The sequence below is a fragment of the Methylobacterium sp. A54F genome (genome assembly GCF_053346035.1).
This window is the reverse complement of record NZ_JBKFBF010000002.1, coordinates 1-110,037: the sequence shown is the minus strand read 5'-3', so window position 1 is coordinate 110,037 and position 110,037 is coordinate 1. Positions and strand designations below refer to the sequence as shown.

Genomic DNA, 110,037 nt, shown 5'->3' with positions numbered 1-110,037 from the left:
AGGAAGGCGCCGTCGGCGTAGCGCACGAAGCCCTGCGCCTCGATGATCGGCCGCGTCGCCCGCTCCGAGGACAGGTTCAGGTAGGTGACGCTGCGGTCCCGCGTCGCCGCGCCGACGAGGAGCGAGGCGTAGTGGCGGTAGCCCGCCTCGACGTACCAGCTCGACAGGTTGCAGCGCCGCGGGCCCTCGCTGCGCGGGCCGAAGATCATCAGCAGCACGCCGACGAGCGTCCCCCCTGCATCCAGCACGTAGCCGTGGTGCGGATGGCCCTCGTCAGCCGCGTAGCGCGCGAGCCCGCCCAGCGCCCCTGACCAGGCGGCTTGCGTGCGGGCCGGAAACCCCCGGGCCAGCAGGGCGGCGAGCCCGTCGCGGTCGCCCGCGGCAATCGGCCGGCAACGCACTTTCATCGTCGAGGCCTGGACGGCGTTAGCCATGCGCGCGATCTTCCGCTGGCCCGAGCGCCGTCCCGGCGGCCTCGTGCGTTGTGGCCCAGACTAGGATCGGCCAATTGCTTCTGAAGTGTTTCATTTTCGGAGCACGCTCCCGTTCTGAGACAGTCCGAGGTCTTGCGGAGGCAAGTCGTGCTCTCGGACAGACCGGCCCTGCAATTGCAAGGACAGGTTGACTTGACCTTCGCTAACGATCACTTGCGAGTGCGATCATCGGCCGGAACCGCGGGATGCGCGCGTTCCGCCCGGCCCCGGAGAGCGCCATGACGACCCGTCCGCACCACAGCCCGGGAGTTCCGGCGTGAGGATGCCGCCCCTGAGCCGCTTCGGCGGACGCTTCGCCGTGATCCTGTCCGGCGAGCTGGTCCAGAGCCTGTTCCACTTCCTGCTGAACGTGGTGCTGGTGCGCGAACTGAGCGCGCACGATTACGGCCTGTTCGCGATCGTCTTCACCATCGGCGCCGTGGGCATCACCTACATCCGCGCGCTGGTGGCGGTGCCTGCGACCCTGTTCCTCGCCCGCAGCGTCGGCCGGCCGGCGGAACGGGGCTACGACGTCTCGTTCGGCTCCGGCGCCACGCTCGTCGCGACCCTGATGGTCGTCGCGGTGAGCCTCGTGCTGATCCCCGCCCTGGGCCCCTGGGGCGCCCTGGCGGGGGGCGCCTTCGTCGGCCTCTACGCGTTCCGGAGCTACCTGCGCATCGTGCTGCTGGCCCGGAAGGGCTCGACCATCGCGGGCCTCAGCGACATGGTCTACGCGGTCACGGGCACGGTGCTGGGGGGCCTGCTGATCCACGGTGCGGGGCTGGCGGTGCTCGAACTCGCCTTCGTCTCCGTGGCGGCGGCCCACGCCATCGGCATCGTGGTGGCGCTCGTCGCCCTCGGCCAGCCGGTACGCCTGTCGTTCCGCCCGCCGGTCTGGCGGCGCTACCTCGCCATCTGGCCGACGCTCGTCTGGTCGCTCGTCGGCATCACCAGCATCAACGTCCAGGGCCAGGGGCTGACCCTGCTCTTCGCGCTGATCGCCGGCCCGGCGGCCTACGCGCCGATCGCCGCGACCCTCGTGCTGTTCGCGCCGCTCCGCATCCCCACGAACGCGCTCACCAACGCCGTCCTGCCCGAGATCACGGGGCTGCTCGCCGACAACAAGCTCCGGGCGGCCCGGCGGCTCGTGGTGCGCAGCACCGTCACCATCGCGGGCGGCTGCCTCGTCTACGGCCTCGCCATGTGGACGGCGCTGCCGCTCATCGAGCACGTGCTGTTCAAGGGCCGCTTCGCCCACGAGCCGATGAACGGCATCGGCCTCGGCGTGTGGAGCATCGTGACGGTGTCGCTCCTCTACGCGATCCCCCGCGCCTTCCTGGAGGCCGCGGCCCAGTTCCGCGTCATCGCCACGGGCGCCGCCATCGGCGCCGGCCTCGGCTTCCTGGTGATGATCCCGCTGCTGCTGACCCTGCCCTCGGCCTACGCGCTCATCGGCCTCCTGGTCTCGGAGGTCGCCGTGACCACCTGGAACACCCGCGCCTTCGCGCTGCGCTCGCGCGGGGCGGACCGCGGCAGGCCGGCGGCGGAGCCGGCGCCGATCGGCGTGGCGCGTCCCGTGTCGGGGTAGAGGGAGGCGGGGGATTCGCGGCAGGAGGCTTTACGAGGCCTCGCGCAGTAGATCAGCGAGCAAGCGCAGGGTCTTGCCTCAATCGGGCACGGCCCGACCCGAAAAAGCTTTAGATTTCAGGACTTACACAATCGAGTGGCGGAGACGGAGGGATTCGAACCCTCGATACCCATTTCTGGGTATGCTCATTTAGCAAACGAGTGCCTTCAGCCGCTCGGCCACGTCTCCACGCTCTCTGCGTCTAGAAGCTCGCCCCGGGCGGGTCAACCCGCTTCGTGGGGGCGCCAGAGTTCCGAACCCGGGTCGAGGCCGGGTCCCCCGGTCCCGGCCCCCACCGCCCTCATTCCGGGGCCGCGCAGCGGAGCCCGGAATCCAGAGCCGCCGACGGTGTCTTGTCCTGCCGCCTCGGCGGGTCTGGATCCCGGGCTCGCCTGCGGCGCCCCGGGATGACGGGGTTGGGGGCGGACAGGCACCGCCGTCATCCCGTGTCACGAGACGCCCAGCCCACCCTGGGGCTCGGCAGCGTCAACGCGAGTTCGGGGCCCTCGTGGCGTCGGGCGCGGGCGTGCCGCGGGTGCGGCGCTCGTAGTGCTTGGCGACGCGCAGGTGGCGCGAGATGGCGTAGTTCATGGCGGTGAGGAAGCCGTAGACGCCCCGCACGAAGTGGCGGCGGCCCAGATACGCCTTCAGGAAGTTGCCCGGCAGCTCGACGAAGACGCGCCAGCTCGGGATCGCGACGCCGCGGGCGGCGAGGTCGTCCGCCTGCTGGTCGGAGTAGCGGTTCAGCTTGTCGAGCTGGTCGCCGAGCGAGCGCACCGAGAAGTGGTGGATCACGCCCTTGAGCCGCCCCGGCACGATGCCGGGCTCGAGGTCGACGCGGTCGTGGACGGGGGAGGGCGAGTAGCGGCCCCGGTCGCGCCGGTAGAGCCGCACCGGCGTCAGCGTGTAGGCGAGGGGGTGAGGGCGCCGCTCGCCCGGGAAGATCTCGGCGATGCCGATGCGCCAAGCGGGGCGGCTCGGCTCGCCGGCCGCGAACAGGGCGCGGATGCGGGCGGCGAGGTCGGGCGGGACCACCTCGTCGGCGTCGACGTTGAGGAGCCAGACGTGGCGGCACTGCTCCTCGGCGAAGCGCTTCTGCGGGCCGTAGCCGGGCCAGGGGTTGTGGATCACCCGGGCGCCGAGCGATTCGGCGAGCGCCTGCGTGCCGTCCTGCGAGCCCGAATCGACGACCACGAGGTCGTCGGTCAGGTCGCGCACCGCGCGGATGGTGGCGCCGATGCGGTCCGCCTCGTTCTTGGCGATGATGAAGACGGAGAGCGGCAGCGCGGGCATGGGGGCCGCTTATCGGGGCGCGTCGGCGCCGACAAGTTCCGCCGCCGCGCCGAGGCGCTTGCGCTGCACCTTGCCGTTCGGCGTCCGCGGCAGGCTCGCCAGGAAGCGGATCTCCCGCGGCACCTTGTAGGCGGCGAGCCGCTCGCGGCACCAGGCGAGGAGGGCCTCGGCGTCCTCGGCGGCGCCCTCGCGGGGCACCACGAAGCCGCACACGACCGACACGTCGGCGCGCACCCGCAGTTCCGCGACGCCCACCTCCGCCACGTCCGGGTGCTCGGCCAGCACGCCCTCGACCTCGTTCGGCGAGACGCGGTAGCCCATGGCGTTCATCAGGTCGTCGTTGCGGCCCTCGAACCAGAGGTAGCCGTCCGCGTCGAGGCGCGCGAGGTCGCCGCCCGCGAACCAGTCGCCGCGCATCACCTGGCGCTCCTCCTCGGGGCGGTTCCAGTAGCCGAGCATCAGCCCCGGCTCCGAGCGGTGGACGGCGAGGAGGCCGGTCTCGCCGGGCGGCAGCGGCTCGGCCACGCCCTCGACGGGCAGGATCGCCACGCGCCGGCCGGGCTGGGGCTTGCCCGGCGAGCCGGGGCGCACCGGCACGGTCGGGCCCGTGGAGACGTAGGTCGAGACCTCGCTCATGCCGAGCGCCTCGTAGAGCGGGCGCCCCGTGGCCGCCGCCCAGGCGGCGAGGAGGTCGGGCGGCAGCGCCTCGCCCGCCGTGATGCCGTGGCGCAGGCTCGGCATCGCGAGCCCCGCGGGGTCGGCGTACTTGAGGATCTGGCGGAACACGGTCGGCACCGCGGCGAACAGGGTGGCGCCGTGCGCGTCGATCAGCCGGGGCCAGATCCCGGGGTCGCGCGGGCCGTCGTAGAGCACCGTGGTGGCGCCGACCGACCAGGGGTCGGTGATGCCGACGCCGAGGGTGTAGGTCCAGTTCATGGTGCCGGCGTGCAGCATCACGTCGGTACCGGTGAGCCCGAGCCAGTGCGCGTGCATCGGGCGCCGCCCCCAGACCGCCCGGTGCGCGTGCAGCACGCCCTTCGGGCGGCTCGTGGTGCCGGAGGTGTAGACGAGGGTCGCGGGGTCGTCGGCCGCCGTGTCGGCGTAGCCGAGGGCGGGCGCGGCGGCCTTCAGGGCGGCGACGTCCTCGGGCCCGAGCCGCAGGCGGCCGCCGAGGGCGCCCGGATCGAGCGCGGAGCCCGCGCCGACCACCACGGCGCCCGCGCCTGAATTCTCCATCAGGAAGGCGGCCTCCGCCTCGGTGAGCTGCGGCGAGGCCGGCAGGGCGACGAGGCCGGCGGCGAGCGCGCCGAAGTAGACGAGGACGTAGTCGGGCTCGTTGCCGAGGCGGATCATCACCCGGTCGCCGGCGCGCAGGCCCATCGCGAGAAGGCCCGCCGCGATGCCGCGCACGGCCCGGTCGACCTCGCCGAAGCTCAGGCGCGCCACCTCGCCCTCGGGGCCCGCCAGGATCAGCGCGGGCTTGTCGGGGTGGCGCGCGGCGTTCTCGGCGAGGCAGTGGCGGGCGGCGTTGAAGCGGGGCGGGACGGGGTCGGACACGGGGCGGGCTCGGGGCTCTCAGCGGGCCTCGGGATTACCGCCGGCCTGCGCCCCCGCGTCAACCGCGCCTCAGGATTCCATGGCGAGGGGGCCGCCCGCCACGACCGAGAGGGTGAGGTGGTCCGCGCCGACCTCGGTGGCCGTGTAGCCGAGGAGGTGGGCGAGCTGGTCGCGGGCCCGCCAGACCCGGCTCTTCACGGTGCCGATGCGGCAGTTCAGGATCACGGCGGCCTCCTCGTAGGAGACGTTCTCGACGGCCACGAGGATCAGCGCCTCGCGCATCGCGGAGGGGAGCTGGTCGAGGGCGGCGCGCGCGTCCTGCAGGTCGAGGTGGCCGCCCTGCTCGGGCACGGTGGCGAGGCGGCGGGCGTGCTCCCCGTCCGTGTCCGTCACCTCCCGGGCGCGGCGGCGATGCTCGCTGTAGAAGGCGTTGCGCATGATCGTGAACAGCCACGCGCCGAGGTTCGTGCCCGGCTTGAAGCTGCCCCGGCTGCGCCAGGCGCGCAGCATCGTGTCCTGCACGAGGTCGTCGGCCGTGGTGGGGTTGCGGGTCAGGGAGACGGCGAAGTTGTGCAGGCTCGCGGAGGCCTCCAGCAGCCCCGCGCGGAAGGCCCGCTCGTCCTGGCCGTGAAGCTCGCCGATCGCCGCGTCGATCCGCGCGATCAGCTCGGCCATGCGGTCCGGCGGCGGCGTGACCTTGAGCGTCGCGTAGATGTCTTCGAGGCCGCGGCCGAGGTGATCGCGGATGGACCGCGACAGCATCGGCACGGTCGCCGCCCCGGCAGCAGGCGATGCCTTCTTGTCCGTCATCGAGGCCCGATCGATTGCTGGAGAATGCTCGGGAACGCCGAGGATTAAACGTTCCCGATGGGTTCTCGCGTGGCGCGGGGCGGGCCGCATCAACATAGGTTACGCGCGATGCAGTCTCCGGCGGCGCCCGCAGTGCTGGGGGTCCGCGGCGATGCGCGGCCGCGCCGGCCCCGGGCCCGAGGGTGCGGCGCACACCAAAACATCGCGCCGCAAAATGTTATGCTCAGTCTCAGCATATCTGGACAGGAGGCCCGAGCGCGCCTAAGTTAGGCGGCACAATGCTCAAAGTGAGCATAATGAGGAGGACGCAATGGCGGCCACCACGCTCCCGCTGACCCGGGCCCGCACGCCTCTCGAAGCACCCGGCGCGCTCCCGCTGCCCGAGATCTACGCGCGGGTGAGCCGCCACGTCCCGGCGATCGAGTGGCCCGCCATGGCGCCCGACATCGAGGCGATCCTGCGGCTGAAGCGCGAGCGCAACGCCGTGATCCTCGCCCACAACTACCAGGCGCCCGAGATCTTCCACACGGTGGCGGACATCGTGGGCGACAGCCTGGCGCTGGCCCGCGAGGCCGCGAAGGTGGAGGCCGAGGTGATCGTGCTCGCCGGCGTCCACTTCATGGCCGAGACCGCCAAGCTCCTCAACCCGGGCAAGACCGTGCTGATCCCCGACGACCGGGCGGGCTGCTCGCTGGCCGATTCGATCACAGCGGCCGACGTGCGGGCCCTGCGCGCCCGCTACCCCGGCGTGCCGGTGGTGACCTACGTCAACACCTCGGCGGCCGTGAAGGCCGAATCCGACCTGTGCTGCACCTCGGGCAACGCCGTCGAGGTGATCCGCTCCCTCGGTGCGCCCCGCGTGCTGATGATCCCGGACGAGTTCCTGGCCCAGAACGTCCAGGCGGCGCTCCCCGAGATCGAGATCCTGACCTGGGCCGGCCACTGCGAGGTGCACGAGCGCTTCACCCCGGCCGACATCCGCGAGGTGCGCGACGCCTATCCGGGCGTCACCGTGATCGCGCACCCCGAATGCTCGCCGGAGGTGGTGGCGGAGTCGGACTTCTCGGGCTCGACCGCGATGATGATGGACTTCGTGGAGCGGAAGCGCCCGCCCCAGGTCGTCCTCGTCACGGAATGCTCGATGGCCGACAACATCGCGGCGGCGAACCCCGACATCGAGTTCATCAAGCCCTGCAACATGTGCCCGCACATGAAGCGCATGAGCCTGAAGAACATCCGCTTCGCGCTGGAGACGATGACCCAGGAGGTCACCGTCGACCCGGCGCTCGCCGACCGGGCGCGCGCCGCGGTCGAGCGCATGCTCGCGGTCAAGACCCGATGAACGCCCTCTGCCGCAACCCGGCCGACCGCGTGGTGGTGGTGGGGTCCGGCGTCGCCGGCCTCGCCACCGCCCTGCGGCTCAGCCCCCGGCCCGTCACCCTCGTCACGGAGGGGTCCCTCGGACTCGGCACCGCCACGGGCTGGGCGCAAGGGGGAATCGCCGCGGCCATCGGCGCGGACGACGCGCCGGAGCTCCACGCCGCCGATACCTGCGCGGCGGGCGCCGGCCTCACCGATCCGGCGGTGGCGCTTCGCGTCGCGGCCGCCGGCCCCGGCCTGATCGGCTGGCTCCTGGAGCAGGGCATCCGGTTCGACCGCACCGAGGCGGGCGCCCTCGCCCTCGGCCTCGAGGCGGCGCACGGGCGCCGCCGGATCGTGCGGGCCGGCGGCGACGCCACCGGGCGCTTCGTCCTCGAAGGCCTGATCCGGGCCGTGCAGCGCACCGCCTCGATCGAGGTGGTGGAGGCCTCCGCCCGCGACCTCCTGCGCGACGAGAACGGCGCCGTGGCGGGCCTCGTCTGCGAGCGGGACGGCGAGCCCTTCCGCCTCCCGGCCCGGGCCGTGGTGCTCGCCACCGGCGGCCTCGGCGCGCTCTACGCCGCGACCACCAACCCGCGCGGCGCCACCGGCCGCGGTCTCGCCCTCGCGGCACGGGCCGGCGCGGTCCTGCGCGACCTCGAATTCGTGCAGTTCCACCCGACCGCGATCGCGGTGGGCGCCGACCCGATGCCGCTCGCCACCGAGGCCCTGCGGGGGGAGGGCGCGCGGCTCGTCGACGATCTCGGCGAGCCCGTCATGGCCGGCATCACCGGCGGCGACCTCGCCCCGCGGGACGTGGTGGCGCGCGCGATCTTCGGGGCGGTCGCCCGCGGGCGCCGCGTCTTCCTCGACACACGCGGCAGCCTGGGGCGGCGGATGCCGACCCGCTTCCCCACTGTCGCGTCCCTCTGCGCGGCGGCCGGGATCGACCCGGCCGAGCAGGCGATCCCGGTGCGGCCGGCGGCCCACTACCACATGGGCGGCATCCGCGTTGACGCCACCGGGGCGAGCTCGGTGCCGGGCCTCTACGCCTGCGGCGAGGTCGCCTCGACGGGGCTGCACGGCGCGAACCGCCTCGCCAGCAACTCGCTCCTCGAAGCGCTCGCCTACGCGGCCTGGATCGCCGACGGCCTCGACGCGCCCCCGCCCGCGCCGATCGTCTCGACGGCCCCACGGCCCGCCGCGCGAAGCGACCTCGCGGCGATCCGCGGCCTGATGGACCGCCGGGTCGGCGTGGTGCGCGACGCCGCCGGCCTCGCCGAGGCGGTGGCGGCTCTGCGGCCCCGCGCAATGGCCGACGACGCCGCCCTCGTGGCGCTGCTGGTCGCCGAGGCGGCCCTGTCCCGCGAGGAGAGCCGCGGCGCGCACTGGCGCTCGGACTTCCCGTCCGCGGCGACCCCGCGCCACAGCGAGACGCCTTGCGCCGAGCCTGGCGCCGAGATTGGCGTCGAGTCCGATGCGGAGCGGGCCGAGCCCGCCCTCACGCCCTGACAGCAGGATACCCCATGCGCGACGCCCTCCTGCCCCTGCCGCGGCTCCTCGTGGAGCCGATCGTGCGCGCCGCCCTCCTGGAGGACCTCGGGCGGGCGGGCGACATCACCACCGACGCCATCGTGCCGGCGACGGCCACCCTCGACGCGGTCATCGCCGCCCGCCAGGAGGGCGTCGTCGCGGGCACCGACGCGGCGGCCATCGCCTTCGGGCTGATCGATCCCGCCGTCCGGGTCAGCGTCGAGCGTCCGGACGGGAGCCCCGTCGCGCCGGGCGACGTGGTGATCCGCCTCGCGGGCCCCGCCCGCGCGATTCTGACCGCCGAGCGGGTCGCCCTGAACCTGCTCTGCCGCCTCTCCGGCGTCGCGACCGCGACCGCGGGACTGGTCGAGGCCGCGCGGCCGCACGGCAGGGCGAAGATCGTCTGCACGCGCAAGACCACGCCGGGCCTGCGCGCCCTGGAGAAGCACGCGGTGCGCGCCGGCGGCGGCTCCAACCACCGCTTCGGCCTCGACGACGCGGTGCTGATCAAGGACAACCACGTCGCCGTGGCGGGGGGGATCGTGCCCGCGATCGAGCGCGCCCGCGCCCATACGGGCCACCTCGTGAAGATCGAGGTGGAGGTGGACACGCTGGAGCAGCTCGACCAGGCGCTGTCGGTCGGCGCCGACGCGGTGCTCCTCGACAACATGAGCCCGGACCAGCTCCGCCGGGCGGTGGCGATGATCGACGGCCGGGCCATCGCCGAGGCGTCGGGGCGCATCAACCGCGAGACGGTCGGCGCCGTCGCGGCCACGGGGGTCGACCTGATCTCCTGCGGCTGGATCACCCACAGCGCCGCCATCATCGACCTCGGCCTGGACGAGGCCTGAGCGGGTCGCCGGGCGGGGACCATGCCTGCGGACCCGAGGTGAGCCCTGCGGAAGGCGCCGAGCCGTGCCGGGGCGCGCGAAGGCGCCTTCCGGTTGATCTTGAGATCCCTGGATGCCTCCTTCGAGGCTCCGCTTCGCTGCGCACCTCAGGATGAGGTCGCGGTTGGGGGACGGGCCAGCACAGGGCTTCTCCAACCCACCCACCTCATCCTGAGGTGCCCCCGCAAGGGGGCCTCGAAGGAGGCCTCCAGGGATCGCGCAGCCGCTGGAGCCCTCCTTGAAGGTCGCTCGATCGCGATAGGATCACGGCGGGCAGGGGTGGCGACGGTCGATGGTCGATGGTCGAAGCCCCCGTCCGACGATCCGAGGTACCAACCGGACCACGCATCCTCGCCGATACCAGAGCCGCCTCGCCGGGCGCTCCGCAGAAGAACGCGCTCCCGACCTGCGTGGAGCGCGCTGTAGAGGTGGCCCGCAGTCTCAGGGAACGGGCCGGACGACCCTAATCGTCTTCGTCGCTTTGGTCGACCAGATATTGAATGCAGATATGCCGTCCGCACACGGCATCGAACGCCCGGGCATTCCACTGGGCCCCGCCTCCGAGCCACCTGCATCTCGCCACGAAACCGCCCCGGCGCGCCGGAGCGAGCAAGTCGAATTCCCTCGCGAAATCCATGAGCTAGCGCGAAAGCGCGCGGAATCTACGGCAAAGCTGCCACAGTGTGGCCACAGGGTCACGGAGCGGTTCGAAGCGCCGATCCCGCGGGTTTTAGGCTTGGCTTTGACGCCCCGACGTTTACCCCTTGGCGACGCATGGCACGGCATCGTGCCCCGAGTTCCAATCCCGCGTTTTCATTGATTCCGCCTGTCTTTGAGAGGCTTCGATGCGTCGTTCCGCTCCCGCACTCGTGGGGCTCGTCTGCGCGGCTGCCGCGTGGGCCTCGCCCGCACTCGCCTATGAGATCGATCCGCTGACGCGCCAGCCGCTGGACAACGCGCTCAGCGTCCGCGTGCGTCCCCAGGCGGTCGCCGTGCCCACCGCCAACGCGTCCCTCAACACGGCCGACCCGATGGCCTCCGCGGTGCCGCAGATGTCGGCCATCGCGCGCGAGACCGTCGCCTACGCCGGGCCCTACGGTGCCGGCACGATCGTGGTGTCGACCGCCGAGCGGCGCCTCTACTACGTGCTCGGCGACGGCCAGGCGCTGCGCTACGGCGTCGGCGTCGGCCGCCCGGGCTTCACCTGGGGCGGCGTGCAGACCATCACGATGAAGCGGGAGTGGCCGGATTGGCGCCCGCCGGCCACCATGCTGCGCCGCCGGCCCGACCTGCCGCGCTACATGAAGGGCGGCCTGGAGAACCCGCTCGGCGCCCGCGCCATGTATCTCGGCGGCTCGATCTATCGCATCCACGGCTCCAACGAGCCGGAGACAATCGGCACCGCCGTGTCGTCGGGCTGCATCCGCATGACCAACGAGGACGTCACCGACCTCTACACCCGCGCCAAAGTCGGCACCCGGGTGGTGGTCCAGCGCTGAGGCGTCGATCGTTCGGTGAGTTGCGGGGGGCCGGCGGCGACGCCGGCCCCTTCGCGTTCCGGCTCAGTGGCAGCCGCACCCGCTGCCGCAGGACCCGCCCGAGGCCTTCGCGGCCCCCCGGGTCGGGGCACGGGCGAGGCCGCGCTCCTCCAGCTCGGTGAGGTAGGTGGCCCAGCGGCTCGCCTGGTCGCGCCCGAGGGCGTGCAGGTAGTCCCAGCCGTAGATGCCGGTGTCGTGCATGTCGTCGAAGCGCAGCTTCACCGCGTAGTTGCCGATCGGCTCGACGGCGAGGATCATCACCTCGGCCTTGCCGCCGATCACCTTGCGCTCCGCGGGCGAATGCCCCTGCACCTCGGCGGAGGGGCTCGACACCCGCAGGTACTCGGCCGGCAGCGCGAAGCGCCCGCCATCCTCGAAGGCGACCTCGAGGACGCGCTTGTCACCCGACAGCCGAATCTCGGTCGGCCAGCATTCCGTGCTCATTCGTCCGGCTCCCGCCCTATCCCCCGCGCTTGCTCGCGGGGAGGCTACGCCTCATATGCGGTGCCATGCTAGGTTCGTCACCCGACCGTCCCGCAGAAACCCCGTCACACCCGAGTGCAGAGTCGCGCATGTGGGGTCCCCGCACCGAGGCCCAAAGTTCAGGGACGCAGAGTTCCGTCGCGCCGCTGATCGACCCGTTCCAGCGGGCGATCACCTACCTGCGCATCTCCGTCACGGACCGGTGCGACCTGCGCTGCGTCTACTGCATGTCGGAGGAGATGAACTTCCTCCCGAAGCGCGACCTGCTGACCCTGGAGGAGCTCGACCGGCTCTGCGGCGTGTTCATCGCCCGCGGCGTGCGCAAGCTGCGCATCACGGGCGGCGAGCCGCTGGTGCGGCGCGACATCATGCACCTGTTCCGCCGCCTCTCGCGCCACCTCGACACCGGCGCGCTCGACGAGCTGACCCTCACCACCAACGGCACGCAGCTCGGCCGCTTCGCCCCGGAGCTCGCCGCCCTCGGGGTGCGCCGGATCAACGTCTCCCTCGACACGCTCGATCAGGACAAGTTCCGGGCGATCACCCGGCGCGGGGACCTGCAAACCGTGCTCGACGGCATCGCCACCGCCCGGGCGAGCGGCATCAAGGTCAAGATCAACGCCGTCGCCCTGAAGGGCGTCAACGAGGACGAGATCGCCGGGATGATCGCCTGGGCCCACGGGCTCGGCATGGACATGACCCTCATCGAGGTGATGCCCCTCGGCGAGGTCGAGGGCGACCGCACCGACCAGTTCCTGCCGCTCTCCGTGGCGCGGGCGCGCCTTGAGAGCCGCTACACCCTGACACCGCTGCCCGACCGCACCGGCGGCCCGGCCCGCTACGTCCGGGTCGAGGAGACCGGCGGCCGGCTCGGCTTCATCACGCCGCTGACGCACAATTTCTGCGAGAGCTGCAACAGGGTGCGCCTGACCTGCACGGGCAAGTTGTACATGTGCCTCGGCCAGGAGGATGCCGCCGATCTGCGCGCCGCCCTGCGCGCCTCCCCCGACGACGCCCTCGTCACGGCGGCCGTGGTGGAGGCGATCGCCCGCAAGCCCAAGGGTCACGACTTCATCATCGAGCGGGCCCGTCCGGCGGCGGTGCCCCGGCACATGAGCGTCACGGGCGGCTGACCCCCGTCGCCCCGGATAGCCGCCGGACAGCCGCCGGACACCGCCCGGACACGCGCCGGACAGGGTTGTCCGCCCTCAGTCGGACTCGATGATCACCCTGTTGGGCAGCTCGTCCGGGTTCGCCGCCCCGGCGGGCAGCACCCCGGCCAGGATCGTGCCGAGCGCCTCCACCGCCCGCACCAGCCCGGCCTCGTCCTCGCCCCGGCGCAGCGCCTCGATCAGGTCGGCGACGACCGCCGTCCAGGGCTCCGGGCCGACCCGCGCCAGCACCCCCGAATCGGCAACGATCTCGGCGTGCCGCTCGGCCGCCGCGAGGTAGATCAGCACCCCGGTTCGACCCTGCGTCCGGGTGAGCCCGCGGGTCCAGAAGGCGAGCCGCGCCGCATCGGCGGCCCGGCTGCGGCGCAGGGATCGCGGCACGAAGGCGAGGCGCAGGCCCTCGTGGAGCAACACGAGCAGGATCGCCAGCACCGCGCCGGCCTGCGCCAGCAGGATCGCGGCAGTGCTGAGCGCGGTCAGCCACAGGAGCGCCCAGGGCAGCGCCAGGCCGCCCAGGAGCGCCACGAGGAGCGCGACCTTGCGGTAGCGCGCCGCCCGGGCGCTCACCATCACGACGATCTCGGCGGAGGTCCCGGCCTCCGCCCGGCCAATCGCGGCCGCGATGCCGGCGCGCGCTGCCTCGGACAGGCGGACGGGCTCACCAGTCACCGGATGCCCCCCCGCCGCCGGACGACCCGCCGCCGCCCGAGAAACCGCTGTCGGAAAATCCCCCCGAACCGCCGCCGTAGCCGCCGGAGACGCCGCCGCTCCATCCGCCGCCGAAGGAGCCCGGCAGCACGATCACGCCGCCGCGCCGACCCCTGCGGCCGCCGCTCATGCGCCAGAACACGAAGACGATGACGATGAAAACGAGAAGTGTCGCAATCACTTGGGCCGGGTCGGCCTCGTCGTTGCGGACCTCGGCGCGGCGATGCCACGTCTCGGCGTCACCGCCCAGGATGGACAGGATCGCGTCGAGCCCGGCCTCGATCCCGCCGCCGTAGTCCCCGGACTTGAAGCGCGGGGCGATCGCCGTCGTGATGATGACCTTCGACAGAGCGTCGGTCAGCGCCCCTTCGAGGCCGTAGCCCACCTCGATGCGGACCTTGCGCTCGGACGGGGCCACGAGGAGCAGCACGCCGTTGTCGTTCTTGCGGCTGCCGAGCCCCCAGGCCCGGAACAGGCGGTTGGCGAAATCCTCGACCGTGGTCCCCTGGAGGCTCTTCACGGTCGCGACGACGACCTGGTCGGAGGTCTTGTCCTCGTAGGCCTTGAGCTTCGCGTCGAGCCGTTCGCGGGTCGCGGCGTCGAGGAGGCCCGCGCCGTCGACCACGCGCCCCGTGAGCGCCGGCAGGGCGAGCTCCGCCGCGGCGCCGCCGGCGACGCCGAGCAGGATGAGGAGCACGAAGCAGCGACGCAGGACGCCGCCGGTCATCGCGGGCACCCGCGGCGATCCGCGCCTAGAACTTCACGTTCGGCGGCCGGTCGGCGTTCGGCGTCGAGGTGAACGTCTCCATCGGCTTCGACTCGGGGTAGAACCAGCCCGCGATCCAGCGACCCGGAATGGTGCGGATCTCGGTGTTGTAGGCCTGCACGGCCCCGATGTAGTCGCGCCGCGCGACGGCGATCCGGTTCTCGGTGCCTTCGAGCTGCGACTGCAGGGCCAGGAAGTTCTGGTTGGACTTCAGGTCCGGGTAGCGCTCGACCGTCACGAGGAGGCGGCCCAGCGCGCCCGAGAGCTGGTTCTGCGCGTCCTGGAAGGCCTTGAACTTCTGCGGATCGCTCACCGTCCCGGCATCGACCTGGATGCTCGACGCCTTGGCGCGCGCCTCGGCGACGCCCGTCAGCACGTCCTTCTCCTGCTGGGCGTAGCCCTTCACGGTCTCGACGAGGTTCGGGATCAGGTCGGCCCGCCGCTGGTACTGGTTCTGGACCTGGCTCCAGGCGGACTTCGCCTGCTCCTCCAGCGTCGGGACCCGGTTGATCGCGCCGCACCCTGAGAGGCAGGACGCGAACAGGGCCGCGACGAACGCGCCGAAGATCCGGGCCGCCAGCGGTGTCCGGCGCGGCATGACGAAGCTGTGGGACATGGTGGACGCGCTCCTCGTGGCCGCAGCTTGGCCCTGTCGTCGTGCGACAGATAGGCATGGGTGCGCGGCTTTGCAGCCTCCGCCGTTTCGGCGGCCGGGCGCTCGCGCCATATCGGGCCGAGATGCTGCCCGATCCCACCGCCGTCATCCGCGTCGTCGACCTCGAGACCACCGGCTCGCGCCTCCGGAGCGACGCCGTCATCGAGATCGGCTGGCAGGACGTCGAGTGCCGCGCGGGAACCTGGCAGGTGGGGCCGGAGCGCGGGGCGCGCTACGTCGACCCGCAGCGCCCCATCCCGGCCCGGACGCAGGCGGTGCATCACATCCTCGACGAGCACGTGGCCGGCGCGCCGCCCTGGATGGAGACCGCACCCGGCATCCTGCGTCCGCCCGGCCGGCCGCTCACTGCCCTCGCCGCCCACCGGGCCGCCTTCGAGCGGCGCTGGTGCCGAAGCGCGCTCACGGGCGGCGTACCCTGGATCTGCACCTACAAATGCGCCCTGCGGCTGTGGCCGGACGAGCCCTCGCACGCGAACCAGGCCCTGCGATACGCCCGCCGCCCCGCTGGCCTCGACCAGGCAGCCGGGCTGCCGGCCCACCGGGCCGGGCCGGACGCCTACGTGAGCGCCCACCTCCTGCGGGAGATGCTGCGGGAGGCCGAGATCGCCACGCTGATCGCCTGGACGAGGGCGCCCGCGCTGCTGCCGCGCGTCACCTTCGGCGAGAACCGGGGGCGCCGCTGGGACGCGATGAGCGACGCCTTCGTGCGGAGCGTCATCGAGCGCGGCGGCTACGACGCCGATATCCGCTACACCGCCCGCCAGCAGCTCGCCCTGCGAACCGGAACGGAGCTGGCCCCCGCACCCGAGGCGCAGGCCAGCCTGCCCGTGTGATCAGGCTCCGCGCCGCGCCAGCACGGCCGCAATCGGCCCGCGCCCGGTTGACAAGGGAAGGGGCTCGGTGCGCTTTGAACCCATGGAAGAGACGCCCCAGACCACGCCGGGCAAGCCGCGGGTCGCCATCACCTACTGCACCCAGTGCAACTGGTTGCTGCGGGCAGCCTGGATGGCGCAGGAACTCCTGTCGACCTTCCGGGACGACCTCGGGGAGGTGGCGCTGGTCCCGGCGCAGGGGGGTGCTTTCAACGTCATGGTCGGCCGGGAGACGATCTGGGAACGCGTTCGCGACGGCGGGTTTCCGGACGTGAAGGCGCTGAAGCAGCGCGTCCGGGACTGCCTCGACCCCGGGCGGGACCTCGGCCATATCGACCGGCCGACCCGCGGAACCTGAGCATGCGCGCCATCCATCCGAATCTGCGGCACGGGCTGCACGCGAGCCGACGAGCATGGCCGTGACCGGCGAGGTCGATCCCCAGGCGGCACAGCCCGACGGGCTCGGCGAACGCGCGGCGGCACCCGCCCGCGGGGCCTTTCCGCGCCTGGCGCAGCGGGGCTTCTCGACGCAGGTCTACCTGATCGCGCTCGTGGTGGCCCTGATCGGCCCCGGCCTGATCTTCACCGCGATCCTGCTGATGCGCTACGCCTCCGCGGAGCGGGCCCGCTTCGAGCAGGACGCACGGGAGAACGTGCGCGGAATCGCCCTCTCGCTCGACCGCGACACCGCGGGCCTCGTCTCGGTCCTGCAGACGCTCGCGACCTCGCCGCGCCTGCGCGAGGGCGAGTTCGAGGCCTTCGACGCGCAGGCACGGCTGGTGCGCGACGCGATCGACCTCGACATCGTCCTGCGCAAGGCCGACGGCCAGCAGGTGGTCAACACGGGCGTCAAGCGGGGCGCTCCGCTGCCGATCTCGGCCCTTCCCTTCGACAAGGAGATCACCTCGGGCACGCAGCGCGCCATGGTGTCGGGCCTGATGCCCGGTGCGGCCCCCGGGCAGGCGAGCTACGCGGTCGCGGTGCCGGTCCAGGTCGACGGCGAGGTCGGCTACATCCTGAGCTTTGCGGCTCCGCTCGCGCGCCTGCAATCGATCCTGGCCCGCGAAGTCGTCGAGGGCTGGACGACCGGCATCTCGGATCGCGAGGGCACCGTCCTCGCGCGCCTTCCCGACCCCTCCGTGGTCGGCCAGCCGCGGCTCAACAGCCTGCGCCAGATCCAGACCGATACGCCAGGCGTCTGGGAGGGCAAGGACCGCCAGCGCCGCCCGGTCATCGTCGTGGAGGCACGCTCCCGCCTCACCGGATGGACGGTCGGAGCCAGCATCCCGCAGGCCCTCGTGGACGCCCGCCTGCGCCGCTGGATCTGGGCCTTCGGCGGCTTCGGGCTCCTCGTCCTCGCCACCTCCTCGGCGCTCGCGGTCAACCTGTGGTCCCGCGTGTCGCGCCCCCTGCGGCAGCTCGCGGCGTCCGGCCCGGCCCTCGCACGGGGCGAGGCGATCCCGCGGGTCGCCTCGCCGGTGCACGAGATCCGCCGGCTCGGCGACGTCCTTTCCGAGGCATCCCTGCGGCTGCGCACCCGCGGCGAGGAGCGCGACCGGGCGCTCGCCGAGACGCGGCGCGGCCTGTCGGCCCTGCGCGAGAGCGAGGCGCGGTTCCGCCACATGGCGGATTCGGCGCCGGCGCTGATCTGGATGACCGACGAGCACGCCTCGGTGATCTTCGCCAACATGCATTTCGACCACATGTTCGGGCTCCCGGCCTCGGAGCTCGCGAACGACGGCTGGCACCGGATCATCTACCCGCCGGACCTCGACGAATTCTCGACGAACTTCGCGGATGCCTTCGCGGCGCGGGTCCCGTTCCGGATGGAGGTCCGGGTGGTCGATCAGGACGGCAACGTGCGCTGGCTGCGCTGCGAGGGCGTGCCGCGCCTCGACGACGCCGGCACCTTCCTGGGCTACACCGGCTGCAACGTCGACATCACCGATGCGAAGCAGGCCGAGGAGCACCTGCTGCTCCTGATCCACGAGCTGAACCACCGGGTGAAGAACACCCTGGCCACCGTCCAGTCCATCGCCGGGCAGTCGCTGCGCCGGCTCGACGGCGACGAGGCCAGCGCGGCGCGCGCCGCCTTCGAGGCGCGCCTCCTCGCCCTCGCGCGCGTGCACGACGTCCTGACGCGGGAGAGCTGGGAGGGCGCCGAGCTCGGCACGGTGGTGGCGGACGCGATCCGCCCCCTCGACACCGCGGAAGGCGTGCGCTCCCGGTTCAGCGCCTCCGGTCCGCCGCTCCGCCTGCCGCCGCGCCTCGCGCTCTCCATCGCCATGGCGCTGCACGAGCTCGGCACCAATGCCGTCAAGTACGGCGCGCTGTCCCGCGAGGGCGGCACCGTCGACATCACGTGGTCGGTGCGGCGCGACGACGAAGGCGAGATCCGCCTGTTCCTGCGCTGGACCGAGCGGGGCGGTCCGCCGGTGACGCAGCCCACCCGCACGGGTTTCGGCTCGCGGCTGATTGAGCGCAGCCTCGCGCGGGAGCTCGCCGGCACGGTGGAGCTGCTATTCGCCCCGGGCGGCGTGGTCTGCACCATCGAGGCACCCGTGCCGCCGCCGGGACTTCTGGAGCGCAGAACCGGCATCGCGCCGCCCAAGCCCGCGCCCTTGCAGCTGCCGGGCTGAAGCTTCTCAGGGAACCCGCCGGGTCGGCGTCAGGCGCAAGCCCGGCGCCGGACGCTCGAGCAGCACCTCGCGGCGGAAACGAACGAGCCTCGCCGGCCGGCCCGCCTGGCCGCTCGTGACCGCGTCGGTCTCCTCAACGAGGCCCTGCTGCGCGACGAGGCGGCGGAAGTTCTGCTTGTGCAACTCCGTCCCCGACAGGGCCTCGACGGTGCGCTGAAGCTGGAACAGCGTGAAGGTCGGGGGCATCAGCTCGAACACCACCGGGCGGTACTTGATCTTGCCGCGCAGGCGCCCGATCGCCGTGGCGAGCACCCGGCGATGATCGAACGCCATCGGCACGCCCGCCGGATCGCCGGGGCGGGCTGCGCCCTCGTTGCCTTCGGCCTCGGGGATGAGGCCCGCCTCGAAGAGCAGCTCGTAGCGCTCCAGCACCCGCTCCTCGTTCCAGGTGCCGCCGAACCCGAAGGTAAGGCCGATCCGGTCCTCGCGCAGGCGCCGTAGCTTCGCCTCGGCGGGCTCCGCCGCCCAGGCGCGCAGCCGCAGCTCGATCGCGTCGAGGGCCGCGGGGCGGCCGCTCCGGAAATCCTCGTAGGGCAGGTAGCGGTACCAGTTGCGCCAGGCGGCCTCGGCGAGGCCCGCGGAGCGCTCCTCCCGGACCAGGGCGAGGTAGGCGACGGAGAGCGAATGGACGCTCCCGGTGCCGGGTGCCTGCCGGTCCCGGTCGCCGAAGGTGTAGAGCTGCTCGACGTAGCCGAGGCGCTGGTGCGTCTGCCGCTCGACCCAGGCGCGCAGGCCCCGCTCCAGGGTGGCGTGCTCCGGCACCAGCGGGCCCGCAGGCAGGCCCTCCTGCCGGCCGACTGCCTGACCGGGCACCTGCACGGTGAGCGCGCGCGGCTCGCCCTCCGTCGCGGCGACGATCACCGCGACGAGGCCCACGGCGGAGGGGTTGTCGACCGTGCGCGGACCTCCGCTCGAACGCGCCTCCATCCCCGCCATCCTCGCGTGCACTCTCCGGACCCCGCCGCGAGCGAGCGCGCGACGCTGAGGTTGCTTTAGCCGTAGGACGGGCCTCGCCGTCAACGCGCGGGTCTCGGAACGCGCGGGAGAACCGGGCAGATCCCTTCGGCACGCCGCCACGGCTTGCCATCCGTCCCGTTGCCCCCCAAACCGGTCCCGCCCGGCAAACCCGGGCCTTTCGTTGGGCGGGGGCGAGGTTCGGCAGGTGAAGGGTCCGGCAGTCGATCTGAGGCTCTACGGCATCCTCGATGTCGGCGTCTGCGGCAGCGATGGGGCCCGTCTCGCCGCGATGGCGGCGGCGTCCGTAGCGGGGGGCTGCACGCTCCTGCAGTATCGCGAGAAGTCGATCGACGACGCCCGCGCGACGCTCGCGCGGATCCGCGCGATCCTCGTCGGCCTCGCGGGGCGCGCGCCCCTCCTCGTCAACGACCGGGTCGACCTTGCCCTGGCTTCTGGCGCGGCAGGCGTCCATCTCGGCCAATCGGACCTGCACCCGGCCGAGGCCCGTCGCATCCTGCCCGAGGGGGCCATCATCGGGCTGACCCTCAAAACCGGCGCCCAGGCGGACGAGCTCTACCGGCTGCCCGTGGACTACGCCTGTATCGGCGGCGTCTTCGCCACCACGAGCAAGGACAACCCGGATCCACCGGTCGGCCTCGACGGGTTCACCCGCATCGCGTTCCGGGCCCGCCTCGCCCGCGGCAGCAACCTGCCGGTGGGTGCCATCGCGGGCATCGATTCGAGCAACGCCGCCGCGGTGATCGCGGCCGGGGCGGACGGCGTAGCGGTGATCCGGGCGCTGTTCGGAGCCGACGACGTAGAGGCCCGCGCCCGCGACCTCCGCGACCGGATCGACCGGGCCTTGCAGGCCAGGGTGGGGGCGCCATGACCCCGATCGCAGTGACGATCGCAGGCTCGGATTCGGGGGGCGGAGCCGGGATCCAGGCCGATCTCAAGACCTTCTCGGCACTCGGCGTCTACGGGGCGAGCGTCATCACCGCGCTGACGGCTCAGAACACCGTCGGTGTGCAGGCCATCCATGCCGTGCCGGCGGAGTTCGTGGCGGCCCAGATCGCGAGCGTCTTCGGCGACCTCGCCGTCCGCTCCGTGAAGATGGGGATGCTGTCGACGCCGGGCGTGATCGAGACCGTTGCGGCGGGCCTGGAGGCGCAGGCCGGCGGGCTGCCGGTGATCCTCGATCCGGTCATGGTCGCGACGAGCGGAGACCGGCTGATCCCGCCGGAGGCCGTCGAGGCGCTGCGCGGCCGCCTGCTGCCGATGGCCCTCCTCGTCACGCCGAACCTGCCGGAGGCCGCGGCCCTCCTGGGCGAGCCGCTCGCCCAGGACGACGCCGAGGCCGTGGGGCAGGCGAGGCGGCTGCTCACCCTCGGGCCGGAGGCGGTCCTGGTGAAGGGCGGCCACGGCACGGGACCGCAAAGCATCGACCACCTCGTGCTGCGGGACGGCACGCATCACGCCCTGGCGGCGCCCCGCATCGCGACGCGCAACACGCACGGCACCGGCTGCACGCTCTCCTCGGCGATCGCGGCGGGACTCGCACGGGGATTGGAGTTGGTCGACGCCGTGCGCGCCGGCAAGGATTACGTCGCGGCCGCGATCGCCGCGGCCGACCGCATCGAGATCGGTCGCGGCCACGGACCGGTGCATCATTTCCATGCCCTCTGGCGCTGACGTTCCGGTTCGCGCCGCGCTTTTGCGCCTTGCGTGCCGACAGTGTTTGCGTTTGAATTAGCGTACGATCGTTCGGATAACGGAACGGTGGCGTGGATTTCGGGGCGATGCAGGATCAGGCGGAACGGATCGAGCGGGGACGCAGCCGGGATCTGCTGAGCGGGGCGCAGGTGCTGTCGGGGCAGCTCGGCAAGACGATCCAGCGGCTTCGCAAGGCCTACAACCTGTCGCTGTCCGAACTCGCCGAGCAGTCCGGCGTCGCCAAGTCGATCATCAGCCAGATCGAGCGGAACGAGACGAACCCGACGCTTGCGACCATCTGGCGCCTCAGCCAAGCCCTCGACGTCTCGATCGAGCGGGTGCTCGCCACCGGCGACGAGGAGCCCTTCATCGAGCGGTCGTCGCGGTCGGACACGCCGATCCTCGTCTCCGAGGACGGCCGCGTCCGCCTCGCCATCATCGGCTGGATCAAGACCGTCGAGTGGCTGCAATGGTACGAGGTCTCCGCCGATTCCGGCGGGGTGCTCGACTCCGATCCTCACCAGCGCGGCTCGGTGGAATCGCTCTCGGTCAGCGAGGGCTGCTTCGAGGTCGAGATCGGCGGCGTGGTCCAGCGGGCCCGGGCGGGGGAGACCCTTCGCTACCGGTGCGACCGGCCCCATACCGTGCGCTGCACCGGCGAGGCGCCCGGCCGCGCGATCATGGTGGTGATCATGAAGGCCGCCGTGATGGAGTAGGGGCCCCGGCCCCTAGGGCGGCTCAGCGCCCCGAATTCACCCAGCGCACGAGGTCGGACAGCACGATCGCAAGGGCGGCGTCGAGGCCCGCGGCTGCGCTTCCGGCATCGACTTTCTTGACGGGCACGCGGGCCTGGAAGACGCGGGCAGCGACGACCTTTCCGGTGCCCTCCGCGATCAGCTTCGAGGACATGTCCACGACGGCCTCGCCGGACCCGGCCGCGATGTCGAAGGCCCGGATCTCGCTGATCAGCTGGTAGTCCGAGACGACCTTGTCGCCCGGCCGGGTGACGGAGCGCAGGCGGCCGGAATTCTCGAGGCTCTGGATGATCCGGGTCTGGATCAGCCGGGGCAGCCGGTCGGCCCACTGGCCGCCACCCAGGAAGGAGAGGCCGCCGCCGGGCTCGCGCACGATGATGCGGTCGGCCTCGAAGGGCTGGAGGCCCACCGGCTCGGCGACCACGATCGAGCGCGCGCTCGCTGCCGCTCGCCCCGTGGCCGGCAGGGCCGCGAGGTCGAAGGTCAGGGGCGCGGCGCCGCCGCAGCCGCCGAGGGCGGCGGCGAGGACGAGCGCGAGGGCGGTGAGGCGGAGCGTCATGAAGGTATCCGGGATCTCCTGCCGCGCAGGCGCGAGACACGGATAACTACGGCAAAGCTCGAAACGTGCCGTGTGGGCCGGCACATGGGCCGGGGGGCGGGCAGGAATTACCGCCCACCGTTGTATTCGGGCAACGACGGCTTGCCGCCGAAGATCACCTGCGACGGGTCGCGCTCGAGGTTCCGCACCGTCCGGTTGAGGGTGCTGAGCGTGCGCTGACCGTCGGACGAGAGCGCCTCGACCTCGCGGCGGCCGCTGCCGGAGAGGCGGCCGAAGCTCGTCGCGATGTTGGCCGTGCGCTTGTCGAGGTTCTCCGACAGCGTGCGGAAGGCCCGGCCCGCGTCGCGCACCGAGATCGCCGCGTCGCGAACCTCCGCGAAAGTGCTCGACCCGCTCTGGCCGGAGGCGGAGCCCAGGAACGACTCGGCTCCGCGCAGCACGCCGTCGATGCGGTCGGCCGAGGCGCTGAGCTTAGCCGCCAGCGCGCGGGCATCGTGGAGGCCTGCCTCGATGTCGGGACCGGAATGGCTCAGAGCCGCCGAGAAGCGGTCGGCGTTGTCCACGACGCGGTTCAGCTTCTCGCCGTCGATGGCCCGCACCAGGGCCGACACGGCGGGGCCGGCATCGGCCAGCGTCTTCGAGAACGACTCGACGTTGGCGAGCGTGCGATTGATGACGCCCTCGTTGCCGGAGACGACCTTGTCCAGGCGCTGCAGCACGTCGTCGGCCCGCTGCGCGATCTGCTTGGCGGCCGCCATCATGTCTTGGATGTCGGAGGAATCGGCAAAGATCGTCGGCATCTGGTCGCCCGAGCCCGGCGTCAGGGCCGGCGAATCGGCGTTGCCGCCGGACAGTGCGACGACGGAGACGCCGGTGAGCATCGCCGAATCGAGGCGGGCGCGGGTGTCGGCCCGCAAGGGGGTCGTGGGCTCGACCTTGACCATCGCCACGACCCGCCGCGGGTCCTGCGGGAGCAGGCGCACGTCGGTCACCTCGCCGACCTTGATGCCGTTGAAGGTGACGCTCGACCCCTTGGCGAGGCCGCCGACGCTGCCGGAGAAGACGATGCGCACGGCCTGGGCGACCTGGCTCGACGATCCGCCCTTCAGCCAGAAGGCGAAGCCGAAGCCGGCGAGCACGATCGCGATCGTGAAGGCGCCGATGAGGGCGTAGTTCGCGCGGGTTTCCATGGCTCAGCTCTGTCCCGCCCGGGAGGACGTCGCGCGGTGCGGGGCCGCACCCGCCGGGGAGCGGGCCGGGCGAACGGTCCGGTCAGGCATGGTGCGACGCCTCCGTGACGATGGAACGGGCGCGCTTGCCGTGGAAGTAGGAGCGCAGCCAGGGATGGTCGTGGGCCAGCATCGCGTCGATCGGCCCCTCGGCGATGATCTGCCCGTCGCCCAGCGCCGCGATGCGGTCGCAGGCCGTGTAGAGGCTGTCGAGGTCGTGCGTCACCATGAAGACGGTGAGACCGAGCGTCTGCTTCAGGGTCGCGACGAGCTCGTCGAACTCTCCCGCGCCGATCGGGTCGAGGCCGGAAGTCGGCTCGTCGAGGAAGAGGATCTCGGGGTCGAGAGCGAGGGAACGGGCCAGCGCCGCGCGCTTGATCATGCCGCCGGAGAGTTCCGAGGGCAGCTTGTCGGCGGCATCCGGCTTCAGGCCGACCATCTCGATCTTGAGGCGCGCGAACTCGTCGAGCAGGCGCTCGGACAGGTTGAGGTGCTCGCGCATCGGCATCTGGATGTTCTGCTTGACGGTCAGCGCCGAGAACAGCGCGCCCTGCTGGAACAGCACGCCCCAGCGCTGCTCGACCCGCCGCCGCCCCGCCGTAGTGAGCCCGTCCATGTCCTGTCCGAACACCTCGATGGTGCCCGAGCGCTTCGGCACGAGGCCGAGGATGGTGCGCGTCAGGACCGACTTGCCCTGGCCGGACGGGCCGACGAAGCCGAGGATCTCCCCGCGCCGGATGTCGAGGTCGAGCCCCTTGAGGATCGTGCGGTCGCGAAAGCCCACGACGAGGTCGCGCACGCGGATGATCGGCTCGGGCGCGCGCTGCGGGCGAACGTCCGGCGGGGATGCGGGCACCGTCATGGGCTCAGAAGTCGATGGCGGCGAAGAACACCGCGAAGAGGCCGTCCAGCACGATCACCATGAAGATAGACTTCACGACTGAGGCGGTGACGTGGCGACCGAGGGACTCGGCCGAGCCTTCTACGGCGAACCCCTCGATGGTGGCGATGAGCCCGATGATCAGCGCCATGAAGGGTGCCTTCAGGAGGCCGACCCAGAGGTGCTGCAGGCCGATCGCGACCTGCAGGCGGGCCAGGAACTGCTCCACCGTCAAGCCGCCGTAGAGCATCGCCGTCAGGCCGCCGCCGGTCAGGGCGGCCAGCGATGCGACGAGCGTCAGCATCGGCAGGCCGATCACCAGGGCGAGGATGCGGGGCACGATCAGGATCTCGATGGGGTCGAGGCCCATCACGCGCAGCGCATCGACCTCCTCGCGCATGCGCATGGAGCCGATCTCGGCCGTGAAGGCCGAGCCCGAGCGGCCCGCCACCATGATCGATGTGAGCAGCACCCCGAGTTCCCGCAGGATCAGGAGGCCGATCAGGTTGACCACGAAGGTCTGCGCCCCGAAGCGCTGAAGCTGGAAGATGCCCTGCTGGGCGACGATGCCGCCGACGAGGAACGAGATGAGGGCGATGATCGGCACGCCCCGCAGGGCCACCTGCTCGATCTGGTTGACGAGGGCGGTGCCCCGGAAGGTCGAAGGCCGCATCGCCACCCGCCCGCAGGCCGCGATCACCTCGCCCAGGAAGGCGAGGCCGGAGACGAGGTCGTGCCCGCCGCGCACCACGCGCCGCCCGAGGCCGTCGAGGGAGGCGAGAATGGCGTTCTGGCCGGGTCGGCGCGGCGGCGCGTCGCTGCGGATCGCCATTTCGCCGAGGAGGATGCGGTGTTCGGGTGCTGCCCCCGCGTAGGACAGCCGGCCGCCCGCCGCCTCGATCTCGCCGCGGGTCCGCTCCAGCACCCAGGCGCCGAGCGTGTCGAGGCGGATCACCCGCGCGAGGTCGACGGTGAGGCTCGCGCTGCGCCCCTGCTCCAGGATGCGCGCGGCCGCAGCCTCGACCGCCGGACCCTGGTCCGCGGTCCAGCGGCCGTCGAGCGCCACCCGTCCGCCGCCCTCAGCGGAGGCCCGGGCCGCATCGTCATTCGGGTTGGCCTGCCTTGCGGCGGCCCGATCGGCTCGCACGAAACCGCGCCTCCCTTGCACGCCGAGATGATGGGATCACGGTTACCATTCCGTCACCGTCGCGTGGCCAAAGCGTGGCGGCCGGCCGGCGCTCCACCGCCGACCCGGCTCAGGGCGCCCTGGCGGCGAGCCGTGTCAGGGCGAGGCCCGCGAGGGCGAGGGGGGCCATCAGCGCGAAGGCGAGGGCGCCTCCGGCCTCGTAGGCGAGGCCGCTGAGGAGGGCCGAGCCGGCACCCGCCAGGGCGTTGACGGCGCTGACGGTGCCCTGGGCGCGCCCACGGGCACCGTCGGGCGCGAAGGCCGACACCGCCGCCATGGCGCCGAGCTGGGTCGCCCCGAATGTGAGGCCGTGCAGGCATTGCAGGGCGAGGACGGGGCCGATCTGGTCGCCCACGAGCCACATGCCGATGGCGCGCACGAGCGCCGCGGTGCCGCCGAGGGCGAGGAGCCGGAAGGGGGTCCGCCAGCGCGCCGGCAGGCGGCCGACCAGGGCGAACAGCACGATCTCCGAGGCGACGCCGAGCGCCCACAGGGAGCCGACATGTCCGAGGGGGATGCCGGCGCGGGTCCAGTGGATGCTCGCGAAGGCGTAGATCGCGCCGTGGCTCGACTGGATCGCCGCCGCCGCGGCGATGCAGAGCAGGAGCTTCAGGGGGAGGGCGGGCCGCCGCCCGGCCAGGACCGGCGGCGGCTCGGCGGCCACCGATCCGCTCAGGGCCGCCACGAGGCTCGCGACGAGGGCGAGGCCGGTGAGGAGCAGCGGCACCGCGAAGGCTTCGCCGACCCGGGCGAGCAGCGCGCCGAACACCAGGTTCGCGGCGAGGAAGGCGATCGAGCCCGCCATGCGGATGCGTGCGTAGTCGAGGCGCGGCTGCCGGCGCACCGCACCGAGGGTGAGGTAGTCGATGCTCGGGACGAGGGGCGAGCCCGCCACAGCGTTGAGCAGGATGAGCCCGGCGAGGAGCGGCCAGCCCAGGGGCGCCGCCGCCGGCATCAGCGCGTAGGTGGCGGCGAGGGCGAGGCTGCCGAGGGTGAGGAGCGTGCGGGGGCCGACGCCGCGGTCGATCAGGCCCATCAGCGGCGCCGTGGCGACGATCTTGGTGGCGATCGGCAGCGCGACGAGCAGGCCGATGATCCGGGGGTCGAGGCCCCGGCCCGCCAGCCAGACCGGCATGAACGGCATCGCGACGCCGATCTCGGCGAAGACGACGCCGTAGAGGAGCGCGAGGCGGTACGCCCGCGTCGGTGGGGTCTGGGCTGAGGGTGGGGTCACGGGGCGGGCGGCGTGAGCGGAACGGGCCGCAGCGTAAGCGGGCGTTAAAGCCGATCTGTCAAATTGTTCCGGCTCGGCGTCCGCCTGAAATCACCGGTTGCGGGCGCCGAGAACGAGTTGAGGACCCGCCGCATGTCGAGCCCCCAAGCGCTGACGACGATCGAGCCCTCGGCCTACGACGCCATCGAGGCGGCGATGACCGAGAGCAGCCGCGGGCGCTGGTTCCTGGCCGAGTACGCGCGCCGCAACCGCACCGCCGACACCGAGATGCTGCTCGGGGCGATCGGCCGCATCGAGAACGCCGTGTCGGGCGAGCGCGGCCTGGAAGGCGTCGGGCGCCTGCGCGGCGACCTGATGGAGATGGCGAGCGCCATCGCGCGGACGAAGGCCGAGATCGCCGCCATCAGCGCACCCGACCAGGACCAGACCCGCCTCAGCGTCGCCTCGGAGGCCCTCGACGCCATCGTGCGGGCGACCGAGCGCGCGACCTCCGACATCCTCGGCGCGGCCGAGGAGGTGCAGGAGGCCGCCTGGACGCTGCGCGAGGGCGGCGCCGAGCCCGCGATCTGCGACGAGCTCGACCGCCGGGCCACGCAGATCTACACCGCCTGCTCGTTCCAGGACCTGACGGCCCAGCGCACCGGCCGCATCGTGCACACCCTGCGCTACCTCGAGGATCGCCTCCTCGCGATGATTGCGATCTGGGGCGATGCCGACGACGTGCCCCTCGCGCCCGACGCGATGGCGGGCCGCCCGCAGGCCGAGGCCCGGGCGGTCGACCTCGACCAGTGCGACGTCGACCGCTACATCGACATGGACGGCACGCCCGAGGCGGCTCCGTTCCGGGGCCCGCTCACCGGTGCCGTCCCGCTCTGCGAGGACATCGTCTTCGTCCACGCCGACGCGACCGAAGCCGAGCTTCCCGCCGCGGACGCCGCACAGGAGCCTGAGGCCGCGAGCTTCGACGTCGACCCCATGGCCGACCTCATGGCGGATCCCGCGGCCATGCCCGACGCGGACGAGAAGTCGGCCCTCGAAGCCGAGCCGGAGCTCGACTTTGCCGCGCCCGCTCCGGAGGCTGCGGTGCCGGCGGACGAACCGGCCGAGACCGCAATCGAGGAGCAGGACGAGCCCGCGACCGTCCTCGAGGTCTCGCCGGCGGATATTCTGCCGTCCAAGCCGCCGCCGCTCGCCGACGCCCTCTCGATCGCCGATATCGATGCCCTGAGCATCGAGGAAAAGATCGCGCTGTTCTCCTGAGACGGGCCCTCGGCCGCTCCGTCGCGCCGCAGGCCGGTGCGGCGCGGCGGCGATTCCCCTTTCGCGCCCGATGCTCTAACGGCGCGGGGCCGCGATCCCCGCCGGGGGTCGCCCCAGCGAGGCGGGCCGCCTCGCCCGAGGGCGTCTGCTTTCCCGATGGTCCTGCACCTCCTCAAGCTCAGCGTCGGTCCGAAGAGCATCGGGGACCTCGAATCCCGGCAGGCCCGCTTCCGGGCCGACGCCCTGCGCGAGGGGCGCGACCCCGCGCCCGCCCACGTCACGCGGGTGCTGCCGAAGCGTCACGCCGAGATCGCCGGGCGCGGCTCGATCTTCTGGGTGATCAAGGGGACCCTGTGCTGCCGTCAGGCGATCCTGGCGCTCCAGCCGGTGACCGGCAGCGACGGCGTGGCCCGCTGCCGCATCGTGCTCGACCCCGCGCTCGTCGCCGTCGCGCCGCGGAGCTGCCGCCCGTTCCAGGGCTGGCGCTACCTCGACCCGAAGGACGCCCCCGCCGATCTCGACCGCGCGACCGCCGGGGACCTCGCGGAGATGCCCGAGGCGCTCAGGCGCGAACTCGTCGGGCTGGGGCTCCTCTGAGGGCGCCCCAGCCCGTCGTCGGTCAGGCGCCCTCGAAGCGCCCGCTGGCATGGGCCAGCATGGTGTAGACCTTGCCGGTCTCCGAGGTCAGGTAGGCATCCGCCCGCCGCGTGTCCCGGTCGTTCTTGGCGACGTCCCCGAGGAGCCGCTCGAACTCGTTGACGTAGCGGTCGACCGTGCGGCGGAACTCCGCATCGGCCCGGTAGCGGCGCTGGATCTCCCCGAAGGTGACCCGTCCCTGCGCGGTGTAGATCCGCGGGTCGAACAGGTTCTGCTCGCCCCGGCGATAGCGCTCCCAGAGGTCCACCGCGGTGCGGTGCTCGATCATCCGCCCGATATCGGAGGACAGGGTTTCGAGGGCCGTGCGGCTCGCCTCCGGCGCGGCCTGCCCCTGGGGCGCTCCGGCGGGCACCTCCTCGTCGTCCAGGGAGGCGCGGGTCAGGAGGTCGGAGAGCCAGCCCCGCTTGTCCCCGTTCGCCGCAGGGCCACGGGGCGCAGCGGCCGGCGCACCCTGCGCGATGCGCACGCCGGAGCCCGCGGCCGGGGCCGGTCGCGCAGGAGCGGGAGCCGGCACCGGGGCCGGAGCCGGCGGCGGCGGCGCCTGCCGGGCGGCGGGCGCGGCGGGTGCCGGCATCGCGGCCGGGGCGGCGAGAGCGGCGGCACCCGAGCGCCCGGACTCGGCGACCCGGCGCTGCTCCGCCTGCGGCTGGACCACGTCGACCGTGCGGTTCGAGCGGGCGACCAGGGACGACAGCTCGTTGAGGGCCCGGATCTGGTCGGCGACCACCCGGCGCATCTCGCCGGTGGCGTCCTGCGTCTCCTGCGGGATCTCGAGGACACCACGGGCAAGGTCCGCGCGGGTGGCCTCCAGCTCGCCGCGGATGGCCTCCGCCATGGAGCGCAGGGTCGTCACCGACTCGCCGAACCCGCCGCGCGCCTCCTCGTAGACGCTGCGCAGCTGACCCGCCGCCTCCTCGATCGCCGCGCGCACCGCATCCGTGGTGCGCTCGCTCTCCGCGCCGGCGCCGGTGCGCAGGCGCTCGAACTCGGCGGCGACGGAGGCCGCGGCCCGCCGGGCGGCCTCGGAGAGGTTGGCGCCCACGGTGCGCGCGCGCTCCTCGGCACCGCGCAGGCTCTCGTCGATGGAGCGGGCGAACTCCGCCGTGCGCGCATCGAGGAGGCCGGACCGCTCCTGGAGACCGGCGAGCGCCGCGGTGACGGCACCCTCCCGCTCCGAGAGCGAGGCGACGAGACGACCCTCGATGGATTCGAGGGAGCCCGCCGCCGCGGTGAGCGCGCGGACATGCGCCCCGGTCTGCTCGGCGAGGCTGCGCCCGCGCCCGTCGAGGGCGGCCGCGAGCTCGGTGGCCTGCAGCAGGGCGCCCTGCGCGACGTCTTTCAGGGTCTCGACCTGGGTCGAGACGCCCTCGCTGGCGCGGCTCGTCTCGGCCGCGATCTCGCCGAGCGCGGCCTGGATCTGGTGCACGCGGCCGGCCAGTCCCTGCTCCACGGCGCCGAGGTTGGTGCCGGCCCGGGCGAGGAGATCACCCAGCGCCTCGTTGGCCCCGTCGATGCGGGACAGGACCCCCGACAGGTCGCGGCGGAGGCGGTCGTTGGTCTCCGTGAGGCCGCCGATCGCCCGCACCGCGCCGCCCTCGACGGCATCGCGCAGGAGCTGGGCGGACTCGGCCGAGCGGGCGACGAGCTCCTCGGTGCGCAGGCGCAGCGTCTCGGCGAGCGGCGTGCCGTTCTCGGCGATGGCCCGCTCGATCGCCTCGCTGCGGAGCGCGAGGCTGTCGGCGAGCTGCAGGACGGGCCCGTCGATCACGGCCCGCAGGCGCTCGACATGCCCCTCCATGGTCTCGGCCACCGCCCGGCCGCGGCCGTCGACGGTCTCGACCAGGGCACCGCCGCGCTCCTCGATGGCGCGGACGATGGTCTCCGCGCTGTCGGCCAGGCGCCGGGACAGGGCCTCCCCGCGGGATTCCACGAGGGCGCCGAGGGCGTTCGTGCGGCGCTCGAAGCCCGCCGCGAGGGCATCGCTCCGCTCGTCGATGAGGCTGCCGACCGCGGCGTTGCGGGCATCCAGCGCCTGCGCGAACGCGTCGGTGTGCGTCTTGGCCAGGGCCGCGTGAGTGGCGGCGCGCTCGTCGAGGGCCGCGGCGAGGCTCGCGAGCCGCGCGTCCACCAGCGACGCGAAGGCGTCGTGGCGGTCGTCGAAGGCCGTCGCGAGGGCGTCGCCGCGGGAGGCGACGAGGGTCGCGAAGATCTTCATGCGGCTGTCGATGCGCTGCGTGAACGCCTCGCTGCGGGCATCCACGACCTGGCCGAGGTCGGCGGTGCGGCCGTCCACCAGGGCACCGAGGGTGCGCAGACGCTCCTCGAACAGGTCGCCGAGGGACCGGGTGTGGGCCTCGATCCCCTGCGTGAGGTCGCGGGCCCGGCCCTCCACCGTCTCGTCGAAGGCGCGGACCCGGGCGTCGAGGACTTCCGCGACGGCGCGGGCCCGCTCGTCCACCGTCTGGTCGAGGACGCGCAGGCGCTCGTCGAAGACCCGGCTGATGCCGTTGACGCGGGCGTCCACGGTCTCGACCACCTCGCGGCCGCGTCCGTCGATCACGGCGTCGAGCTGGCGCAGGCGCTCGTCGAACAGCCCCGCGACGCTGCGCGTGCCGGCTTCGATGGCCCCCGACGCCGAGGCCAGCGCGCCCTCCACCGCGAGGGTGAGCGAGCGGCCCTGCTCGGCGAGCCCGGTCTGGAGCGGGCCCATGCGGTCGTCGAAGGTCCCGACGAGGCTCGTCGCGTGGCCGTCGAGCATCGTGCGGATCTGGCGGGTGCGGTCGTCGAGGAGGCCGTGCACGGTGCGCACGCCCTCGTCGAGCAGCGCGCCGATGTCGGAGGTGCGGTTGTCGAAGGTGCGGCCCAGGCGATGCTCGCCGTCGCCGAGCATCCGCTCGGCATCCGCGATGGTCTGCTGCAGGCGGGTGAGCACGCTCTCGCCCCGGCGCTCGATGACCTCGCCGAGGGCGGTGCCGCCGCGGTCGAACAGGCGGGCCAGCTCGGTGATGCGGCCGCCGATGGTGCCGAACACCATGCGGCCCTTCTCGTCGAGCTCCGTCGACATGGCGCTGGTGCGCTCGTCGATGAGGCGGGCGAGGAGGTCGGAGCGCTCGGCGAAGGCCGTGCGGATCGCCTCGGCGCGGGCGGCCAGCGCCGCGTCGGCGTCGCCGGTGCGGGCCTCGATCATGCCGACGAGCTCGCGGGTGCGGCCGGACAGTTCCTCGTCCACCGCCCGCGTCCGGGCCTCGATCAGCCGGATGGCGTCGAAGGCCTGCGCGCCGAAGGTCTCGTCGATCAGGCGGCTGCGCTCCTCCAGCGCGGTCCCGATCGCCTCCAGGCGGGCGAGCACGCCGCCGTCGAAGCGGGCCGCGCCCTCGTCGAGGCGGCCGGCCAGCGCCCGGCTCTTCTCGTCGAGGCGCAGGCTGATCGCGTCGCTGCGCTCGTCCAGGATGTCGCCGAGGCTCGCGGAGCGGCGGGCGATGTCCTGCGCGATGCCCTCGGCGCGCGTGTCGAGGGATTCGATCAGCGTGCGGCGGCCGTCCGCCAGAGCGGCGGTCAGGGCGTCGATCCGCTCCGCCAGCTCGCGGCCCTGCGTATCGAGACGTCCGCCGAGCTCGTTGCCGCGCTGGCCGAGGATCGCGTCGAGCGCGGCCGAGCGCTCGGCGATGGCCTGGGCGAAGCCCTCCGAGCGCGCGTCGAGGTTGCGCACGAGGTCGCCGCCACCCTCGCTGAGGGTGCGCAGCACGGCCTCGAACCGCTCCGCGAGATCGCGGCCCTGCGCCTCCAGGCGCGCCGCGAGGGCGCTGCCGCGCTGGTCGAGGCTGCCGTCTAGCTCCGCCGAGCGGGAGGCGAACTCGCGGGTGATCCCCTCGGCGCGCGCGTCGAGGGCCTGGACGAGGTCGCGGCCGCCCTCGGCCATGATGCGGGCCATCTCGCCGGTGCGCACGATCAGCGCCTCGTTGAGGGCCGTGGCGCGGGCGCCGAGGTGCCCGTCGATGTGGCTGACGAGGTTCGCGAAGGTGTCGCCGATCTCGCCGGTGCGCTTGGCCGAGCGGTCCTCCAGGGCGCCGAGATGCGTCTCGACGGCGGCCTGGGCCTCGCGGGTGCGCTCCACGATGGATTCGGCGACCGCCTTGCCCTGGACCGTGATGAGCCGGTCCATCTCCTCCAGGCGGCCGCTGACGACCTCGCTGAGGGTGCCGGTGTCGCGGGTGATGCGCTCGGCCAGGATGTCGCCGCGGGCGATCGTCTCCTGCAGGGTGGTGAGGCGGCTCGTCAGCACCTCGTCGATCGCGCGCACGCGGCTCTCGGTGGCCTCCGTGAAGGTCGCGCCGGTCTGGTTGAGGGCGTCGGCGACCCGGGCGCCCTGCGTGGCGACGGCCAGCACGATGTCGCGGCCGGTGCCGGCGATGCGGGCGTGGGTCTCCTCGGCGTGGGTCGCGAGCAGCGCCGTCATGCCCCGGCCGTGGTTGCCGAACGCCGCCTCGACGTCGCCGATGCGGGTGGTCAGCTCGCCGCCGATGCCCTGCGCGGCGCGCGCGAAGGCGTCGGACGCCTCCTCGGCCCGGGCGGCGAGGTCCGCGTTGAGGGTCGCCATGGCGGTGCGCAGCGTCTCGACGGAGGCCGAGAGGCGCTCGCCGACCTCGCCGCCGACGCCGTTCGCGGCGTCCCGGAAGCGGGCGATCAGGGTCTCTGTGCGCGCCTCGACGGCGCCGGTCGCCTCCTCGGAGGCGCGCCGCAGCGCCTCGGTGGCCTCGCCGAAGCGGGCGACGATCTCGGCCGTGCGCTGGGCCGCCTCGGCGTTGGCGCCGTCGGCGGTGTGGCGCAGGGTCTCGGCGGCGGCCTCGGTGCGGCTGCCGATCTCGGTGCCGAGGCTGTCGAGGGCGCTGCGCAGCGTCTCCACCGCGTCGCCGGCTCCCACCGCGAAGCTGTGGGAGAGGTTGCCGAAGGCCTGCTCCAGGCTGCTGCTCGCCTCCCGGGTGCGCAGGGCGACGAGGCCTCCGGCATCGTCGGCCGCGGCGCGCAGGCGCGTCTCCAGCTCGCCGCCGTGCAGCGTGACGGTCTCGTGCAGGCGGCCCGAGACGATTTCGATCCGCTCGATCAGCGCGCCGCCGCGGCCGCTGAGGTTCTCGGCCGCGCGCTCGGCCGAGCCGAGGAGGTCGTCGCGCATGCCGTCGACGCGGCTCGCGAAGCTCTCCACGACGCCGCTCGCGGCGAGCGCCAGCCCGGCCTGGGCATCGCGCCCGCGGGCCTCGATGAGATCGGAGACGCCGGCGCCGGCGTTCTCGATCTCGGCCCGCAGGGCCGCACCGGTCTCGGCGAAGCGGGCGGTGATGTCGCCGCCCATGGCGGTGAAGCGCTCGGTCAGCTCCCCGCCGCGGGCGAGGAACGCGTTCTCCAGGGCGCCGGCGGCGCGCTCGAAGCTGTCGCGGACCTCCGTGCCCTGGCGGGTCAGGCCCTCCACGACCCCCGCGCCGGTCTCATGCAGGGTGCGGGCGACGGTGCCGGCATCCGCGGCGAGGCGCGCCGTCAGGGCGCCGCCGGTCTCCTCGAAGGCCCGGGTGACCTCCGCGGCCCGCGTCTCGAAGGACTCCGTGAGCGTGGCGCCGACGTCGGCGAGGCTCGTGCGCACGCCCTCGCTGGTCGCCGCGAGGCGCTGGATCAGGTCGTCGCCGCGCCCCGACATCACCGCGACCACGCGGTCGCCCGCGCCGCCGAGGGCCGCCGTGATGGCGTCGCCGCGCTCGGCCAGCGCGCTCGTGATGGCGTCGCCCCGCGCATCGAGGGCGCCGGTGACGCGGTCCCCGGCGCCCGTCATCGCGGCCACGATGCGCTCGGCCGCGCCGTCGAGCTCCTGCGTCAGGTTCTGGTGCGATCCCGTGATGGCGCCGCGCACACGCTCGGCATTGGCCACGATGGCCTCGCGCTGGGCCACCAGCTCGTCGACGAGGGAGCGGATGCGGATCTCGTTGTCCGCGTAGGCGCGTTCGAGGGTCGCGATCTCGCCGCGCACCAGGGTCTCCAGCTCGCCCGCACGGGCGAGGGCCCGCTCGACGCCGTCGCCCACCGCCGCGACCTCGCGGCGAACGGTCTGCGACATGGTCAGCACCGCGTCTGTCGAGAAGCTCTCGGGCTCGGCGAGCCGCACCGCGACCTCGCCCACCGCCCGCGCGACGAGGCGCATTTCCTGCGCGCGCACGGCCAGCATGGCGGTGATCAGGAACAGCACCACCGGGCCGACGAGGGCCGCGGCACCCACCGTGGCCTGCAGGGCGGTGAGGCCGGCGACGAACCCGCGAAGATCGCCGCCGGACTGGCTCCAGGCGAGCAGCACCAGGCCGTTCAGCCACAGGAAGGCGGCGGCCGCGGCGAACAGGTAGGGCTTGCGCGAGGGGCGGACGCGCAGGGTCTGCTGGAGGATGCCGATGTTGCGGCGGTCGTCGTTGGCCACCAGCGAGCGGTCGGGCGGCAGCAGGCCGCCCTCGCGCTGCGGGCGCTCGCGGCCGGGCGGGGGCAGGTCCGAGGGGAGGGGCGCGTCGAGCTCGAGGCGCGGCGGAAGCTGGCGGCCGTGCGCCTCGACGAGCGGGTCGCCGTCGCCGATGTCGGGCAGGCGCGGCTCCGGGCGCTTCGGCTCGGCCGGGGTCAGAACGTCGAGGCTGAGCGCCTGCTCGATCGCGGACAGGGCCGCCTCAGCCGGATCCTTCAGCGTCTTTTCCGTGGCCATGCAACGCCTCGTTACGCGCGCCATCCCCGCCGTCCGCGCCCGGCGAGGGATGACCGAAAATGCCCGTTTACCAAGGAAGTTTAGACCTCGCCGGATGCCCCGGATACCCGAGGCGGCCGCGCGGTCCAAAAAACCTTAACGGAATGGTTACCACCCCGGCCCCGAGGACGTCCCGGCCCGGCCATCCCATGATGGCTGAAGCCGAAACCGGTTGCGATTCATCCGCGCCGCCGGCTGTGGATAGCGGGCGGGGCACGGCGCCCGCGGTGGAGGTCAGGATGGGTCAGGCCCTCGATGCGTCACACCTCGCCGAGCAGACCGGCGGCGACCAGGTGCTCGCCAGCGAGCTCCTCGGGCTGTTCGCAGCGCAGTGCCGGCGCCTGGCGCCGCTCATCGAAGCGGAGGCGGCCCCGGCCAGCGAGCGGGCGGATTTCGCCCATACCCTGAAAGGGTCCGCGCTCGGCGTCGGCGCCTTCCCGGTCGCGCGCGCGGCGGAGGCGATCGAGGACGCTCTCCGGAGCGGCTGCGCGGTCGCGGCGGAGGATCTGATCGGGCTCGCGGACGCCGTCTCGGCGGTCCTTGCGGCAATCGAGCGCCGGCCCTGACGGGCTTCTCCGGGAACGCCCGCGCCCCTGCAACGTAAGGGCAAGAATTCCGCGCCCCGCCCACCCGGTGCCCTTGCTTTCCAGCGCCCGCACCGCCAAGCAGGCCGCGCCCGACGCCCCATACGACGCCCGAGCCCGGAGCCCGCAATGCCCAAGATCACCTACGTCGACCATGCCGGCACCGCCCGAACGGTGGAGGGTGCCGAGGGTTCGACGGTGATGGAGACGGCCCTGCGCAACAACGTCCCGGGCATCGAGGCGGAGTGCGGCGGCGCCTGCGCGTGCGCGACCTGCCACGTCTACGTCGACGGCGAATGGGCGGAGGTCGTCGGCCCGGCCGAGGACATGGAAAAGGACATGCTGGACTTCGCCACGGACGTCCGCGACTCCTCCCGCCTGTCCTGCCAGATCCGCATCACGCCGGCGCTGGACGGCCTCACCGTCACGACGCCGGCCCGCCAGGGCTGAGGAGCGCGTTCAGCGCAGCAGGGCCCGCATCGCCGCGTCGAGCCCCTCCAGAGTCATCGGGAACATCCGGCCGGCCATGAGCCGCTGCACCATGCCGATCGACTGGGTGTAGGGCCAGCTGGCCTGCGCCACCGGGTTGAGCCAGACGGCGCCCGGGAAATGATCGAGCACCCGCTGCAGCCAGACGGCGCCGGCCTCCTCGTTCCAGTGCTCGACGGAGCCGCCGGGGACGGCGATCTCGTAGGGGCTCATTGAGGCGTCGCCCACGAACACAACCTTGTAGTCCGGCGGGTAGGTGCGGATGACGTCGAGGAGCGGGGTGCGCTCCTCGTGCCGTCGCCGGTTCTCGGTCCACACCGCCTCGTAGGGGCAGTTGTGGAAGTAGAAGTGGGCGAAGTGCTTGAACTCCGACCGGGCGGCCGAGAACAGCTCCTCGGCGAGCGCCACATGCCAGTCCATCGAGCCGCCGACGTCGAGGAAGAGCAGGACCTTCACGGCGTTGCGCCGCTCGGGCCGCAGGCGAAGGTCGAGCCAGCCCTGCCGGGCGCTCGCCCGGATGGTGCCGTCGAGGTCCAGCTCCTCCGCCGCGCCCGTGCGGGCGAAGCGGCGCAATCGCCGAAGGGCGAGGCGCATGGTCCGGGTGCCGAGCTCCACGCCGTCGTCGAGGTCCCGGAACTCGCGCTTGTCCCACACCTTCACCGCGCGGAAGTTGCGGTTGCCGTCCTGTCCGATCCGGATCCCCTCCGGATTATAGCCGTAGGCGCCGAAGGGCGAGGTGCCGCCGGTGCCGATCCACTTCGAGCCGCCCTGGTGGCGCCCCTTCTGCTCGGCCAGGCGCTGCTTCAGGGTCTCGAACAGCTTGTCCCAGCCGAGCGCCTTCAGTTCCGCCCTCTCGGCCTCGGTAAGGTATTTCTCCGTGAGCTTGCGCAACCATTCCTCCGGAATGGCGGCCGCCTCGGTCGCCTCCCCGACGGTCTCCAGGCCCTTGAAGACCTGCCCGAACACCCGATCGAAGCGGTCGAGGTTGCGCTCGTCCTTCACCAGGGCGGTGCGCGCCAGGAGGTAGAACTCCTCGACGCGCTTCTCCGCGAGGTCCTGCTCAAGGGCGCCGAGGAGACCGAGGTACTCGCGCAGCGTGACCGGGACGCGCGCCTCGCGCAGCGCGGTGAAGAACTGGAGCAGCATGCCCCGTGATCGCGGCAAGGGGGCCGCGCGGTCAAGGGGAGGCGGCCCGGCCGGCCCTCGGAGCGGCCGCGGCGGACGGCTCGGCCCCGGCGTCCGGGTGCCCCGAAACCTGGGCATAAGTCAGGATTCCTGTTGATATCGGACCCCGTCACCCCGCTCCGGCACGTTGGAGCGTCATCGGAATCAGATGCCGCGGGCGCATAGTCCCGCGGTCGAACAGGAACGACAGTCTCCGGCGTAAGGTCGAGGGGAGACAGATGACGATCGACTTGCGGAGCTTGGCCGACTTCAAGCGCTTTCTCAGACGCCCCGGCGCCACGATTCAGGTCGTGCATAACACGTTCATGGACCGCCAGCCCGAGGCGGCCCGCGCCGCCTATCGGGCCAAGGGCATGTACGAGCCGCGGACGGTGCAGGCGCTGACCCGCCGGGCCGCCATCTTCGCCCTGAAGGGCCACCCGACGACGGTCTGGCTCTACTGGGACAAGGGCGTGCGCAACTGGCGCTTCTCGGGCGACACCGTCACGGTCCCGCTCGCGGCGGGCCTTGGCCCCCCCGACGCCATCACCTACCGGTGCAGCTACGCGCCGGGCACGGCGCCCGGAGAGGCGCGCCGGGCGCGCACCACCCCCGTCCGCAGCTGGACCGAGGAGGCACCGGCCCTGCTCTGAGGCCAGCGAGCGCAGGGCCGATCCGGCACGACACCGTCGCGGCGGGCATCGCGCCCGCACCGAGCGGGCCGATCGTCTGCCGCTCACAACGCGCGCGAAGCGCTGCCGGCAGGCCGAAACCGCGCGATAATCCAGCCCGACCATGTGCTGTGTGCAGCTTCTACAAAAGTCGTAGCCACAGGCCGCAACGCCGTGACCGACTGTCGGGTCGAGACGGCTGGGACTACGCAATCACGAGCGCGTGCGTGCTTTGCGGCAAATCGGCCGTTGCTTTGCGTTGCGAACCCCGTGAATGTTGCCGCCGCGTTTTGACGATCGTCGACATACTTAAGCTTAAACTGTTCTAAGTCATTCGGGCAGGGATGTTGCGTATCGAAAATTTCTGCGGGCGAGAGTGCCTCGGGCAGCTGTCCGGGACGGACCGGAGGGCGCCGTGACCGGCGAGCCCGTCCGACCCCGGCGCAGCGCCGAGGTGATCCTGGCGCACCCGCGCTTCGCGGAGGCGCGCGGCGTCCACGCCGACGCGATCGTCGCGATCTTCGACGGCGACCAGTTCCTGACCCGCCTCCTCGGCGATTCCAGCCGGATCATGCTCTCGTCCCTGCTCGCCGGCTTCCACGCGGCCTACGACGAGAACGACCGCTCGACCTGGGCAAACCTCGGGCGCATCCAGACCCTCGTCGGCGCCTGGGGGGTGGCGAGCCCGCGCACGCTCAACGATGTCGTCGCCCGCTTCTGCCAGACCGGCTACGTCACCCCCGAGCCGAGCCTGCAGGATCGGCGGGTGCGCATCCTCCGGCCGACCGAGCGGCTGCTCGCGCACGACCGCGCGTATCTCGGCGCCTTCTACCGCTTCCTCGACGTGCTTTATCCGGGCGAGGGCTTCGCGTGGTTCAAGGGGCCGGATCGGGCCGTCCATCTCGCGCTGCGCCGGGTCGCCTTCCATGCGCTGGGGACCGCGGCCGGGTTCATTCCTCGACACCCCGATGTGATGTCGTTCGTCAACCAGGACGCCGGCTTCGTCTGCCTGATGATGGCCGTGCAGGCGGCCTGCGCGGAGACGCCCGGCCCGCCCCTGACCTACCAGGGCGTGGCGACGCGGCTCGGCGTGTCGCGCACCCACGTGCGCAACGTCTTCACCCGCGCCGAAGCCCTCGGCTGGGTGGAACTCGGGGGGCGTGGCGGCACGATCCGGGTCCTGCCGCGGCTCTGGACCGCCTTCGACCCCTTCGTGGCCGATATCATGTCGGGGCACGCCGCCGTCGCCGAGATGGCCTTCGCGGCCTCCGCAGGATCGGTCGCGCGCTCGGCCTGAGGTTGCCTCAGGCCCGCTTGCCGACCGGCGCCTCCTCCTTGGCGGGTGCCTCCCGCGCCTCGGGCGCCTTGCCGACGGTGCGGCGGGCGCGGAAGACCGGGCGGGTATCGGATTCCTTGCGCTTGAGCATGGCCCGATACTCGTCGCGCCGCTCGTGGATCGAGGCGATGACGAGCCCCATCGGCACGCCGACATCCACCAGCACCGCCTCGGACAGCTGCAACGACGCCTCGATGGTCTCGGGCACCGCATCGTCGACGCCGAGGTCGTAGAGGGCGGTGGCATGGCGCGCGTCGCGGGCGCGGGCGACGATCGTCAGGTCCCGGCGCTCGGCGCGGGCCGCCTCCACCACCGCCTCGACGGCGCGCGGGTTGTCGAGGGTGACGACGAGCGCCCGGGCCGTGGCGATGTCGCAGCGGCGCAGCAGCTCCGCGTTGGCCGAATCGCCGAAGTAGACGGGGTACCCGAGCCGGCGCTGCTCGGCGACGCGGCTCGCGTCGGCATCGAGGGCGAGGTAAGGGATCTTGTGCCGCGTCAGCATCTCGCCGACCTGGCGGCCTACGCGGCCGTAGCCCGCGATGATCACCCGGTTCTGGAGCTTGTCCGGCGGCGGCTCGGCCCGGGCGCGCCCGAGCTGGTTCCCGGAGACCCGCCGCCCGGCCCGGCGCCCCACCGCAGCAAGCGCGGGAATCGCGATCATCGTGACCGTGGTGACGATGAGGGCCGCCCCGCCGACCCCCTCCGGCACGAGCCCCGCCGCCACGGCGCCCCCGATCAGCACGAAGGCGAACTCGCCGCCCGGCCCGAGGAGCAGGGCCGCCTCGAGCGCCACGGGGCGCGAGATCCGCAGGGCCGGCGCGGCGAGCATCACCATCGCGGCCTTGATCACGAGGAGTGCCACCGACAGCCCGAGGATGGTGCCGGGGTTGGCCAGCAGCTGCGCCGGATCGAGGTTCATCCCCACCGAGACGAAAAACACCCCGAGCAGGAGCCCCTTGAACGGGTCGATCGTCGCCTCGATCGCGCGGCGGTACTCGGTCTCGGCGAGGAGCAGGCCCGCCACGAAGGCGCCGAGGGTCATCGAGAGGCCGCTCGCGGCCGCCGTGAGCGCGGTGCCGACGATGACGAGGAGGCAGGCCGCCATGAACAGCTCCGGCGACTTCGTGCGCGCCACGAGCTGGAACAGAGGCCGCAGCGCCAGGCGCCCGGCCACCACGATCACCACGAGGGCCACCACCGCCTGCCCGATGGCCAGCGCCAGCGCAGTGCCCACATCCGTTCCGTCGCTGCGGCCGAGCACGGCGATGGCGAACAGCACGGGCGCCACCGCGAGGTCCTGGAACAGCAGCACCGCGAAGCTCGCGCGGCCGGCCGGCGTGTTGAGCCGTTTCTGCTCCGCCAGCACCGGCAGCACCACGGCCGTGGACGAGAGCGCCAGCGCGATGCCGACGATGACGGCCGCCGCGAGCGGCACCTTAAGGCCGTAGAGGATCGCGCCGATCACCAGGGCGGAGGAGATCACCTGCACCGAGCCGAGGCCGAAGACGAGGCGGCGGAGCGTCCGCAGGCGCTCCCAGGACAGCTCGACGCCGATCATGAACATCAGGAAGATCACCCCGAACTCGGCCAGATGAGCGATCTCGGTCCGGTTGGCGATCGAGACCTGCGCGATCCAGTGGGCCTCGTCGGCGAAGCGCCCGAGGCCGAACGGCCCCAGCAGCGCACCCGCCCCGATGAAGCCCAGGACGGGGCTGATCCGCAGGCGGTGGAACAGGGGCACCACGATCCCCGCCGTGACGAGGAACAGGATCACCTCCTTGTAGGAACCGGCATGGACCTCTGGCATCGGCTGGGATCGAACTCGCAAGCTTGAGGGCGGGCCGCGCCCGCGGCGCGTGCAGGTGTGGCGCGGCGATCATGGGGGGTGGGGACGGCCCGGGCAACCGTTTCGGAACCGATCGCCTCGGCCGATGCGCGCGCTGGGCGGATATCGACCCGGCTGAGCACTTTCGAGCGCTCGGGGCTGGCGTGAATGCCGATTTCTGCTCTTTGGGCCGCCTCCAATCCTCGGAAGACTTGCCTTTTGTTCAGTTCCCGGTTGTGCTGTTAAAGCAGCATCAAGGCTTGGCCTGTACCACTCAACGCACCACGGGTGATGCGATGAGCCGGCCACTGCGGCAGACACAACTGGGCGAGGTCGAGGACGCGATCCTGAAGGGCTGCCGATCGCTGCGCTTCAGTCCCGAAATCGAGCACCAGTTCGAGGTGGACGAAGCGGCGCGGCGCTGCCGGCACATCGTCATCTCGAATTACATCGGCCTCCTCGTCTACCACCTCTTCCTCGTGAGCGATTATCGCGTGGTCCGCGACGCGTTCGGGGTCGACCTCCTGATGCATTTCGGGGTGATGACCCCCGTCGCGGTCGCGATCCACCTCGTCCTGGCGCGCCGCCCGCCGGCCTGGCTGCGGGAAGGCCTCGTGAGCCTGTCGATGATCGTCATCGCCGGCACGATCTACGTGGTCGTGGCGGCGAGCCGGTCTCCCGACAAGGACCTGATCTCCCTAGCGACGCAGCTCGTCCTGGCATTCGCCACGATCGTCCTGCGCATCCGGTTCCGGCACGCGATCCCCTGCTTCCTCGTGATCGCGGCGCTGTTCAGCCTCGGGCTCGCGAGCGTCGAGGGGCTGTCGGCCGATCGGGCGATGATGTTCAACTGCCTGTTCCTGGGCAGCGTCGTGTTCTCGCTGGTCGGCTGCTACAACCTGGAGCACGCGCACCGCACGAGCTACCTCCTGACGCTGCGCGAGCGGATGCGCAGCCGCGACCACGAGGCGGCGAGCCTGCGGGACGCCCTGACGGGGATCGGGAACCGCCGGGCCCTGGAGGCGGCCCTCGCGGAACTGGCCGGGCGCCGCGCCGCCGAGGGCGAGCCGGTCGCCGTGCTGCTCCTCGACGTCGATCACTTCAAGGTCTTCAACGACGTGAACGGCCATCCGGCGGGCGATGCCTGCCTCAGGCGCGTCGCCGCCCTCGTGACGGGCAGCATCCGCCGCGGCGAAGGCACTGTCTATCGCTACGGTGGGGAGGAGTTCCTGGTCCTTCTCGAAGCCGTGTCGATCGAGACCGCCGTCGAGGTTGCGGAGCGGATCCGCTCCACCGTCGCGGCCGCCGCGATGCCCCGCGACCGCACCGCGACCTCGGTCGTCACCGTCAGCATCGGCACGGCCGCGGGCCGGATCGGCAGCGAGGCGGATGCCGCCGGGCTCGTCGCCGCGGCGGACGAGGCGCTCTATGCGGCCAAGCGCAGCGGCCGCGACCGCGTCTGGCCGCCTCCGGTGCAAGCCGCGGCCGTTCTCCTCGATCGGGTCGCCTGAGCGCCCCTTGGCGACCGCCTGCCGGCCCCTTCGGGCCCGGGATCGGCGGGTGAGGCATTTTGGCCACCCCGGGCGGCGAAGGTTGCCCGCACGCGCCTCGACCGCAATTGGACACATTGGCCACATACTTGCAGATCCTAATGCCGCGTTAGGCTCAACCCTTCGTCGCGTACCGGATCGACACACATGCCCACCATGCCCCCGAGTCGGGAGGTCCAGCGCGAGGCCCGCGCCTGGAAGCTCGAGTCCGAGCGCTGGACGCACGAGCGCCACGTCGAGCGCGGTTACCGGATCAAGTGGGGCTACGTCGGGATCGCCTACCTCGTCGAGTTCATGGTGATCGGCGCCTCGCTGGCCGGGGCCTGGCTGTTCGCCGGCTACTACAGCGACGGCGATTCCCGGGCCTTCTCGTTCATGCTCCTGGCGCCGCTGGTCTACGCGGCGGTGGAGCTGTGCCGCGTGCCGCTCGGCATCCTCGCCCGCACCCAGCGCTCCTGGTTCGTGCGCGCGCTGGCGATCATCGGCATCGTGTTCGCGGCGGGCGTCACCACCAAGTCGGTGTCGCAGCTCGGCGAGATGATGTTCCATCCCCGCCTGATGGACGCCGCCAAGGCCAAGACGGCCCTCAAGGACGCGCAGGCGGACCGGGCGAGCCTCGACACGCGCATCGCCGCGGCCGATGCCCGCGTCCAGCAGTACACGACGGAACTCGATCAGATCGAGAAGCGCTCGGCGGACAACGCCCAGCAGCTCGCCGGCCTGCCGGCCCAGCGCTGCGAGCGCATCTCCGGCACCAACAGCCGCGGCCAGCGCTACTCGAACCTGAAGTGCGTCACGGACCCGCGCACCGCGACGCTCTCGGCCAGCGTCACCAAGGCGTCCGCCGACCGGGCCGTGGTGACGAAGGACCTGGAGGAAGCCCGCAAGGCGCGCGCGCTCCTCGACCGCGGCGCCGCCGACCGGCGCGTCGCCGACACCGAGCAGGCCTACCGCAACTCGGTGAACCGCTCGCAGCTCCACTCCTTCACGGCGATGGTCTACGGCGTCGACCCGATCGAGGTGACCGACGCGCAGGTGCACGCCTTCCTGCGCATCTTCGTGTTCGTGCCGGCCCTCTGCGCCGCCTTCGCCTCGACGATCCTGGCGCTCTGCGCGGTCTCGGTGCGCAAGACCTTCATGGACGAGGACGACCTCGGCGCCGTCGTGAACGCCGAGGCGACGCCCTACATGCTGGCGCCCTTCGCCGAGGGCATCGTGCAGGAGGTCAACGCCTCCCTGCAGAAATCCGTGCGTGATGCCGTGGCCTCCGGCGCCGCGATCCCCCTCGAGCAGCGCCGGCCGACGCCCGCGCAGGCGGCCCCGCCGCCGGCGGCCAGCGCGGGAGCCGGCGCATGAGCTACCTGATGCAGGGCTCGCCCGAGAACGTGGCGCTCGCGCAGCACGTGAACGGACGGCTGCGCGCCGAATCGCGCATCGTGGCGGCCCGGGCCTTCCTGTTCCGGGCGCTCGGGGCGGGCGCCTTCGCGGCGCTGGCCGGGGCCGGCACCGGCGCCGCCTTCTACGGCTACGCCACCATGCAGCAGTACGATGCGGCCGCCGAGCGCATCGCGGACGCGATGCAGAAGGCGCTGTCCGACGTCACGCTGAAGACCAAGGGCGAGGTCACTCTCACCGACACCACCCTGAAGCTGGAGCAGCCGCCGGCCCGGCCGGACATGGCCTCGGTGATCGCCAACCAGTCGAAGGGCGAGCCCGGCAACGCGGCGGTGCGCACGACCTTCACGGTGTTCAAGTCGGTGCCCTACCTCGACGGCAACATCGTCACGGGCTGGCAGTTCAAGGGCGACGAGAAGACCCCCGAATCCCAGTACTGCTACTACTCGCACCCGCAGAAGTTCGGCAGCGACGTGCTGACCCAGGTCAACATCGCCATCAACGGCCAGGTCGCGCCGCAGACGAGCTCGGAACTCAACCTCCAGTCGCTCTCGAAGAGCTGCGTCTGGTTCGACCCGAAGAAGGTCTAGGCGCCGGGCGCGAGCGGCGTGCCTTGCGGCCCGCCGCCCGGCCGCGTAACCGAAGGGCATCCCCGCGAGCCCAGCCCCAGGCACCCGATGCGCTTCACCGGAACCCAGTCCTACGTCGCGACGCCCGACCTGACGACCGCGGTGAACGCCGCCATCGTGCTGGAGCGCCCGCTCCTCGTGAAGGGCGAGCCGGGGACGGGCAAGACGGTCCTCGCGGAGGAGATCGCCGCCGGCCTCGGCGCGCCGCTGATCACCTGGAACATCAAGTCGACCACCAAGGCGCAGCAGGGTCTCTACGAGTACGATGCGGTCTCGCGCCTGCGCGACTCCCAGCTCGGCGACCCCCGCGTCTCGGAGATCGGCCACTACATCCGCCGCGGCAAGCTCTGGGAGGCCTTCACGGCGCCGGAGCGCCCCGTGCTGCTGATCGACGAGGTCGACAAGGCCGACATCGAGTTCCCGAACGACCTCCTGACCGAGCTCGACCGGATGGAGTTCCACGTCTACGAGACCGGCGAGACGGTGCGGGCCGAACGGCGGCCGGTGGTGATCATCACCTCGAACAACGAGAAGGAGCTGCCGGACGCCTTCCTGCGCCGCTGCTTCTTCCACTACATCCGCTTCCCCGACGCCGAGACCCTGCGGGCGATCGTCGAGGTGCACTATCCGGGCATCAAGCAGCGCCTGGTCGAGGAGGCCCTTCGCGTGTTCCTGGAGACGCGCGAGGTGCCGGGCCTCAAGAAGAAGCCCTCGACCTCCGAACTCCTCGACTGGCTGAAGCTCCTCGTCTCCGAGGATGTGAGCCCCGAGACGCTGCGCGAGCGGGACGGGCGCAAGCTGATCCCGCCGCTGCACGGCGCGCTCCTGAAGAACGAGCAGGACGTCAGCCTGTTCGAGAAGCTCGCCTTCATGATGCGCCGGGAGCAGCGGGGCGGGTAGGGGCTGGCATACGGTGGAAGGCGGCCCAGATATGGCCGCGGGTGACCGATTCCAGCGAGCTGCCATGAAGACGAAGAAGCTCGGCCGCACCGGCCTCGACGTGTCTCCGATCTGCCTGGGCTGCATGACCTACGGCGTGCCGGAGCGCGGGCCCCATCCCTGGACGATGCGCGAGGAGGACAGCCGCCCGCTCATCCGACAGGCGGTCGAGCTCGGCATCAACTTCTTCGACACCGCGAACTACTACTCGGACGGGACCTCCGAGGAGATCGTCGGCCGCGCGCTGAAGGACTACGCCGACCGCGACGCGATCGTCCTGGCGACCAAGTGCTTCTACGGGTTGAAGGACCAGCCGAATGCCGGCGGCCTCTCCCGGAAGGCGATCTTCGCGTCGATCGACGCGAGCCTGCGCCGCCTCGGCACCGATTACGTCGACCTGTTCCAGATCCACCGCTGGGATTACGGCACGCCGATCGAGGTGACCCTGGAGGCGCTCCACGACGTCGTGAAGGCCGGGAAGGCCCGCTATATCGGCGCCTCCTCGATGTACGCCTGGCAGTTCGCCAAGGCCCTGTTCACCGCGGACCGGCACGGCTGGACCCGCTTCGCCACGATGCAGGACCACTACAACCTCCTGCACCGGGAGGAGGAGCGCGAGATGATCCCGCTCTGCCTCGACCAGGGCGTCGCCACCCTGCCGTGGAGCCCGCTCGCCCGCGGCCGCCTCACCCGCGACTGGGATGCGGGGAGCGCCCGCCAGGAGACCGACGAGGTCGGCAAGCGCCTCTACGATGCCACCGCGCAGGCCGACAAGGCGGTGGTCGACACCGTCGCGTCGATCGCCGCGGCCCGCGGCGTCAGCCGGGCGCAGGTCGCCCTCGCCTGGGTCGCGGGCAAGCCCGGGGTGGCGGCCCCGATCATCGGCGCCTCGAAGCCCGCCCACCTGACCGACGCCGCGGCGGCCCTGTCGCTGAGCCTCGATGCGGAGGAGGTGCGGGCGCTCGAGGCGCCCTACGTGCCGCACGCGGTCGTCGGCTTCTCCTGAGGGATCACGATGCTGCGCCTGCTCCTCCTGCGCCACGCCAAGTCCGACCGGCCGGCCGGCACCCGCGATCTCGACCGGCCGCTGAACCCGCGGGGACGCGCCGCCGCGCCCCGCATGGCGGCCTACCTCGCGGAAGCCGGGCTGCGGCCCGACCACGCGCTGGTTTCCCCGGCCCGGCGGACCCAGGAGACCCTCGCGCCGGTGGCCGACACGTTCGACGGCCTGTCCACCCAGACCGTCGAGACGATCTACGAGGCGCCCTCGGACGCGCTGCTGGACGCGATCCGCGCCGCCCCGGACACCGTTCGGACACTCCTCATGGTCGGGCACAATCCGGGCATGCAGGACCTGGCCGAACGCCTGGCGGGCAGCGGCGAGCGGGCAGCCAGGGTGCGGCTCCGCACGCAGTTCCCCACCGCCGCCCTCGCGGTGATCGATTTCGAGGAAGACCACTGGAGCGCGGTCGCCTGGGGCAACGGCCGGCTGGAGCGCTTCGTGCGGCCCCGCGACCTCGCCGCGGAACTCGCGGACTGAGCCTCAGGCCGCCGCGCCCTCCTGCCGGGGTGTCTCGGTGCGCCGGGTTCCGGGCACGAAGGCCTCGAAGGCCGCCCAGAAATCCTCCCGGATCGCGTCGCGCTCGCTCAGGATCTCGTGGCGCGCGTCCGGCAGCACCAGGATGTGGCCGGCCTTGAGCCGGGCGGCGAAGCGCTCGGTCTCGGGCGTGCCGCAGACCGGGTCGGCGCCGGCCGCGACGATCAGGATCGGCATCTCGATGCGGGGCGGCACCCGCGGGTCGCGCAGCCGCGCCATGGCGCGGAAGGCACCGGCGAGCCACGCAATGGTGGGGTCGCCCACCGCCCCGGCACCCACCTCCCGCGCGGCCTGCGCGTTGCGGGCGTAGCGCTTGGGGTCGCGGCAGAGGCGGTTGCCCGGATAGGGCTTCGACGCGATCGAAACTGGGCTGCCGAAGGGGATATAGCGGCTGCCGAACCCGAGGCGGTGCAGACCCCGCGACACGACCGAGGCGGCCGCGGGCCAGTCGACCATCCGGATGGACAGCATCGGCGCCACCGTCACGATCCGGCTGAACGGCAGCCAGCCGTCGAGGGCACCCGTGAAGGCGATGCAGCCGCCCATCGAGTGGGCGAGGCAGACATGGGGCTCCGGCATCAGCGGAACCAGGATGGTCTCGGCGACGGCCTTGATGTCGAGGCGGTAATCGTCGAAGCGCGCGACGTGCCCCTTGTGCGGATCGTCCACCTCGCGCCCCGACTCGCCCTGTCCGCGCCAATCGAAGGCGACGACCGCGAAGCCGCGGTCGCGCAGGTCCGCGACGGTCTCGTAGTACTTCTCGATGAATTCGGCTCGGCCCTGCAGCAGACAGACCGTCCCCTTCACGCTCCGGCCCGCGGGGCGCCAGTGCACCGCCCGGAGATCCACCCCGTCGTCGGTGCGCAGGGCGACCAGCCTGCCCCCCGGCGGCACGGGGTTGTCGGTGGTCGAGCGGAGCGTCAGCATGGGTTGGATCGCCTCACGAGAAACAGCGAACGGAGAGCATCTTTTTCAGCATTCGGGGACTTGCGCGGGTCCGCCGGGGCTCCGATATCAGCAACGCACCGGCCGACAGGCGGTGCACGACCGGTCCGGCCCACGGGCGGACCTTGGATCATAGCATGTTGCTCTTTGGAGGATGTGTCATGCGTCAGTTCGATCTTGCTCCCCTCTACCGCTCCACCGTCGGCTTCGACCGTCTGTTCTCGGCTCTCGACCAGTTCGTGAGCACCGACGCGGCGCCGACCTACCCGCCCTACAACATCGAGCGCACCGGTGAGACCGCTTACCGGATCACCGTCGCGGTCGCCGGCTTCACGGACGCCGATCTGTCGATCGAGGTCAAGGAGAATGCCCTCACCCTCAAGGGCGAGCGCAAGGCCGATGGGGCGAAGCGGACGGAGTTCCTGCACCAGGGCATCGCGGCCCGCAGCTTCGAGCGCCGGTTCCAGCTCGCCGACCACGTCCAGGTGACGGGCGCGGTGCTGGAGAACGGCCTCCTCCACGTCGATCTCGTGCGGGAGATCCCGGAGGCCAAGAAGCCCCGCCAGATCCAGATCGCGACCGGCCGCACGGTCGAGACGCCCGCGATCGAGGGCGAGGTGCAGAAGGCCGCGTAACGCGGTGAACCCGTGAGGGGAAGCGCCCCGGCCGATGGCCGGGGCGTTTTCGTGCGCGCTCAGTAATCCCCGAACCAGTCGTTCCGGCTCGGCTCGTAGCAGGTGTAGCCGACGAAGCAGCGCAGGTTGTCCCGGGTCGGCGCGAAGGCCGTGCGGGCGATCTCGGTCGCCTCGCAGAAATTGCGGTCGCGCACGAAGCGGTCGTAGGTCTGCCCGCCGGTGCCGAGCACCACGGCGCCGGCGCGCATGACAGCGCTCCGAGCCTGCCCGCAACTCATCGCCGTCGTCGAGGGGCGCTGCGCCATGGCGGCGGTCGCCACCAGCAGGAACGGTAGAGAGAGAGTCGTGGCGAGGAGCGCGCGGCGCATGGCGGGATCCGTCCGAGGCGGGATTGCCCACGGGGAACGGCCGGACCCGCCCTACAGGTCCCCGAAGGCGAGCTGGCCCTGAGGCGCGCGCCGGGCCGGCGGCGCGGTTTTGTCCTTGCGGGGAGCCGACTTCGTCCGGCGCGGCTTCGGGTCGCCCCGCATCCGGGCGAGCGCCTTGTCCCGCGCGACGGCCTCCGGCGCGTGGGGGTCGTCGGTCAGCCACTTGCCGCGCTTGATGACCTCGTTCACCCGGCCCTGGTTGACGCCGACCTTGAAGGCGATCTCCTGCTGGGTCATGCCGGTGGAGGCATGCAGGTCGAGGATCGCCCGGGCGAGCTCGGGGGTCATCTTCTGCCCGGTGAGGCGGCGGGCGGGCTTCACGGTGCGGGTGGCGCGGTCGCGCTCGCGCAGGCGCTCCAGCAGCGCGAGGGCCATGTGCATGCCGTGCTCGCGCAGGGCCTCCTCGAATTCCTTCAGGGTCGCCATGGGTCGTCTCCCGCCAGGGCGGCACCGTCCCGCTGGTCGCCCGACAGGGGAGGGTGGGGCGGGAAAGCCGTGCTGACAACGGGCTCGCCCGGTCATCCACCGGAAAACGCAGGCTCCTTGGCAGCGCTGCCCGCCCTCGGCTACACCGCGAGCGCACCGGAGGCCGCCCCCCATGATCAGCCCGATCCTCACCGTCCCCGCCGCGGGCGCTCAGCCGGGCGGCCCCGCGCTCGTCGAGGCGCTCGAGGGCGGCGCAGTGCTGATGTTCCCCGACGTCGAGTTCCCGTTCTCCGACTTCGAGCAGCGCTTCGTCGAGCGCCCCTTCGCGGACGGCAAGGCCAAGAACGTCAACATCCGCGGCGAGACGGCCGCGCTGAAGGGCGCGGCAGGCACGGCGGAGGAGCAGGAAGCCCTGCGCCAGCTCCTCATCCGCTATCGGCGCTTCGCGCAGGCGCTGATCGACCGGCATCTCCCGGCCTACACCGGCAAGATCAGCCTCGCTGGCACCTCGTACCGGCCCTTCGACGTCGACCGGCGCAAGCTCAGCTGGCGGCGCGACGACACCCGCCTCCACGTCGACGCCTTCCCGTCGAACCCGATCGGCGAGAAGCGCATCCTGCGGGTGTTCCGCAACATCAACCCGAGCGGGCAACCCCGGCGCTGGCGGGTCGGCGAGGATTTCAGTGCAATGGCCGAGAAATTCCTGCCCCGCCTGCCGGGCTACTCGCCGCTCTCCGCCCGCCTGCTGGCGGCCCTGCGCATTACCAAGGCGCGCCGCTCCGAGTACGACCACCTGATGCTCCACCTGCACGACGCGCTGAAGCAGGACGAGGCCTATCAGGCCTCCGCCCCACAGGCCGACGTGGAGTTCCTGCCGGGCCAGACCTGGGTGACCTTCTCGGACCTCGTGATGCACGGGGCCATGGGCGGCCAGTACATGCTGGAGCAGACCGCCTACCTGCCCGTCGCTGCGCAGGCCGATCCGGCCAAGAGCCCGCAGCGCATTCTCGCGGCCAAGCTCGGCCGCGCCCTCCAGTGACGAGAGCCTGAGATGATCCTCGAAATCGCGCAGATCGACCTGAAGCCCGGAACGGAGGCGCAGTTCGAAGCGCGGATCGCCGAGGCGGCCGAGATCTTCCGGGTCGCGAAGGGCTGCCGCAGCTTCGCGGTGCGCCGCTCCGTGGAGAAGCCGCAGCGCTACCGCCTCCTCATCGAGTGGGAGACGCTGGAGGCCCACACGGTCGACTTCACCGGTAGCGAGCCGTGGACGCGTTACCGCGCGATGGTCTCGGAGTTCTTCGCGGCGCCGCCGAGCGTCGAGCACACCGAGCTCGCCCTGCAAGCATTCTGAGGCGCCCGCGAACGATCACGCCGCGGCAGGGTTCACCCCACAGAAGGAGTGAGCCATGCCGAAGCAGACCGATGCCACCATCCGCAAGGACGAGCGGGAGGGCCTCGCCGACCAGAGTCTCGGCGCCAGCCGGCGCCCGGCCGGTGCCCCCGCCGGAGGGCCATCCGAGGGGCGGGCGAGCGCGGAAGGGGCTGCCGGCACGCCTGGGGGCGAACCCCTCGCCGACGAGCAGGCGCCGCGGGACTGAGCCCGCGCCGCGGGCCTCGGCCGAACGTTCAGCGGGTGCCGTCCGGGTCCGCGAGTCCCACCGTACGGCCCGGGATACCGGCGGCGTCGAAGTACCGGGTGTCGCCGATCGCCTGGTAGTCGAGCACCATGCGCAGGCCGCCAGCGCTGGGCTCGGAGACCTCGCGACCGCGGCGCCACTCCGGCATCGCACCGCCCGGCAACGCCTCGCTCATGACGCGGCTGACCAGGGTGCCGCGCCCCTGGGGCGCCAGGCCCATCAGGTGCGCGATCGTCATGCCGATATCCGCGTTGCTGGTGGGAGCCTCGTCGCGGAAGCCCTTGCGGAAGCTCGGTCCGGCGGCGGCCATGAAGTTGCCGGTGTCGGCGCGGCTGAAGGAGCCGTGCATGCCCTGGCCCTGCTGGAGGCGGGTGTCGGCGACCTCGACCGCGCAGAGGGTGGGCTCGGCGCAGCCCGTGGTGAAGCTGCGGAAGCTCACGGCGATCGCGGGCATCGGCGTCAGCGCGGAGCCCTTCAGGTTCACGGCCGAGAGCGGCAGCGTGCCGGGTATTCGCCCAAGGGCGTCGTCCACGAAGATGCCGCCCACGTAGTCCTGGGCGAATAAGGCCTCCACGACGCGCGCGGCGAGAGCGGGTTCGCCCTTCGGCAGGTAGATGAGGTCAGAGCCTCCGTTGGCGGCGACAACGAGGTCGGGTGCGCTCGGATCGGCGCCGATCAGGCCGTTGCCGAACTTCGGATGGGTGCCGGCTGGCACCGGCCTCGCCTTTTCGTCCGGATCGGCGAGCGGCAGGCCGAGGGCCGCGGCGAGGTCGATGGCGACGAAGCCCGGCGGCAGGAAGCCGGGCGGCACGGTCTTGTAGGAGGCCCGGGCGGCGGGGCTCGTCGTGCTCTCCTTGGAGATCGTCGAGAAGCCGTGGTCGGCCGACACCACGATATCGGTCGTCTCGGCGAGACCGAGGGCGGTGAGCGCCGCACGGATCTGCGCCAAGTTGTCATCCACGTTGCGCAGGGCCGCCTGGGAGGTCGGGCCGTTGATGCCGGGCTCGAGCTTCAGGAACCCGTCGCCATGGTTGTGCTGCGTGCCGTCCGGGTCCCGCGACCAGAACACCACGAGGAACGGTTTTCCGTCTCGGCGGAACTTCGGCAGGACGCCTCGCGTCAGCACGTCAGCGAAGTAGCGCTGCTGCGCGACGTTAGCCTCCTGGGTGCCGGGGGTCGCGAAGTCGCCGGGCTTGCCGTTCTCGCCCCGGGTCGGCGCCGCAACGGGCAGCCCCAGCCGGGCGAGATCCGCGGCGAGCCAGGAAGCCAGCGGGATGCCCTTCTGCGTGCCGGTCTGGTCGTCCACCGCCACGTTGAGTTGGCCCGTCCGCTCGGTGTGGTCGAACAGCAGCGTGGGGCCAAGCTTGCCGATGGTCGCGGTATTGTAGCCCTTGGCGCGCGCCGCCTTGAGGAGGGTGTCGGCGTCCAGGTAGTCGCCCGCGAAATGGGCGTCGACGTCGCCGAGCACGTGGTCGAACTCGAGGAAGGGCGTCACCGAATCACCGGCGCCCGGCACGGGGAAACCCGTGTAGATGGTGTTCGAGTAGGTGCCCGTGTCGCCGATGTGATGGCCAGTCGCCATGGCCGAGGCATTCGGCATGGTGAAGGTCGGGAACAGGGCGTGGCTGTTGGTGAACCGCACGCCCTCGCTCTGAAGCGCGTCGAGGGCCGGCGCACGCTCCCGCGTCACGGCGAGGCTGCGCAGACCGTCGGGAATGAACAGGACGACGTTGTGGGGCGCCTCCGCGGCGTGGACCGGCAGGCCGAGCCCGCCGGCGAGCGCGGCCGCGATCAGGGAACGGCGCATCGGAGACCTCGTTGCTTGCCGGGCCTGCATAGGCGGGGGGCCGTGACAGGTCCGTGACGGCCCCGCTCGTGACACGCGCGAGGGGCCCGGCTACGAGGGCAGGGACGCCCACGACGAGTCCAGCGCCGCACCATGACCCAGCGCCCCCTCCGCATCGGAACCCGCGGCAGCCCGATGGCGCTCGCCCAGACCGGCATGGTCCGCGACCGAATCGTCGCGGCCAATCCCGGCCTCGAGACCGAGATCGTCGTCATCACGACGATGGCCGACAAGGTGCTCGACCGCCCGCTCTCCGAGATCGGCGGCAAGGGCCTGTTCACGAAGGAGCTGGAGCAGGCGCTCTTCGCCGATCAGATCGACGTGGCCGTGCACTCGATGAAGGACGTCGAGACCTGGCTGCCCGAGGGCCTCGTGATCGCCTGCATCCTGGAGCGGGACGACCCGCGGGACGCGTTCCTGGCCCGCGACGCGGACGGGCTCGCGGACCTGCCGGCCGGCGCACGGGTCGGAACCTCCTCCCTGCGGCGCGGCGCACAGGTGCTGATGCGCCGGCCGGACCTGCGGATCGTGCCCCTGCGGGGGAACGCCAACACGCGCATGCGCAAGCTCGAGTCGGGGGAATGCGACGCCACGCTGCTCGCCCTCGCGGGGCTCCAGCGGCTCGGCATGGAGGACGTGGCGCGCAGCATCATTCCGGTGGAGGAGATGCTGCCGGCGGTCGCCCAGGGCGCCCTCGGCATCGAGTGCCGCGCCGACGACGCCGATGTCCGGGCGCTTCTTGCGCCCGTGTCCTGCGCGCGGACGACCGTAGCGATCGGCGCGGAGCGCGCGCTGCTTGCGGAGCTCGACGGGTCCTGCCGGACGCCGATCGCGGCGCTCGCGCGGATCGAGGGTGAGACCCTCAGCCTCGACGGCCTGCTGTTCCTGCCGGACGGGAGCCGCCACTGGGCCGCGTCCCGCACGGGCGCCGTCGCAGACGCGGACCGCCTCGGCCGCGAGGCCGGTGCTGAGCTCAAGGCGGCGGCGGGCGAGACCTACACCCGCCACCTGCAATAGGGGTCAGGCGACGCTGCGCTCGATCTGCTCCTCGTCGCAGATCACCCCCGCGGTGCCCTCGAACTCCGCCGAGAGGTCGGCCACCGCCCGCACCGGCGCCGAGGCGGCGCGGTCCTGCGCGAAGGTCGCGAGGAACGAGCGCATCACGTGGCGCACGCCCGCGTCGTTGATGGTCCGCTGGTCCTCGTTGTAGTAGCGGCCGGCATTCACGTTGCTCGTCACGATGTCGTAGGCCGGGAAGTAGACGGCCCGCGGGTCGCCCGCGGCGCAGACCTCGCCCGCTGCTACCCGCAGCACCGACTTCGAGTAGCTGTTCGACTCCATCACGTGCCGGTCCATGTAGGTGGCGATCATCGGTACGGGCGAGACCGTGAAGATCACCCGCGCGGTCGGGTTGACGCTCCAGAGCCGGTCGAGGAAGGCGCGCAGGTCGCCCAGGACCTCGGCCGCGCCGGCATTCACGCACTCGTAGAGGTCGGGGTCGAACACCCCCCCGGCCACGCCCGGGGCGAGCGGCAGGGCCGCGCCGTCCGTCCGCCAGCGCCAGCCCTCGGTGAGGCCGAGGGTCAGCACGAACACGTCGAGGGTCTCGAACAGGCGGCGCACCTCCGCGAGGTGCGCGTCGCGGGCCGCGACCACCTCGGCCTCGCTGGCAAAGCCCGCGGGCTCGACGGTCGGCCGGAACGGATCGACGAAGCGGCCGTCCTCGCGCGTCCAGGCGGTCAGTTCCGGCACGTAGCGGCCGTAGGCGCGATCGAAGAGCTGCACGAACTGGCGTGTGTAGTAGAGGTTGCCGTAGCGCGCCGAGAACGTACCGAACTGGCGCTCGTGCGCCTCAGCGGCGCTGGTGCCGGCGGGGGCGGTCTCAGTTACGTAGTAGTTGAAGCCCGCCTCCCGCAGGGCGTCGGCGACCCGCTGCGCGAAGCAGGAGCCGCCGGTGGCTACCTTGTCGGTGCGGCTGATCGCGAAGGTGTGCTGCGGGCGCGGGTCGACCGCGAAGGGTGGGACGTTGGTCACGACCTTGCGCCAGAATCGCTCGGCCGGTAGACCGCTGTAGGGATTCAGAGCCATTCCCGTTCCTCTTGTCACGACACCCGCGCCGCGGGTCCGCACGCCGGCGGGCGCACGGAACGGCGCTTCAGGATCGGCGCCTCACGTGGCCCTGCTTACCCTGTCCCGGCGCGCACTCAACGGCCTCACCGTGTCGGTGCCCTCCTTGTCGCGCCTTTCCTGGGCGACACCGTGGCGCGCCCGCGCCGACGCGGATGCGGGCAGGACCGGACCGAGCATCGCGGTGATCGGCAATTGCCAGGCCCGCGGCGTCGCGCAGGCGATGCGTCTTCTCGCCCCCACGAGCCCGGTCCGCTTCTTCCAGATGGCCTGGCTGAAGCGCGAGCACGGCAACGTCGAGGGGCTGGCGCGCGTGCTCGCCGGCTACGACCACGTCTTCTCCCAGGTGCTTCCCGAGAGTCTGCTGCCCGGCGGCGGCATCGCGGGCCTGCGCGCCCGCGACCCGCGTGTGACGCTGTTCCCGACCCTCGTCTTCCCGGCCTATCACCCCGACATGGTCTACGTGGGCGAGATCGCCGACCTCGCCCAGCTCCGCCTCGTACCCTCGCCGTTGGGTCAGTACCACTCGGCGATCGCGCTCGCCGCCTACCGGAGCGGCCTCGGCGTCACCGAGACCGCGGCCCTGTTTCGCGAGGACGTGTTCCGGCGGCTCGGCTACCTCGACATCTGGAGCAACGCCGTCCAGGACCTCGTCGGCAGCGCGGCGGCGATCGGGTTCGGGCTGGAGCGGGAGATGATCCGCTGGTCGCGGCGGGGCAACTTCATGCACGTCATGAACCACCCCAAGGCCTTCGTGATCGGCGACATCGCTCGGCGCCTGCTGGAGGAAGCGTCCTTCAGCCCCGAGCCCGTCGAGATCGAGGATTACCTCGGCGACGAGCTCGCCCGCGACGTGGTCTGGCCGGTCTACCCGCCGGTGGCCGAGACCTACGGCCTCACGGGCTCCTACCTGTTCAAGCGCAAGCAGAAGGGCACCACCTTCCCGCGCCTCTACGACCTCGAGGGTTTCCTGGCGGCGAGTTTCGCGATCTACCGGACGCGGGCGCCCGAGACGCTCGGCTGCCAGCGCGTCGAGGTCTGGCTCGCGATGCCGGAGGTGGCCGCGATCTTCGCCCGTGGCTGAGGGCTGAGCTGCGGTCGCCGGCTTCAGGCCACGGCTTGCCGGCGGGCGACGGTTGTCCGCCTGCGGGGCGTCTCGGCCATCATCCGCACCAGCGCCGTGACGGCGGCGAGCTGAAAGGGCTTGCGCAGGAACAGGCTGCCCGGCACCTCTCGCCGGTCGAGGCCGGCCTCGGTCGAGGCATAGATCACCGGCCGGTCGGGATGGATCAGCCGGTAGGCTTCCGCCACCGTCCAGCCGTCGATGAGGCCCGGGAGCTTGATGTCCGTGAGCAGCCAGTCGATGGCCGCGCCCTGCTGGCGCAGCAGCGTCAGCGCCGCTTCGCCGCTGGACGCCTCGACGACCCGCACGCCCTCCTGCTCGCAGAGGGTCGCAAGCATCTCCAGGAGGAGGTAGCTGTCCTCGACGATGAGGACGCAGGGAGCGGCGTGCATCGACATGGGCCCGATTGTGCGTGCCGCGAGTGAACGCTAGCGTGGTTAAGATTTCCTGAAACGGGGCCGGGCGGCATGAACGACGACGGGGCCGCCAGGGCCGCCGACGCGCAACACCCGGTGTTCGTTCCCGAGACCCTCGCCGAGCTGGAAGAGACCTTCGGCCGGCCGCGGCTGCTGAGGCTGCTGTCCGGCCTGCGCGAGGAGATCGCACGGCGCCTCGGCGCGGGCGTGACGTCGCCCGAGGCCATCTCACGGGACGCGCACGCCCTCGTCTCGGCGAGCGGCACCCTCGGGTTCGCGCGGCTTTCGGAGGCCTGCGCAGCGCTCGAACGGGCCTGTGCCTCGGACGCGAACGATACGGTCGAGGCCCTCGCTCGCGTGCGAACCGCCGCCCGGGAGGCCGTCACAGCGATCGACGATATCCAAAGAACCTGAGCACACCGGATCGAGGCCGGACCCGTTGCCGTCCTGCAACGTCGCGCCGGGAAGCGCGGTCGCGCCGCGCCGCGGCCCCATTCCGGGTGCCATGAGGCCACGCCATGTGCGGGGCGGCACGGCGGTGCCGATGCGGCCCTGTTCGAACGGTCGTCGACACCGGGCGTCAAGGTTGACGGAACCTTCGCTTAACCCGTCCGGCGTACAAGACCGCCACGCAACGACCCGCGGACCCGCCTCGAAGACCCGCTGCCGGCCTTCGGCCCCGCTCGAGGAGTGAATGAGACCATGCCTGCCATCGCGCGCTTCCGCCCGCTGCTGATCGGCGCCGCGCTCTGCGCCGCGCTGAGCGTCGGCGCCTGCAGCAACGACAAGGATCTCGCCGACGCCTCCGGCTTCGGAGCGGGTGCCGGCGGCGCCGGCGTCCCGGGCAGCGCGCAGGACTTCGTCGTCAATGTCGGCGACCGGGTGTTCTTCGAGTCCGATTCCACCGACCTGACGCCCACCGCGACCGCGACCCTCGACAAGCAGGCGGCCTGGCTGCAGCGCTACCCGCGCTACGCCTTCCTGATCGAAGGCCATGCCGACGAGCGCGGCACCCGCGAGTACAACTTCTCCCTCGGCGCCCGCCGCGCCCAGGCGGTGAACGACTACCTGGCGTCCCGCGGCATCGCGGCCGGCCGGATGCGCACGGTCTCCTACGGCAAGGAGCGACCGGTGGCGGTTTGCAACGACATCTCCTGCTGGTCGCAGAACCGGCGCGCCGTCACCGTCCTCGACCGCGGCGCCGGCTCCTGAGCGGAGCCGGCCTGCGGGCCGGCGCCGTACTTTTGCCGCGAGGCGGCGCATCTGATAACGGCGGCGCGCCGCCGGTCTTCCGCGGCGCACAATCGCCGCAACGACCGGTGCCCCACATCATGCTCCGCCGCCTCCTTCTCGCGACCTGCCTCAGCCTCGGCCTCGCCGCCCCTGCGGGCGCTCAGGACGCGTCGGAATTCGTGGTCCGCCTCGGCCGCCTGGAGAACCAGTCGCGCCAGATGGCCGGGCAGATCGAGACCCTCCAGTACGAGAACCGGCAGCTCAAGGAGCAGCTGCGCAAGTTCCAGGAGGACGTCGAGTTCCGCCTCCAGGAGGGCAAGGGCGGTCGCCCCGCGGCCGCGCCCCCGCCCGCCGTCAACGGCGGCAACCCGGGCTCGGGCAAGCCGCAGAAGCGCGGCGACGCCTTCGACCCGTCCCAGAATCCGGGTGCACCCGGCACCCCGATGCAGCTCGGCACCACGGCGCCCTCGGCCCCGGTGCCGCCCGCCGTCGCGGCAGCCCCGGCCGTCGAGCCGCGTGCCCTGCCGATGCCGAGCGGCGCCATCGACGAGGCCGAGGAGGCGGAGGGCGCGGGCGGCTACGGTGAGCCCGTCGACCTCAGCCCGCCCGCCCGCGTCGGGACGACCGGCGCGTTGCCGAGCCGACAGTCGAGCGTCGCGGCGACCGGCAGCGGTGACGCCCGAAGCGACTTCGAGGCGGCAGTCGCCCTCGTGCACGAACGCCAGTTCGAACAGGCCGAGATGAGCCTGCGCCAGTTCATCCAGTCGCACCCCCGCGACGCCCAGGTGCCAGCCGCGACCTACTGGCTCGGCGAGAGCTACCTGCAGCGTAACCGCAACCGCGAGGCGGCCGAGCAATTCCTGAAGGTCTCGACTGACTACGCCCGCTCGTCGCAGGCGCCCGAGGCGATGCTGAAGCTCGGGGCCTCCCTGAACGCCCTCGGGGCCCGCGAGCAGGCCTGCGCGACGCTGGCCGAGCTGGAGCGCAAGTTCCCCGGGGCCGGCTTGAACGTGCGACAGGGCGTGGTCCGCGAGCAGAAGCGCGCCCGCTGCGCGGCGTGAGGCTTTCGGTCTCGCGCGCACCCGGATCCGACGCGTGTCACCCGCGACGCCCGACGACCGGGTGAGATTGCGGGACGATCGCATCGCCGCAGCCCTCGCGGCGATGCTCGACCATCACGGGCACGACGCTCCCTGCCTCCTGGCGGTCTCGGGTGGTCCGGACTCCACCGCGCTGATGCACGTGGCGGCCGCCGGTGCGGGCGGATCCTACCACGTCGCTACCGTCGATCACGGCCTGCGCCCCGAATCCAGCTCGGAGGCCGAGGCCGTCGCACGCGCGGCGTCCGGACTGGGCCTCGTGCACCACACCCTGCCCTGGACAGGGGAGCGCCCGACCAGCGGCCTGCAGGCCGCGGCCCGAGCTGCCCGCTACCGCCTGCTCGCCGCCTGCGCCGGGAAGATCGGCGCACGCCTCATTCTCACCGCCCACACCCGGGACGATCAGGCCGAAACCGTGCTGATGCGGCTGATCGCCGGGAGCGGGCTCGAAGGCCTCGCCGGCATGTCTGCGATGCGAAGCCTCGGGCCCGGCCTGCGCCTCGGCCGTCCGTTCCTCGGCATTCCGAAGGCCGATCTCGTCGCCTGGTGCGATGCGCGGGGTATCGGTTACCTGCGCGATCCGTCGAACGCCGATCCGCGCTTCGCCCGGTCCCGTCTCCGGCGGATGATGCCGATCCTCGCAGCCGAAGGGCTCGGGACTGCCCGCCTCGCCCGACTCGCGGAACGCGCCACCCGGGACGAAGCGGCCTTGAAGCAGGCGGCTCGCGCCGCCCTCGACACCGTGCGCCACGTGGGGCCCGGCCCGGCGCTCCACATCGACGGGAGGGCTCTCGTCGCTCTGCCCGAGGCGGTGGTGTTACGCCTCGTTGACCTCGCGCTCGGTGACGCTGGCGGCGAGCCGGTCCGCCGACTCGAGCGGCTGGAGCGCTTGGTCCTGACCGGCCTGCTGCCGGCGCTCCGCGAGGGCCGACCCCTCCGCCGGACCCTGCGCGGCCTCGTCGTCGCGGTGCGCGCCGACGGGCTGGTGAGCCTGCGCCCGGAGCTGCCCCGGCGGTCCGATCGGCCGGCGCATCAACCCTGCCGCGAAGCGGGTGCCGCAGGGGGCCCTGAATTACTTGGCAAGGGGAGGGGCGCTGCCTACATTGACGAGGCGTGCGCGGCTGGATCGCCGACATCGGGCGAGGGGCCCGCACGCTCCAAGGATTAGTCGATGAACCCGAACTTTCGCAATTTTGCCTTGTGGGTCGTCATCTTCCTCCTGGTCCTCGCGCTCGTGACCCTGTTCCAGAACCCGGGTCACCGCGGCGGCGGGAGCGAGATCGCCTACAGCCAGCTCCTGAACGACGCGGACGCGGGCAAGATCCAGACGGTGGTGATCTCGGGCCAGGACGTCAGCGGCACCTACGTGGGCGGCGGCAACTTCACGAGCTACGCGCCGAACGACCCGGGCCTCGTCTCGAAGCTGCAGGGCAAGGGCGTGCAGATCACCGCCCGCCCGCCGTCGGACAACACGCCCTGGTTCATCCAGCTGCTGGTGAGCTGGCTGCCGATCCTCGTCTTCATCGGCGCGTGGATCTTCCTGTCGCGTCAGATGCAGTCGGGCGCCGGCCGGGCGATGGGTTTCGGCAAGTCGAAGGCGAAGCTCCTGAACGAGGCCCACGGCCGCGTCTCCTTCGACGACGTGGCGGGCGTCGAGGAGGCCAAGGAAGATCTGCAGGAGATCGTCGAATTCCTGCGTGACCCGCAGAAGTTCCAGCGCCTCGGCGGCCGCATCCCGCGCGGCGTGCTCCTCGTCGGCCCCCCCGGCACCGGCAAGACCCTGATCGCCCGTGCGGTGGCGGGTGAGGCGAACGTGCCGTTCTTCACGATCTCCGGCTCGGACTTCGTCGAGATGTTCGTCGGCGTCGGCGCGAGCCGCGTCCGCGACATGTTCGAGCAGGCCAAGAAGAACGCCCCCTGCATCATCTTCATCGACGAGATCGACGCGGTCGGCCGTCACCGCGGCGCCGGCCTCGGTGGCGGCAACGACGAGCGCGAGCAGACCCTCAACCAGCTCCTCGTGGAGATGGACGGGTTCGAAGCCAACGAGGGCGTGATCATCATCGCGGCCACGAACCGGCCCGACGTGCTCGATCCGGCGCTCCTGCGTCCGGGCCGCTTCGATCGTCAGATCATGGTGCCGAACCCGGACGTCACCGGCCGAGAGCGCATCCTGCGCGTCCACGTCCGCAAGGTGCCACTGGCGCCGGACGTCGACCTGAAGGTGATCGCCCGTGGCACCCCCGGCTTCTCGGGCGCGGACCTGATGAACCTTGTCAACGAATCGGCCCTGCTCGCGGCGCGGCGCGGCAAGCGCATCGTCACGATGCACGAGTTCGAGGACGCCAAGGACAAGGTCATGATGGGCGCCGAGCGGCGCACCCTGGTGATGACCGAGGACGAGAAGCGCCTCACGGCCTACCACGAGGGCGGCCACGCCATCGTCGCCTTCAACGTCCCGGCGACCGACCCCGTCCACAAGGCGACAATCATCCCCCGCGGCCGGGCCCTCGGCATGGTGATGCAGCTGCCCGAGCGCGACAAGCTGTCCATGAGCTTCGAGCAGATGACCTCGCGCCTCGCGATCATGATGGGCGGCCGCATCGCCGAAGAGATGACCTTCGGGCCGGACAAGGTCACGTCCGGTGCGCAGTCCGATATCGAGCAGGCGACGCGGCTCGCCAAGATGATGGTCACGCGCTGGGGCTTCTCGCCCGAGCTCGGCACGGTCGCCTACGGCGACAACAACGATGAGGTCTTCCTCGGCATGTCGATGGGCCGCCAGCAGACGGTCTCGGAGGCCACCGCCCAGAAGATCGATGCGGAGGTGCGCCGCCTCGTGGAGGCCGGCCTCGAGGAAGCCCGGCGCATCCTTGCCGAGCACAAGGACGACCTTGAGGCGCTCGCCCAGGGGCTTCTCGAGTACGAGACCCTCTCGGGCGAGGAGATCCGCAACCTGCTCGCCGGCCGTCCGCCGGTCCGGGACGGCGGCGACGTTCCGCCAACGCCAGCTCGCGGCTCCTCGGTGCCCTCCGCCGGCCGCGGCCGGCCGCGGGAGAAGGACGGCGGCCTGGAGCCGCAGCCGCAGGCCTGAGCCATTGGCAAGAAGGAACGAGGAGGGCGCCGCGAGGCGCCCTTTTTCGTGCGCGGTCGCTGGCTCCCGGCCGCAATTCGACCGTGATTCTCGCCGAGCGATTCACCACACCGGCAGGCCGGAACCGGGACGGACCGGAAATCTGATAGGCTGACAGTCCCGTGGGCCCGAGGTCCCGGCAGGCGGAGAGTGGACCTTGCGCAAGTACTTCGGGACCGACGGCATCCGTGGCCGGGCCAATGGCGTGATCACGCCGGAACTCGCCCTCAAGGTTGGTCAGGCGGCGGGCCTCGTGTTCCAGCGCGGCGACCATCGGCACCGGGTGGTGATCGGCAAGGACACGCGGCTGTCCGGCTACATGATCGAGACGGCGCTCGTCGCCGGGTTCACCTCGGTCGGCATGGACGTGCTGCTGCTGGGCCCGATGCCGACCCCGGCCGTTGCGATGCTGACCCGCTCCATGCGGGCCGATATCGGCGTTATGATCTCGGCCTCGCACAACCCCTTCGAGGACAACGGCATCAAGCTGTTCGGGCCGGACGGATTCAAGCTCAACGATGAGGTCGAACGCGAGATCGAGGCGCTGATCGACGGTGAGTTGCACAAGCGGCTCGCCGGCTCGCGCGATCTCGGCCGCGCCAAGCGCATCGAGAGCGTGCATGCCCGCTACATCGAGTTCGCCAAGCGGACGCTGCCGCGCCAAGTCACCCTCGACGGCTTGCGCGTCGTCGTGGATTGCGCGAACGGGGCCGCTTACCGGGTCGCCCCCGAGACCCTGTGGGAGCTCGGGGCGGAGGTCATCGCTATCGGCGTCGAGCCGGATGGCTTCAATATCAACCGCGACGTCGGCTCGACGGCGCCCACCGCGCTTGCCAACAAGGTCCGGGAGTTGCGCGCCGACATCGGCATTGCCCTCGACGGCGACGCCGACCGGGTTCTCATCGTCGACGAGAAGGGCCAGCTCGTCGACGGCGACCAGCTCATGGGCGTGGTCGCGCGCTCCTGGAAGGAGGACGACCGGCTGACGCAGCCCGGGCTCGTGGCGACCATCATGTCGAACCTCGGCCTGGAACGTTTCCTGGGCGGCCTCGGCCTCAGCCTCGCCCGCACGGCGGTCGGCGACCGCTACGTGCTGGAGCACATGCGGGAGCATGGCTACAACCTCGGCGGCGAGCAGTCCGGACACATCATCATGTCCGACTACGCCACCACCGGGGACGGCCTGGTGGCAGCCCTGCAGCTCCTCAGCGTCGTCAAGCGCCAGGAGCGACCGGTCAGCGAGGTCTGCCACTGCTTCGACCCGCTCCCGCAGATCCTCAAGAACGTGCGCTACCGGTCCGGCGAGCCGCTGCGCCAGCAGGCGGTGGTGACCGCGATCGAGCAGGCCCGCGAGCGCCTCGGTAATGCCGGCCGCCTTGTCATTCGCCCCTCCGGCACCGAGCCGGTGATCCGGGTGATGGCCGAGGGCGACGACCGCAGCCTCGTCACCGAAGTGGTGGACGAGGTGGTCGACGCGGTGACCCGCGCCGCCGCCTGATCGGGGATGGGCGCGGCAGAGGTTTTCCGCGCGCAATCTGTACTCAGTACTGCTGCCAGGCGAGACCTGAGCGATGGATCATGTGCCTCCACGGCACGGTCCGACGCTTGGGGGATGGCGCAGCGCTACCCTCGGCCACGAGGCCCAAGACATGGCTGCGCCACAGGGTTAGGAAATCGCGCTGAACGAACCTGAAAGCCGATTGCTGCCGCAGTGCAGCGTCATGCGCCGTTCAGCCGACGGACCGTATAAGGGCGACGTACCAAAGGCTTGGGGCGCGACTCCGGCGGATGGGGCATCCGGGATTCGTCCCGGGTGGGCGAAGGCACCGGGAGACACGGGCCGCGCCGGGTCGGTAACGGAGTTCGGGATGTCGCTCATTCGCCTCTACGCCCGCGTCATGGCCCTCCTCGGCCCCGACAAGCGGCTCGCGGTCGGCCTGGCCGGCGCGAACGTCGCGCTCGCGGTCGCGGCTTTCGCCGAGCCGCTGCTGATGGGTCGCATCATCGACCAGCTCACCCATCTCGGCCGCGGCGAGCGGGCGCTCGCCACCATGCTGCCGCTGATCGGCGCCTGGGTCGCCTTCGGCTTCTTCACGATCGCGGCGGGCGTCGCCATCGCGCTCCACGCCGACCGGCTCGCCCATCGCAACCGGCTCGCCACCATGGCGAACTTCTTCGAGCACGTCCTCGACCTGCCGATCGCGTTCCACTCGGCCAACCACTCGGGCCGCGTGCTCAAGGCGATGCTGGAGGGTACCAACGGCATGGCCTGGCTGTGGCTCGGCTTCTTCCGCGATCACTTCGCGGCGCTGGTCTCGCTCGGCGTGCTCCTGCCCCTGACCCTGTTCGTGAACTGGCAGCTCGGCTCGATCCTCGTGGTGCTGGTGCTGGTCTTCACCACGCTCACCACCTTCGTGATGCGTCGCACCGAGGCGCTTCAGGGCGCCGTCGAGCACTACCACTCGGGGCTCGCCGCCCACGCCTCGGACGCGCTCGGCAATGTCGCGGTGATCCAGTCCTTCACCCGCGCGAAAGCCGAGAAGGACGCGATGCACGGCATCATCCGCGACCTCCTGCGGGCGCAGATCCCGGTCCTTTCGTGGTGGGCGCTCGCCGCGGTCGCCACCAAGGCGTCCGCGACGATCACCATGACGGCGATCTTCGTCACCGGCATCGCCCTCTACCAGGCCGGCCAGACGAGCGTCGGCGAGGTCGTCGCCTTCATGAGCCTCGCGACCATGCTGGTGGCCCGCCTCGACCACGTCGTCAGCTTCGTCAACGGCCTGTTCCAGCAGGCTCCGAAGATGGCCGAGTTCTTCGCGGTGCTCGACACGGTGCCGGCCGTGCGCGACCGGCCGAACGCCAAGGCCGTGGAGCGCTTCGCTGGCGAGGTCAGCTTCGAGGAGGTCGGCTTCTCTTACGACGGCCGCCGCCCGGCCCTCGACGGGGTGAGCTTCACGGCGAAGGCCGGCGAGACCATCGCGCTCGTGGGCACCACTGGGTCGGGCAAGTCCACGACGCTGGGGCTCCTGCACCGTACCTTCGATCCCGGCACCGGCGCGATCCGCATCGATGGAACGGACGTGCGCGATCTCGCCCTGTCGTCGCTGCGCCACAACATCGGCGTGGTGTTCCAGGAGCCGATGCTGTTCGCCCGCTCGATCCGCGAGAACCTCCAGGTCGGGCGGCCCGATGCGACGGATGCCGAGATGCTCGACGCCCTCGCCCGCGCGCAGGCCAGCGAGTTCATGGCCCGCCAGCCGGACGGGCTCGACACGGTGATCGGCGAGCGCGGCCGCTCGCTTTCGGGGGGTGAGCGCCAGCGCCTGTCCATCGCCCGCGCGCTCCTCAAGAACCCGCCGGTGCTGATCCTCGACGAGGCGACGAGCGCCCTCGATGCCGCCACCGAGCGGAAGCTGCAGGGCGCGCTCGAAGCGGTGATGGAAGGGCGTACCACCTTCGTGATCGCCCACCGGCTCGCCACCATCCGCGATGCCGACCGGATCCTCGTGTTCCACGAGGGCCGGATCGTCGAGGCCGGCACGTTCGACGAACTGGTGGCCGAGGGCGGCCGCTTCGCCGAACTCGCCCGGGCGCAATTCATGGCGGCCGAAGCGGAGCCCCTGGCGATGGCCGCCTGACGCGCAGGGCTTGCAACAAAACGGCCCGCCTCCATCGGAGGCAGGCCGGGCGAGGTGGAAACATCGCATGGAGCTTAAGAGAAAGCAGCCGGCACAGGATTGGGTTCCGGGGCCGTTCCGGAAAAGCGCCGGCTCGTCTACGTCATAGGACTGCCGCCCGCTCCCGGCGCGCCTGCATCCGGGCCTGAAGCCGCCGGCGGCGGGCCGCGATCACCGTACCGTTGACCTCGCCGCCGAACAGAAACATCGCCGCGAGCCAGTACAGGAACACGAGGAACACCATGGCGGTCGCGAGGCCCCCGTAGGTGGACGCGTAGGCGTTCGAGAAGCGGTCGAGATAATAGCCGAAGCCGAGACCGGCGAAGAACCAAAGCAGCAGCGTCGCGGCGACCCCCGGCAACACCGACAGGATGGAGCGCCGGCCGGCCGCGACGAACTTGTGCGCGATGATCAGGACGCTGGCGAGCAGGAACGCCGTGATGCCGATCCGCCCGATTGCCACCGTGAGACTCAACGGTTCGAGGCCGGGCGCGACGTTGAGGATGTTGCGCCAGATCAGGGGCCCCAGCACGACGAGGAGCGCGAAGGCCAGCATCGCGAAGGCGCCGCAGACGACGTAACCGATCGATTCGAGACGCGTCAGCCACCAGGGCCGAACCTCGCGCAAGCCATAGGCCCGGTTGAGCCCCACACGCAGGCTCTCGACCCCGGACGACGAGAAGTAGAGCGCCAGCACCGCGCCGAGCGTCAGCACGCCGCCGCGCTGCTCCGTGAGCACCCGGTGCATCTCGCCGACGATGGGCTTGGCCACTTCCCGCGGCCACGCATCGAAGATCAGTACGCCCGCCTCGTCGGCCAGCGACTTGGTCCCGAACAGGCCTGCGAGCGCGGCGAGCAGGATCAGGAAAGGGAACAGCGAGGTCAGGATCGACAGGGCGATGTGGCTCGCGATCGCCCAGCCGTCATGGGCGACGAAGCGTTGCGCGGCGATGCCCGCGATCTCGAATCCCGTGCGCAGCCGCATGATGGCGCCCTAGGCCTCACCCCGGCGCTGCCGGCGCAGGCGCTCCCAATGCTCGAGGCGGTCGGCGTATCGACTCTCCAGGCCCCGATCCGTGGGTTCGTAGAGGCGCTGGCGGCCGAGCTTCTCCGGCCAGTAATCCTGGCCCGAGAAGGCGTCCGGCTCGTCGTGGTCGTAGCGGTACCCATCGCCGTAGCCCATGCGCCGCATCAGCTTCGTGGGGGCGTTGAGGATGGTGCGGGGCGGGGGCAGGGAGCCGTTCTCCTTGGCGATCCGGGACGCGGCCTTGTAGGCGACGTAGGCCGCGTTCGATTTCGGCGCGCAGGCGAGGTAGATCGTGGCCTGGGCAAGCGCCAGCTCTCCCTCGGGGCTGCCGAGGAAATCGAACGCATCCTTGGCGGCATTGGCCACGACGAGGGCCTGGGGATCGGCCAGCCCGATATCCTCCACGGCCATGCGCACGAGGCGCCGGGCGATGAACAAGCGATCCTCACCGCCATCGAGCATCCGGCAGAGATAGTAGAGCGCGGCGTCGGGGTCGGAGCCCCGCACGGTCTTATGCAGCGCGCTGATCAGGTTGTAATGGCCCTCCTGCGCCTTGTCGTAGATCGGGGCGCGCCGCTGGATGATGGCCTGAAGCGTCTCGGCCCCGATGGTCTCCCCCGGCGCGGCCGAGCGCCAGACCTCCTCGGCGAGGGTGAGCGCGGCGCGGCCGTCCCCATCCGCCATGCGCACGAGGACGCCGCGCGCCTCCTCCTCCAGGGGGAGTGGGTTTCCGGTCAGGTCCTCGGCCCGCGCCAGCAGCTTGGCGACGGCTACCTCGTCGAGCGCGCGGAAGAGCAGCACGCGGGCGCGGGACAGGAGCGCGGCATTCAATTCGAAGGACGGGTTCTCGGTCGTCGCCCCGATCAGGGTGACCGTGCCGTCCTCCATCACGGGCAGGAAGGCGTCGAGCTGGGCCCGGTTGAAGCGGTGGATCTCGTCCACGAAGAGCAGCGTGCCCTGGCCCGTCGCCCGGCGTTGGCGGGCCGCCTCGAATACCTTCCGGAGGTCCGGCACCCCCGAGAAGATCGCCGAGATCTGCTCGAAGTGGAGGTCGGTCTCGTTCGCGAGCAGCCGCGCGACCGTGGTCTTTCCGGTGCCGGGCGGCCCCCAGAAGATCAGAGAGCCGAAGGACCTCGAGCGCAGCAGCCGGGTCAGCGCTCCCTCCGGGCCAGTCAGGTGCTCCTGGCCGACGACCTCCGCGAGCGTCCGCGGCCGCAGGTGGTCAGCGAGGGGACGCGGCGTTGACTCGGCGAGGCCGCCGGCGGCGAAGAGGTCGGACATCGCCGCATGAACACCGGCTCGGTGGGAGACCGCAAGTCCGCTGCTGACCTGTCCCGGCGGTTGCGGATCGGTCAGGCGTCGTCCCACCGGGAAAAGGTTGCGGCCTGCCCGGCCATCGACCCGTCGGGCCGCACGAGGCACCACACGACCCCATCCGAGATCCGGAACCGCCGACCCGATTTCGTGACGCGGATGCCGCTGTAGCCGGTGGCAAACCCGTCCCGCCGCACGGCGTCGAGGAGGGCCTGCCGGGCCGCACGATCGGGTGCTTCGGCCGAGAGGCGGGACGGCAGCCCCACGATCTCGCCCCATGCATAGCCGAAGCAAGCCTGAGCCGTACGGTTTGCATAGACGAAGCGCGGGTCGGCGCCTCCATCATGGGCGAGGACCGCAAAGGGCGCGCTCTCGTAGAGCCATGCTGCACCGCAGCCCGCGGGCGTGAGCGGCCGGCCGACGAGGCGCGCATGGCTTGCCGCCAGAAGCTCGAAGAAGGTGGGATCGAGGGCGAGCCCGGTCATAGGAGGACTTTCCGTGGCGGAACCGCAGGAACTCGTGGAAACTCAGCGCGCCGGGGCCTGTGCTCTCCGCTGACCTTCGAGTCTTTCGATCCCCGGCCGGGGGCGGGCTGCCTCCCTGATGACCGCTGCACCCGAGGCTTGCCGGACTCCAGAGCTCGGAGCCGGGTTACGATGCCCCCAAGGCGGCCCGACCCGCGCTGCGGCCGATCGCTCGCCTAGCCCCCGAAGACCGACGTCAGCACCTCGCCGCCACGGTTGATCGAGACTTCCCACACGTTCAGCGTGTTGCGCGTCACGCGCTCGAGGTCCTTCGTCGAGGCGATCGTCATGCCGTTGATCGCGACGATGAGGTCGCCCTTCTGCAGCCCGGCCCGCGCCGCGATGGAATTGTCGTCCACCGCCTGCACGGCGACGCCCTCCGTCGGGAAATCGACCTGCATCTCTTCGGCCACGGCCGGAGACGTGTTGATCAGCGTCGCCCCGAGGAAGGGAGACCTGGTCTTGACCTTGAGAACGTCGCGCGGCCGCGTCTCGGGAGGCGGGCCGAGCTTCACCGCGACGGTGGAGCGGCCGGTGCCGCGCAGCACCGTGAATTTGGTCTGACCGGTGATGCCCTTCAGGGCGAAGCGGTATCCGAAGGCCTCGGGATCGTCGACCGTCTGCCCGTCGACGGCGAGGACAAGGTCGCCGCGCTTCAGCCCGGCCTCGTCTGCCGGGCTCTTGGGCTGGAGGCTCGCCACAAGCACGCCGGTCGGGTGATCGAGGCCCATGCTCTCGGCGATGTCTGGCGTCACGCTCTGCACCCGAGCACCGAGCCAGGGCCGGCGCACCGAGCTGGCGCCGCCCTTCGCAGATTCCACCACGGCCTTGACCATGCTGGCGGGGATCGCGAAGCCGATGCCGTGGCTGCCGCCCGATTGCGAGTAGATCGCGGTGTTGATTCCAACGAGCTTGCCCTGGAGGTCGACCAGGGCACCGCCGGAATTGCCCGGATTGATCGCTGCGTCCGTCTGGATGAAAAACTGGTAGTCCGACGAACCGACCTGCGTGCGGGCGAGCGCCGAAACGATCCCCTGCGTGACGGTCTGACCGACGCCGAAGGGATTTCCGATCGCCATCACGAAATCGCCGACCTCCAGCGCCTCCGAGTCGCCGAACGGCATGGCAATGAGGCCGCCGGTGGGGCTCTTGATCTTGACGACGGCAAGGTCGGTGCGCGGGTCGCGCAGCACGATGGTGGCCTCGAACTCGCGCCGGTCTGCCAGCGCGACGCGGACCTCGTTCATGTTGTCGATCACGTGATTGTTCGTGATGACGAGCCCGCTCTCGTCGACGATGACGCCCGAGCCCAGTGACTTCTGCGCCCGCTCGCCTGGCATGCCGCCGGGCCCGCGGCCGCGGCCGTCCTCGCCGAAGAAGCGTCGCATGAACTCGTCCATGGCGCTGGTGCGCGCACTCGAGCGCTTGTCGACGTGGGATGCGTAGACGTTGACGACCGAGGGCGCCGCGCGCTTTACCACGGGCGCGAAGGACAGCTGAACCTCGGCCTTGGACAGGGGAACCGCCTTGTCGGCACCGCGAACCTCCGCGCTCGCCGGAGCGGCGAGGAGGGTCGCGGCCATCAGACAGGCAGCGCGCAGGAACGGCGAACGCAGCATGCAGAACTCCCGGGCGACGGTGTGGACCGCGTTGCGGGACACCGTTGGGTCCGAGCTGCCGCGCGATCGATCCGGGCTCTCTATCGCGACCGATTGCGGCGCGCGAGAGTCATCTCCGGAGCCGCGCGTTCCGAGATGTTTTAGAAGCGGCGCATCTCGACGATGCGGCTTGCCCGTCGGGCAACGTCGACCCAGCAGGTCAGCGACGCGTCGGCCGCCCGCTGGATTTCGCCGACCTGGAGCCGGATCATGTCGGCGGGCGACTTCGCGGACGCGAGCGCCTGCAGGTGCGTGAGGGCGGCAGCACTCTCGCTGCGCATGAAGGCCAGCAGCGTGGCGTTGATGCCGCCCACGTCGAGAGCTTCCGGAGAGAGAGGCAGGCGGAGCCGCGGCCGATCCGCGGACCGCGGAACGACTGTCGCCGCGATGGGGGCCGGTACGTCCAGGCCCTGTCCGGGCGCCTCGGCAGCGAGAACCGGCTCGGGGATCGACGTTTCGGAAGTGGCGCCCGCCGCCGCGAGGGGCGCGTCATGAAGCTCGGGCTCGGCCACGGCCGGAGCAGACGTATCGTCGTCCTGCCGGGACGCGAGGACCTGCTCGGAGATGTCCTGCACGTCGCCCTCGGACGCTGCGATCGCCTCGGGCGCCGGCGCCTCGGCAGCTTGCCCCTGCAACGGGCCCGGTGAAACCGATTCGAGGAGCGTCTCGTGCAGCGTCTCATGCCCCGACTCCGGAGCGGTGATGCCGATCTCCATCTCATCGGCGGCCAAGACTGAAGCGTGCGGCTCGGTCGAAGCGGTGGCGTGCGGTGCGACCGTCCCGTTCTGCTGGAACGGACCCTTGCGGGCGGGGCGGGATCCCCTCGGCGTACGCTGCTTCACCATCGCTCGCTCCTCAGTTCATTCGTTGGGACGCCCACCCTCGCGGGCGGGCGATCGCGGGCCGGCCACCAGGGGACCGTGCCCGCGCGGCTCCCTCAGCGCGCGGCGCTCTGCGCGAGGCTGCCGAACTCCTTCGCCTGCGATTGCAGGACGGCGAACTGGCTGCGCACGAAATCCGCCTGGAGCTCGTAGGCTTCCTTCAGATCCTTGGTGCGGACCAGCTTCTGCGCGAAGTCGAAGGTCGCGTTGGCGTTGGTCTGGGCATGATCGAAGCCCTTGAAGACCGCGGCCTGAAAGGTCGACTGGAAGGTCTGGCTCGAGGTCTGGACCTGCTCGGCGGCCTTTAGGGCGTTGCCCATCAGCGTGCCGACGGCGGTGCGGGCCTGATCGACGGTCTTCTCGGCGAAATCGCGCATCTCGGTCGGGATCTCGAAGGACTGGGTCGTCATGTCGTCTCCTCACTCTCAGCCCGGCAACGGCCGAATCGATCGCTACCGGCGACCGGATTTATGTTGCATTGCAACAAGAGTGTCAAGACAGATCCTGCCGACAGCGAGGCGGCCTTGCAGGCCGTCAACGCTGATCAGCGCAAGTCAAGCGACTCCGACTAGCCTACATCGCCGCTGTCGGCCTCGTCAAATCAGCCTAGCCTCGCACGACGCCACCGAACGGACTTGTGAGCAGTGACATCTAGAGGCATCGAGTCGCCGCGAGTGCTCAGGCCATCAGAGATTGTATTATGTATGGGGTGCCGGCACGTCGATCGGGTTGGCGCCGGCCGCCCCTTCGAGCGGCGGCTCCAAGTTGTCGCTGCAGTGCACACGTCGAGTCGCGAGATTTGCGTAAAGCGATTTGAGCCCTAGCGCGTGGGCTTCCAGGCTCATCGGCACAGCCCAGTAGCGATCGTACGCCGCTCGGCCCATCGCGGCAACGCGCGCGTCGTCTGCGAGCTGGCGAAAGCTCCCCGCGAAGGCAGCCAGGTCCGGCGCGGCGACCAAGCCCGTGACCCCGTCCACCACCTTTTCGGCAGCACCCGAGCGAGCGGAGGCGATGACCGGAACGCCGGCAGCCAGCGCTTCGTAGACCGTGAGCGGCCCGGTCTCGTGCCAGCGTGAGGGTGCCGCGAGGGCCCTGGCCCGAGCGCGCAGGATCGCGGCTACGGCCTCCGGGCTGCGCCAGCCGAGGAGCGTCACACCGGATCGCGCGCGCAGCTCCGCCTCGAGCGGACCGGTGCCGATGAAGAGGGCAGGGAGACCGGCCGCCTGCGCAGCATCGGCCACGAGGTCCGCTCCCTTTTCCCGGGTGAGCCGACCCACGTAGACCACGGCATCGCCCTGCGCCGGGTTGGCAGGGGTGGCCTTGGTGACACGCACGGGATTGTCGAGGCGGTGGTGCGTCAGCGCGTAGCCACCGAGGAGGTCGCCCATCCGCGCCTGGCTGGCGTCGCAGACGTGGACGACATCGAGGCTGTGCCGCGCGAGAGCTGCCCGGAGCGCCGCGGTTCGGCCCAACCGCACCAGCTTGTGCAGCCCACTCCTGGCATCGCAAGGCGTGGCGATGCAGGCCGCCGACATCGGGCGCATTTCGCACGGCTCGGCGCGATCGAAGCGGTAATAGACGCCGTTCGGGCAGGCCATGAAGTAATCGTGCAGCGTCACGACGACCGGGGCGTCGGTGGCAGCCAGCACCGGAAAGACACTCGGTGAGAGGCTGCGAGTCCATTGATGGAGGTGGATGACGTCGATCGATGGTAACCCGCTGAGGACGCCCCGGAGCCGCCGCGCTGCGATGGCGTGCCAGATTCCGGCGGCCGCCGCGCGATGGGCGGGCAAGTTCCAGACGTCCGCGAGCCCGAGCTCGTGCCGGCGGATGCGCGGGTGATCAAGGAGCGGATCGGCCGGTCCCGCCACACCCTGCACGTAGGTGACGTCGAGCCCGAGCTCGGCGAGCCCCCTCGCGGATTCGAGGGCAACCTTCTCGGCACCGCCGCTCGCCACCGCGAACTCGGCCAGGATCACGACGTGCATGGCGCCCCCGGTGCGGTCCTCAGCACCGCGCGTTCAAGGCTGACAGGTTTACCGGCAATCAACTGCCGCCCGGTAAATGTCGGCGACGTCCGCAACGGGGAAGCCTGCCGTGCACGTCGTCCTCGTCGCCGACCATGCCCACGTCAACGGCGGTCAGGCCAAGGTCGCCCTGGATTCCGCGATCGGTCTCGCCGGCCGGGGGTATCGCGTCACCCTGTTCGCCGCGGTAGGCCCCGTCGACCCTCGTCTCGTGGCAGCGGGCATCCGCGTGGTGTGCCTGGGGCAGGACGACGTCACGACCACCCGCAGCAAGCTCGCCTTCGCGGTGCAGGCGATCTGGAACGGTGCGGCCGCGCGGGCGCTGGCGCGCGAGCTGCGCCTCTGCGATCGGCGGGACACCCTGGTGCACGTCCACGCCTTCGCGAAGTCGCTCTCACCCAGCATCGGCGTTGCGATCCGCCGATCAGGCCTTCCGTGCCTCTACACGATGCACGAGTTCTTCCTCGCCTGTCCGAACGGCGGCTTCTACGATTACCCGGCCGCGCAGATCTGCCATCGGCGGCCGATGTCGGCCGCCTGCCTCTCCACGAACTGCGATGCCCAGTCCTATCCGCGCAAGCTGGCACGGGTGGTGCGCCACCTCGGCCTCGAGCACGCCGCACGGCTTCCCGAATTGTTCCGCGACGTCATCACGATCAGCGACCTGCAGGAGCGGGCCGTCGCCCCGCACCTGCCGCGCGGCACACGCTTCCACCGTGTCGACAACCCGATCTCCATCGTCGAGGCGCCCCCCCGGGCTCGGCCACCCGGCGATTTCCTGTTCGTCGGACGGATCTCCACCGAGAAGGGCGCACCGATCTTCGCCGAGGCCGCCCGGCGGGCGGGGGTACGTCCGGTCTTCGTCGGAGACGGCGAGCGGGCACTCGAGCTGAGGGCGCGATACCCGGAGGCGGTCCTGCTCGGGTGGCGCGATCCCGCGGGCGTGCAGGCGATGATGCGGGATGCCCGCGCCTTGGTGTTCCCGAGCGTCTGGTACGAGGGGCAGCCGCTCACCGTCTACGAGGCGCTGGCCTGCGGGACTCCCGTCGTCGTCAGCGATGCCTGTGCGGGCCGCGAGGCGGTGGAGGACGGCGAGACCGGCTTCTGGTTCCGCTCGGGCGACCCGGATGCGCTGGCGGCCCATCTGCGCGCGCTCGCCGACGACGGCCTTGCCGACCGGATGGGTCGCGCGGCCCATGCCCGCTACTGGGCCGCGCCGCTCAGCCTCGACACGCATCTCGACCGGCTCGGTAGCCTCTACGACACCGTGCTGCGCGAGGCGGCGGCGAACCGGTCGGCGGTGCGGGCGTTGCGGGCGCGTGGGGTCGCGCCCGCCTGAGCACGGCTCGGCCCGAGATGAAACGGAGGCGCGGCCCTCGCGTTGAGGTGCATCGGCGCCGCGCGACGGCGCCCACGTTTCTCAGGAGCAACGGATGTCAGATCCGCAGACGAAACCGTCCGATAACGCGGACAAACCCGGCTTCGAGCAGGGCAGCGCGAAGCCCGGCGACCGGGACCATCCCGAGAACAGCCAGGGCAAAATGAAGGAGCGGCTGGACGAGGCGTTGGAGGAGACCTTTCCATCCAGCGACCCTGTCTCCGTGAAGATCACGAAGTAGGACACTTGGGAGAGGGCCGGAGCCTGAACGCTCCGGCCCTCTTCCTTCTGACCGGCGTCAGGCGGCTTCGAGCAGGCGCCGCGCGATGACCTGAGCCTGGATTTCGGCGGCCCCCTCGAAGATCGAGAGAATGCGGGCGTCGCACAGGATGCGGCTCACGGTGTACTCCAACGCGAAGCCGTTTCCGCCGTGGATCTGGAGGGCGTTGTCGGCGCTGGCCCAGGCGACGCGGGCACCCAGGAGCTTCGCCATGCCGGCCTCGAGATCGCAGCGTTTGCCCTCGTCCTTCTCGCGGGCCGAGAAGTAGGTGAGCTGCCGGGCGATGTTGATCTCCACCGCCATCATGGCGAGCTTGTCGGCGACGCGCGGGAAGTTGATCAGCGCCTTGCCGAACTGGACTCGCTCTTCCGCGTAGCGGAGGCCGACGTCCAGGGCCGACTGAGCGACGCCGACGGCGCGCGCCGCCGTCTGGATGCGGGCCGATTCGAAGGTCTGCATCAGCTGAGCGAAGCCCTTGCCCTCGACCTCACCCAGCAGGTTCGCGGCCGGGACTTCGAACCCCTCGAAAGCCAGCTCGTACTCCTTCATGCCACGGTAGCCGAGCACCTCGATCTCACCGCCGGACAGGCCGTTCACCGGGAAGGGATCCTCGTCGCTGCCACGCGGCTTCTCGGCGATCAGCATCGAGAGGCCGCGGTGACCCTTCTCCTCGGGCTTCGTCCGCACCAGCACCGTCATGATGTCGGCGCGCACGGGATGGGTGATCCAGGTCTTGTTGCCGGAGATCTTCCAGACGTCACCCTCCTTCACCGCTTTGGTGCGGAGCGAGGCGAGGTCTGAACCGGTGTTCGGCTCGGTGAAGACGGCGGTGGGCAGGATCTCGCCCGAAGCGAGTTTGGGCAGGAAGCGCTGCTTCTGCTCCTCGGTGCCGCCGCAGAGGATCAGCTCGGCCGCGATCTCGGAGCGGGTCCCCAGAGAGCCGACGCCGATATAGGCGCGGGACAGCTCCTCCGAGACCACGCACATCGAGATCTTCGGCAAGCCCATGCCGCCGTATTCCTCGGGGATCGTCAGCCCGAAGACGCCAAATTCGGCCATCTTCTCCACGATCTCCATGGGGATGTAGGCGTTCTCACGGTGCCACTCATGGGCCTGCTCGACGACCTCAGCCTTGCCGAACCGGCGCATCTCGGAGCGGATCGCCTCCATGTCCTCGTCGAGCCCGGAATCGCCGACCGTTGCAGCACCACCGCCATCGCGGATCCGCGCCACGAGGGCCGCCCGGTTCTCCGGGGTATTGCCGTCGGCGATCAGGGCCTCGACGGCCGGGGTGCGGAACTGCGCCAGTTCCTTGGCAGACAGGCCGAGCGAGCCCGTGGGCCGGACCATCTCGCCCTGGCTCATCGGGATGCCGCCGAACATCTGGTCGAGGTATTCTCCGGCACCGATTTTCACCAGCAACGTCTCGGTCTCGCCGAGCCGACCCGCCGCCCTGAGGTTCGTCGCGTAAGTCCCCAGCTCGCGCAACGCTTCCGCGTAGACTGCGAGCCAAGCGAGGCCGTGGGTGGCGTGCTGCTCGGCCTCGAGCTTCCCGGAGTCGATCTTGCCCTCGGGGGACAGGACGCGGGTGCGGACCCGGCGTGTAGCCTCCGCGACGAGCTTCTTGGCGGTCTCGCCGGCTTCCTGGGTCAGGGCGATGAAGTCGTGCGGCTCAGGCTGTAGGGCGGGGGAGGCTGACATGCGGCTCTCTCTGTCATGACGTTTCCGTTGCGCTCATTATAGGTCGGATCGCCCGGATAGGAGAGGTTTGTTGCCGCGGTGCTGCACTTTCCCAAGTGCATTCAAAATTAAGCCGCGTTGTCGGATTGCGGGAGCGGCATTCGAGGCCGGCGATGGGGCGAATTCGACGTCGGGCGCCGTGAGCTTTTCCGGATGGTATGCCGAGCGGCAGCGGTAATTGTCCGCCATCAACCTTTCGCAGCGTGAAGCCTGGCACCGGCCGCAAAGCGCAAAGGGCCGTCTTCCCGCCGTTCGCCAATGGCCGGTCCCATTTCGCGGATGCCAAGCTACGCCTCACATCAGCAACGAACGGATCAGCCCCGTTCGAAAGCCCACACCTGCTAGCCACGGTTGGCGACCGCCACCCCTGCCGCGGCAACGAGCATGCCGGCGATCTGTATGGGTATGAGCGCTTCCCCGAAGAGTAGGTAGGCCAGGGCGGCGGCAACGGGCGGCACCAGGAAGAACAGGGAGGCGACGCCCGCCACTGCGCCCCGCCGGATGAGCACCAGAAGCAGAAGGATTCCGGCTACGGAATTCACCAGGATCGACCACGCCATTCCGATCCAAAGCTGCGGGGAGGGGACGACGTGGCCGTCTTCCAGGAGCAGCGCGATTGGGATTGCCAGGAGGGCGGCCGCCGCGAACTGCACCGTGGCGTTGGTGAGCAGGTCCGCCTCACCCGCCGTACGCTTCTGCCAGAGGGTCCCGAGCGTCATGGCCAGCATCGCTACGACGCACATGCCGAGCGCTGCAGGTGGAATTGCCGAGGCACCGGCCGCACCGACCTTCGGAGCGAGAACGAGGGCGGCTCCGAGAAAGCCGAGCGCGATCCCGAGCCACCGCCGGCGGCTGACGATCTCCCCGAGGAGCGGTCGCGCCAGCATCGCTGTGACGAGGGGCTGAAGGCTGCCGATCAGGGCTGCGATGCCCGCCGGAAGCCCACGATGCACCGCCCAGAACACGCCGAGCACGTATACGCCCTGCATCAGCACGCCGCCGACCATGGCGTCGCGGTAGCTCCGCACGGTTCTCGGCCAGCGGGCACCCAGCAGCACGGCGATGGCCGCGAGCACCAGCGCGACTCCCGTGACCCGCAGCGCCACGAAGGTGAGCGGATCCGCGTAGGGGGCGACGTAGCGCGCCGCGAGGAAACCCGTCGCCCAGATCAGCACGAAGACGGGCGGACTCAGCCCCGTGATGAGGCCGCGGGTCGAGGCCGCTGGCAGGAATCTCTTGGGAGGGGTGGACATGGCGGCGTGCAGGCAGCACGTCGCGGCGCCCCTGGCAACGGTCCTGCGCGCAACCCGTCCGCGCGCAAGACGCGTGTGCGATGGACCCGCGGCGCGTGACGCTGTACGGCAGCCGCCCTTCCGTACCGATCCCCCAGCAACGCGAGCACCCGATGGCGGCCTGCGGCCTCGATTTCGGCACGTCGAACACCACGCTCGGTCACCTCGTCGATGGGCGACCGCGGCTGCTGCCGCTGGAGGATGCGCATCTGACGATACCGAGCGCGATCTTTTTCGCGCCGGGATCCGAACCCGCGATCGGTCGCGCGGCCATGGCGGCCTACGTGGACGGCTCGCCCGGACGGCTGATGCGGAGCTTGAAATCCGTGCTCGGGTCCGGCCTGATCGAGGAGACCACGCAGGTGGGCCGGGAGCGGCTGCGCTTCCGCGACGTGATCGCCCGCTACCTGACGGCCGTGAAGGCGCAAGCCGAGGCGAAGGCGGGGCGCGCCTTCGAGGCCGTCGTCCACGGGCGCCCGGTTCACTTTGTCGACGGCGACCCGGCCGGCGATCACCGGGCCGAGGCGACGCTTCACGAGATCGCGCGCGGGATCGGATTCCGCCATGTCGCCTTCCAGTACGAGCCGATCGCGGCCGCCCTCGACTATGAGCAGCGTGTGACGGCCGAGGAAATCGCGCTGATCGCGGATATCGGCGGCGGCACGTCGGATTTCTCGATCGTGCGCCTCTCGCCGGAGCGCCACGTGCGCGTGGATCGGGCGGCCGACATCCTGGCCAATGACGGCGTGCGGATCGGCGGTACGGATTTCGACCGCACGCTGAGCCTCGGCCTGGTCATGCCTCTGCTGGGCTTAGGCAGCCCGATGAAGCGCGGCGATCTCGGCGTCCCGAACGCCTACTTCCATGACCTCGCTACGTGGTCGAGCATAAACCGCCTCTACAACGCCAGGACGCTGCGCGAGATCGAGGAGACGCGCCGTGACGCCGCGCGACCCGACCTGATCGCCCGACTGCACAACGTGGTGGCGGAGGAGCGCGGCCACGGCCTTGCCATGGCGGTCGAGGGTGCGAAGATCGATGCGTCGGACAGCGATGCCGGGCGGCTGGACCTCGGTTTCATCGAGGACGGCCTCGCGATCGCGGTCGACCGCCGCAAGCTCGCTGCGGAGACCGCAACCCTGGCCGATCGGGTGGCCGCCCGCATCGCCGTCTGCCTGCGGCAAGCGGGCCTGCGGGCCGAGTCCATCGACGCGCTGTTCCTCACCGGAGGATCCACCGGTCTCCCACACCTGCGGGCGGCACTGACAGGCAGCCTGCCGCGGGCCCGGGTGGTGGCCGGTGACGTCTTCGGGTCGGTCGGAGTCGGCTTGACCATCGAGGCAGGGCGTCGTTTCGACTGAGACGGGTCAGATCGGCGTCGGCGCGAATTGTCGCCGTGCGGCCCGAATGTTAGCAGCACCCCATGGCAGGCAAGACTTCACACCGTAGCGGCCGTGGCGGCGGACCGACCGGCGGGCGCGGCCGCGGTCCCGGCAAGGGGGCGTTCGGCCCCGGCCGGCGACCCGAGCGCGCGGGCACCGGACCGCGGACATCGGCGCTCGACGCGGCCCAGCGCGCCGCCCGGATGCGCGGGGACGAGCCCGTCGAGCGCGCGCCCTGGGATGAATCGCCCGCGGCACGGCCGTCGGGCAAAGCCCCGGGCAAGCCTCTCGACAGCCGCGGGTCGAGGCCCCGCACCGCCGCCGTGCGTACAGAGCCCCCTGCGCCCGAGGGACCGACCCGCCGGCAGCAGCGGGCAGCGGCGTCGGCCACGCTGGCGAGCGGTGTCCAGACCCTGACCGTCGAGGCCGACGAAGGCGGCATGCGTATTGATCGCTTCCTCACTGCGCGGTTTCCGCAATTGCCGTTCACGCGCGTCCAGAGTATCGTTCGGAAAGGGGAACTGCGCGTCGACGGCAAGCGCGCCAAGCCCAATGACCGGCTCGAGCCCGGCATGAGCGTCCGGGTGCCCCCCCTGAAGCTCGACGCCGCCGCCGAGCGACCCCGCAGCCCGGTCCGCGACCGGGGCGATGCGGAGTTTCTCCGGTCCCTCATCCTCTATGAGGATGCGGATATGATGGTTTTGAACAAGCCGTTCGGGTTGGCTGTCCAGGGGGGGACGGGCACCGTCCGGCACGTGGACGAGCTGCTGGACGCGTTGGCCGGGCCCGATGGACAGAGGCCCCGCCTCGTCCACCGGCTGGACAAGGACACCGCCGGCTGCCTCATCGTCGCGAAGACGCGGCTCGCCGCCGCCACCCTCGCCAAGAGCTTCCGCTCCCGCGCCGCGCGCAAGATCTATTGGGCGCTGACGGCGGGGGTGCCGCGGGTGCGCCAGGGGCGGGTCTCCACCTACCTCGCCAAGGAGGAGCCGACGGACGCGGACGCCCGCATGCGCGTCGCCAAGCACGGCGACGAGGGGGCCTCCCACGCGCTCACCTACTACGCGATGGTCGATCAGGTGGCCCAGAAGCTGTCCTGGCTCTCCTTCAAGCCGGTGACGGGCCGCACGCACCAGCTGCGCGCGCACGCCGCCCATATCGGCCACCCCATCGTCGGCGACCCGAAGTACTTCGACGTGGAGAACTGGGTGCTGCCCGGCGGCATCCAGAACCGCCTCCACCTCCTCGCCCGCCGAATCGTGATCCCGCATCCCCGCACCGGCGCGCCCGTGGACGTCTCGGCGCCCCTGCCGCCCCACATGGCGCAGAGCTGGAATCTCCTCGGCTTCGACGCGGCCCGCTACGACCCGATCGTCGACGCGCCGGAGGCCTGAGGCGCCGCGACCGCTTTCAAATCGGCCGCCAAGGCTTATTCTCCGGGGGGACGGGGGCCGGTCGGTCGATGCCCGTCGCCTCCCGACCTCGAAACTTCCGGTGAGACGCGCCCCATGAAGCTTGCGATGCTGGCCTGCCTCGCCGGGTTGAGCGCCCTCGGATGGGCGGGGGGGCATGCGCCCGCCCAGGCGGCGCAGCCGACCCCGCAGGCCCAGACCCAGCCGGCGACCCAGCCCTCCGCCCAGCCCGCGGGGCAGCCCGCGGCCCGGCCGCCCGCGCAGCCCTCCGCCCGGCCCGGCGCCGCGGCGGCCGCGCCGGGCGTGCGCGGGAGCGACCGCCGGCGGCGCTCCTACGCGGCCTGCAACCGCGCCTCGCACACGCGGGCGCTGCGTGGCGGGGCGCGGCGGCGCTTCCTGATTCGCTGCCGCCTCGGCTACGAGCGGCCCCGCACCCCCGCCCCCCAGCAGGCGGCGCCGCAGCCGCCCGCCGCCGCGCCGGCGGCTCCGGCGGGGCGCCGGCCGTGAGGCGGCCGCCCCGCGCCCGGCCGTGAAGCTCGTCGTCTTCGACGTCGACGGCACCCTGGTCGACAGCCAGCACCTCATCGTGGCGGCCCAGGGCATCGCCTTCGCGGAGCACGGCCTCGTCGCGCCCGGGCGCACCGAGGCGCTCTCGGTGGTGGGCCTCTCGCTGCCGCAGGCGTTCCGGCGCCTGGTGGGGGAGAGCGGCCCCATCGCGGAGCTGTCGGAGAGCTACAAGCGCGCCTTCAACGCCCTGCGGCAGGACCCGAGCTACGAGGAGCCGCTGTTTCCCGGCATGGGCGAGCTGCTGGCCCGGCTGCACGCCCGCCCGGATGTCAGCCTCGGCATCGCCACGGGCAAATCCCGCCGCGGCGTCAACCACTTGGTCGAGGCGCACGGGTGGGATGGCTGGTTCGCCACGATCCAGACGGCCGACGACGCGCCCTCGAAGCCGGACCCCGAGATGCTGCTCCGGGCCATGGCCCAGACGGGGGTGCCGGCCGAGCGCACGGTGATGATCGGCGACACCAGCTACGACATGGCGATGGCGGTGAGCGCGGGCGCCGCGGCGGTGGGCGTCGCCTGGGGCTACCACCCGCCCGGCGCCCTGTTCGGGGCGGGCGCCGTCACGGTTGTCGAGAGCGCGACGCAGCTCGCCGACCTGTTCACCGGCGGCCGGCCCGACGGCGCGGCGGGGCTGCTCGCCGACGAGGATTGAGCCTCGGGCTCCGTCGGACACGCGGGCTGTCCGGTGTGGACATGTGCGTCGGACAGTGTGCGCGTCTCCGACGTACACCCGTCCGACGCGCGTCCGGCGGATGTCCGGGGCTTCGGCTCCGGCGTTCCGGCCGGGCAACGGCTCCGAAATCGCCTTAGGCCGGCGGAAACATCGCCGCGGCGGCGGCCTGCAACTCGGAGTTGCTCATCGGCGGGCGCAGCGGGGTCGCGATCGACCAGCGATGGCCGAACGGATCCTCGATCACCCCGTAGCGGTCGCCCCAGAACATGTCCTGGACCGGCATCGTCACCCGGGCGCCGGCCGCGACCGCCTGCGCGACCACCGCATCGGCATCCCGCACGAAGAGGTGCAGGGTGACGGGGGATCCCCCGAGGGCCTTCGGCGAGCGGATGTTGTAGGCCGGGTTCTCGTCGACGAGGAGCACCGAGGCGCCGTTGATCACCACCGCCGCGTACCAGAGCTTCCCGTCCGGCCCGGCGAGGCGGTTGAGCTCGACGGCATCGAACGCCGCCTCGTAGAAGGCGATGGCCTCGGCCGCACCCGCGCAGACGAGGTGAGGCGAGAGGTGACGCATCCCCTCGGCGAGGGGCATGTCGGGGCGGTCCACCATGGCGGCTCTCCTCCGGTTATGGCGGCGCGCCGAATCGCTGCGCCGGGCGCCGCGACACTCCTCGCATGCCGGCGGGGCCTGCACTATCTCCGACCCATGAGCGATGACGTCACCCAGGACTGGCTCGGCGAGCCGTCGGATACCCCGCGCCCCGATCCGCTGCGGGCCGCCCGCGGGCACGGCAAGCCGGCGCTGCCGAAGCGGTTCTACGCGGCGGCGGGCTTCGCGCCGGAGGCGGAGGGCTTCCGGCTGACCCTCGACGGGCGCTCCGCCAACACGCCGGCCCGCAACCCCCTGCGCCTGCCGACGACCGCCCTGGCGGAGGCGGTGGCGGCCGAGTGGGGCGCGCAAGGGGAGTCGATCGACCCCGGCACCATGCCGCTGACCCGGCTCGCGAACACCGCGATCGACGGCGTCGCCGCCCGCCGCGCGGCGGTGGTGGAGGACCTCGCGGCCTTCGCGGGCACCGACCTCCTGGCCTACCGGGCCGCCTCGCCGGAGCGCCTTGTGGCGGAGCAGGCCCGCGCCTGGGACCCCGTCCTGGCCTGGGCCCACGAGGCCCTCGGCGCCCGGCTGATCCTGAGCGAGGGGGTGATGCACGTCACCCAGCCCGAGGCGTCGGTGGCGGCCCTGCGCCGGGCGGTCGAGGCCGTCGAGGGCCCGTTCCGCCTCGCCGCCCTCCACACCCTCACGACGCTGACCGGGTCGCTGATCCTGGCGCTCGCCGTGCTGCACGGCCACCTCGGCACCGACGCGGCCTGGGCGGCCGCCCACGTGGACGAGACCTATCAGGCGGGGGTCTGGGGGCGGGACGCCGAGGCCGAGGCCCGGCTGGCTCTGCGCCGCGCCGAGTTCGATGCGGCGGCCCTGGTCGCACGGCTGACCGCGGGCGGGTAGGCCGGCACGGAACCTGCTGCCACGCCGTCCTCGGCGTGGTGGAAGCCGTGGGGGGCGGGCATGGTCGACATCATCCGGTTCGAGGGCGGCCCTCGTGGCGAATGGCGCGTCACCGGCATGCGCCGGGTCCGAGGCGAGGGGCTGCCCGCCGTCGCACGCGTCGCCGCGAGCGGGCCGGCATCCGCGCCGCCCGCGCCCGGCGCCACATGGGCGTTGCGCGGCCTCCTCAGCCACGTCCGCTACACCACGCGGGCCGAGGTCGAGAGCCTTCGGGCGGCTCAGGAGGGCCTGGGGCGGGCCGCCGCGCGCTGCGCCGCCCTGATCCCGATCCGCAAGTCGCAGGCCTGGTGGGACATGGCGCAGGACGAGCGCCGCGCGGTGTTCGAGGAGGTCTCCCGCCACACCAGCATCGGCCTCGCCTACCTGCCCGCCATCGCGCGCCGCCTCCACCACAGCCGCGACCTCGGCGAGCCCTTCGACTTTCTCACCTGGTTCGAGTTCGCGCCGGAGGACGCCGACGCCTTCGAGCGTCTCGTGGAGCGCCTGCGGGCGACCCGCGAGTGGGATTACGTGGACCGCGAGATCGACATCCGCCTCGAGCGCACCGGCTGAGCGGCCCGCTCCAGTTTCCGCCCGCATTGCGCCATGCTAGAGGCCGATCGTACCCGACACCGCCAAGCCTCGAACCGGGCCGGCCGCGTGTCGCCCGAACATCCGTCTTTTCCCGTGATCGAGGCGCCGGTTTCATGAAGGACATCCTGGAAAAGCTCGAGGAGCGGCGCGCGCAGGCCCGGCTCGGCGGCGGTGAGAACCGCGTCGCGGCCCAGCACAAGCGCGGCAAGCTGACGGCGCGCGAGCGCATCGAACTCCTCCTCGACCACGGGTCGTTCGAGGAGTTCGACATGTTCGTTCAGCATCGCTCCAGCGACTTCGGGATGGAGAACCAGAAGATCCCGGGCGACGGCGTGGTGACCGGCTGGGGCACCATCAACGGCCGCACCGTGTTCCTGTTCTCCAAGGACTTCACGGTGTTCGGCGGCTCGCTGTCGGAGGCGCACGCCCAGAAGATCGTCAAGGTCCAGGACATGGCGCTGAAGATGCGCGCCCCGATCATCGGCATCTTCGATGCCGGCGGCGCGCGCATCCAGGAGGGCGTGGCGGCGCTCGGCGGCTACGGCGAGGTGTTCCGCCGCAACGTCATGGCGTCGGGCGTGATCCCGCAGATCTCGGTGATCATGGGCCCCTGCGCGGGCGGCGACGTCTACTCGCCGGCCATGACCGACTTCATCTTCATGGTGCGCGACACGAGCTACATGTTCGTGACCGGCCCGGACGTGGTGAAGACCGTCACCAACGAGGTCGTCACCGCCGAGGAGCTCGGCGGCGCGAAGGTCCACACCTCGAAGTCCTCGATCGCCGACGGCTCGTTCGAGAACGACGTCGAGGCGATCCTCCAGATCCGGCGCCTGCTCGACTTCCTGCCCGCCAACAACATCGAGGGCGTGCCGGAGATCGAGAGCTTCGACGACGTCAACCGCATCGACCGCTCCCTCGACACGCTGATCCCCGACAACCCGAACAAGCCCTACGACATGGGCGAGCTGATCCGGCGCGTCGCCGACGAGGGCGACTTCTTCGAGATCCAGGCCGCCTACGCCCGCAACATCATCACGGGCTTCGGCCGCATCGAGGGCCGCACGGTCGGCTTCGTGGCCAACCAGCCCCTGGTGCTCGCGGGCGTGCTCGACTCGGACGCCTCGCGCAAGGCCGCCCGCTTCGTGCGCTTCTGCAACGCCTTCTCGATCCCGATCGTCACCTTCGTGGACGTGCCGGGCTTCCTGCCCGGCACCGCGCAGGAATACGGCGGCCTGATCAAGCACGGCGCCAAGCTCCTGTTCGCCTATTCGCAGGCGACCGTGCCCCTCGTCACCATCATCACCCGCAAGGCCTTCGGCGGCGCCTACGACGTGATGGCCTCCAAGCACGTCGGCGCCGACCTCAACTACGCCTGGCCCACCGCCCAGATCGCCGTGATGGGCGCCAAGGGCGCCGTCGAGATCATCTTCCGCGCCGAGATCGGCGACGCGGACAAGATCGCGGCCCGCACGAGCGAGTACGAGGACCGCTTCCTCTCGCCCTTCGTGGCGGCGGAGCGGGGCTACATCGACGAGGTGATCATGCCCCACTCGACGCGCAAGCGCATCGCGCGCGCCCTCGGGATGCTGCGCACCAAGGAGATGGAGCAGCCCTGGAAGAAGCACGACAACATCCCGCTGTGAGGCGCTGCGCGCTCCCCCGCCCGCATCGGGGACGGTCCGCCGGCGCCCGATGCCGGGCGAGGGATCCCGCGGCGCCGGCGGCGCGCCGCGGGTCCCGGGGTCAGCGCCGGGGTTCCGGCCGCGCCTCGCCCGGCTGCGGGGCGAAGACCGTGATGTTCGAGTTGATCTGGTAGGCCGGGCCGGGCTTCGTGTTGACGAAGCGCAGGCGGATCGGGCTCTCGCCCAGCGCCGCGCCGAAGCCGGGGGTGACGGGGATCGGGAAGCAGCGCGCCAGCGCGTCGGTCGCGGCGGCCTCGTAGCGGCGGCCGGGATCGTCGCGCCCGCGCATCTGGCGGGCCGTGACGAGGGGCTTGCCGCGGATCGCGCCGTCCTTGGTGAGCCCGAACCGGTAGGCGATCAGCGACCCCTCGGTGTCGGCGGGCACCGCCCAGCAGGCGGCAAGCGCGGTGCGCAGCGCCGCCCAGTTGTCGATCGGCGCGTCCCGGGCCGGGCGGCGCGGCTCCTCGGCCGCGGCGGCCGTCGCGGCCACCAGCGCGGCGGCGAGCAGCGGCGGGATCAGCTGCGATCGGCGCTCTCGATCACGGCGCATAGCGTCAGGTTTCCCTTCTCGGACCGGCCCACCGAGCAGGTGACGAGGAGCCCGCCGGCGGTGACGTTGCTGTGGCGCTGGCGGCCGGCCGCCGCCTGCGCGCGCTGCGCGGCCTCCGCGATGGTCCCGGCGGCGATACCCGTCACGGCCTCGCCGGCCTGCCCGAGGAGCGCGAAGTAGCGCTCCGGCGGCGCCTCCCCACGGAACTGCGCCCCCACCGAGGAGGGGCTGCCGCAGGAGAGCGTCAGGCCGGTGTCGGGCCCCGCCGTGAAGCTCGCGAAATCCGCGCTGCGGTTGCCGACCTCGACCGCGGTGGCGCGCGCCACCCGGTCGATCAGCTCGCCGCACGGGTCGGCCCGCGCGAGCGACGGCGCGAGGAGGCAGGCGGCCGCGAGGGCGGGGCGGAGCACGGACATGCCCGGGAAGGTAGCCCGCGGGCGCCGGAAGGCCAGGGGCCCGCCGGTGCGGGGGGCCTCAGGCCCGGTGCGGGGGCCTCAGGCCCGGTGGGTGGGAGCCGCCGCGACGGCGGCCTGCGTGCCGAGCTCCACCAGCACGATCTCGGGGGGCACCCCGAGGCGGACGGGGATCCGGCTGATGCCGAAGCCGCCCGAGACGATGAGGTGGCGCCCGTCCTCGACGATGTGGCCGTAGGCATAGTCCCGCCCGTGGATGGTGGGGATCACCGGCGACCAGCCCAGCAGGCGCACCTGCCCGCCGTGGGTGTGCCCGGCGAGCGTCAGGGCGACGCGTTCGGGCACCTCGGCGAAGATGTCGGGCTCGTGGACCATCAGGAGCACCGGCGCGTCGTCAATGACCGCCCCGAGGGTGGCGGGCAGATCGTCGCGGCTCTCGTCGCGGCGCAGGAAGGGCTGCTGGTCGCCGAGCCCGGCGACCCAGAACGGCAGCCCGTCCTTCACGAGGCGGACCGCGCCATTCTCCAGGACGGGGATGCCCCGGGCTTCGAGCGCCCGGCGCGCCTGGGGCACGCCGCGGCCGGTGATCTGCACCGCCTCGTCGTCCCACCAGTCGTGGTTGCCGAGGATCGCGTGGACGCCGAGGGGGGCGCGCAGCTGCGCCACGACCCGGGCGAAATCGTCGAGGGGCACCTTCCGCCACGTGACACGCCGCCCGGCCGGGTAGTCGCCGAGCATCAGCACGAGGTCGGGATTGAGGGCGTTCGTGGCCGCCACGATCTCCTCGACGCGGGCGAGCGGCATGAAGGGCTCGCCCACGTGGAAATCCGCCAGCACCGCGATGCGCAGGGCGAGGTGGGGGGTCCAGCGCGGCAGGACGGGCGCGTAACGCGTCACCACCAGCCGGTAGAGGGGCTCGACGCCGAACGCGTAGGCGCCCGTGGAGGTCGCGAGCGCCGCGGCCGCGCCCCCGAGCCCGGTCAGGAACTGCCGCCGGCTCGGCATGATCAGCATGGACCGTCCTCTCGTGCGCCCGCCGCGCGGGCGTCCCCTGGCAGGCCATCGTGACCGTTCGGGGGCGGGCGCGCCGCGCGGGCTCGCATCCTGGCGCCGAGTCCTTAGCCGCTCCTTACGACGACCCAGCGACGTCGCCGCATCGGCCTCAGAGGACGGGCTCGTCCTCGTGCACCAGCTCGAGGATGCCGCGGCGCTTCACCGCGCGGGCCTCGGCCACCGCCTTCTCGGCCGGCGCTCTCGCGATCACCGCCGCGCACAGGGCCGGCAGCGCCACCGGCCGGAAACTCGCGCGCGCCCGACCTACGTCCGCTCCCCGGCGCCCGTTCTGGAGCGCCACGGTCGAGGTCTCGCTGGAGGGGTACATGACGGGTGTCCTGTCTGCTCGTTTCGGAAATGGCCGCCGGGCGGCCGCTGCATCGTTTCCCTGGCGCCCGTTCGGGGCACCGGATGGGCCGTTTCGCGACGATCTTGCGCAAATTCCGCTCAGCCGCGGACCCATAGGGAGCCAATCAAGCTGAATGACGGATTAAGGAAAGCCGGCTGACGACCCTCTCCGCGCGGCGGATTACTGATCTGTCGCGGGAATGCAGTATCCAGTATTTCAGCGAGCGGACGGCAGCGGCTCCAGGCCCTCGGCGGCGATCCAGGCGGCGGTGCTGTCGAGGGCGCGGGTCAGGCGCTCGAACAGGGTGTCGATCTCGTCGGGCTGGATCACCAGCGGCGGGCAGACGGCGATGCGGTCGCCGGCGAGGAAGCGCACGATCAGCCCCTCGGCCTGGGCGTGGGCGACGCAGCGCGCGGCGACGCCCGCCTTCGGGTCGAACTGCCGCTTCGTCGCCTTGTCGGCCACGATCTCGAGGCCGCCGATCAGGCCGATCCCGCGGGCCTCGCCGACGAGGGGGTGCTCCGCCAGGGCGGCGAGCTTCGCCTGGAAATGGGGGGCCTTCCCGGCCACGCCCTCCACGATGCGGTCGCGGCGGTAGATCTCCAGGGTCTTCAGCGCCAACGCGCAGGCCACCGGATGGCCCGAGTAGGTGGTGCCGTGCCCGAAGGTGCCGAGCTTCGTGCTCTCGGCCACCATGGCGCGGTAGAGGGGCTCGTCGATCGAGACGCCGCCGAGCGGCAGGTAGCCGGAGGTGAGCGCCTTGGCGAAGGAGAGGGTGTCGGGCCGCATCCCCAGCGCCTCCGAGCCGAACCAGGTGCCGAGCCGCCCGAAGCCGCAGATCACCTCGTCGGCGATGAAGCGCACGTCGTAGCGGGCGAGCACCGCCTGGATCGCCGCGAAGTAGCCGGCCGGGGGCACGATGGCGCCGCCCGCGCCCATCACCGGCTCGGCCACGAAGGCCGCGACGGTCTCGGGGTCCTCCCGGAGGATCAGCGCCTCCAGTTCGTCCGCGAGGCGGGCCGAGAAGGCCTCCTCGCTCTCGCCGGCCTCCGCGAAGCGGTAGTGGTGCGGGCAGGCGGTGTGCAGGAAGCCCGGCAGCGGCAGGTCCCAGTCGGCGTGGTTGGCCGGCAGCCCCGTCATCGAGGCGGTGGCGACCGTGACGCCGTGGTAGCCGCGCTCGCGGGCGATGATCTTCTTCTTGCGGGGGCGGCCGAGCGCGTTGTTCAGGTACCAGGTGAGCTTCACCTGCGTGTCGTTCGCCTCCGAGCCCGAGGAGGTGAAGAACACCTTCGAGGTCGGGACCGGCATCAGCTCCTTCAGGGTCTCGGCGAGCTCGATCGCCGGGTCGTGGCTGCGCCCGGAGAACAGGTGCGAGAAGGGCAGCTTGCCGAGCTGCTCGCTCGCCGCCTCCACCAGTTCCTCGTTCGAGTAGCCGAGTGCCGTGCACCAGAGCCCCGCCATCCCCTCCAGGTAGGGCCGCCCGTCCGTGTCGTAGACCCAGACGCCGTGGCCCCGCTCCAGCACCAGCGGCCCGGTCTCGCGGTGGGTCGCGAGGTTCGTGTAGGGGTGGATCAGGGTTTCGACGTCGCGCGCGGCGAGATTCGAGAGCATGGCGGGATCCGGGGCGTTTCGGCTTTCGCCACACTACCGGCCCGATGGCCCGGCAGATACCCCGCCACCTGCGCGGCGGCCCGCCGCTCCCGAGACGGCCTGACCCGGATGCTCGACCCTGCCACCATCGTTGCCACGCCCGCGCCCGGCCGGGCCTGCGGCGCCTGCACGCTCTGCTGCAAGGTCTACGACGTGCCCGCCGTCGAGAGCGTGGCGGGGCAGTGGTGCCGCCACACGCAGGCCGGCCGCGGCTGCGCCATCCACGCGAGCCGCCCCGACCATTGCCGGGCCTTCCACTGCCTCTGGATGACGGAGAGCTGGCTCGGGCCGGAGTGGAAGCCCGACCGCGCCAAGATGGTGCTGAGCCTCGATCCCGTCACCCGCAACATGAACGTGCAGGTCGATCCCGGGCAGGCGAGCGCCTGGCGCCGGGAGCCCTATCTCGGCCAGCTGCGGCGCTGGGCGGCGGCCTCGATCCCGCAGAAGCGCCACGTGCTCGTCCACGTGAACCGGCTCGCCACCCTCGTCCTGCCGGACCGGGACGTGCCCCTCGGCCAGATGGCGCCGGGGGACCGCATCGTCACCCGCGAGCGCATGACGCCGGCGGGCCCGACCCTCGACGTCGAGACCGTGCGGGCGGCCTGATTCCCGCCCGGGTACGCGCGGCGGATGCGCGCTTAACCGGGCGGCAACCATACCGAGCGATAACCGGGAGCCGGCCGAAACCCGACCGCAATGGCGGTTCAGGCTCTGCCGGCTTGGCCTCTCGGTGCGGGTTGCGGACGGCGTGGGTACCAGACGAGTTCGACGCAGATCGGGCCTTCACTGGCTCGGAGCCGCCGTCACCCCCTGGTTCGCGGGGGCGGGCCTGCTGGTCTCCTTCACGGCGGATGCCGGCACCGAGAGCGCGATCGGCGCGAGCCTCGCGGTGGAGCAGGACGCCCGGGTCACCCCGGCCCTGCCCAGCGGCACCCGCCTGATCGGCGGAATCGAGATCGACGACGGCGCCGGGGCCCTCCTCGGCCTCGCCCGCGCCGAGGCGCTGCGGGCCCCCCGGCGCATCGGCGACGCGGCCCTGCGGGCCGACCTGAAGGCGCAGGCCCGGGTCTTCCCCGTCGTGCAGCGGTCGGCCAAGGGCGACCCCGAGCGAGCGCTCGCCGCGAGCTTCTCCCGCGGGGCGCGGGACCTGCGCGAGGCGCAAGGCTCCCTGATCTTCGCCAACCTGACGGGCTCGGTGAGCGGCGTCCTCACCCCCGGCGCCGCCACCTGGAGCGCCGAGCTGGAGCCGGACCTCGGCTTCGTGGCCGTGCCCGATCTCGGCCAGACCGTGGGTCCGGGCGCCACGCCCGGCGCGTCGGCCCCCCTCGAAGCTGCCGGCGACGCGCAGGCGCGCCACGGCGACCTCTCCGGCGGCCTCTCCGACGGCGCGACCCCCGCGGTGCCGCGCGCCGTGGCGCTGTCCTCGACGACGCCCGCGCCCGCCGACGCGACGCCGATCGAGGTCGCGGCCGCGAGCCTCGCCCTGCCGGGCTTCTCGCTACGCACCGACCGCCCCGAGGGACCGGCGCAGTCTGCGCCGGACGGCGACCGCCACCGCTACGCCGACCTGATCGACCCCGACTCGATGGACCGCGAGCAGCGCTGCCTCGCCGAGGCGGTCTACTTCGAGGCCCGCAGCGAGCCGGAGGAGGGCCAGGCCGCCGTAGCGCAGGTGGTGCTCAACCGCGTGAAGAGCGGCCTCTACCCGAGCAACGTCTGCGGCGTCGTCTACCAGAACCGGCACCGCTACATGGGCTGCCAGTTCTCCTTCGCCTGCGAGGGCAAGTCGCTGCGCATCACCGATGCGGGCTCCTGGGAGAGCGCCACGCGGGTGGCCCGCTCGGTCATCGAGGGCCGCACCTACCTCGCCGAGGTGGGGGCCGCCACGCACTACCACGCGGACTACGTGCGGCCGAACTGGTCGCGCCGCCTGAAGCGGATGGACGTGATCGGCCGTCACATCTTCTACGCACTCAAGCGCGGCCAGACCTGAGCGTTCGACTTGTCCAACCGGTTGTTTACCTAAGTAGATCGTAACTCGGCACTCGGACCCCAAGGTTAATTTTACCTTAGAATTCAATTGAGCTTGCCGATCCGGCAACTCCGCGGCCTCTTATGCGTCGAGATCTGCGCCGGCAGCGCGCAGCGTCCGCACGCATCGCGACACAACAAGGGGGAATTCATGGCCGCGACGGTCCACCGTCTCGCAACTCTGGCCGCCGCACTCGCCGGCGCCGCGCTCCTGTCGACGGCCGCCGAGGCCGGCGGCTGCTACGGCGCCGAGTGCTACCGCCACGTCAGCACGCCGCCGGTCTTCGACACCGTCCAGGAGCAGGTCCTGGTGCGCCCGCCCCGCACCGTCTACCGCACCACGCCGCCCGTCTTCGACACGGTGCAGGAGCGCGTGATGGTGTCGCCCGGCGGCCGCTTCTGGCAGACCCGCCGCGGCCCCTACGGCGAGCTGATCGGCTGCTGGGTGAACACGCCGCCGCGCTTCGCGGTGCGCGCCCGCCGGGTGCTCGTGCAGCCCGCCCAGTCGATCCCCGAGACCATCCCGCCCGAATACGCGAGCGTCAGCCGCCGCGTCCTCGTCCAGCCCGCCCGCGCCGGCTGGGTGCCGGTGGGCGGCGGCTACGGCCCGGGCGCGCCCCTCGTCGGCTCGATCCCGGACGCCTTCGGCATCACCGGCGCCAGCTCCGCCGACATCGGCGTCGGCCTCGGCTTCTCCCGCGGCAGCATCTACGACGGCTATTGAAAGGCCGCGGGTGCGGTCGGCCGCACCCGCCGTCCGGTTTCGCGGGGTCGCGCGCGGGCCGCATCCCGGCCCGCCGCGGCTTGACTCCGCCCGCCCCCGCCACAGCTCCGACCCCGACGAGGAGGCGCGGATGGGGACGTTCAGGGGCTGGGTCGTGGACAAGGCCGAGGGCGCGCAGAGCCTCGCCTTCCGGGACGTGGACGACGCCGAGCTGATGGACGGCGACGTGACCGTGCGGGTCACGCACTCGACCCTGAACTACAAGGACGGTCTGGCGCTCACCGGGCGCTCGCCGGTGGTGCGCCGGTTTCCGATGATCCCGGGGATCGACTTCGCCGGCCTCGTCGAGCGCTCCGACCATCCGGACTACGCCCCGGGCGACCGGGTGGTGCTCACCGGCTGGGGCGTCGGCGAGACGCATCTCGGCGGGTATGCGGAGCGCGCGCGGGTGCGCGGCGACTGGCTGGTGCCGCTGCCGGACGGCCTGACCCCCGCTCAGGCCATGGCGATCGGGACGGCGGGCTACACCGCCATGCTCGCCCTGATGGCGCTCGACGCGCACGGCCTCACGCCGGCTGCCGGGCCGGCCCTCGTCACCGGGGCCTCGGGCGGCGTCGGCTCCGTCGCGGTGGCCCTGCTCGCACGGGCCGGCTGGCATGTCATCGCCGCGACCGGGCGGCCCGAGGAGGCCGACTACCTGCGGGGCCTCGGCGCGGCGGAGATCCTGGATCGGGCCGAGCTCTCCGGCGAGCCGCGGCCGCTCGCCCGCGAGCGCTGGGCCGCCGTGATCGACGCGGTGGGCTCGCGAACCCTCGCCAACGCCCTCGCGATGACCCGCGCGGACGGGGCCGCGGCGGCCTGCGGCCTCGCGCAGGGCATGGACCTGCCGGCCTCGGTGGCGCCGTTCATCCTGCGCGGCGTCTCGCTCCTCGGCATCAACAGCGTGACGACCCCGCAGCCGAAGCGCCGGACGGCCTGGGGCCGCCTCGCCCGCGAGCTCGACCTCGACGCCCTGGCGGCCATGACCACCACCGTCCCGCTGGAGGAGGTCGGCCGCCTCGGCGAGGCGATCCTGTCGGGGCAGGTGCGCGGTCGCACGGTGGTGACCATCGGCTGACCGCGGGGGCGGAACCGCGGCCATGGCCCCCGCATTTCCGTCTTCATGAGCATTGCATTCGTTCGCGAGAAGGAGGGCGGGGAAGCCTTCGAGGATCTCCCCGACCGCCCGATCTCGCCGCACACCAACTTCGTCACGCCCGAGGGTCTCGCCCATATCGAGGCCGAGGTGAAGCGCCTGCAGGCCGAGGCGGCCGGCCTGTCGCCCGACGACAAGGCCGACAATGCCCGCGTGGCCCGCGACCTGCGCTATTGGACCGCCCGGCAGGGCACCGCGCAGCTCGTGGAGGCCGTGGAGGGCGACACCGTGCATTTCGGGACCACCGTGACGGTGACCCGCGAGGACGACACCCGCCAGACCTTCCGGATCGTCGGCGAGGACGAGGCGGACCCCGCCAAGGGCACCATCTCCTACGTCGCCCCGCTCGCCCGCGCGATCACCGGCAAGAACGTCGGCGACGTGGTGGAGGTGAACGGCCAGGAGGTCGAGGTCACGGAGATCCGGAAGGGCTGAGGCTGCGGCCCTCCAGGGCCGCCCGCATCGGGGCCAGCGCCTCGCCCACGAAATCCATGAACACCCGCACCCGCGCCGAGTGGCGCAGGTCCTGGTGGGTGAGCAGCCACAGGCTCGACTGCAGCTCCGGCTCCGGCTCGCCGAGGCGCACCAGCGCGGGCCGCCGGTCCGCCGACATGCAGGGCAGGGGGCCGATGCCGAGCCCCGCCTCGATCGCCTCCCGCAGGCCCAGCACGGTGTTGAGGCGGACCACGATCCGCTCTGGCGTCGTCCGCGCCTCGACGAAGCGGAGGAACCGGGCGCCGCCGACCGATTCGCCGGGCGTCACCCAGGCGCAGGCTTCGAGGGGGCCGTGCGCCTGGTCGGCGCGGCCGTAGATCGCCCACGGCACCGTGGCGAGGCGCCGCCCGACGAGGGTCGGGGGCGGGGCGTCGCTCGCGCGGATCGCCACGTCGGCGTCGCGCCGCGACAGGTTGAGGGCCTCCTCCGACAGGACGAGATCGAGCACGATCGCCGGGTAGCGCGCGCGGAAGCGGGCGAGGATCGGCATCAGCGTCTCGGCGAAGAGCGTCGCGGGCGCGGTGACCCGCAACTCGCCCGCGGGCAGCACCGCGCGCCCCGCGACCGCCCGGGCGAAGCCCGCCGTCTCCTCCTCCATGCGGGTGGCCGCCGCGACCATCGCGGCGCCGGCCGCGGTGGGGACGTAGCCGGAGCGCAGGCGCTCGAACAGGCGCGCTTCCAGGGCGGCCTCGGCGGCGGCGAGGCGCCGGAAGGCGGTGGAGTGGTTGATGCCGAGGCGGGCCGCCGCGCGGGTGAGCCCGCCCGCATCCGCGATCGCCTTCACGAGGCGGTAATCGTCCCAGTCCGGCGCCATCGCGAGCCCAAACCCTCGACCCAGACGGCGACACTACGCCGACGCCTTGCATTTTCGCAAAGCCTGTCTTGCAGGGGAGGGCATTCCCGCAAGGCGCGCGAGCGCCGATGTTGCGGGCGGAAGGGCCGGGCGCCGCGGGCGGGCGGCCTCGTCACGACCGGGCGCGACCCGGCACACGACACCGCACAAGGAACACGCGCGATGGCGAAGGTACTCGTTCTCTACTACTCGTCCTGGGGTCACGTGGAGCAGCTCGCCCAGGCCGCCGCCGAGGGTGCGCGGGCGGCCGGCGCCGAGGTCTCCGTGAAGCGGGTGCCCGAGCTCGTGCCCGAGGAGGTCGCGCGGCAGTTCCACTACAAGCTCGACCAGGCGGCGCCGATCGCCCAGCCGGACGAGCTCGCGGACTACGACGCGATCATCTTCGGCACGCCCACCCGCTACGGCAACATGGCCGCGCAGATGAAGCAGTTCATCGACCAGACGGGCGGCCTCTGGATGAAGGGTGCGCTCGTCGGCAAGGTCGGCTCGGTCTTCACCTCGACGGCCTCCCAGCATGGCGGCCAGGAGACGACGCTGACGAGCTTCCACACGGTGCTGCTGCACCACGGCATGGTGATCGTCGGCCTGCCCTACAGCTTCCCGGGCCAGAGCGGCGTCGAGGCCGTGAAGGGCGGCTCGCCCTACGGCGCCACAACCATCGCGGGTGGCGACGGCAGCCGCCAGCCCACCGAGGTCGAGCTCGACGGCGCCCGCTTCCAGGGCCGGCACGTGGCCGGCATCGCCGCGAAGCTCGCGGGCTGAGATCCGGACAAGAAAAAAGGCTCGGATTGCTCCGAGCCTGGGAAGGGTAAAGGCCAATGGGGGCTGATCTGGCCTTCGTGACCCATCAACGGGGCGTCGCGCGGGAAAGTTCCGCGCGGCGCTGAAAAAACTTTCAGCGGGGTGCCGCGGCCCGCCGCAACCGGTCGTTGATCGCCTCCCCTAGGCCGTCCTCGGGGATCGGCGCCACCGCGATGGTGCCCGCCCCCGAGGCGTCGAGCCGGCGCAGGGCGGAGAACAACGCCGCGGCGGCCTCGGCGAGGTCGCCCCGCGGGCTGAGGTTGAGGCTCGCCGCGGCAGCGTCCAGCCCCTCCGGCGCGCCCGGACCGAACAGCAGCGCCGCCTCGCCGGGGGCGACCGCGCGGGCCCCGAGGCGGACCCGGGCGCGGGGCGCGTAGTGCGAGGCGAGGAGGCCCGGCCCCACCGGAGCATCCGCATCCGCCGCCGCCGGCCCGGCGAGGTCGCGGCCCAGAACCTCCCGCAGGGCCACGCGGGTGATGCCGCCCGGGCGCAGCAGCCGGGGGCCGTCGCCGAGGCAGGCCACCACCGTCGACTCGACGCCCACCGGCGCCGGGCCGCCGTCGAGGATCGCGGCGACGCGGCCGTCGAGGTCGGCGGCGACGTGGTCCGCGTCGGTCGGGCTGACCCGGCCGGAGCGGTTCGCGGAAGGGCCCGCCACCGGCCGCCCGACCCGGGCGAGGAGGTCGCGCGCCAGCGCGCTGCCGGGCACCCGCAGGGCGAGGCTCGGCAGGCCGGCGCGGGCGAGGTCGCAGACCCGCGTGCGCTCGGTCGCCGGCACCACCAGGGTCAGGGGTCCGGGCCAGAAGGCCTCGGCGAGGCGGGTGGCGGCGGCGTCGAACGCCCCCTCGCGGAGCGCGGCGCCCGTCTCGGGCAGGTGGGCGATCAGCGGGTTGAAGCGCGGGCGCGCCTTGGCGGCGTAGATCCGGGCCACCGCGGCCGGGTCGGTGGCGTCGGCCCCGAGTCCGTAGACGGTCTCGGTCGGGAAGGCGACGAGGCGCCCCGCGCGCAGCAGCTCCGCCGCCCGCTCCAGCCCCGCCGCATCGGCGCCGAGCCGCAGCGTGGCCTCGTCCTCCGCGGTGGTTGACCCAGGATCGTTCATATATAAACTATCTCTGCTATAAACGATCTCCGCCCGTGACGAAGCGGTCGGTTCCGGCTTATGTGGCGCCGCAGGCCGTAGCGTCCGCGACGCCGGGGCGTCAAACGCCGGGCGAGGGGCTCCGACGAGGGCCGAGGGCGAGGGCCCGGGAGGAACGGATTCATGAGCTACCGCGCGCCGGTGCCCGAGATGGCCTTCACGCTGCGCCACGTCGCCGGCCTCGACGCCGTCCTGGCGGGCGGGCGCCACGCCGACCTGACGGCGGAGGATGCCGAGGCGGTGCTGAGCGAGGCCGCGCGGTTCGCTGGCGACGTCATCGCCCCCCTCAACCGCGCCGGCGACCGGCACGGCACCCCGCTGGCGGACGGCGCGGTCACCACGCCGCCGGGCTGGGCGGCGGCCTACCGGGCCTTCGTGGCGGGGGGCTGGAACGGCGTCACCGCCGATCCCGATTACGGCGGCCAGGGGCTGCCCAACCTCCTCGGGGCGGCCTGCACGGAGATGTGGAACGCCGCGAGCCTCGCCTTCGGCCTCTGCCCGCTCCTCACCGCCGGCGGCATCGAGGCGCTCTCGGCCCACGGCTCGGACGCGCTGAAGGCGGCCTACCTCGAGAAGCTCGTCTCGGGCGACTGGACCGCCACCATGAACCTCACGGAACCGCAGGCGGGCTCCGACCTCGCGCTCCTGCGGACCCGGGCCGAGCCCGCCGGGGACGGCAGCTACCGGATCACCGGCGCCAAGATCTACATCACCTACGGCGAGCACGACCTCACCGACAACATCGTCCACCTCGTGCTCGCCCGGCTCAAGGACGCGCCGGCGGGCACCCGCGGGATCTCGCTGTTCCTCGTCCCCAAGGTGCTGCCGGACGGCAGCCGCAACGACCTGCGCTGCTCGGGGCTGGAGCACAAGCTCGGCATCCACGCCTCGCCCACCTGCTCGATGGCCTTCGGCGATCAGGGCGGCGCCACGGGCTGGCTGATCGGCGAGGAGAATCGCGGGCTCGCCTGCATGTTCACGATGATGAACGCGGCCCGCCTCGGCGTCGGCCTGCAGGGCGTGGCGGTGGCCGAGGCGGCGAGCCAGAAGGCGCTGGCCTACGCGCGGGAGCGCCGTCAGGGCCGGGCGGCGGGGGCCGCGGAGGCGACGAGCGCCATCGTCGCCCACCCGGACGTGCAGCGCATGCTCCTGACCATGCGCGCCCTGACGGCCGCCGCGCGGGGCATCTGCTACCTCACCGCCGCCGCCCTCGACGCGGCGGACGGGCCGGAGGGGCAGGCCGCCCACGACCGCGCCTCCCTGCTCACCCCCGTCGCCAAGGCCTTCTCGACGGACATCGCCAACGAGGTCACCTCGCTCGGCGTGCAGGTGCACGGCGGCATGGGCTTCGTGGAGGAGGCCGGCGCGGCGCAGCTGATGCGCGACGCCCGCATCCTGGCGATCTACGAGGGCACCAACGGCATCCAGGCCATCGACCTCGTCGCCCGCAAGCTGCCGCTTAACGGCGGCGCCACCGTGCGGGCGCAGATCGCCGCCATGCGCGCCGCGGCGGAGGGCGTGCTGCGCGACGGCAGCCCGGCCTTCGGCCACACCGCCGCGCGGCTGCGGGCGGCGGTCGAGAGCCTCGACCGGGCGACGAGCCACCAGCTCGCCGCCCTCGCCTCGAACCGGCCGGAGGCGGCGCTCGCCGGCGCCAGCCCCTACCTGCGCCTGTTCGGCCTCGCGCAGGGCGGGGCCTGCCTCGCGAAGGCGGCGCTTGCCGCGAGCGCGGCGCTCAAGGCCGGCGAGACCGATCCGGCTCACGCCGCACGGATCGCGCTCGCCCGCTTCTTCGCCGAGAACCTCGCGGTGGCGGCCGGCGGCCTGGAGCAGGCGGTGATCGACGGCGGCGCCTTCGCGGAGGACGCGGCGCTGGCGCTGGCGAGCTAGGCGCCTCGTCCCCGGACGGGGCAGGGCGGATCCCGGGCGCGCGATTGTGGAACGGAGATTGTCGAGATGACCGAGCACGTCACCGTTCAGGACCTCGCCGGCGGCGTCCGCCTCGTCGCGATCGACCGGTCCGAGAAGAAGAACGCGCTCACCGCGGCGATGTACGGGGCGATGGGCGAGGCCCTGGAGGGGGCGGATTCGGACGACGCGGTCGGGGCGGTGGTGTTCGCGGGCCTGCCCGGCCTGTTCAGCGCCGGCAACGACATCGCCGATTTCGTCGCGCAGGCGCAGGGGGGCGGGGAGCCCGCGGCGCTGCACTTCATCCGCCGCCTCGCCCGCACCCGCACGCCGATGGTGGCGGCCGTGGACGGGATCGCGGTCGGCATCGGCACGACGCTGACGCTCCACTGCGACCTCGTCTACGCGAGCCCCTCCGCGCGCTTCCGCACGCCCTTCGTGGAGCTCGGCCTCGTGCCCGAGGCCGCATCGAGCTACCTGCTGCCGCGGCGCGTCGGCCGCCTCAAGGCCACCGAGATCCTGCTCCTGTCCGAGGCCTTCGACGCGGACGCCGCGCAGGCGCTCGGCCTCGTCAACGCGGTGATCCCCTCCGACATGCTCCTCGACCACGCGGTCGCGCAGGCCGGGCGCCTCGCCGCCCTGCCGCGGGGTGCGCTCGCGGCCTCGCGGGCGCTGATCCGCGGCGACCAGGCGGCGCTCGACGCGGCGCTCGAAGCGGAGGCCGAGGCGTTCCGGCGCCAGCTCGCCTCGGCGGAGGCGCAGGCCGCCTTCGCGGCCTTCCTGAGCCGCGGCCGGGCCGCCGGGCGGCCGTGACGCCGGATCTCGCGGGCCGCGTCTGCCTGGTGGCCGGCGCCTCCCGGGGTGTCGGGCGCGGCATCGCCCGCGGCCTCGGCGAGGCCGGCGCCACCGTGATCGTCACCGCCCGCTCCAGCGAGACCGGCCCCCGTACCGAGGCGCGCCCCGAGACGATCGAGGATACCGCCCGCGCCGTCGACGCCGCGGGCGGGCGGGGCCAGCACTACCTCTGCGACCACACCAGCGAGCGGGCCGTGGACGAACTCGTCCACTGGGCCCTGCGCCGCTACGGCCGCATCGACGTCGCGGTCTCCTGCGTCTGGGGCGGCAACGAGGGCTACGACGGGCGCCGCTACCCCGACGGGTCGGCCTGGGGCGAGCCGTTCTGGCGCCGCTCGGCCGAGCCGTTCGGGAGCTTCCTGCGCGCCGGCCCCTTCGCGGGCCTCCTCCTCGCTCGCGCGGTGGCCCCCGCCATGGTGGCCGCCCGCTCCGGCCTGATCGTGCTCGTCTCGTTCGACACCGAGGGCGCGTATCTCGGCGACGTCTACTACGACCTCGCCAAGGCCGCGACGAACCGCCTCGCCTTCGCGGGGGCCGAGGAGCTGCGCCCGCACGGCGTGACCATGCTCGGCCTCTCCCCGGGCTTCGTGCGCACGGAGCGGGTGTGCGACCTCGGCCAGGCCGAGGATGCCACCGAGAGCCCCCTCTACGCCGGCCGGGCGGTGGCGGCGCTCGCCGCGGACGAGGCCGTGATCGCCCGGGCGGGCCGCGTGCTGCACGCCGGCGACCTCGCCCGCCACTACGGCTTCACCGACGCGGACGGCGGCCAGCCGCCGCGCTTCCGCATCGCGGGCGAGCGCCCGGGCCCGGGGGGATGAGGCCGCGGGGCCGGGGGCGGGCGGGTGCCCGCTGAAGGAAGGCCGGGTGAGGGAATCCGGGCTTCCCGATCAGGACGAGCAGGAGGAAACCATGGCGGACGGGCTCAAGGGTAAGACGCTGTTCATCACCGGCGCCTCGCGGGGCATCGGGCTCGCGATCGGGCTGCGGGCGGCGCGGGACGGCGCGAACGTGGCCATTGCGGCCAAGACCGACACCCCGCACCCGAAGCTCGACGGCACCATCCACACGGCGGCGGCGGCCATCGAGGCGGCGGGCGGGCGGGCGCTGCCCCTCGTCTGCGACGTGCGCGACGAGGATTCCGTCAAGGCGGCGATCGGGCGGACGGCGGAGGCCTTCGGGGGCCTCGACATCGTGGTGAACAACGCGAGCGCGATCTCGCTGACCCCGACGCCGCAGACCGAGATGAAGCGCTTCGACCTGATGCACCAGATCAACACGCGCGGCACCTACATGGTCTCGAAATACGCGATCCCCCACCTCGCGAAGGCCGGGAACCCGCACATCCTGATGCTGTCGCCGCCCCTCGACATGCAGGAGAAGTGGTTCGCGCCCCACCTCGCCTACACGATGGCGAAGTTCGGCATGTCGCTGTGCGTGCTGGGCCTCGCGGGCGAGCTGCGCCGGCAGGGCATCGCCGTGAACGCGCTGTGGCCGCGCACCACCATCGCCACGGCGGCCGTGAACAACCTCCTCGGCGGCGAGGCCCTGATGCAGGCGAGCCGCACGCCCGAGATCATGGCCGACGCCGCCCACGCCCTGTTCCTAATGCCGGCCCGCGAGGCCACTGGCCGCTTCCTGATCGACGACACGTTCCTGCACGAGACGGGCGTCACGGACTTTTCAAAATACCGCGTCACACCGGGCATTCCCCTTGCGCCGGACTTCTTCGTGCCCGATGCGAGCGTGCCGCCACCCAACGCGCTCGCCTGAGCGCTTCCCCGCCCTGAGACGCTCGTGATCTTCATCCACCAGCCGGTCGCCGGCGCCGGGCAGGCCCTGCTCGAACGCCGCCCCCTCGAACTGCAGGACACGATCCCCGACGAGACCGTCTGGCTCGACCTCATCCGCCCGAGCCGGGAGGAGGAGCTGAAGGTCGAGGCCTTCATGGGCATCCAGGTCCCGACGCGGGAGGAGATGAAGGACATCGAGCCCTCCGAGCTCCTCTACGTGGAGGAGGGCGCCCGATACATGACGGGGCGGGTGCTCTCGAAGGTCAGCGACTCGGAGGAGCCGGGGCTCGCCGGCATCACCTTCATCCTGCGCGGCGCCAAGCTCGTCACCGTGCGCTTCGAGGAACCGCAGGCCTTCCGGATGTACGCGCAGCGGGCCGGGCGCACCACCGGCAACGGCCCCTCCGCCAGCGCCTCGGGCGAGAGCATCCTGGCGGGGCTGATCGAGGCGGTGATCGACCGGGCCGCCGACGTGCTGCAGCTCCAGGGCGAGCGCATCGACCGCCTGTCCGGCAAGATCTTCGAGGTGCAGGACGACCCCTCCGCCCGCAACACCGCCCTGCAGGACACCCTGCGGGCGCTGGGGCGCCACGGCGACCTGATCTCGAAGCAGCGCGAGAGCCTCGTCTCGATGGAGCGCATCCTGCTCTCGCTCTCGGCGACCTACCGCACCAACAAGGCCCCCCGCGAGCTGCGCGAGGACGTGCGCTCGACGCTGCGCGACCTGCAGTCGCTGGAGGAGCACGCCACCTTCCTGTCCACCAAGATCCAGTTCCTGCTCGACGCCACCCTCGGCCTCGTCAACCTCGAGCAGAACAACATCATCAAGCTGTTCTCGGTCATGGCGGTGGTGTTCATGCCCCCGACCCTGATCGCCTCGATCTACGGCATGAACTTCAAGACCATGCCCGAGCTCGAATGGCCGTTCGGCTACCCCATGGCGGTGCTGATGATGATCGTGGCCGCGGTGCTGCCCTACGCCTTCTTCCGCTGGAAGAAGTGGCTCTGAGGCGGGCGCCGGCTTAAGCTCGCCCGATGTGCGGACGCTACTTCATCGCGCAGGCGCCGGAGCTGTTCGCCGCCTTCTTCGGCTACCCCGAGCGCCCGAACTTCCCGCCGCGCTACAACGTGGCGCCGACCCAGCCCGTGGCGATCGTGCTGGAGGCGGAGGGCCGCCGCCAGTTCCGGCTGGTGCGCTGGGGCTTCTGGCCAGGCTGGCTGAAGGACCCGAAGGGCTTTCCCCTCGTCATCAACGCCCGGTCCGAGACGGTGACCGAGAAGGCGACCTTCCGGGGCGCCATCCGCCACCGCCGCTGCGTGTTCCTGGCGGACGGCTTCTACGAGTGGCGCCGCGAGGGCGAGGGCCGCAAGGCGGTGCGCACGCCCTTCGCGATCCGCCGCCGGGACGGTGCGCCGATGGCGCTCGCGGGCCTGTGGGAGAGCTGGCTCGGGGCGGACGGTTCCGAGGTCGACACCGCCGCGATCGTGACGACGGGGGCCAACGGGACCATGGCGGCGGTGCACGACCGCATGCCGGTGATCCTCGACCCGCGGGCGATCGCGCCCTGGCTCGACGTGCGGGGCGTGGAGCCGGGCCCGGCCGCCGCCCTCTGCCGGCCCTGCCCGGACGACTGGATCCGCCTCGACCCGGTGAGCGCGCGGGTCAACGACGTGCGCCACGACGAGCCCGGCCTGATCGAGCCCGTCGGCCGCCCGCAGCCGGCCGTGCCGCCCGCCCGCGACCCGCCGCGCTCGAGCGACGAGGACGCGCAGGGCTCCCTGTTCTAGGCTTTCAGCAGCCGCTGCAGATGCTGCGCTCGATCTTCCGGTCGGAGGAGAAGACCCGCTGCTCCACCTGCCGCTGCCCCTCGGCGGGGGCGCCGAGCGAGGTGCCGGGCGGCTTGGTGACGCCGAGCGTGTTGGTGTTCGGCGCCGTGATGGTGCTCGTCGGGCCGCCGCCGGTGCCGGTCTGGTCCGGCTGCGCGGGGCCCTGCGCGAGGGCGGGCTGCCAGAGAGCCGGCGCGGCGAGGAGGACGATGGGGAGGACCGAGCGGGCGAGGGCGCGCCGGGTGTTGGGTCGGATACTCATGGTCGCCTCCGTCGGCGAATCAACACGTTTCGCGCCCAGAAGTTCAATCGAAGCGTGCGCGGCCGTCTAGCGCCGGCGGCGCTCCGGCGGGCGGCTGAACACCCCGACCATCTCGATATGCCCCGAATACTTGAACTGGTCGACGGGGGTGACCCGTTCGAGCCGGTAGCCGCCGGCCACCAGGGTCGCGGCGTCGCGCGCGAAGGTGCCGGCATCGCAGGCGACGCCGACCACCCGGGGCACCCGCGATTCGGCGAGCTGGCGCGCCTGCGCCTGGGCGCCCGCCCGGGGCGGGTCGAACACCACCGCGTCGAAGGCGTTCAGCTCGTGGGCGAGGAGGGGGCGGCGGAACAGGTCGCGGCGCTCCAGGGTCACGCGGCGCAGGCCCGCCGCCTCGCGCACCGAGCGGTCGAGGCCGGCGAGCGCGGCGGCGTCGCCCTCCACCGCGTGGACCTCGGCGAGGCGGGCGAGCGCCAGCGTGAAGGGCCCGCACCCGGCAAACAGGTCGGCGATCCGCTTCGGCCTGGGCGGCATCGCGGCGACGACGAGGTCGGTGAGCGCCGCCTCGCCGGCCGCGGTCGCCTGCAGGAACCCGCCGGGCGGGGGCAGCAGGCGCGCGCTGCCCGATGGCAGGGTCACGGGGCGGCGCGCCACCACAACCTCCCCGTGCAGGGCGAGCCGGGCGAGGTCGTGCTCCTCGGCGAGGCGCACCAGGGCGGCGCGCACGCCCTCGCTCACCGGGCCGTGGCCGCGCAGGTCGACGTCGAGGTCGGCCGGGCAGGCGGTGACGGCGACGTCGAGGGGCTTGCGGCCGTGGCCGAGGGGCGCGCTGAGCGCCCGGGCGAGGGCCGGCGCCCCGGCGAGCTCGGGCACCGCGACGGGGCAGCGTTCGATCGCCACGAGGGCGTGGCTTCGCGCCTCCATGAAGCCGGCCTCCGCGCGGCCCTCGACGGCGCGGACGTGGAGCGTGATGCGCCGGCGCCCGCGCCCGTGCGCGTCGACGAGGGGCTCGGGCTCGACGGGCAGGCCCGCCTGGGACAGGGCCGCGGCGAGGAGCCCCCGCTTCCAGGCGCCGTAGGGCTCGGGGGCGAGGTGCTGCACCGCGCAGCCGCCGCAGCGGGCGAAGTAGGGGCAGAACGGCGCGACGCGCTCGGGGGAGGCCGCCTCGACGGCGACGAGCTCGGCCCGGTTGCCGCTCCGGCGGATCGCGACGCGCTCGCCCGGCAGCGCCTTCGGCACCGGCGTGCCGTCCTCGGCGAGGCCGTCGCCGCGGGCGCCGAGGCGGCGGATCGTCAGGGTCTCGGTGTCGGTCATGCGCTCTGCAGTCGTCCACTTTGCCCGAGGCGGGCCCCGATCAGGAACTCGCGGTTGCCGTCGCCGCCCTCGATCGGGGAGGGGACGAGGCCGAGGATGGTGAAGCCGAGGCCGCCGAGAACGTCCCCCACCGCGGCGCAGACCTCGGCATGGACGGCCGCGTCGCGCACGATGCCGCCCCGCCCGACCCGCTCGCGGCCCGCCTCGAATTGCGGCTTGATCAGCGCTGCGAGCCCCGCGCCCGGCGCCAGGAGGGGCGGCAGGGCGGGCAGCACGAGGCGCAGGGCGATGAAGCTGACGTCGATGCAGGCGAGACCCGCCGGCGCGGGGAGGGCGCCGGCCTCCAGGGCGCGGATGTCGGTGCCCTCGCGGCTCGTCACCCGCGGGTCGGCCCGAAGCGTCGGATGAAGCTGGTCGCGCCCCACGTCGACGGCGGTGACGTGGGCGGCGCCCCGGCGGAGCAGCAGGTCGGTGAAGCCCCCCGTCGAGGCGCCGACGTCGAGGCAGGCGAGGCCCGCCGGATCGAGCCCGAAGGCGTCGAGCGCCGCCGCGAGCTTGAGGGCGCCGCGCGAGACGAAGGGGTGGGGCTGCCCCGCCACGATGAGGCCCTGCGGGTCGATCCGGTCCGAGGCGCGGGCGACGCGCCGCCCGTCGACGGTGACGAGCCCGGCCGCGATGGCCGCCTGGGCCCGGGCCCGGCTCTCGTAATGGCCGCGCTCGACCAGGACGCGGTCGGCCCGGGGCCGCTCAGGGGACATGGAATCCGCTACAACCTGACTGCGTGTCGTGTCGGTCGGGACACGGCGTGCCCCCAACCCGCGCGCGCACCCTGTCGAAGGGGCAGCGCCGCGCCTACCTAGCTGAGCCTGGAGAGGAGAGCCATCGCATGACACGCCTTCTGATCGGCCTCGCGGCCCTCGCGAGCCTGACGTCCGCCGCACCGGCCCTGGCACAGACCCCGGCCCAGACCCCGGCCCAGACCGCCGATCCGGCGCCCGCCGCGCCGCAGACCTTCGAGAGCGAGATCAAGAACAACAAGGGCGAGTCGATCGGCAAGATCGCGATCCGGGACGGCGCCAACGCCCTGGTGATGCGCCTCGCCATCAAGGCGGGCGGCCTGCCGCCGGGCTGGCACGGCATCCACTTCCACGCGGTCGGCGACTGCTCGGACACGGACAAGTTCGCCAACTCGAAGGCGCACGTGAACCACGACCAGAGCAAGCACGGCCTCCTCAACCCGGACGGGCCGGACGAGGGCGACATGCCCAACATCTACGCGGCCGCGGACGGCTCGGTGAACGCCGAGGTGTCGAGCGAGACCCCGCTCACCGGGGAGGGCGGCCTGCGGGACGGGGACGGCTCCGCGCTGATCATCCACGCCAACGAGGACGACCACAGCACGCAGCCGATCGGCGGCGCGGGCAACCGCATCGCCTGCGCGGTCATCAAGTAGCGGGCAGGCCGCCCCCGGACCACGGGGGCGGCGCCGCGGCCCTCAGGCCGGCGCGAGGCGGGGCTTGGCGCCCAGCGCCTCCTCGACGGTGCCGTCGCCGTCGAGGTAGCCGTGCCGCTTCGGGTTCGGCATCAGCAGCGAGCCCACGAAGGCGACCGACAGCATCACGGTGACGTACCAGAAGAAGGTGCTCTCGATGCCGCGCTCCTTGAACCACAGCGCGACGTACTCGGCGGTGCCGCCGAACATCGCGTTGGCGAGCGCGTAGGAGAGGCCGACGCCGAGCGCCCGCACCTGCGTGGGGAACAGCTCCGCCTTCACGATGCCGCTGATGCCCGTGTAGAAGCTGATCACCAGGAGCCCGGCGGTGATCAGCCCGAACGCCACGAAGGGGTCCTTGGTGCCGCCGATGGCGGTCATCAGGGGCACCACCATCAGGGTGCCCAGCCCGCTGTAGAGCAGCATGTTGGCCTTGCGCCCGATGCGGTCGGACAGGGCGCCGAAGATCGGCTGCACCAGCATGTAGACGAGCAGCACGAAGGTCATCACCTGCGAGGCCGAGACCTTCGGCATGCCCGCGGTGTTGACGAGGTACTTCTGCATGTAGGTCGTGAAGGTGTAGAAGCTCAGCGAGCCGCCGGCCGTGTAGGCGAGCACCACGCAGAACGCCCGCCAGTGCTTCGACAGCTCCTTGAACGTGCCGGCCGCCTCGCGGTCGCCGGTGGCGGTCTCGGCGAGCGAGCGGCGCAGGTAGAGCGCGACGACCGCGGCGGCCGCGCCGATGAAGAACGGGATGCGCCAGCCGAAGCCCTTGAGCTGGTCGGCCGTCAGCACCGCCTGCAGCGTCACCAGCACCAGCGAGGCGAGGAGCTGGCCGCCGATCAGCGTGACGTACTGGAACGAGGCGTAGAAGCCCCGCTTCCCCTTCAGCGCCACCTCGCTCATGTAGGTGGCGCTCGTGCCGTACTCGCCGCCGACCGAGAGGCCCTGCAGCATGCGGGCGAGGAGGAGCAGGATCGGAGCCGCCTCGCCGATCGACTCGTAGGTCGGCAGGATCGCGATGAACAGCGAGCCGACGCACATCATCAGCACCGAGATCACCATGGAGGTGCGGCGGCCGACCCGGTCGGCGATGCGCCCGAACAGCCACCCGCCGATCGGGCGCATGAAGAAGCCCACCGCGAAGATGCCCGCGGTCTGCAGGAGCTGGCTGGTGGAATCGCCCTGCGGGAAGAAGACCGGCGCGAAGTAGATCGCGAAGAAGGCGTAGCAGTAGAAATCGTACCACTCGACGAGGTTGCCGGACGACGAGCCGACGATGGCCATGATGCGGCGGCGCCGGTCCGCGGCGTCGTCCACCGCGGGTGCGATCCCGATTTCTGCCATGGCGTTCGTCTCTCCCGCGGCGCGTGCCGCCGCTCTTGCTTGTCTGAGGCGACGTTACGCGGGCGCGCCGGCCCGCAAAAGCCTCCGGGGCAACGGGCTGGGGATTAACGGGTGCCCGTGTCACCCTTCGCCCGGCACGAGGCCGCGGGCCGCGAGCCAGTCGGACAGGGCCGCGTTGACGGGGCCCGGCGCCTCCTGCTGCACCCAGTGCGACACGCCGGGCAGCCGGCGCAGGGTGAAGTCCGCGACGTGGGGGCCGTAGCCTTCCGTCAGCTCCAGCCCGAGCGCGGTGTCCTCCTCGCCCCAGACCATGAGGACCGGCTCCGCGATGGGTGGACTTGCGCGATCGCGCAGCAGCGACCCGGCATTGGCGCGGTAGTAGTTCAGCATCGCCGTCATCGCGCCGGGCCGCAGGGCGTTCGCGCGGTAATGGTCGAGCACCTCCGGCGGGAAGGCGGACTTGTCGACCGCCATCCCGCGGAAGGACTGGGCGATGGCCGCCGCGCGGTTCCGGGTCAGGGCCCATTCGGGCAGCCCGGGGAGCTGGAAGAACGCGACGTACCAGGAGCGCGCCCGCTGGCGCCAGGAGCGCCGCAGCACGCTCCGGAAGACCGCGGGGTGGGGCACGTTCATGATCACCAGCCCGTCGAGGGGCCGGGCCCGGGCGATGGCGAGCGACCAGGCGACCATCGCGCCCCAATCGTGCCCGACGAGGAGGCGGCGGCGGGCGCCGAGCGCGTCGAACAGCGCCGCCGCGTCGTCCACCAGGTGTTCGAGCCGGTAGGCGTCCCGCTCGCGGGGGCGGTCGCTGTCGCCGTAGCCGCGCAGGTCCGGCGCCACCGCGCGCCAGCCGAGCCCGGCGAGGTGCGGGAGCTGATGGCGCCAGGAATAGCGGCTCTCCGGGAAGCCGTGCAGGAGCAGCGCCACCGCGTCGCCCGAGCCCGCCTCGTCCACGGTGAAGCGCAGGCCGTTCGCCGTGAGGCTTCGGGTGCGGATCTGGGTGTCGGCCATGAGTTCGACGGGTCCTCGTTGGGTCCTCGCCGGGGCCTGGCGCGGTGCCTTTTGGCGGAACGCTTTCCTGCAGCTTCTCGTTGCGGGCCGGACTGGTGCCGGACGGGCGCCGGCACCTAACAGGGAACGGACAACGACCATGAGCAAGCTCTTTCGGAGCACGGTGACGGCCGCGGCGCTGATCATCGGTGCGGCCACGGCCTTCGCCCAAGGCGGCGCGGGCGGAGGAGCCGGCGGTGCCGGCGGCGGCGCGGGCGGTGCCGGCGGCGGGGCTGGCGCAGGGGCCGGCGGCGGCGCCGGCGGTGGTGCCGATGGCTTTCAAACCGAACCCAACGGGGACCCGCGCGGTCAGGTGGGCGCTGCCGACCGGGCCGCTCACCAGCGGGATGTCGGCCGCCGTGGAACTCGGATCGGTGTTCGTGCGGCCGTCCGTTACCACCCA

General features: G+C 72.2%; 105 protein-coding genes and 1 tRNA gene (1 of these 106 only partly in view). 60 read left to right on the top strand and 46 right to left on the bottom strand.

Annotated features, from left to right (window positions below; genetic code table 11):
- A protein-coding gene (locus tag ACLBXP_RS04210; RefSeq protein ID WP_447666317.1) for a hypothetical protein crosses the window boundary here: on the bottom strand, window positions 1–434 show its 5' end (the start). Its footprint begins 439 nt before the window's first position; only the first 434 of its 873 coding nucleotides appear in the window; its start codon is at window positions 432–434; the stop codon falls past the left edge of the window.
- A gap of 322 nt (window positions 435–756) precedes the next feature.
- On the opposite strand from ACLBXP_RS04210, the gene ACLBXP_RS04205 reads away from it, so the two are divergent.
- Window positions 757–2,061 (top strand): hypothetical protein, encoded by a 1,305-nt coding sequence (locus ACLBXP_RS04205; protein ID WP_447666714.1) that lies wholly within the window; start codon window positions 757–759, stop codon window positions 2,059–2,061.
- A gap of 136 nt (window positions 2,062–2,197) precedes the next feature.
- Here the strand turns inward: ACLBXP_RS04205 and ACLBXP_RS04200 are convergent.
- The 4 genes from ACLBXP_RS04200 to ACLBXP_RS04185 all read right to left on the bottom strand — a co-directional run bounded on the left by ACLBXP_RS04200 (window position 2,198) and on the right by ACLBXP_RS04185 (window position 5,760).
- A tRNA-Ser gene (locus tag ACLBXP_RS04200) sits at window positions 2,198–2,289 on the bottom strand.
- A 297-nt stretch (window positions 2,290–2,586) separates the two neighbouring features.
- Window positions 2,587–3,393, bottom strand: a complete 807-nt coding sequence (locus ACLBXP_RS04195) for a glycosyltransferase family 2 protein (protein WP_447666316.1) — start codon at window positions 3,391–3,393, stop codon at window positions 2,587–2,589.
- A 9-nt stretch (window positions 3,394–3,402) separates the two neighbouring features.
- Window positions 3,403–4,950 (bottom strand): class I adenylate-forming enzyme family protein, encoded by a 1,548-nt coding sequence (locus ACLBXP_RS04190; RefSeq protein ID WP_447666315.1) that lies wholly within the window; start codon window positions 4,948–4,950, stop codon window positions 3,403–3,405.
- A gap of 69 nt (window positions 4,951–5,019) precedes the next feature.
- Entirely contained in the window at window positions 5,020–5,760 is a 741-nt protein-coding gene (locus ACLBXP_RS04185) for a sigma-70 family RNA polymerase sigma factor (RefSeq protein WP_447666314.1), read from the bottom strand.
- 310 nt (window positions 5,761–6,070) lie between these two features.
- On the opposite strand from ACLBXP_RS04185, the gene nadA reads away from it, so the two are divergent.
- From nadA to ACLBXP_RS04165, 4 genes are all read left to right on the top strand, one after another.
- Window positions 6,071–7,102, top strand: a complete 1,032-nt coding sequence (gene nadA / locus ACLBXP_RS04180; protein ID WP_447666313.1) for a quinolinate synthase NadA — start codon at window positions 6,071–6,073, stop codon at window positions 7,100–7,102.
- Window positions 7,099–8,631: an L-aspartate oxidase gene (locus ACLBXP_RS04175; RefSeq protein ID WP_447666312.1), complete on the top strand. Its 1,533-nt coding sequence runs from the start codon at window positions 7,099–7,101 to the stop codon at window positions 8,629–8,631. The genes nadA and ACLBXP_RS04175 overlap by 4 nt, the downstream gene beginning before the upstream one ends.
- A 14-nt stretch (window positions 8,632–8,645) precedes the next feature.
- Window positions 8,646–9,503 (top strand): carboxylating nicotinate-nucleotide diphosphorylase, encoded by an 858-nt coding sequence (gene nadC, locus ACLBXP_RS04170; RefSeq protein WP_447666311.1) that lies wholly within the window; start codon window positions 8,646–8,648, stop codon window positions 9,501–9,503.
- A gap of 884 nt (window positions 9,504–10,387) precedes the next feature.
- Complete coding sequence (locus ACLBXP_RS04165) at window positions 10,388–11,041, top strand: L,D-transpeptidase (protein WP_447666310.1); 654 nt, start codon at window positions 10,388–10,390, stop codon at window positions 11,039–11,041.
- A gap of 63 nt (window positions 11,042–11,104) precedes the next feature.
- Here the strand turns inward: ACLBXP_RS04165 and ACLBXP_RS04160 are convergent, their stop codons facing one another.
- Window positions 11,105–11,524, bottom strand: a complete 420-nt coding sequence (locus tag ACLBXP_RS04160; protein ID WP_447666309.1) for a gamma-butyrobetaine hydroxylase-like domain-containing protein — start codon at window positions 11,522–11,524, stop codon at window positions 11,105–11,107.
- A 128-nt stretch (window positions 11,525–11,652) separates the two neighbouring features.
- On the opposite strand from ACLBXP_RS04160, the gene moaA reads away from it, so the two are divergent.
- On the top strand, window positions 11,653–12,696 hold the full coding sequence (gene moaA, locus ACLBXP_RS04155; RefSeq protein WP_447666308.1) for a GTP 3',8-cyclase MoaA: 1,044 nt from the start codon (window positions 11,653–11,655) through the stop codon (window positions 12,694–12,696).
- 75 nt (window positions 12,697–12,771) lie between these two features.
- Here the strand turns inward: moaA and ACLBXP_RS04150 are convergent, their stop codons facing one another.
- Genes ACLBXP_RS04150 through ACLBXP_RS04140 form a run of 3 tightly spaced genes read right to left on the bottom strand, consistent with a single transcriptional unit; the run spans window position 12,772 to window position 14,825 of the window.
- Complete coding sequence (locus ACLBXP_RS04150) at window positions 12,772–13,404, bottom strand: TPM domain-containing protein (protein WP_447666307.1); 633 nt, start codon at window positions 13,402–13,404, stop codon at window positions 12,772–12,774.
- Complete coding sequence (locus ACLBXP_RS04145) at window positions 13,394–14,170, bottom strand: TPM domain-containing protein (RefSeq protein WP_447666713.1); 777 nt, start codon at window positions 14,168–14,170, stop codon at window positions 13,394–13,396. The genes ACLBXP_RS04150 and ACLBXP_RS04145 overlap by 11 nt, the downstream gene beginning before the upstream one ends.
- A gap of 25 nt (window positions 14,171–14,195) precedes the next feature.
- On the bottom strand, window positions 14,196–14,825 hold the full coding sequence (locus ACLBXP_RS04140) for a LemA family protein (protein ID WP_447666306.1): 630 nt from the start codon (window positions 14,823–14,825) through the stop codon (window positions 14,196–14,198).
- A gap of 122 nt (window positions 14,826–14,947) precedes the next feature.
- Between ACLBXP_RS04140 and ACLBXP_RS04135 the strand changes: the two genes are divergently transcribed.
- From ACLBXP_RS04135 to ACLBXP_RS04125, 3 genes are all read left to right on the top strand, one after another.
- Window positions 14,948–15,718, top strand: a complete 771-nt coding sequence (locus ACLBXP_RS04135) for a 3'-5' exonuclease (protein ID WP_447666305.1) — start codon at window positions 14,948–14,950, stop codon at window positions 15,716–15,718.
- An 82-nt stretch (window positions 15,719–15,800) separates the two neighbouring features.
- The gene (locus ACLBXP_RS04130; RefSeq protein WP_447666304.1) at window positions 15,801–16,115 is read left to right on the top strand and encodes a SelT/SelW/SelH family protein; all 315 of its coding nucleotides are present in this window, start codon (window positions 15,801–15,803) and stop codon (window positions 16,113–16,115) included.
- Window positions 16,116–16,170: 55 nt separating this feature from the next.
- Complete coding sequence (locus ACLBXP_RS04125; protein ID WP_447666303.1) at window positions 16,171–18,396, top strand: HWE histidine kinase domain-containing protein; 2,226 nt, start codon at window positions 16,171–16,173, stop codon at window positions 18,394–18,396.
- Window positions 18,397–18,402: 6 nt separating this feature from the next.
- On the opposite strand, the gene ACLBXP_RS04120 is transcribed toward ACLBXP_RS04125, so the two are convergent.
- The gene (locus ACLBXP_RS04120; RefSeq protein WP_447666302.1) at window positions 18,403–19,392 is read right to left on the bottom strand and encodes an NUDIX hydrolase; all 990 of its coding nucleotides are present in this window, start codon (window positions 19,390–19,392) and stop codon (window positions 18,403–18,405) included.
- Window positions 19,393–19,618: 226 nt separating this feature from the next.
- On the opposite strand from ACLBXP_RS04120, the gene thiE reads away from it, so the two are divergent.
- The 3 genes from thiE to ACLBXP_RS04105 all read left to right on the top strand — a co-directional run bounded on the left by thiE (window position 19,619) and on the right by ACLBXP_RS04105 (window position 21,842).
- On the top strand, window positions 19,619–20,302 hold the full coding sequence (gene thiE / locus ACLBXP_RS04115; RefSeq protein WP_447666301.1) for a thiamine phosphate synthase: 684 nt from the start codon (window positions 19,619–19,621) through the stop codon (window positions 20,300–20,302).
- Entirely contained in the window at window positions 20,299–21,105 is an 807-nt protein-coding gene (gene thiD, locus ACLBXP_RS04110; protein ID WP_447666300.1) for a bifunctional hydroxymethylpyrimidine kinase/phosphomethylpyrimidine kinase, read from the top strand. Before thiE ends, thiD begins: the two co-directional genes overlap by 4 nt.
- Window positions 21,106–21,212: 107 nt before the next feature.
- Window positions 21,213–21,842, top strand: coding sequence for a helix-turn-helix domain-containing protein (locus tag ACLBXP_RS04105; protein ID WP_447666712.1), 630 nt, complete (start codon window positions 21,213–21,215; stop codon window positions 21,840–21,842).
- 22 nt (window positions 21,843–21,864) lie between these two features.
- Here the strand turns inward: ACLBXP_RS04105 and ACLBXP_RS04100 are convergent, their stop codons facing one another.
- From ACLBXP_RS04100 to ACLBXP_RS04080, 5 genes are all read right to left on the bottom strand, one after another.
- Window positions 21,865–22,440 carry an ABC-type transport auxiliary lipoprotein family protein gene (locus ACLBXP_RS04100; RefSeq protein ID WP_447666299.1) on the bottom strand — a complete coding sequence of 192 codons (576 nt, stop codon included), beginning with the start codon at window positions 22,438–22,440 and terminating at the stop codon, window positions 21,865–21,867.
- A 107-nt stretch (window positions 22,441–22,547) separates the two neighbouring features.
- Window positions 22,548–23,630 (bottom strand): MlaD family protein, encoded by a 1,083-nt coding sequence (locus ACLBXP_RS04095; protein WP_447666298.1) that lies wholly within the window; start codon window positions 23,628–23,630, stop codon window positions 22,548–22,550.
- Between the two features lie 82 nt (window positions 23,631–23,712).
- On the bottom strand, window positions 23,713–24,531 hold the full coding sequence (locus tag ACLBXP_RS04090; protein ID WP_447666297.1) for an ABC transporter ATP-binding protein: 819 nt from the start codon (window positions 24,529–24,531) through the stop codon (window positions 23,713–23,715).
- A 4-nt stretch (window positions 24,532–24,535) separates the two neighbouring features.
- Complete coding sequence (locus ACLBXP_RS04085) at window positions 24,536–25,615, bottom strand: ABC transporter permease (protein ID WP_447666711.1); 1,080 nt, start codon at window positions 25,613–25,615, stop codon at window positions 24,536–24,538.
- Window positions 25,616–25,805: 190 nt separating this feature from the next.
- Entirely contained in the window at window positions 25,806–26,969 is a 1,164-nt protein-coding gene (locus ACLBXP_RS04080) for an MFS transporter (RefSeq protein WP_447666296.1), read from the bottom strand.
- Between the two features lie 132 nt (window positions 26,970–27,101).
- Between ACLBXP_RS04080 and ACLBXP_RS04075 the strand changes: the two genes are divergently transcribed.
- A complete protein-coding gene (locus ACLBXP_RS04075) occupies window positions 27,102–28,229 on the top strand; it encodes a hypothetical protein (RefSeq protein ID WP_447666295.1) in 1,128 nt (375 codons plus the stop codon).
- A 156-nt stretch (window positions 28,230–28,385) separates the two neighbouring features.
- Window positions 28,386–28,826: a DUF1489 family protein gene (locus tag ACLBXP_RS04070; protein ID WP_447666294.1), complete on the top strand. Its 441-nt coding sequence runs from the start codon at window positions 28,386–28,388 to the stop codon at window positions 28,824–28,826.
- 22 nt (window positions 28,827–28,848) lie between these two features.
- On the opposite strand, the gene ACLBXP_RS04065 is transcribed toward ACLBXP_RS04070, so the two are convergent.
- Window positions 28,849–35,610 carry an apolipoprotein A-IV repeat region-like domain-containing protein gene (locus ACLBXP_RS04065; RefSeq protein ID WP_447666293.1) on the bottom strand — a complete coding sequence of 2,254 codons (6,762 nt, stop codon included), beginning with the start codon at window positions 35,608–35,610 and terminating at the stop codon, window positions 28,849–28,851.
- 278 nt (window positions 35,611–35,888) lie between these two features.
- On the opposite strand from ACLBXP_RS04065, the gene ACLBXP_RS04060 reads away from it, so the two are divergent.
- The gene (locus tag ACLBXP_RS04060) at window positions 35,889–36,215 is read left to right on the top strand and encodes an Hpt domain-containing protein (RefSeq protein ID WP_447666292.1); all 327 of its coding nucleotides are present in this window, start codon (window positions 35,889–35,891) and stop codon (window positions 36,213–36,215) included.
- A gap of 147 nt (window positions 36,216–36,362) precedes the next feature.
- Window positions 36,363–36,683, top strand: a complete 321-nt coding sequence (locus ACLBXP_RS04055; RefSeq protein WP_447666291.1) for a 2Fe-2S iron-sulfur cluster-binding protein — start codon at window positions 36,363–36,365, stop codon at window positions 36,681–36,683.
- Window positions 36,684–36,692: 9 nt separating this feature from the next.
- Here the strand turns inward: ACLBXP_RS04055 and ACLBXP_RS04050 are convergent, their stop codons facing one another.
- Complete coding sequence (locus tag ACLBXP_RS04050) at window positions 36,693–37,868, bottom strand: vWA domain-containing protein (RefSeq protein ID WP_447666290.1); 1,176 nt, start codon at window positions 37,866–37,868, stop codon at window positions 36,693–36,695.
- 257 nt (window positions 37,869–38,125) lie between these two features.
- Here ACLBXP_RS04050 and ACLBXP_RS04045 point away from each other — a divergent pair, with 257 nt between their 5' ends.
- Complete coding sequence (locus ACLBXP_RS04045; protein WP_447666289.1) at window positions 38,126–38,539, top strand: hypothetical protein; 414 nt, start codon at window positions 38,126–38,128, stop codon at window positions 38,537–38,539.
- Window positions 38,540–38,972: 433 nt separating this feature from the next.
- Complete coding sequence (locus tag ACLBXP_RS04040; protein ID WP_447666288.1) at window positions 38,973–39,854, top strand: hypothetical protein; 882 nt, start codon at window positions 38,973–38,975, stop codon at window positions 39,852–39,854.
- 7 nt (window positions 39,855–39,861) lie between these two features.
- Here the strand turns inward: ACLBXP_RS04040 and ACLBXP_RS04035 are convergent, their stop codons facing one another.
- The gene (locus ACLBXP_RS04035; RefSeq protein ID WP_447666287.1) at window positions 39,862–41,700 is read right to left on the bottom strand and encodes a cation:proton antiporter domain-containing protein; all 1,839 of its coding nucleotides are present in this window, start codon (window positions 41,698–41,700) and stop codon (window positions 39,862–39,864) included.
- A gap of 314 nt (window positions 41,701–42,014) precedes the next feature.
- Between ACLBXP_RS04035 and ACLBXP_RS04030 the strand changes: the two genes are divergently transcribed.
- The 6 genes from ACLBXP_RS04030 to ACLBXP_RS04005 all read left to right on the top strand — a co-directional run bounded on the left by ACLBXP_RS04030 (window position 42,015) and on the right by ACLBXP_RS04005 (window position 47,771).
- A complete protein-coding gene (locus tag ACLBXP_RS04030) occupies window positions 42,015–43,229 on the top strand; it encodes a diguanylate cyclase (RefSeq protein ID WP_447666286.1) in 1,215 nt (404 codons plus the stop codon).
- Between the two features lie 186 nt (window positions 43,230–43,415).
- Window positions 43,416–44,624 carry an ATPase gene (locus ACLBXP_RS04025; protein WP_447666285.1) on the top strand — a complete coding sequence of 403 codons (1,209 nt, stop codon included), beginning with the start codon at window positions 43,416–43,418 and terminating at the stop codon, window positions 44,622–44,624.
- Window positions 44,621–45,253 carry a hypothetical protein gene (locus ACLBXP_RS04020; RefSeq protein ID WP_447666284.1) on the top strand — a complete coding sequence of 211 codons (633 nt, stop codon included), beginning with the start codon at window positions 44,621–44,623 and terminating at the stop codon, window positions 45,251–45,253. The genes ACLBXP_RS04025 and ACLBXP_RS04020 overlap by 4 nt, the downstream gene beginning before the upstream one ends.
- An 87-nt stretch (window positions 45,254–45,340) precedes the next feature.
- Window positions 45,341–46,192 (top strand): AAA family ATPase, encoded by an 852-nt coding sequence (locus ACLBXP_RS04015; RefSeq protein ID WP_447666283.1) that lies wholly within the window; start codon window positions 45,341–45,343, stop codon window positions 46,190–46,192.
- A gap of 64 nt (window positions 46,193–46,256) precedes the next feature.
- On the top strand, window positions 46,257–47,237 hold the full coding sequence (locus ACLBXP_RS04010) for an aldo/keto reductase (RefSeq protein ID WP_447666282.1): 981 nt from the start codon (window positions 46,257–46,259) through the stop codon (window positions 47,235–47,237).
- A 9-nt stretch (window positions 47,238–47,246) separates the two neighbouring features.
- Window positions 47,247–47,771, top strand: a complete 525-nt coding sequence (locus ACLBXP_RS04005) for a SixA phosphatase family protein (RefSeq protein WP_447666281.1) — start codon at window positions 47,247–47,249, stop codon at window positions 47,769–47,771.
- A 3-nt stretch (window positions 47,772–47,774) separates the two neighbouring features.
- On the opposite strand, the gene ACLBXP_RS04000 is transcribed toward ACLBXP_RS04005, so the two are convergent.
- Window positions 47,775–48,755, bottom strand: coding sequence for an alpha/beta fold hydrolase (locus ACLBXP_RS04000; RefSeq protein WP_447666280.1), 981 nt, complete (start codon window positions 48,753–48,755; stop codon window positions 47,775–47,777).
- Between the two features lie 179 nt (window positions 48,756–48,934).
- Here ACLBXP_RS04000 and ACLBXP_RS03995 point away from each other — a divergent pair, with 179 nt between their 5' ends.
- The gene (locus ACLBXP_RS03995; protein WP_447666279.1) at window positions 48,935–49,408 is read left to right on the top strand and encodes an Hsp20 family protein; all 474 of its coding nucleotides are present in this window, start codon (window positions 48,935–48,937) and stop codon (window positions 49,406–49,408) included.
- Window positions 49,409–49,467: 59 nt separating this feature from the next.
- Here the strand turns inward: ACLBXP_RS03995 and ACLBXP_RS03990 are convergent, their stop codons facing one another.
- Window positions 49,468–49,776 carry a hypothetical protein gene (locus ACLBXP_RS03990; RefSeq protein ID WP_447666278.1) on the bottom strand — a complete coding sequence of 103 codons (309 nt, stop codon included), beginning with the start codon at window positions 49,774–49,776 and terminating at the stop codon, window positions 49,468–49,470.
- Window positions 49,777–49,827: 51 nt separating this feature from the next.
- The gene (locus tag ACLBXP_RS03985; RefSeq protein ID WP_447666277.1) at window positions 49,828–50,262 is read right to left on the bottom strand and encodes an RNA polymerase subunit sigma-70; all 435 of its coding nucleotides are present in this window, start codon (window positions 50,260–50,262) and stop codon (window positions 49,828–49,830) included.
- Between the two features lie 172 nt (window positions 50,263–50,434).
- On the opposite strand from ACLBXP_RS03985, the gene ACLBXP_RS03980 reads away from it, so the two are divergent.
- Genes ACLBXP_RS03980 through ACLBXP_RS03970 form a run of 3 tightly spaced genes read left to right on the top strand, consistent with a single transcriptional unit; the run spans window position 50,435 to window position 51,860 of the window.
- Entirely contained in the window at window positions 50,435–51,301 is an 867-nt protein-coding gene (locus ACLBXP_RS03980) for a Kdo hydroxylase family protein (RefSeq protein ID WP_447666276.1), read from the top strand.
- Window positions 51,302–51,313: 12 nt separating this feature from the next.
- Complete coding sequence (locus tag ACLBXP_RS03975) at window positions 51,314–51,613, top strand: antibiotic biosynthesis monooxygenase family protein (protein WP_447666275.1); 300 nt, start codon at window positions 51,314–51,316, stop codon at window positions 51,611–51,613.
- 55 nt (window positions 51,614–51,668) lie between these two features.
- Window positions 51,669–51,860: a hypothetical protein gene (locus tag ACLBXP_RS03970; protein WP_447666274.1), complete on the top strand. Its 192-nt coding sequence runs from the start codon at window positions 51,669–51,671 to the stop codon at window positions 51,858–51,860.
- A gap of 28 nt (window positions 51,861–51,888) precedes the next feature.
- Here the strand turns inward: ACLBXP_RS03970 and ACLBXP_RS03965 are convergent, their stop codons facing one another.
- Window positions 51,889–53,706 (bottom strand): alkaline phosphatase family protein, encoded by a 1,818-nt coding sequence (locus tag ACLBXP_RS03965; RefSeq protein ID WP_447666273.1) that lies wholly within the window; start codon window positions 53,704–53,706, stop codon window positions 51,889–51,891.
- 132 nt (window positions 53,707–53,838) lie between these two features.
- Between ACLBXP_RS03965 and hemC the strand changes: the two genes are divergently transcribed.
- Entirely contained in the window at window positions 53,839–54,762 is a 924-nt protein-coding gene (hemC, locus tag ACLBXP_RS03960; protein WP_447666272.1) for a hydroxymethylbilane synthase, read from the top strand.
- 3 nt (window positions 54,763–54,765) lie between these two features.
- On the opposite strand, the gene ACLBXP_RS03955 is transcribed toward hemC, so the two are convergent.
- The gene (locus ACLBXP_RS03955) at window positions 54,766–55,833 is read right to left on the bottom strand and encodes a GSCFA domain-containing protein (RefSeq protein ID WP_447666271.1); all 1,068 of its coding nucleotides are present in this window, start codon (window positions 55,831–55,833) and stop codon (window positions 54,766–54,768) included.
- Between the two features lie 85 nt (window positions 55,834–55,918).
- Here ACLBXP_RS03955 and ACLBXP_RS03950 point away from each other — a divergent pair, with 85 nt between their 5' ends.
- Window positions 55,919–56,956 (top strand): WcbI family polysaccharide biosynthesis putative acetyltransferase, encoded by a 1,038-nt coding sequence (locus ACLBXP_RS03950; RefSeq protein WP_447666270.1) that lies wholly within the window; start codon window positions 55,919–55,921, stop codon window positions 56,954–56,956.
- A 23-nt stretch (window positions 56,957–56,979) separates the two neighbouring features.
- Here the strand turns inward: ACLBXP_RS03950 and ACLBXP_RS03945 are convergent, their stop codons facing one another.
- On the bottom strand, window positions 56,980–57,387 hold the full coding sequence (locus tag ACLBXP_RS03945) for a response regulator (protein ID WP_447666710.1): 408 nt from the start codon (window positions 57,385–57,387) through the stop codon (window positions 56,980–56,982).
- A gap of 75 nt (window positions 57,388–57,462) precedes the next feature.
- On the opposite strand from ACLBXP_RS03945, the gene ACLBXP_RS03940 reads away from it, so the two are divergent.
- The 7 genes from ACLBXP_RS03940 to ACLBXP_RS03910 all read left to right on the top strand — a co-directional run bounded on the left by ACLBXP_RS03940 (window position 57,463) and on the right by ACLBXP_RS03910 (window position 66,518).
- Window positions 57,463–57,825 carry an Hpt domain-containing protein gene (locus ACLBXP_RS03940; RefSeq protein ID WP_447666269.1) on the top strand — a complete coding sequence of 121 codons (363 nt, stop codon included), beginning with the start codon at window positions 57,463–57,465 and terminating at the stop codon, window positions 57,823–57,825.
- Between the two features lie 288 nt (window positions 57,826–58,113).
- A complete protein-coding gene (gene pal / locus ACLBXP_RS03935) occupies window positions 58,114–58,623 on the top strand; it encodes a peptidoglycan-associated lipoprotein Pal (RefSeq protein ID WP_447666268.1) in 510 nt (169 codons plus the stop codon).
- Between the two features lie 119 nt (window positions 58,624–58,742).
- Complete coding sequence (gene ybgF / locus ACLBXP_RS03930) at window positions 58,743–59,705, top strand: tol-pal system protein YbgF (protein WP_447666267.1); 963 nt, start codon at window positions 58,743–58,745, stop codon at window positions 59,703–59,705.
- A gap of 103 nt (window positions 59,706–59,808) precedes the next feature.
- A complete protein-coding gene (gene tilS, locus ACLBXP_RS03925) occupies window positions 59,809–60,912 on the top strand; it encodes a tRNA lysidine(34) synthetase TilS (protein WP_447666709.1) in 1,104 nt (367 codons plus the stop codon).
- 3 nt (window positions 60,913–60,915) lie between these two features.
- Window positions 60,916–62,838, top strand: coding sequence for an ATP-dependent zinc metalloprotease FtsH (gene ftsH / locus ACLBXP_RS03920; protein WP_447666266.1), 1,923 nt, complete (start codon window positions 60,916–60,918; stop codon window positions 62,836–62,838).
- A 196-nt stretch (window positions 62,839–63,034) separates the two neighbouring features.
- Window positions 63,035–64,375 carry a phosphoglucosamine mutase gene (gene glmM / locus ACLBXP_RS03915; protein ID WP_447666265.1) on the top strand — a complete coding sequence of 447 codons (1,341 nt, stop codon included), beginning with the start codon at window positions 63,035–63,037 and terminating at the stop codon, window positions 64,373–64,375.
- A gap of 370 nt (window positions 64,376–64,745) precedes the next feature.
- Complete coding sequence (locus tag ACLBXP_RS03910) at window positions 64,746–66,518, top strand: glucan ABC transporter ATP-binding protein/ permease (protein ID WP_447666264.1); 1,773 nt, start codon at window positions 64,746–64,748, stop codon at window positions 66,516–66,518.
- 142 nt (window positions 66,519–66,660) lie between these two features.
- Here ACLBXP_RS03910 and ACLBXP_RS03905 read toward each other — a convergent pair whose 3' ends face one another.
- The 7 genes from ACLBXP_RS03905 to ACLBXP_RS03875 all read right to left on the bottom strand — a co-directional run bounded on the left by ACLBXP_RS03905 (window position 66,661) and on the right by ACLBXP_RS03875 (window position 73,949).
- On the bottom strand, window positions 66,661–67,542 hold the full coding sequence (locus tag ACLBXP_RS03905; protein WP_447666263.1) for a YihY/virulence factor BrkB family protein: 882 nt from the start codon (window positions 67,540–67,542) through the stop codon (window positions 66,661–66,663).
- Between the two features lie 9 nt (window positions 67,543–67,551).
- Window positions 67,552–68,865, bottom strand: coding sequence for a replication-associated recombination protein A (locus ACLBXP_RS03900; protein ID WP_447666262.1), 1,314 nt, complete (start codon window positions 68,863–68,865; stop codon window positions 67,552–67,554).
- Between the two features lie 71 nt (window positions 68,866–68,936).
- A complete protein-coding gene (locus ACLBXP_RS03895; protein ID WP_447666261.1) occupies window positions 68,937–69,383 on the bottom strand; it encodes an MEKHLA domain-containing protein in 447 nt (148 codons plus the stop codon).
- 215 nt (window positions 69,384–69,598) lie between these two features.
- On the bottom strand, window positions 69,599–71,041 hold the full coding sequence (locus ACLBXP_RS03890; RefSeq protein WP_447666260.1) for a Do family serine endopeptidase: 1,443 nt from the start codon (window positions 71,039–71,041) through the stop codon (window positions 69,599–69,601).
- A gap of 140 nt (window positions 71,042–71,181) precedes the next feature.
- A complete protein-coding gene (locus tag ACLBXP_RS03885) occupies window positions 71,182–71,925 on the bottom strand; it encodes a hypothetical protein (RefSeq protein WP_447666259.1) in 744 nt (247 codons plus the stop codon).
- A 92-nt stretch (window positions 71,926–72,017) separates the two neighbouring features.
- Entirely contained in the window at window positions 72,018–72,371 is a 354-nt protein-coding gene (locus ACLBXP_RS03880; protein WP_447666258.1) for a phasin, read from the bottom strand.
- A gap of 288 nt (window positions 72,372–72,659) precedes the next feature.
- On the bottom strand, window positions 72,660–73,949 hold the full coding sequence (locus tag ACLBXP_RS03875) for a glycosyltransferase family 4 protein (protein ID WP_447666257.1): 1,290 nt from the start codon (window positions 73,947–73,949) through the stop codon (window positions 72,660–72,662).
- A gap of 109 nt (window positions 73,950–74,058) precedes the next feature.
- Between ACLBXP_RS03875 and ACLBXP_RS03870 the strand changes: the two genes are divergently transcribed.
- Window positions 74,059–75,327, top strand: coding sequence for a glycosyltransferase family 4 protein (locus ACLBXP_RS03870; RefSeq protein ID WP_447666256.1), 1,269 nt, complete (start codon window positions 74,059–74,061; stop codon window positions 75,325–75,327).
- A 94-nt stretch (window positions 75,328–75,421) separates the two neighbouring features.
- A complete protein-coding gene (locus ACLBXP_RS03865; RefSeq protein WP_447666255.1) occupies window positions 75,422–75,607 on the top strand; it encodes a hypothetical protein in 186 nt (61 codons plus the stop codon).
- Window positions 75,608–75,664: 57 nt separating this feature from the next.
- Here the strand turns inward: ACLBXP_RS03865 and ACLBXP_RS03860 are convergent, their stop codons facing one another.
- Both ACLBXP_RS03860 and ACLBXP_RS03855 read right to left on the bottom strand, forming a co-directional pair.
- Entirely contained in the window at window positions 75,665–77,347 is a 1,683-nt protein-coding gene (locus ACLBXP_RS03860) for an acyl-CoA dehydrogenase family protein (RefSeq protein ID WP_447666254.1), read from the bottom strand.
- A gap of 380 nt (window positions 77,348–77,727) precedes the next feature.
- A complete protein-coding gene (locus ACLBXP_RS03855; RefSeq protein WP_447666253.1) occupies window positions 77,728–78,639 on the bottom strand; it encodes a DMT family transporter in 912 nt (303 codons plus the stop codon).
- A gap of 152 nt (window positions 78,640–78,791) precedes the next feature.
- Between ACLBXP_RS03855 and ACLBXP_RS03850 the strand changes: the two genes are divergently transcribed.
- From ACLBXP_RS03850 to ACLBXP_RS03835, 4 genes are all read left to right on the top strand, one after another.
- A complete protein-coding gene (locus tag ACLBXP_RS03850; RefSeq protein WP_447666708.1) occupies window positions 78,792–80,039 on the top strand; it encodes an Hsp70 family protein in 1,248 nt (415 codons plus the stop codon).
- 62 nt (window positions 80,040–80,101) lie between these two features.
- Complete coding sequence (locus ACLBXP_RS03845) at window positions 80,102–81,454, top strand: RluA family pseudouridine synthase (protein WP_447666252.1); 1,353 nt, start codon at window positions 80,102–80,104, stop codon at window positions 81,452–81,454.
- 114 nt (window positions 81,455–81,568) lie between these two features.
- Entirely contained in the window at window positions 81,569–81,979 is a 411-nt protein-coding gene (locus ACLBXP_RS03840; RefSeq protein WP_447666251.1) for a hypothetical protein, read from the top strand.
- A 22-nt stretch (window positions 81,980–82,001) separates the two neighbouring features.
- Complete coding sequence (locus tag ACLBXP_RS03835; RefSeq protein WP_447666250.1) at window positions 82,002–82,691, top strand: HAD-IA family hydrolase; 690 nt, start codon at window positions 82,002–82,004, stop codon at window positions 82,689–82,691.
- 154 nt (window positions 82,692–82,845) lie between these two features.
- On the opposite strand, the gene ACLBXP_RS03830 is transcribed toward ACLBXP_RS03835, so the two are convergent.
- Window positions 82,846–83,322 carry a VOC family protein gene (locus ACLBXP_RS03830; protein WP_447666249.1) on the bottom strand — a complete coding sequence of 159 codons (477 nt, stop codon included), beginning with the start codon at window positions 83,320–83,322 and terminating at the stop codon, window positions 82,846–82,848.
- 96 nt (window positions 83,323–83,418) lie between these two features.
- On the opposite strand from ACLBXP_RS03830, the gene ACLBXP_RS03825 reads away from it, so the two are divergent.
- The 3 genes from ACLBXP_RS03825 to ACLBXP_RS03815 all read left to right on the top strand — a co-directional run bounded on the left by ACLBXP_RS03825 (window position 83,419) and on the right by ACLBXP_RS03815 (window position 86,498).
- The gene (locus ACLBXP_RS03825; protein ID WP_447666248.1) at window positions 83,419–84,219 is read left to right on the top strand and encodes an ATP12 family chaperone protein; all 801 of its coding nucleotides are present in this window, start codon (window positions 83,419–83,421) and stop codon (window positions 84,217–84,219) included.
- Between the two features lie 60 nt (window positions 84,220–84,279).
- A complete protein-coding gene (locus tag ACLBXP_RS03820) occupies window positions 84,280–84,831 on the top strand; it encodes a chlorite dismutase family protein (RefSeq protein ID WP_447666247.1) in 552 nt (183 codons plus the stop codon).
- Between the two features lie 134 nt (window positions 84,832–84,965).
- Window positions 84,966–86,498, top strand: a complete 1,533-nt coding sequence (locus tag ACLBXP_RS03815) for an acyl-CoA carboxylase subunit beta (protein WP_447666246.1) — start codon at window positions 84,966–84,968, stop codon at window positions 86,496–86,498.
- A gap of 100 nt (window positions 86,499–86,598) precedes the next feature.
- On the opposite strand, the gene ACLBXP_RS03810 is transcribed toward ACLBXP_RS03815, so the two are convergent.
- The 5 genes from ACLBXP_RS03810 to ACLBXP_RS03790 all read right to left on the bottom strand — a co-directional run bounded on the left by ACLBXP_RS03810 (window position 86,599) and on the right by ACLBXP_RS03790 (window position 90,513).
- Window positions 86,599–87,087 (bottom strand): hypothetical protein, encoded by a 489-nt coding sequence (locus ACLBXP_RS03810; RefSeq protein ID WP_447666245.1) that lies wholly within the window; start codon window positions 87,085–87,087, stop codon window positions 86,599–86,601.
- On the bottom strand, window positions 87,054–87,503 hold the full coding sequence (locus ACLBXP_RS03805; RefSeq protein WP_447666244.1) for an ABC transporter ATPase: 450 nt from the start codon (window positions 87,501–87,503) through the stop codon (window positions 87,054–87,056). The genes ACLBXP_RS03810 and ACLBXP_RS03805 overlap by 34 nt, the downstream gene beginning before the upstream one ends.
- Before the next feature lie 78 nt (window positions 87,504–87,581).
- Window positions 87,582–88,514 carry a metallophosphoesterase gene (locus tag ACLBXP_RS03800; RefSeq protein ID WP_447666243.1) on the bottom strand — a complete coding sequence of 311 codons (933 nt, stop codon included), beginning with the start codon at window positions 88,512–88,514 and terminating at the stop codon, window positions 87,582–87,584.
- A gap of 148 nt (window positions 88,515–88,662) precedes the next feature.
- Window positions 88,663–88,881: a hypothetical protein gene (locus ACLBXP_RS03795; protein WP_447666242.1), complete on the bottom strand. Its 219-nt coding sequence runs from the start codon at window positions 88,879–88,881 to the stop codon at window positions 88,663–88,665.
- 237 nt (window positions 88,882–89,118) lie between these two features.
- Window positions 89,119–90,513 carry an aminotransferase gene (locus ACLBXP_RS03790; protein WP_447666241.1) on the bottom strand — a complete coding sequence of 465 codons (1,395 nt, stop codon included), beginning with the start codon at window positions 90,511–90,513 and terminating at the stop codon, window positions 89,119–89,121.
- 108 nt (window positions 90,514–90,621) lie between these two features.
- Between ACLBXP_RS03790 and ACLBXP_RS03785 the strand changes: the two genes are divergently transcribed.
- The 5 genes from ACLBXP_RS03785 (at window position 90,622) to greA (ending at window position 94,937) form a co-directional block, all read left to right on the top strand.
- Window positions 90,622–91,158 (top strand): hypothetical protein, encoded by a 537-nt coding sequence (locus tag ACLBXP_RS03785; protein ID WP_447666240.1) that lies wholly within the window; start codon window positions 90,622–90,624, stop codon window positions 91,156–91,158.
- A gap of 142 nt (window positions 91,159–91,300) precedes the next feature.
- Window positions 91,301–92,545 (top strand): cell wall hydrolase, encoded by a 1,245-nt coding sequence (locus ACLBXP_RS03780; RefSeq protein WP_447666239.1) that lies wholly within the window; start codon window positions 91,301–91,303, stop codon window positions 92,543–92,545.
- A gap of 189 nt (window positions 92,546–92,734) precedes the next feature.
- Window positions 92,735–93,307: a hypothetical protein gene (locus tag ACLBXP_RS03775; protein WP_447666238.1), complete on the top strand. Its 573-nt coding sequence runs from the start codon at window positions 92,735–92,737 to the stop codon at window positions 93,305–93,307.
- 130 nt (window positions 93,308–93,437) lie between these two features.
- Window positions 93,438–94,424 (top strand): acrylyl-CoA reductase (NADPH), encoded by a 987-nt coding sequence (gene acuI / locus ACLBXP_RS03770; RefSeq protein ID WP_447666237.1) that lies wholly within the window; start codon window positions 93,438–93,440, stop codon window positions 94,422–94,424.
- Between the two features lie 45 nt (window positions 94,425–94,469).
- Window positions 94,470–94,937, top strand: a complete 468-nt coding sequence (greA, locus tag ACLBXP_RS03765; RefSeq protein WP_447666236.1) for a transcription elongation factor GreA — start codon at window positions 94,470–94,472, stop codon at window positions 94,935–94,937.
- Here the strand turns inward: greA and ACLBXP_RS03760 are convergent.
- On the bottom strand, window positions 94,915–95,811 hold the full coding sequence (locus ACLBXP_RS03760; protein ID WP_447666235.1) for a LysR substrate-binding domain-containing protein: 897 nt from the start codon (window positions 95,809–95,811) through the stop codon (window positions 94,915–94,917). The two genes, greA and ACLBXP_RS03760, sit on opposite strands and share 23 nt — an antisense overlap.
- A 201-nt stretch (window positions 95,812–96,012) precedes the next feature.
- On the opposite strand from ACLBXP_RS03760, the gene wrbA reads away from it, so the two are divergent.
- Window positions 96,013–96,612 (top strand): NAD(P)H:quinone oxidoreductase, encoded by a 600-nt coding sequence (gene wrbA, locus ACLBXP_RS03755; RefSeq protein ID WP_447666234.1) that lies wholly within the window; start codon window positions 96,013–96,015, stop codon window positions 96,610–96,612.
- Between the two features lie 133 nt (window positions 96,613–96,745).
- On the opposite strand, the gene ACLBXP_RS03750 is transcribed toward wrbA, so the two are convergent.
- The gene (locus tag ACLBXP_RS03750) at window positions 96,746–97,750 is read right to left on the bottom strand and encodes an L-threonylcarbamoyladenylate synthase (RefSeq protein WP_447666233.1); all 1,005 of its coding nucleotides are present in this window, start codon (window positions 97,748–97,750) and stop codon (window positions 96,746–96,748) included.
- A gap of 162 nt (window positions 97,751–97,912) precedes the next feature.
- Between ACLBXP_RS03750 and ACLBXP_RS03745 the strand changes: the two genes are divergently transcribed.
- The 6 genes from ACLBXP_RS03745 (at window position 97,913) to ACLBXP_RS03720 (ending at window position 104,130) form a co-directional block, all read left to right on the top strand.
- Window positions 97,913–99,679 (top strand): acyl-CoA dehydrogenase, encoded by a 1,767-nt coding sequence (locus ACLBXP_RS03745; RefSeq protein ID WP_447666232.1) that lies wholly within the window; start codon window positions 97,913–97,915, stop codon window positions 99,677–99,679.
- A 66-nt stretch (window positions 99,680–99,745) separates the two neighbouring features.
- On the top strand, window positions 99,746–100,510 hold the full coding sequence (locus ACLBXP_RS03740) for an enoyl-CoA hydratase-related protein (protein ID WP_447666231.1): 765 nt from the start codon (window positions 99,746–99,748) through the stop codon (window positions 100,508–100,510).
- A complete protein-coding gene (locus ACLBXP_RS03735; protein ID WP_447666230.1) occupies window positions 100,507–101,370 on the top strand; it encodes an SDR family NAD(P)-dependent oxidoreductase in 864 nt (287 codons plus the stop codon). Before ACLBXP_RS03740 ends, ACLBXP_RS03735 begins: the two co-directional genes overlap by 4 nt.
- Before the next feature lie 91 nt (window positions 101,371–101,461).
- Window positions 101,462–102,322, top strand: a complete 861-nt coding sequence (locus ACLBXP_RS03730) for an SDR family oxidoreductase (protein WP_447666229.1) — start codon at window positions 101,462–101,464, stop codon at window positions 102,320–102,322.
- Window positions 102,323–102,346: 24 nt separating this feature from the next.
- Entirely contained in the window at window positions 102,347–103,351 is a 1,005-nt protein-coding gene (locus ACLBXP_RS03725) for a magnesium transporter CorA family protein (RefSeq protein ID WP_447666228.1), read from the top strand.
- Window positions 103,352–103,377: 26 nt separating this feature from the next.
- The gene (locus tag ACLBXP_RS03720) at window positions 103,378–104,130 is read left to right on the top strand and encodes an SOS response-associated peptidase (RefSeq protein ID WP_447666227.1); all 753 of its coding nucleotides are present in this window, start codon (window positions 103,378–103,380) and stop codon (window positions 104,128–104,130) included.
- A 4-nt stretch (window positions 104,131–104,134) separates the two neighbouring features.
- Here the strand turns inward: ACLBXP_RS03720 and ACLBXP_RS03715 are convergent, their stop codons facing one another.
- The 3 genes from ACLBXP_RS03715 to ACLBXP_RS03705 form a co-directional block, all read right to left on the bottom strand.
- Window positions 104,135–104,431: a hypothetical protein gene (locus tag ACLBXP_RS03715; RefSeq protein ID WP_447666226.1), complete on the bottom strand. Its 297-nt coding sequence runs from the start codon at window positions 104,429–104,431 to the stop codon at window positions 104,135–104,137.
- 66 nt (window positions 104,432–104,497) lie between these two features.
- The gene (locus ACLBXP_RS03710; RefSeq protein WP_447666225.1) at window positions 104,498–105,745 is read right to left on the bottom strand and encodes a class I SAM-dependent RNA methyltransferase; all 1,248 of its coding nucleotides are present in this window, start codon (window positions 105,743–105,745) and stop codon (window positions 104,498–104,500) included.
- Window positions 105,742–106,503: a TlyA family RNA methyltransferase gene (locus ACLBXP_RS03705; RefSeq protein ID WP_447666224.1), complete on the bottom strand. Its 762-nt coding sequence runs from the start codon at window positions 106,501–106,503 to the stop codon at window positions 105,742–105,744. The genes ACLBXP_RS03710 and ACLBXP_RS03705 overlap by 4 nt, the downstream gene beginning before the upstream one ends.
- 128 nt (window positions 106,504–106,631) lie before the next feature.
- On the opposite strand from ACLBXP_RS03705, the gene ACLBXP_RS03700 reads away from it, so the two are divergent.
- Entirely contained in the window at window positions 106,632–107,198 is a 567-nt protein-coding gene (locus ACLBXP_RS03700; protein ID WP_447666223.1) for a superoxide dismutase family protein, read from the top strand.
- A 42-nt stretch (window positions 107,199–107,240) separates the two neighbouring features.
- Here ACLBXP_RS03700 and ACLBXP_RS03695 read toward each other — a convergent pair whose 3' ends face one another.
- Together ACLBXP_RS03695 and ACLBXP_RS03690 are read right to left on the bottom strand one after the other, a co-directional pair.
- On the bottom strand, window positions 107,241–108,584 hold the full coding sequence (locus ACLBXP_RS03695) for an MFS family transporter (protein WP_447666222.1): 1,344 nt from the start codon (window positions 108,582–108,584) through the stop codon (window positions 107,241–107,243).
- Window positions 108,585–108,704: 120 nt separating this feature from the next.
- Entirely contained in the window at window positions 108,705–109,595 is an 891-nt protein-coding gene (locus tag ACLBXP_RS03690) for an alpha/beta fold hydrolase (RefSeq protein WP_447666221.1), read from the bottom strand.
- Between the two features lie 139 nt (window positions 109,596–109,734).
- Between ACLBXP_RS03690 and ACLBXP_RS03685 the strand changes: the two genes are divergently transcribed.
- A partial coding sequence (locus tag ACLBXP_RS03685; RefSeq protein ID WP_447666220.1) for a hypothetical protein occupies window positions 109,735–110,037 on the top strand: 303 nt, incomplete at its 3' end.

Excerpts from the sequence above, each read along its gene's own strand:
- ACLBXP_RS04205 (WP_447666714.1), top strand. The coding sequence starts at position 757 with ATGCCGCCCCTGAGCCGCTTCGGCGGACGCTTCGCCGTGATCCTGTCC.
- ACLBXP_RS04195 (WP_447666316.1), bottom strand. The coding sequence starts at position 3,393 with ATGCCCGCGCTGCCGCTCTCCGTCTTCATCATCGCCAAGAACGAGGCG.
- ACLBXP_RS04185 (WP_447666314.1), bottom strand. The coding sequence starts at position 5,760 with ATGACGGACAAGAAGGCATCGCCTGCTGCCGGGGCGGCGACCGTGCCG.
- nadA (WP_447666313.1), top strand. The coding sequence starts at position 6,071 with ATGGCGGCCACCACGCTCCCGCTGACCCGGGCCCGCACGCCTCTCGAA.
- ACLBXP_RS04175 (WP_447666312.1), top strand. The coding sequence starts at position 7,099 with ATGAACGCCCTCTGCCGCAACCCGGCCGACCGCGTGGTGGTGGTGGGG.
- nadC (WP_447666311.1), top strand. The coding sequence starts at position 8,646 with ATGCGCGACGCCCTCCTGCCCCTGCCGCGGCTCCTCGTGGAGCCGATC.
- ACLBXP_RS04165 (WP_447666310.1), top strand. The coding sequence starts at position 10,388 with ATGCGTCGTTCCGCTCCCGCACTCGTGGGGCTCGTCTGCGCGGCTGCC.
- ACLBXP_RS04160 (WP_447666309.1), bottom strand. The coding sequence starts at position 11,524 with ATGAGCACGGAATGCTGGCCGACCGAGATTCGGCTGTCGGGTGACAAG.
- moaA (WP_447666308.1), top strand. The coding sequence starts at position 11,653 with ATGTGGGGTCCCCGCACCGAGGCCCAAAGTTCAGGGACGCAGAGTTCC.
- ACLBXP_RS04145 (WP_447666713.1), bottom strand. The coding sequence starts at position 14,170 with ATGACCGGCGGCGTCCTGCGTCGCTGCTTCGTGCTCCTCATCCTGCTC.
- ACLBXP_RS04140 (WP_447666306.1), bottom strand. The coding sequence starts at position 14,825 with ATGTCCCACAGCTTCGTCATGCCGCGCCGGACACCGCTGGCGGCCCGG.
- ACLBXP_RS04135 (WP_447666305.1), top strand. The coding sequence starts at position 14,948 with ATGCTGCCCGATCCCACCGCCGTCATCCGCGTCGTCGACCTCGAGACC.
- ACLBXP_RS04130 (WP_447666304.1), top strand. The coding sequence starts at position 15,801 with ATGGAAGAGACGCCCCAGACCACGCCGGGCAAGCCGCGGGTCGCCATC.
- ACLBXP_RS04125 (WP_447666303.1), top strand. The coding sequence starts at position 16,171 with ATGGCCGTGACCGGCGAGGTCGATCCCCAGGCGGCACAGCCCGACGGG.
- ACLBXP_RS04120 (WP_447666302.1), bottom strand. The coding sequence starts at position 19,392 with ATGGCGGGGATGGAGGCGCGTTCGAGCGGAGGTCCGCGCACGGTCGAC.
- thiD (WP_447666300.1), top strand. The coding sequence starts at position 20,299 with ATGACCCCGATCGCAGTGACGATCGCAGGCTCGGATTCGGGGGGCGGA.
- ACLBXP_RS04105 (WP_447666712.1), top strand. The coding sequence starts at position 21,213 with ATGCAGGATCAGGCGGAACGGATCGAGCGGGGACGCAGCCGGGATCTG.
- ACLBXP_RS04100 (WP_447666299.1), bottom strand. The coding sequence starts at position 22,440 with ATGACGCTCCGCCTCACCGCCCTCGCGCTCGTCCTCGCCGCCGCCCTC.
- ACLBXP_RS04095 (WP_447666298.1), bottom strand. The coding sequence starts at position 23,630 with ATGGAAACCCGCGCGAACTACGCCCTCATCGGCGCCTTCACGATCGCG.
- ACLBXP_RS04090 (WP_447666297.1), bottom strand. The coding sequence starts at position 24,531 with ATGACGGTGCCCGCATCCCCGCCGGACGTTCGCCCGCAGCGCGCGCCC.
- ACLBXP_RS04075 (WP_447666295.1), top strand. The coding sequence starts at position 27,102 with ATGTCGAGCCCCCAAGCGCTGACGACGATCGAGCCCTCGGCCTACGAC.
- ACLBXP_RS04070 (WP_447666294.1), top strand. The coding sequence starts at position 28,386 with ATGGTCCTGCACCTCCTCAAGCTCAGCGTCGGTCCGAAGAGCATCGGG.
- ACLBXP_RS04065 (WP_447666293.1), bottom strand. The coding sequence starts at position 35,610 with ATGGCCACGGAAAAGACGCTGAAGGATCCGGCTGAGGCGGCCCTGTCC.
- ACLBXP_RS04060 (WP_447666292.1), top strand. The coding sequence starts at position 35,889 with ATGGGTCAGGCCCTCGATGCGTCACACCTCGCCGAGCAGACCGGCGGC.
- ACLBXP_RS04055 (WP_447666291.1), top strand. The coding sequence starts at position 36,363 with ATGCCCAAGATCACCTACGTCGACCATGCCGGCACCGCCCGAACGGTG.
- ACLBXP_RS04050 (WP_447666290.1), bottom strand. The coding sequence starts at position 37,868 with ATGCTGCTCCAGTTCTTCACCGCGCTGCGCGAGGCGCGCGTCCCGGTC.
- ACLBXP_RS04045 (WP_447666289.1), top strand. The coding sequence starts at position 38,126 with ATGACGATCGACTTGCGGAGCTTGGCCGACTTCAAGCGCTTTCTCAGA.
- ACLBXP_RS04035 (WP_447666287.1), bottom strand. The coding sequence starts at position 41,700 with ATGCCAGAGGTCCATGCCGGTTCCTACAAGGAGGTGATCCTGTTCCTC.
- ACLBXP_RS04030 (WP_447666286.1), top strand. The coding sequence starts at position 42,015 with ATGAGCCGGCCACTGCGGCAGACACAACTGGGCGAGGTCGAGGACGCG.
- ACLBXP_RS04025 (WP_447666285.1), top strand. The coding sequence starts at position 43,416 with ATGCCCACCATGCCCCCGAGTCGGGAGGTCCAGCGCGAGGCCCGCGCC.
- ACLBXP_RS04020 (WP_447666284.1), top strand. The coding sequence starts at position 44,621 with ATGAGCTACCTGATGCAGGGCTCGCCCGAGAACGTGGCGCTCGCGCAG.
- ACLBXP_RS04015 (WP_447666283.1), top strand. The coding sequence starts at position 45,341 with ATGCGCTTCACCGGAACCCAGTCCTACGTCGCGACGCCCGACCTGACG.
- ACLBXP_RS04010 (WP_447666282.1), top strand. The coding sequence starts at position 46,257 with ATGAAGACGAAGAAGCTCGGCCGCACCGGCCTCGACGTGTCTCCGATC.
- ACLBXP_RS04005 (WP_447666281.1), top strand. The coding sequence starts at position 47,247 with ATGCTGCGCCTGCTCCTCCTGCGCCACGCCAAGTCCGACCGGCCGGCC.
- ACLBXP_RS04000 (WP_447666280.1), bottom strand. The coding sequence starts at position 48,755 with ATGCTGACGCTCCGCTCGACCACCGACAACCCCGTGCCGCCGGGGGGC.
- ACLBXP_RS03995 (WP_447666279.1), top strand. The coding sequence starts at position 48,935 with ATGCGTCAGTTCGATCTTGCTCCCCTCTACCGCTCCACCGTCGGCTTC.
- ACLBXP_RS03990 (WP_447666278.1), bottom strand. The coding sequence starts at position 49,776 with ATGCGCCGCGCGCTCCTCGCCACGACTCTCTCTCTACCGTTCCTGCTG.
- ACLBXP_RS03985 (WP_447666277.1), bottom strand. The coding sequence starts at position 50,262 with ATGGCGACCCTGAAGGAATTCGAGGAGGCCCTGCGCGAGCACGGCATG.
- ACLBXP_RS03980 (WP_447666276.1), top strand. The coding sequence starts at position 50,435 with ATGATCAGCCCGATCCTCACCGTCCCCGCCGCGGGCGCTCAGCCGGGC.
- ACLBXP_RS03975 (WP_447666275.1), top strand. The coding sequence starts at position 51,314 with ATGATCCTCGAAATCGCGCAGATCGACCTGAAGCCCGGAACGGAGGCG.
- ACLBXP_RS03970 (WP_447666274.1), top strand. The coding sequence starts at position 51,669 with ATGCCGAAGCAGACCGATGCCACCATCCGCAAGGACGAGCGGGAGGGC.
- ACLBXP_RS03965 (WP_447666273.1), bottom strand. The coding sequence starts at position 53,706 with ATGCGCCGTTCCCTGATCGCGGCCGCGCTCGCCGGCGGGCTCGGCCTG.
- hemC (WP_447666272.1), top strand. The coding sequence starts at position 53,839 with ATGACCCAGCGCCCCCTCCGCATCGGAACCCGCGGCAGCCCGATGGCG.
- ACLBXP_RS03955 (WP_447666271.1), bottom strand. The coding sequence starts at position 55,833 with ATGGCTCTGAATCCCTACAGCGGTCTACCGGCCGAGCGATTCTGGCGC.
- ACLBXP_RS03945 (WP_447666710.1), bottom strand. The coding sequence starts at position 57,387 with ATGCACGCCGCTCCCTGCGTCCTCATCGTCGAGGACAGCTACCTCCTC.
- ACLBXP_RS03940 (WP_447666269.1), top strand. The coding sequence starts at position 57,463 with ATGAACGACGACGGGGCCGCCAGGGCCGCCGACGCGCAACACCCGGTG.
- pal (WP_447666268.1), top strand. The coding sequence starts at position 58,114 with ATGCCTGCCATCGCGCGCTTCCGCCCGCTGCTGATCGGCGCCGCGCTC.
- ybgF (WP_447666267.1), top strand. The coding sequence starts at position 58,743 with ATGCTCCGCCGCCTCCTTCTCGCGACCTGCCTCAGCCTCGGCCTCGCC.
- tilS (WP_447666709.1), top strand. The coding sequence starts at position 59,809 with ATGCTCGACCATCACGGGCACGACGCTCCCTGCCTCCTGGCGGTCTCG.
- ftsH (WP_447666266.1), top strand. The coding sequence starts at position 60,916 with ATGAACCCGAACTTTCGCAATTTTGCCTTGTGGGTCGTCATCTTCCTC.
- ACLBXP_RS03910 (WP_447666264.1), top strand. The coding sequence starts at position 64,746 with ATGTCGCTCATTCGCCTCTACGCCCGCGTCATGGCCCTCCTCGGCCCC.
- ACLBXP_RS03905 (WP_447666263.1), bottom strand. The coding sequence starts at position 67,542 with ATGCGGCTGCGCACGGGATTCGAGATCGCGGGCATCGCCGCGCAACGC.
- ACLBXP_RS03900 (WP_447666262.1), bottom strand. The coding sequence starts at position 68,865 with ATGTCCGACCTCTTCGCCGCCGGCGGCCTCGCCGAGTCAACGCCGCGT.
- ACLBXP_RS03895 (WP_447666261.1), bottom strand. The coding sequence starts at position 69,383 with ATGACCGGGCTCGCCCTCGATCCCACCTTCTTCGAGCTTCTGGCGGCA.
- ACLBXP_RS03890 (WP_447666260.1), bottom strand. The coding sequence starts at position 71,041 with ATGCTGCGTTCGCCGTTCCTGCGCGCTGCCTGTCTGATGGCCGCGACC.
- ACLBXP_RS03885 (WP_447666259.1), bottom strand. The coding sequence starts at position 71,925 with ATGGTGAAGCAGCGTACGCCGAGGGGATCCCGCCCCGCCCGCAAGGGT.
- ACLBXP_RS03880 (WP_447666258.1), bottom strand. The coding sequence starts at position 72,371 with ATGACGACCCAGTCCTTCGAGATCCCGACCGAGATGCGCGATTTCGCC.
- ACLBXP_RS03875 (WP_447666257.1), bottom strand. The coding sequence starts at position 73,949 with ATGCACGTCGTGATCCTGGCCGAGTTCGCGGTGGCGAGCGGCGGTGCC.
- ACLBXP_RS03865 (WP_447666255.1), top strand. The coding sequence starts at position 75,422 with ATGTCAGATCCGCAGACGAAACCGTCCGATAACGCGGACAAACCCGGC.
- ACLBXP_RS03860 (WP_447666254.1), bottom strand. The coding sequence starts at position 77,347 with ATGTCAGCCTCCCCCGCCCTACAGCCTGAGCCGCACGACTTCATCGCC.
- ACLBXP_RS03855 (WP_447666253.1), bottom strand. The coding sequence starts at position 78,639 with ATGTCCACCCCTCCCAAGAGATTCCTGCCAGCGGCCTCGACCCGCGGC.
- ACLBXP_RS03850 (WP_447666708.1), top strand. The coding sequence starts at position 78,792 with ATGGCGGCCTGCGGCCTCGATTTCGGCACGTCGAACACCACGCTCGGT.
- ACLBXP_RS03845 (WP_447666252.1), top strand. The coding sequence starts at position 80,102 with ATGGCAGGCAAGACTTCACACCGTAGCGGCCGTGGCGGCGGACCGACC.
- ACLBXP_RS03840 (WP_447666251.1), top strand. The coding sequence starts at position 81,569 with ATGAAGCTTGCGATGCTGGCCTGCCTCGCCGGGTTGAGCGCCCTCGGA.
- ACLBXP_RS03830 (WP_447666249.1), bottom strand. The coding sequence starts at position 83,322 with ATGGTGGACCGCCCCGACATGCCCCTCGCCGAGGGGATGCGTCACCTC.
- ACLBXP_RS03825 (WP_447666248.1), top strand. The coding sequence starts at position 83,419 with ATGAGCGATGACGTCACCCAGGACTGGCTCGGCGAGCCGTCGGATACC.
- ACLBXP_RS03820 (WP_447666247.1), top strand. The coding sequence starts at position 84,280 with ATGGTCGACATCATCCGGTTCGAGGGCGGCCCTCGTGGCGAATGGCGC.
- ACLBXP_RS03815 (WP_447666246.1), top strand. The coding sequence starts at position 84,966 with ATGAAGGACATCCTGGAAAAGCTCGAGGAGCGGCGCGCGCAGGCCCGG.
- ACLBXP_RS03810 (WP_447666245.1), bottom strand. The coding sequence starts at position 87,087 with ATGCGCCGTGATCGAGAGCGCCGATCGCAGCTGATCCCGCCGCTGCTC.
- ACLBXP_RS03805 (WP_447666244.1), bottom strand. The coding sequence starts at position 87,503 with ATGTCCGTGCTCCGCCCCGCCCTCGCGGCCGCCTGCCTCCTCGCGCCG.
- ACLBXP_RS03800 (WP_447666243.1), bottom strand. The coding sequence starts at position 88,514 with ATGCTGATCATGCCGAGCCGGCGGCAGTTCCTGACCGGGCTCGGGGGC.
- ACLBXP_RS03795 (WP_447666242.1), bottom strand. The coding sequence starts at position 88,881 with ATGTACCCCTCCAGCGAGACCTCGACCGTGGCGCTCCAGAACGGGCGC.
- ACLBXP_RS03790 (WP_447666241.1), bottom strand. The coding sequence starts at position 90,513 with ATGCTCTCGAATCTCGCCGCGCGCGACGTCGAAACCCTGATCCACCCC.
- ACLBXP_RS03785 (WP_447666240.1), top strand. The coding sequence starts at position 90,622 with ATGCTCGACCCTGCCACCATCGTTGCCACGCCCGCGCCCGGCCGGGCC.
- ACLBXP_RS03775 (WP_447666238.1), top strand. The coding sequence starts at position 92,735 with ATGGCCGCGACGGTCCACCGTCTCGCAACTCTGGCCGCCGCACTCGCC.
- acuI (WP_447666237.1), top strand. The coding sequence starts at position 93,438 with ATGGGGACGTTCAGGGGCTGGGTCGTGGACAAGGCCGAGGGCGCGCAG.
- greA (WP_447666236.1), top strand. The coding sequence starts at position 94,470 with ATGAGCATTGCATTCGTTCGCGAGAAGGAGGGCGGGGAAGCCTTCGAG.
- ACLBXP_RS03760 (WP_447666235.1), bottom strand. The coding sequence starts at position 95,811 with ATGGCGCCGGACTGGGACGATTACCGCCTCGTGAAGGCGATCGCGGAT.
- wrbA (WP_447666234.1), top strand. The coding sequence starts at position 96,013 with ATGGCGAAGGTACTCGTTCTCTACTACTCGTCCTGGGGTCACGTGGAG.
- ACLBXP_RS03750 (WP_447666233.1), bottom strand. The coding sequence starts at position 97,750 with ATGAACGATCCTGGGTCAACCACCGCGGAGGACGAGGCCACGCTGCGG.
- ACLBXP_RS03745 (WP_447666232.1), top strand. The coding sequence starts at position 97,913 with ATGAGCTACCGCGCGCCGGTGCCCGAGATGGCCTTCACGCTGCGCCAC.
- ACLBXP_RS03740 (WP_447666231.1), top strand. The coding sequence starts at position 99,746 with ATGACCGAGCACGTCACCGTTCAGGACCTCGCCGGCGGCGTCCGCCTC.
- ACLBXP_RS03730 (WP_447666229.1), top strand. The coding sequence starts at position 101,462 with ATGGCGGACGGGCTCAAGGGTAAGACGCTGTTCATCACCGGCGCCTCG.
- ACLBXP_RS03720 (WP_447666227.1), top strand. The coding sequence starts at position 103,378 with ATGTGCGGACGCTACTTCATCGCGCAGGCGCCGGAGCTGTTCGCCGCC.
- ACLBXP_RS03715 (WP_447666226.1), bottom strand. The coding sequence starts at position 104,431 with ATGAGTATCCGACCCAACACCCGGCGCGCCCTCGCCCGCTCGGTCCTC.
- ACLBXP_RS03710 (WP_447666225.1), bottom strand. The coding sequence starts at position 105,745 with ATGACCGACACCGAGACCCTGACGATCCGCCGCCTCGGCGCCCGCGGC.
- ACLBXP_RS03705 (WP_447666224.1), bottom strand. The coding sequence starts at position 106,503 with ATGTCCCCTGAGCGGCCCCGGGCCGACCGCGTCCTGGTCGAGCGCGGC.
- ACLBXP_RS03700 (WP_447666223.1), top strand. The coding sequence starts at position 106,632 with ATGACACGCCTTCTGATCGGCCTCGCGGCCCTCGCGAGCCTGACGTCC.
- ACLBXP_RS03695 (WP_447666222.1), bottom strand. The coding sequence starts at position 108,584 with ATGGCAGAAATCGGGATCGCACCCGCGGTGGACGACGCCGCGGACCGG.
- ACLBXP_RS03690 (WP_447666221.1), bottom strand. The coding sequence starts at position 109,595 with ATGGCCGACACCCAGATCCGCACCCGAAGCCTCACGGCGAACGGCCTG.